The organism is Cobetia sp. BL01, from assembly GCF_056493605.1.
The window spans coordinates 345243-460585 of sequence record NZ_JBVBEE010000003.1; the positions used below are offsets into that span (position 1 = coordinate 345243).

Sequence of the window (115343 nt, forward strand, 5' to 3'; positions counted from 1 at the left end):
GCGTATGCACGGCGCTGCGCTTGACGTAATCATCGATAGCATAACGGAATTCCGGGCGCGGCAGACCAAGTGCGTCACGTTTTTTTGACGGCGTGATGCGATTGGCTGGCTCGGGCAGCAGCTCATGGAAGCTGTCGAACTGCACATAACGGCTGGCACGATTGTCGATCTGCGCCTGCAGGTCCGCGCCCAGCCTCAGGGGAGTCTCCGCCAGCACCTCGGTGGTCATCTGCTGAGTCCGGGCGATGTTGGAAAGGTGCAGCTTCTTGGAGGCGAATTCACGGCGAAAATCCCCGTCACGCCAGGTGATGATGGACGTCATCTCCTGGGGGCCACGGCCGGCCCACAGTGCCTCATCAGCCAGAAAGCTCACACCGGTACCCGGGTGATCCATCAGATGCCGGCCGACCATGTCGTTCTGATTGCCCACACCGTCGGGGGTATGCGCATTCACCGACATCTGCATCAGCTTGGGCGTCTCGATGCCATTGGCCGCCAGCACCACCTTGGGTGCGCTCAGTCGATGCTGCTTGCCTTGCGGGTCGAGATAGCGCACTTCGCGGATCTTGCCGCTGGCATCGCTTTCCAGATGATGGACGATGGCATTGTCGATCAGTCGGGCACCGGCGCGCTCCGCCTTCTCGACGTGGATGATGCCGGAGTACATCGCCCCGATCGGGCAGATCGGCATGCAGTTGTTGTTGCCGCAGCAGGTCGGGCGGTCATCGTAGGGGCGGCTGTTGCGCGCCACCGGCTCGGTGACCATGTCAAAACCGTGGGGATTGATGCGCTCGCTGACCCGCCGTTCGTTCCACGACAGCGGCAGAGGCGCCATCGGATACTCGGCGCTGCGCGGGCTGCCGAGATCGACATCATTCGGCCCCCAGACACCCAGCGCCACCTCGGCCCGGAAGTAGTAGTCTTCCAGGTCCTCATAGGCGATCGGCCAGTCGAGACCTACTCCATATTCGCTCTTGAGACGGAAATCGCTGGGCAGGAAGCGCCAGGCCGAGGCCGCCCAATGCCAGGTGGTACCGCCGACGGCGCGGATATACTGCGCGTCATAGGGCTGCTCACCCTTCTGGACGAGATAGTCGGCATTGTCGCCGTGCAGCATGGGATGCGGTGCCGCCTTGCTGGCGGGATACGGCCCCATGAAGTCCATCTTGTCGGCCTGATTGCGAAAGCGCTCCACGATCTGCCAGCGCTCCAGGCGCGGGCCGGCTTCCAGCATGATGACCGCCTTGCCGGCTTCGGCCAGACGATGCGCGATCAGGGCACCGGCAACGCCGGAGCCCACCACGATCACGTCAGCGTCATACGTACGAGCTTCCTCAGCCATGCGGGGTTCTCCTCAAGGTGCTTTGCGTCACCGCAGCGGGACTGCGATGTCGTCAGGGCATTCGTTGCCGCCCGCTCTCATGGCGATGCTGGCAGATGAACGAGTGGGTTCAGGCAGGACGCTCGGCCCAGAAACCGGGACGATTCGGGCAATAGGTCCGCACGACCTGGACATCGCGGGGGCCTGCATACATGCCGGCATGTTCAAAGGCGATCACCTCGGCCTGCGGGTCGGTGGCAGATTGCCCCACCGTCCCCAGCATCCAGGCCTGCAGCACGCGGCGCACCAGCGCCATCTCGGCTTCGCTCACGTCATCCTCGCGCAGATATTCACGCTGCTCCCCCAGGGCCAGGAGACGATCTCTCAGGTCCACCAGCGTGCCAAGGCCCGGCACGCCATCGACGGGCGTGCGCGCCAGTGCCTCGAAGAACCGCTGCCCGAGGCGCTCATTGAGGACTCTGTCACTCAAGAGCCATGCCGAGAGGGACATGAAGGCGGCAAAGGCGCCATCCTCATCCGTCTCCCGGGCACTGCTGGTGACCGTTTGCGCCAGCGCCGACAATGGCAGGCTGGTCAGTGTCGCGGCACCGACCCCGAGCAGACCACGCTTGAGCAGGCGACGCCGTGAAGCATCGACGCGTGCGATGTCATGAGTCGAATCAGGCAAGGCATCGGTCTCTGGCGAAGTCGTCATGGGGCTCTCCGGGCAATCATGGGAACAGATACGCACACTCGAGCACGCTGGCAGTCCAGCAGCAGGTCAAGCGGGAAACATTAACATTGGGTTAATGGTAACAATTGGCACCCCCTCATAGACGAAAGACTAATGAATCGTGCGTTCGCACTTGCGCAACCCTGTCATCGCGCTCGATGCAACCCGAGCGAACGCGGCAGGCCCCATCCCTCGCCCCGGGAGCGTGGCTTACGTCTTTCGCGGCGGCTGACGTTTTCAGTCATCTCGCGGCACAGTAGGATGTGGGCTTGATCCCTTCGTCATTCCAAGGATGGCCATCATGCTTCGCACCCTGCGTACCCCTCTCGCGTTGATTCTCACCACCACTTTGCTGGCAGGTTGCGAGAGCGCGTCCCGTATCGCCGACAGCATTTCCCTTCCGGACTTCGGCAGCACCACTGCCTCCGAGGACGGCGATCAGCGCGTCAAGCGGACAGTGGCCTTCCCGGAGGCGGAGTACGCCAAGCTCGACAAGACGGGAACCTCGGTCATCAAGGGCCGCATGTCCTATGACTGGCAGGGTCAGACGATCCATGCCAACCGGGCAGGCATCTCGATCGCGCCGGTCACCACCTACTCCGCGGAAGCCGCGGAACTGGCGCTGGCCGGCAAGACGGCAGAGCGCGCCGACCCGCGTGCCCAGGCCTATACCCATATCGTGCGCACCGACAGCAATGGCTACTTCAATGCCACCGGCCTGCCCGCCGGCACCTTCTATGTCGCCGGCGTCATCAAACTGCCCGATGGCACCCGCAGCCCGCTCATCCTGAGCCAGGTACAGGTCGGGCGTGGTCAGACACGCAACATCGAACTGAGCCGCTGAGCGTGCTGAGCCCAGACTCCCGCGAGCCCCGGGCCTGCCACCCTGAGGGATGATCGACGAATGACCACGACACCATGACGGCACTCTCGTTACGTTCCTACACGCCACGCGCCGATGTGCATGATCACCAGTATCCGCAGCTGGTGCTGCCGATCCGGGGCCATCTCGACATCCAGGTCGGCGGCTACACCGGAACCGTGGTCACCGGCGAATGCGTGATCATCCGCTCGGGCGAGACCCATCAGTTCCAGGCCCATGACGCGGCACGCTTCATCGTCGCGGACCTGGACTACCTGCCCGACAATCTCGCCGCCACTCGGCGCGTGGTGTTCTCCATCAGCACCCTGCTGATGAACTATCTGCTGTTTCTCGAAGCCCAGCTGCAGGGCAAGGTCGATGCGCGGATCGACCGTCTGGCCATCGAGCTGTTTCTGGGCTTGCTGGAGCGGCAGACCTGCGACAAGCGTGTCGATCGGCGTCTGCTCAGAGTGCTGGATGTCATGAACGAGCAGCTGGATCATCCGCATGACGTGGCATCACTGGCGGCCCTGGCGCATCTGAGTCCTACCCAGTTCCACAAGATCTTTCGTGACAACCTGGGCGTCAGCGTCAAGCAGTACCTGACAGCCCGGCGCATGGAGCGCGCCCGTGCGCAATTGATCCATTCCGACCTCAGTGTCCAGCAGGTCGCCGAGGCAGTGGGCTATCAGAACCTGTCGGCCTTCACGCGACGCTTCTCTCACCATTTCGGCATGACGCCGCGCGAGATGACTCGCCAGTACTCCAGCCTGACCATCTCCAGCTGAGCGTCTTCCCCTGACCTTCTTCAGCACCTCTCCCGCCCTTGTCACGGCGTTTCAGACGCCTGCTGGCTCACTTGGCTGTCTCCAGCAGAACGAAGCGTAGTTTCAGCACAATATCGATTCGCAATGAAGCGTAATCTCGTGGTCACCGAATCACCTTTCATTGCGAGCCATCAACCATGCAACACCGCATCGCGAACGCTTCGCTCTCCCCGCTGCTCCAAGGTCAGACCGGCAACCTGTGCGTACTGCTGGCTGCCTGCCTGTGGGGAACCACCGGCACGGCCGCCCACTTCAACCAGGGTGTGAGCCCGCTGGCCACTGGCGCCTTCGCCATGGGGGTGGGCGGCGTACTCCAGGCCATCCTGTCACGCCGCCACCTTCGCGCCGAGGCACACAAGCTGCTCGCACAGAAACATCTAGTGGCCTGGGGCGCTCTGTTCATCATCTGCTATCCCCTGGCCTTCTACTCGGCCATGGAATACACCGGTGTCGCGATGGGGACCGTCATCACCATCGCCACGGCCCCCTTGGCGGCCGCCGCACTGGAATATCTGCTGGACCGCAAGAAGGTCACTGCCAGCTGGTATGCCGCGCTGACGCTGGGAATGATCGGCGTCGCGCTGATGGCCATAGGCGAGACCGCGTTGCCTGAGGCCACGCCACTGCTGGAATCGCGTGGTGAGGGGGCGATGCTCATGGATGAGCGCAAGCTCATCGGCATCGCCCTGGGGATCGTGGCCGGCGCAAGCTACGCCACCTATTCGCTGCTCGCCAGACGCATGATGTTGCAAGGCACCCACGGGCGTGCGGCGATGGGCTGCCTGTTCGGCACCGCCGGTGTGCTGCTGCTGCTCGGCCTCGGAGCCGCCAGCCTCATCCACGACCCGCGCCTGTTCGCCACGCCGGTGAATGCCAGTGTCGCCATCTACATGGCGCTGATTCCCATGCTGCTGGCCAGTCTGGTCTTCGGGCGTGGGCTGGCCAGCGTGCCCATCAGTCGCGTCACCATGCTGACCATGTTCGAGCCGCTGGTGGCAGGCGTTCTGGCGGTCGTGGTGGTCGGCGAGCAGTTCACCATGATGGGGGCGGTTGGCATGCTGTTAATCATGACCTGCCTGATGCTGCAGCTTCGCTCCCGCGCCCCCAGGGCCCCGACGGCCAGTCCGCAGCCAGCGCCCACCGCATGGGCAAGGTCCTCCCACGCATCACGACGCCCTGACCTTGAGGCAGAGCGGGCTTCTGATCTGGAGACTGACCTGGCGACGGTCCTTTGGGCTGGCAGCGATAGCGGGCAGGAGTACGCCTGCGAAAGCGTCGCAATGCTCGACTACCCCACAGAGAGCCAGCACGGCTGGTCCCATGCGGCAGTGGAGTCCGGCGACAGGACACCACGTTGAACGGATCTCACTGAACTGACCTCACTGAACTGACCTCACTGAACTGGCCTCACTGAGCCGGTTGCACTGAGCTGACGACGGGGCGCAGACCGCATTGACTCGCCGCGTTGTCGTGATCATGACAGAAAGTGGTTTCAGCACACTCTGCGTGCTCGCGGCATGCATGGCGAGCCGACGAGAAAGAGCGCACCTCTCACGCCAAAGGAATGCCTGGATGACAACGATCTCTCCTCTGACCTCCCAACCCTCGAAGTCGGGAGTGCTGGGCAGCCTGGCGGTGCTGTTTGCGGCGCTGCTGTGGGGTACCACCGGCACGGCGGCCCACTTCAATCAGGATGTCAGTCCGCTGGCGACCGGTGCCTTCGCCATGGGCGTCGGTGGCCTGCTTCAGGCAGTGATCGCACGGCCCAATATCTTGGGCTGCCTGGGCCTTTTGATGGCGCAGAAGTGCCGGGTATTGCTCGGCGCCGTATATGTCGTCATCTACCCGCTGGCCTTCTACTCCTCGATGCACCTGGCCGGCGTTGCCATCGGCACGGTGATCACCATCGCCACGGCACCTCTGGCGGCCGCGATACTGGAGCGCCTGTTCGGTCACCATCGACTCACGCCGAGCTGGTATCTCAGCCTCGCGCTCGGCATCGCCGGGGTGGTGATGATGGCATTGGGCGAAACGGGCCATCAGGGCATGCCGACGCCCCTCGCCGCGGGGCAGAGTGCTGACGGTCGCCTTGCCTTCACTGATGAACTGGCGCGCCTGGCAGGTATCGCGCTGGGCATCATCGCCGGGGTGACCTACGCCGCCTACTCGCTGATCGCACGGCGCATGATGGAAGGTGGTATCCACGCTCGCGCGGCCATGGGCAGCCTGTTTGGCGTCGCCGGCATCGCGCTGATCGCAGGCCTGGGCCTCAGCATGCTGGTGGCAGACCCGCGCCTGTTCGCCACTGCCGGCAACGCAGGCGTAGCACTCTACATGGCACTGGTACCGATGTTCCTCGGCTATCTCGCCTTCGGCTACGGCCTCAAGACCATCGCCGCCAGCAAGGCCACCCTGCTCACGCTGTTCGAGCCCCTCGTGGCTGCGCTGCTCGCCGTCACCATCGTCGGCGAGCATATCGCCCCGCTCGGCTGGCTCGGCATGGTACTGATTGCCGTGTGCCTGGTGATTCAAGTGAGGCCGAAAACGATCTGAAGAATGCCTGGAGCCTGAACAACAGAAAGCCCCAGCCTGATCCTCAGGCTGGGGCTTTCTGTGTTACTGGGCATGTACTCACGGGATTACGCCGTCTCGATCACTCGCCGTGAAGAGCGCGACGTCAATGCGAGGTAAGCTCGGCGGCATCAACTTGCGGCGTTATGCGACGTACGCCCTTGGCATCCTGCGCGTAGGCACGATGACGCACATCCCAGAGCTCCACAGCATGCTGGATGTTGAGCCAGAACTCCGGCGTATTGCCTAGCGCAGCCGCCAGCTTGATGGCCATCGGGGCCGTCAAGGTCCCCTTGTCATGAACGATACGGCTCAGGGTATTTCTGTGCACTCCCATCGCCTCGGCCAGTGTGCGGATGTCGATCTCCATCGGCTCCAGAAACTCTGCCGTCAACATCTCGCCTACCGTCAGTGGGCACCGCTGGGTGTTTCTCATCGCTGCTACCTCCTCTAGCCCTTGTCAGCATGCGGGTCTAGATATGTTTGATGGGCAATCCCTGCCTCCCATCGAAAGATGAGTCGATACTGCTTGTTGACGCGAATCGAGCAATAACCTGCGAGATTGCCCTGCAGATGCTCGAAACGATTGCCTGGCGGAATCCTCAAATCAGACTTCTGGCTTGCGGCATCGAGAATCTGCAACTTGCGATAAAGCGAACTTGAGAGCGCCGCAGGTATCTTGCGGTGGCCAACATCTTGCTCGTAGAAGCTCTCGAGCCACACATCCCTGAATTCCACCGCCATGGCAGCACCTTTTTCCACCATTCTATGCACAACCATGTTGTGCATCAAGTGACTCTACCCTGACGTTTCTCTCCCCATGAAAAACGCCCAACGAGTCCAGGACTCGTTGGGCGTTTCGTATTCCTCTGCCCTTCACATCAGGCGATCAGTCACTCATGCCGCCGTCTTGTCGGCCAGTTCGACCTTGGCAAGCTTGATCAGCCCGCCGTAGACGACGAAGGCGACCACGACACCCACGACCGGCGGCATGAAGGGGGAGCTCCAGGCACACAGGCAGGCGATGGCGTAGGCGGCAAGGCCCGGCCAGTGGTAATCCACCTTGGGCATCTCGGCGAGACGCGGATACTGGCCTTTGTGGCCGAGCAAGAAGTTGGCCATGATCACGCCGCCGATCGGCGGAATGAAGGTGCCGAGCAGAATCAGGAACGGGATCAACCACTCATACATGCCGAGTACCGCCAGCACCGTGCCGATGGCCGCGCCGCCCAGGGTGACGCGCTGACGATGCGGCGTGCGCAGCAGGTTGCAGCCGGCGATGGCGAAGTTGTAGATGGTGTTGTCCTGGGTGGTCCAGATATTAAGAAACAGCATCAGCACCGCGAGGCTGACCAGCCCCTGGGCAATCATCACATCGACGATATCAGCCTGCTGATAGATCATCGCGCCGAGCGCACCGGCCAGCACCATCAGGCCATTGCCGACGAAGAAAGCCGCCAGCGTGGCGATCACGGCGATCTTCGGCGAGCGTGCGAAGCGACTCCAGTTGGTCGCCTGGGTGCCGCCACTGATGAAGGTACCGATCACCGCCGTGATGGCGGCCGTCCAGCTCATGGAATCCGTGGGCGTCAGGGCCGCGAGCCCCGCCATGCCCCCGACATCGACCATGCCGGTATAGAGACTGAACAGAATGAACAGCAGCATGGCCGGCACGGCAACCCGCGAGAGCATGTCGAGCCCGCGATAGCCGATCATCGCCGTCAGGCAGAAGGCGAAACCGAAGATGACCATCAGCGGCGTGGTCAGCCATTCCGGCAAGCCGAGTGTCTTGACCAGCACGATGGCGATGGTCGCGGTGCCCCAGGCGTACCAGCCGATCTGGGTGAAGCCGAGCACGAAGTCCGACAGACGGCTGCCCTTCTCGCCAAAGCACAGGCGGCCCATCAACACCGAGTTGAGGCCGCTCTTGCAGGCGATGTAGGCCAGCGCCGCCGCATAGCTCCCCAGCAGCAGATTGCCGATCACGATAATCCACATCAGCTCATTGAGTTCGAAGGCCGCGCCCAGTGACCCACCGGCCCACATGGTGGCGGTGAAGAAGGTGAAGCCGAGCAGCACCATTGAAGTGGAGAGCAGCCCACGTCGTGCCGAAGCGGGGACTTCGCTCAAGGGATAGTCATTGCCTGCGGCCGAAGCCAGCGGTGAGGTCTGTGAAGTTGATGAGCGGTCATCTGCCATGCGGGGTATCCCTCGGACTCGTGCATCGCGCCGAGTCTCTTCGTGTGAGGCCGTGTCAGCCGGAGTAAGGTGCCATGCTCTCTCGCCACTTGGCAGGTCGCTCTCATGGAACGCTGCGCTCGACGGGCAGCGCGTCGGTCGATGAGAGCCTGCCAACCGCTGGCGAAGTGCGGATGAGCGGGACTGGCGGTCGCCACCCTACCACCACGCAAGAAACGCGCCAGTCCTTGAGATGCCCGCGTACCTGTCCGCGGACTGCCCGGCACCATAACTTGTCCTTGGCGTCAGGATCCCGCGCTGGAGGGGGTGTGAGGCAGCCATTGGCGCAGCAATGCCCTCTCTGACGTATCGCTTGCGTCACTTGGCCGGTGATGGCGCAAGATCCCCGTAAGATGCCCTCAATATGGCAGTGATCCATAAAAACGCCACGCGGCGCACTCTTTCAGTGCAGCGCGTGGCGTTGATCGCATTGTCCTTCCTCCACGCCATAACCTGACGCCGAGTGCAGGATGCAAATTTTTTTCAGACATTCCCGGTCAGATGCGCCTCAAGCGCTTGCCAGCACTCCTTCACTGGCATTGACCTCTTCGCTGTCCATCAGACGCAATCTGACAGGCACCGATTTCGAGGCCGGCGTATTGCTGCGCGCATCACGGTGATCCAGCGGAATCAGGTCATTGGTTTCCGGGTAATACGCTGCCAGACAGCCGCTCGGGATATCGTAGGCCTTGAGCTTGAAGCCGGCCATGCTGCGCTCGACACCATCCTCACTCACGGTTTCCATACGCACGCGCTGGCCCTCGGACAGGCCGAGCGTTGCCAGATCCTGCGGGCTGATCATCACCACCATGCGCGTCCCGTAGACGTCCCGATAGCGGTCATCATTGGAATAGACGGTGGTGTTGAACTGGTCATGGCCCCGCATGGTGCTGAGCAGGAAGGTACTGTCCATGTCCAGCGTCTCGTGGGTGACCTTGTCGAGGCCCTGTTCATCGGTGCCAAGTCCCCCGGGGAACAGGAAGTTGGCGCGCCCGGAGTCGGTGTGCCAGATACGCTCACGCGGTGCGATGCGGATGTGGAAGCCACCCTGCGCCAGGCGAGCATTGTAATCCGGGAAGATCTGCGGGAAGACCTGTTCGATACGGTCGCGAATGCGCGCGTAATCCGCCTGCAACCAGTCCCAGTCCAGAGTGGGATGCGCCGGCAGAGTGGCCTTGGCCAGCTGACAGGTGATGGCGATCTCGGAGTGCAGGCTGGCATCCGCCGGCGCCATCACGCCGCGCGAGGGCGAAACGTTGCACATGCCGTCCTCGACACTGGTGGTCTGCTCCGCGCCCTTGCCATCGGCGCCGGCCTGCAGATCCCGCTCGCTATGACCCAGCGTCGGCAATACCCAGCCGTGCTTTCCGGGATGCAGATGACTGCGATTGAGCTTGGTGGCGATATGCACCGTCATGTCCAGCTCGTGCACCTTCTCCACGATGCGCTTCTGGTCCGGAATCGCGCGGAAGAAGTTGCCGCCCATGCCGATGAAGGCCCGTGTCTCACCGCGCAGAATCGCTTCACAGCATTCGGCGACATCATGGCCATTGTCCCGTGGGCACTGGATGTCGAAGACGCGATCAAAGGCATCCAGCATCGCGCCGTTGGGCAGGTTCTCGATACCGACGGTGCGATCGCCCTGCACGTTGGAATGGCCGCGCACCGGACAAGGCCCGGCGCCCGGCTTGCCGATATTGCCGCGCAACAACAGCAGATTGACGATCTGCTGGATGGTATCGCCACCCCGCGCATGCTGAGTGATGCCCATGCCCCAGCAACAGATCACGCGCTCGGCCTCAAGATAGGTCTGCGCCGCCTGCTCCAGTGACTCCCGTGACAGGCCGGACATCTCGACCAGATCCTGCCAGTCAAGCTTGCGGCAGTGATCGGCGAAGGCCTCGAAGCCGTGGGTGTGCTGGGCGATGAAGTCATGATCCAGCAGCCCCACCGCATGAGGATTGCGCTCACGCAGCGCATCGTCGGCCTCGATCACGTACTTGCACATCGCCTGCACGGCAGCGAGGTCACCGCCGATGCGCAGTTGATGGTACTGGGTGCTGATCTCGACGCCCTTGCCGCTCAGCATGTCCCCGGGCGATTGCGGGTCGGCAAAGCTCACCAGCGCCCGCTCGCGCAGAGGATTGAAGCTCACCACCTCGGCACCACGGCCACGCGCCTCGTGGAGATCGCCCAACATGCGGGGACTGTTGGTACCGCTGTTCTGACCGAAGATGAAGATGGCATCGGCCTGCTTGAAGTCCTCGAGATTCACCGTGGCCTTGCCGATGCCGATGGACTCCGGCAGTGCCCGGGAGGTGGTCTCGTGACACATGTTCGAGCAGTCGGGGAAGTTGTTGGTGCCGTACATGCGCCCGAACAGCGAGAACAGGAAGGCCGCCTCGTTGGAGGTGCGCCCCGAGGTATAGAACTCGACCTGGTTCGGGTCGTCATACTGTTTGAGACGCTCACCGATCTCGGCGTAGGCCGCCTCCCAGCTGGTCACCTCGTAACGGTCCTGCTCGGCGTTGTAGCGCAGCGGGTGCGTCAGGCGCCCTTCCTTCTCCAGATGATGATCCGTCCACTCGCGAAGCTGGCTCACGGTGTTCTGAGCGAAGAGTTCATCGCTGACGCGTTCACGCGTCGCCTCCCACGCCAGCGCCTTGGCACCGTTCTCGCAGAAATTGGCCCCATTGGGCTTGTCACCATTCGGCCAGGCGCAGCTCGGACAGATGAAGCCATCCGGCTTGTTCATCTTCATCAGGCTGACATGACCGGCGATCGGCAGGTGCTCCTGCCAGAGGAAGGTCTCCACTGCCTTGAGTGATGGCCAGCCGCCGCCCGGCGGACGATCAAGCTGGCTGCCGGAAAGCTCGCGGGAAAGGTCAGGCGCATGGGAACCCTTTTGGCCGAAGGTGCTGGAAGAGGCGGGCCGGGACGTGGGCGCGTCGTGTGACATGTCAGAACTCCTGCGCGGTGCGTGCTCGATCAAGAAAGAGAAAGTAGCAGGCGAGATATGAGCGATACCTCATCTCTTGCTCTCGCGCGGGGCATTTTCAAGGGCAGCCGGCGTTGCGCCCTTGAAGTTCTTTCGATCCGCCACCAGAGTTGTACATACCTGACACAATGAGCTCGAGAAAATGCGCTGACACGGCGAGCCCCTGACAGGCGTGAGCCGTCTTCTGGACAGCTGTAACTCCAAAAGCTTGAAGGTAAAAGCTGAGAGTCCGGCAAGAAGAGAGACAGGCCACGCGTCTCGCCCAGCCACTCGACAAGCTGACGCTGATGAGGAGCCCCAAACATGACCATCTTTGAAGCCCTGCGCGAGACCCACGACGAACAACGCCGCCTGCTGGACATGCTGCTCAAGACCGAAGGTGACAGCGAACCACGCGATGACCTGTTCAAGCGCCTCAAGGAATCGCTCACCAACCATGCGGGAGCTGAGGAGCGCGCGCTCTACATCCCGATGATGGAGCACGACATGACGCAGGAAAAGGCGCGTCACAGCGTGGCCGAGCACCATGAAATCGATGAGCTGGTCGAGAAACTCGAGACGACGGACTACAGCTCGCCGGGCTGGCTGGCCGCCGCCAAGCAGCTTGAGCATCTGGTGACTCACCACTTGGACGAGGAAGAGCAGGAAGTCTTCCAGCTGGCCGGTCGCGTCTTCGACGACGCCACCAAGCAGCGACTCGCCGATGAGTACCTGAAGGACATGAAGGCGCGCGAAGTGGCCTGATACGTCGCCTGATTCCTGACGCTCGACGATAGCCAGGCAGGACATGACACGGGCTGGCCACATGACGTGGCCAGCCCGTTGTCGTTGATGGCGGTCGAGAAGTTGGCGAAAGAGGCTGACGCCCCGACCGCACGACATTACCGGCGGCGGCTGCCTTTCGCCCCGGCCCCCTTGAATGAGCCACCAGCACGCTTGCCCTTCTTCTCTCCCTTGCCCGCCCCTGACCCGGTCTCGGAGGTCGCGGAACGTCCGATATAGCGGGCGATCCAGATCGTATGCTTGGCTCCGGACGTGCCATGGGCATACACCTGACGCGCCTCGGCCTTGAAACCAGCCCGCGATAGACGCTGCGAGAAGCGCGCATCGGCCGTGGCCGACCACACTGCCAGAATGCCGGCAGGACGCAGGGCCCTGGCGCATATCGCCAGCCCTTCCGCACTGTAGAGCCAATCATTGTCGTCAGCGGTCAGCCCCTCCGGGCCATTGTCCACATCCAGCATGATGGCATCGAAGCCGCCAGGTGCTTCACGCAGCACCTCGGCCACATCGCGATTCTCGACGGTCGTGCGCGAATTGCGGATCGGATACCCCGCCTTGGCCCCCAGCGGGCCGTCATTCCAGGTGATCACGCCCGGCACCAGCTCGGCGACCACCACCTCGGCATCTGCCTTGAAGTGCGCAAGCGCCGAGGCCAGCGTGAAGCCCATGCCCAGGCCGCCGATCAGGACACGCTGCGGCGCCGACGGCGTTCCGCGACTCTTCAGCAGGCCAGCAGGAATCTCTGCCAGCGCGTCTTCCGAGCCATGCATGCGGGTATTCATCAGCTGCCCCCCCTTGCCGCTCTCGATCTTGATGACGAAGTCCTCGCCATACTCGAACAGACAGAGCGAATCCGTGGTACCGGGGATCGGGGCGGTATCGAGCAGCACAAAACGTTTCATGGCATATCCAGGCTAGAAGAGATCACGCGACAATCGATACCTGCAGGCAACTCCAGCAGGGGCGACGTGCATTGACGCAATATCCCGCTGGCAGGCATCTGCATGATCCAGAGGAGCGTTATCCTACCAGCCATGCGCGTCATGGCGATAATGAGCCAGTCACTCCACAGGGATAGCTGCCAGAAAGGACAACAGCAGTGGCAACGGTTGAGAGACAACAGAGCCCCTGCAACAGAACTGGCACATTCTCGTGGTATCTCTAATACTGGCTAGGTGGTTACGAAAATCCACAATCGTTAATCAATGGAGGTTGCATAATGCAAAACGCTGGCGCGAAGGTGCCAGACACGCGGCAGCGATGCTCTCTGGCTTGAGCGCCAGCCAGACCACGACCTGCTCGGGAGATCGTGCCCGCCACGCATGCCTCTCGGGTCATTGCCTGACCCCGCCTTGAGGCGACACACTATGGGGAAAGGCGGTCTGCGGGACAGGCGAGAGGGTGATTTCGCACGACGATTCACGCACGCAAACAACGACACCTATAACAGCGACGCCTGACAGAAAGACACTCTCACGTGGCGGCAGACGCCGTCATGACCAGCGAATGACACGCATCATCCGCACTCGGGACACCGAGTGCCATCTAGGGGAACCACCGATGCCACACACCAACCCAGAGCAACTGGCGACCATCAGTGCCGAAAAGGTAGAGGAACGCTTTCGCGGTCTGCATCCCATCGTCGCGCTGGTGTCAGCCACGCGACTGATGCAATACCTGGAGCGTGAGGGCCTGATGCTGCAGGCACACCGCCGCCTGTGTGCCTGCATCATCCGAGAGGCCCTGCCCACGCTGGAAGCCGGTCCGGGGCATGACCCCGAGAACCTGCCAGAGCTCAATGTCCAGGCCTCACCCCTGCAACGGGAGCAGGCGCTTGCCCCCGCCGTGGCCTCCGTCTCGCCCCAGGGGGCCCCCACCCCGGCGACCGTGCACGACAAGCCACCGGGCGTCGTTTCCTGAGCCGTTGACACCTGGCCTGAGCCGAAGATGACACCCCCGCCCGTTGCTTCCCCTGAGCAACGGGCGTTTTCATTGGTGGCATGACCCGGCCCCACATGAACATCAAGCTTTTTGAATGTAGGGGTTTGAATCCGCACGAAGATCCACATGTCATTCAGGTAGGCGTTCGCGTCTGAAGGCGATTGCGTCGTCATCATGATTCACGGACAAGGAGTGACAGCATGAGTCAACTACAACCCCCGCAGCATCAGGATCATCAACCGGGTGATGAACATCGCATGCAGCCTCGCCCCGAATATATCCGGGAAGGCTATCAGGGCAGCGGAAAGCTCAAGGGCAAGGTCGCCGTCATCACCGGAGGCGACAGCGGCATCGGGCGCGCCGCCGCCGTCCACTTCGCGCGCGAAGGGGCCGACTGCATGATCACCCACGTCGGCAGCGAGGAAAAGGACGCCGAGGAAACCCTCCGACTGATCGAGGCCGAAGGTCAGAAGGCCAGCCGCATCGCCGGTGACATCGGTGACCCGGCCTTCTGCCGCAAGGTGATAGAAGGCACGCTGGAGGAATTCGGCAAGCTCAACATCCTGGTCAACAACGCCGCCGAGCAGTACGACTGGAATGACGTGACCGAGATAGATGACGAGCAGCTCGAACGCACCTTCAAGACCAATCTCTTCAGTCACTTCTATCTGATCAAGGCCGCCGTCCCGCATCTTTCCAAGGGCGACTCCATCATTGCCACCTCCTCGGTCAACGCCTTCAAGGGCAATGACAGCCTGATCGATTACAGCGCCACCAAGGGGGCCATCCAGGGACTGGTACGCTCGCTGTCCGGCACGCTGATGGACCGCGGCATCCGCGTCAATGCCGTGGCCCCCGGCCCGGTCTGGACCCCGTTGATCCCCGCCAGCTTCGAGGATGACAAGGTCGCCGAATTCGGCAAGCAGGTACCGATGGAGCGCCCCGGGCAACCCAGCGAGATGGGCCCGGCCTACGTCTATCTGGCCAGCGACGATTCAAGCTACATGTCGGGACAGACGATCCACCTCAATGGTGGCGTCGTGCTCAACACCTGATCACGATGCGTCCCTGAACGCTTCACTGCGCCAGTGGCTGGTGATCACTGTCCGGCCAGCGACGAGACGATCACCACGCAGCAACACCAAAGGCCACCCGATCCGGGTGGCCTTTTTCACATTCCCATAGGGGTCTGCTCAAGGAATGCGTGCCGCGTCTCAGCGCTTGTGCCGCGTTCAAATCACCTCTTCTCCCGGCCAGTATCAGGCCCTCCTGTCGCTCCGTATCAGGCATTTCACACGGCTGGACAGCGTTGGCCTCTCTATTCTGGTAGCAGCCCAGGGAATGCCATGGGCAGGAAAGGAACGTCACTCGCGCTGCAGGAGGCCTGCATGTCCAAGCTGATTCTCTCGCTGGATGGTGGCGGCATACGTGGGGCGGCCACCGCCCGGTTTCTGATGCATGTCGATGCGTCACTCAAGCGCGACCACCAGACCACACTGCGCGCCTGCGTCGATTTCTACGCAGGCACCTCTACCGGCAGCCTGATCGCGCTGGCGCTGGCTACCACGGACATGAGCCTCGAAGACATCAACGGGCTCTACAGCGCAACCAATGCCAGGAAGATCTTCGTCGACAATCGTGGCTGGTTCGAACTCGATGGCATCAATGCGCCCAGATACGAGGCCAAGGGCAAGAGCGCGATGCTCAAGAAGCATCTCGGCCAGGCCAAGCTCCGGGATGTCCCTGACGGCAAGCAGGTCCTCGTCGTCACCTACGGGATCGAGAGACGCCGCCCGCATGTGTTGAAGTCCAGCAAGCGCGAGCATCAAAAGCTGCTGGCCTGGCAGGTCGCGGATGCCTCGAGCGCCGCGCCCACCTACTTCCCGACCCGCGACATGAAACTCGGGACGGACAATGAGCAGACCTGGCTGATCGATGGTGGCGTGATCGCCAACAACCCGACGATGTGCGCCATCGCCGAGGCCTGTCGACTGTGGCCGCATGACACCCGGCGCGTGCTGTCGATCGGTACCGGGACGCGCACGCGCAAGATCAACGGCCCGGATTCCCAGCATTGGGGCGCGGTACAGTGGATGCTGGAAGGCAGTCTGATCGACGTGCTCTCCGACGAGAAGGTGGTCGGCTATCAGGCCATCACCATCTCGCCGCCGGGCAGCTACATCCGCGTCAACGCCGAGATGCGCCCGCAACCGGGATTGCCCAGGGCGCCTGACGATGCGATGGACGACATCAGCGTCACCAATATCCAGCGCCTCAAGGGCATGGGCGACTTCTGGTTCGCGCAGTACGGCGAGGCAGCGGTGGCGCTGATCATGGACCACTATCGTGGCCCGTCGCTGGACCGCATCGACCCCGCCACCGGCAAGCCCGAGGCCTATGAGCCTCACTGAGCACGCCTGGCGCGACGCGAACTCGGAGACGCCTGTCAGCGATTTTGCTACTCTGCGCTGCCATGCTCCACGCCGACCCGAGTGTCTCCGATGCCCCAAGGTAGTTCGCCAGTGTCTCGCCGCCCCGCCACCCGCCTCCTGGCAGCGCTCAGTCTGTCATTGGCGACCCTCGCGCCCACCCTGACGCCGGGTATCGCCCTGGCAGCCGACGACATGCACTTCGACCAGCCGGAAGCCTTCGCCACCTTGAAGAAGGCGGTCGGCTATTTCGATGAGATGGACACCTTGCCGGAAGAGGCCTGGATCAGCCGCGATCAGGCCTCCGCGCGCAGCGATATGGACGAGATGATCGAGGAAGCCATGCAGGCCCTCGACGTGCCACAACTCTCGACCCTGCGCAGCACCTATCGACAGGTCGAGGACAAGATTCGCGAATCGCGCCGTGAGATTTCCGAATTGAAGGAAAAGCGTATCCTGGCGCCCGACACCGAGGTCTCGACGCTGACGCGCTTCACGCCCACCGATACCCTGCGCGAATTCACCGCCAGCACACGCGGCGATTATGACCTGCTGATCGCCGCGCATGAGAAGAACATCACCGCCTATCAGGGCGAGCTGACCACGCTGGAAGGCAAGCTGGCCGCGCGGCTCGAGGAGATCGGCATCACCCTGACGCCGGACCAGGTCCAGGTGTGGCTGTCCTCGGTGGTCGGCGACGACGTGCTGACCATGAGTGTCGTGTTTGCCAGCATCAAGTCGGTGGCCCAGCAGCTCGCCGAGCTGACCCGCGACAGTGGCGAGAATCTGGACTACGCGCGTCGCTACTACGGCATGGTCGTCATGCTCCACCGCATGATCGTGACCATGCAGCAGGACTTCATCACGCGCGTGGATGACGAGGTATTGCCGCAACTGCAAGGGTTCGCCGACGAAGCCGAAGCCACCACGCGGGATGCGCGGGCGCTGATCAAGCAAGGCGGCTCACGTGAGAGTCTGGAGAATAACATCCGCGCCAATGCGCTGACGCTCAAGACGATCAACCTGTATCGCTCGCTGGTGAGCGAGCAGCGCGACCGCGTCAAGACATCGCTCACCAAGAGCCAACGCGAACTTGCAGTGGCGACCAATACCTATCGCACCGTCAAGCTCAGCGCGCATGTCGCCGACCTGATCCGCCAGGGCGTCAAGACCTTCGACACCCTCGCCGGCCTGCAGGTCCCGGTTGCCACCAGCTTCGAGAACAGCGCCATGCGTGAGGAATTCCGCAAGCTGACCGAACGCATGCAGCAGGCAAAGTAGCACTCGCGTTCAGTGTCGATACCACGCCTTCGCCCTGCTGGGCGGAGGCGTTTTCAATTCTGACGCTGCTCATTGCCGCGTCAGCGGAGAGCCGCCCTACCGGATGTCGCGCATCGTCAATATGCTCTCCAGCGTGCGTCTGAGGCGGGCCACCTCACTGACCAGACTCTCGCCCGCCAGCATGCCGACCCCCAGCACCAGGCCGCGCCGCGAGTCCTCGCTGCTGCAGACCATACTCAGTGGCCGCACGATCAGATGTTCCTTGACCATCAGTTGCGCGACACGCTTGTCATCGATCTCGGGGGCGAACTGCACGCACAGGCTGATGCCGCGCGAGGGCGGCGAGACGCTGATCACGCCCTTCACCTGACACAGCTGGTCATGCACCACCTGCTGTCGGCCGAGATAATCGCGCTGGATGCGCTGATACCAGGCATCGAGATCCCCATCGGCGATGAACTGCGCCAGTACCGCCTGATCCAGCATGCGCCCCTCGCGAAACACCTCGCTGCGCAGCCGATTCATCGGCCCGGCCAGCGCGCGCGGCACCACCAGATAGCCCAGCCGCAGGCCAGGAAACATCAGCTTGGAGAACGAGCCGACCAGCAGGCGATTGTCGGCGTCCGGATCAAACAGCAGCTGATCATGGTCATCGCCACTGAACTCGTAGTCATCCTCGAGGATATAGGCGGGCTGACAGGCCTCGCAGAGCGCCAGCTTGTCACGCCGTGAGGTAGGGACACTCAAGGGATAGTGATGCGAGCCGGTGAAATAGGCGATCTGCACCGGGCGACGCGCCAGCAGGGCGAGCTCGTGACCCGGGGCATCGGCGGTGTCATCCGCGGGCCGCCAGGGAATCAGCTGGGTCTCGAGTCCGGCGGCCAGAAAGACATTGCGTGCCCCCCAGTAGCAGGGAGACTCCATCACCACCTGCTGGCCGGCGTCCGCCAGCGCCAGCGCGCACAGCTCGATGCCGTGGTGGGTGCCCTCGGTGATGATGATCTGCTGGGTATCGCAATCGATGTTGCGCCAGCGGCGCAGAAAATCCCGAATCTCCCGCTTGAGGGGGCCATAGCCGCCGCTGGAATACGACAGCAGCAGCGCGTTGTGGGGCACCGTCACGCTGGCATACAGCTGACGCCACTTACGCATCGGAAAGCGCGCGATATCCGGAATACCCGGCACGAAGGCGCCACTCTGGATCAGGCTGGCCCCCTGCCCGCCCAGCACCCGGCGTGCGCGAGTGGAGAGCGGCAGTGGCGCAGGTGCCTCGGGCGAGGCGCTGCCGGGTCTCGCGGCATGCGGGCGGCGCGTCCAGGTGCCCTGACCCTGCCCGGTGTGCAGATAGCCTTCCTCGATCAGCGACTTGATGGCCAATGACAGGGTGTTGCGTGCCACGCCCAGCGCCTCGCACAGCTTGCGATGCGCAGGCAGCCGTACCCCCACCGGCCATTGCTCACGAATCATCTCGAGCAATGCCTGCTCCAGCCGCACCTGCTTGCCCAGGGCCTGCGACTGGCGGCGATAGCACTCGATCAATGGCTCAAGCGTGGCCAGTTCCATGCAGGTCTCCCGATATCGTTCATGTAGCACGTATTGTCCATACGCTGCATAGATCACGTGAGCAACCAGCCTGGCTGGCGGGGTACAGCGCCCATTCATCCCTGATTATCCGCAGTCCACCAAGATTGGTCCAGTCAAACGCTCAATTGGTCTATTCGCCTGAACAGTGGCCGCTGATAGCGTGTCCCTCAGGCGCTGCCTACTGACTGATGCTCACAGCCCACGATGGCTGGATCGCTCCTGCGATGTCGACAGGAGCGAATTTTTCCCACAAGCCTCAGCCAGCGACAGGACTGACCTTGCACCTGCTTACCCGCCAGAACGTTCGGCAGAGGACGGCAGACGCACACGAAGGACATCAGCAGGTCCGGCACCGCCATATAACAAATTCCAAGATCGACTCGGACGCATCCCCCATGACCCAAACAACTCCCCCTGCAGAACAACTTGTCAGAGTCCTCGCCCGCGGCGACGTTCTGGCCCTCGCCTTCGGTGCCATGGTCGGCTGGGGCTGGATCGTCCTGACCGGCGGCATGATCCAGAATGCCGGCAGCATCGGCGCCATCATCGCCTTCATCATCGGCGGCATCGCTGTCGTCTTGATCGGCCTGACCTATGCCGAACTGGCCGCCGCCATGCCCAAGGTGGGTGGCGAACACGTCTACAGCTACCGTGCCATGGGACATTTCTCGTCCTTCCTGTGCACCTGGACCATCATTCTCGGCTACCTGAGCGTGGTGTCCTTCGAGGCGGTGGCCCTGCCGACCGTCATCGAGAACCTCGCACCCGGCTATGCCGTCGGTCACATGTGGACCATCGCCGGCTGGGACGTCAAGGCCACCTGGGTCGCCGTCGGTGTCGGCGGGTCTCTGGCGATGATGGCGATCAACTATGTCGGCATCACCACGGCAGCGCTGCTGCAGAAAGTCGTGACCGGGGTGATCCTGATCGCCGGTGTCCTGTTCGTGACCGGCGCCCTGTTCGAGGGGGACGTCGCCAACATGACGCCGCTGTTAACCCAGCCTGAGGGTGGCGTGACGGCTGGCATCATCGCGGTGCTGGTGCTGGTGCCCTTCCTGTTCGTCGGCTTCGATGTCATCCCCCAGGCGGCCGAGGAGATCAATCTGCCCTACAACGCCATCGGCAAGGTGCTGATGATGTCCGTGGTACTGGCAGTGGTGTGGTATGCGCTGATCATCCTGGCCACCAGCCTGGCACTGGATCACGACTCCCTGCTGGCAAGTTCACTGAGCGTGCCGGATGCCATGCAGGCACTGTTCAACACGCCCTGGGCCAGCAAGCTGATGATCCTGGCGGGTATCGCCGGCATCATCACCAGTTGGAACGCCTTCTACATCGGTGGCTCACGCGCCATCTACGCCCTGGCGCATGCCGGCATGCTGCCGGCCGCCCTCGGCAAGCTGCACCCGAAACACAAGACACCGACCAACGCCGTACTGCTGATCGGCCTGCTGTCCTGCATCGCGCCCTTCTTCGGTCGTCCGGCACTGGTGTGGATCGTGGATGCCGGCGGGCTGGGTATCGTCATCGCCTACCTGTTCGTCGCGATCTCGTTCCTGATCCTGCGCATCCGCGAGCCGGACATGCCGCGCCCGTTCCGCGTGCGTCACGGCAAGCTGTGCGGTGTGCTGGCCATCCTGCTGTCCTTCGCCATGGCCTGTCTGTACCTGCCGGGCAGCCCTTCCGCACTGACCGGCACCGAGTGGATGATCTTCGGCGCCTGGATGGCACTGGGCCTGGTGATGTACGCCATCTCCCTCAAGCAATTCGGCCGTGAATACAGCGACCGCATCATGGCACCGGCCTTCACCGCTCACTGAGCAAGGGCCTCGTCATGTGACCGCCGGGCAGGTCCGTCCGCCTGCCCGGCCCCATCGGACTCGACTACCGCGAGCCGATATCAGGACAGTCCGCGCGATTCGCCAGCGCTGTCCACTCAATGAATGCACTGCACACCAGACCGCCAGAGGAGCTCCACATGTCCCGTATTGCACTCCCGACCAGCGACTTCCTGCAGCGCTACGTCAACTCGGAGAACAGCCGCGACGTCTTCGTCCCTGCCTTGATCGGCAGCGAGCGCCGCGAGACCGGTACCACCTTCAACGTGACCAATCCGGCGACTGGCGAGCAACTGGCCCGTGTCGCGGAAGTCAGCGCCGAGGATACCCGTGACGCCGTCGCCGCCGCCGAGATCGCCGGCAACGCCTGGAAGAAGGTGCCGGTGAAGGAGCGCTCCGTCCTCTTGCGCCGCTGGTTCGACCTGGTGCTTGAGCACCGGGAAGACCTCGCCCAGCTGATGACCCTGGAACAGGGCAAGCCGCTGGCGGAATCGCGTGGCGAGGTGACCTATGGCGCCTCCTTCATCGAATTCTTCGCCGAAGAAGCCAAGCGCATGGCCGGTGAGACCCTGCCGTCCCACGGTGCCGACAAGCGCCTGATGGTGCTGCGCGAGCCCATTGGTGTGGTGGCGGCCATCACGCCGTGGAACTTCCCGCTGGCGATGATCACCCGCAAGTGCGCGCCGGCGATCGCCGCAGGCTGTGCCGTGGTCATCAAGCCGGCCGAAGCCACCCCGCTGACCGCGATGGCACTGGCGGATCTGGCGCTGGAAGCCGGCCTGCCGGCAGGTCTGATCAGTGTCGTCACCGCCATGAAGCCGATCGCCATCGGCGAAGTGCTGACCACCGACCCGCGCATCCGCAAGGTCTCCTTCACCGGCTCCACCCCGGTGGGCAAGACGCTGATGGCGCAGTGTGCCTCCACCGTCAAGAAGACCGCCATGGAGCTGGGCGGCAACGCGCCGTTCATCGTCTTCGATGACGCCGATGTCGATGCCGCCGTCGACGGTGCCATCGCCTCCAAGTTTCGCAATGCCGGCCAGACCTGCGTATGCACCAACCGCTTCCTCGTCCAGGACGGCGTCTACGATGCCTTCGTCGAGAAGCTCGCGGCGCGGGTCGCCGCCATGCAGGTCGGCGATGGCCTGGTCGATGGCAACACCATCGGTCCGCTGATCAACGGCGCTGCCGTCAGCAAGGTACAGAGCCACGTCGATGACGCCATCGGCAAGGGCGCGCGCCTGGTCACCGGTGGCAAGCCGCACGCCCTGGGCCACAGCTTCTTCGAGCCCACCGTGCTGGCCGATGTCACCACCGAGATGGTGGTGGCGGATGAGGAGACTTTCGGGCCGCTGGCACCGGTGTTCCGCTTCCACAAGGATGAAGACGCCATCGCGATGGCCAATGACACGCCCTTCGGCCTGGCCGCCTACTTCTATGCCACCGACTACCGTCGCATCTGGCACACGCTGGAAGCGCTGGAATACGGCATGGTCGGGGTCAATGAGGGCATGATCTCCACCGAGCTAGCTCCCTTCGGCGGCATCAAGGAGTCCGGTCTGGGTCGTGAAGGGTCTCACCACGGTCTGGAAGAGTTCACCGAGCTGAAGTACGTCTGCATCGGCGGCCTCTGATTTTGTGAGGACGCCTCGCGACGATGCCTCGAGAGGACGTCTCACGACGTTATCCCACCACGTTTACTAGACAACGGTGGCATGGCCCGCACCATGCCACCGGCAACAAGAAAAGGAACCTGACATGAGCCACTCCCAGCTGAGCAACGAACAACTCGACGTCCTCAAGCACAAGTACGTCGCCAAGGGTGCCGTCACCGCCACGCCGCAGTTCGCCGACACCGCGCTGAACGCCGAGATCTGGGATGCGGACGGCAACCGCTGGATCGACTTCGCCGGCGGCATCGGCGTGCTCAACCTGGGTCACCGTCACCCGAAGGTCGTCGCCGCCGTCAAGGCACAGCTCGACAAGGTCATGCACACTGCCGCGGGCGTCATCTCCTACGCCCCGTACGTGCAACTGAGCCAGAAGCTGGCCGAGCTGACGCCGGTACGTGGCCCGGAACGCAAGACCCTGCTGGTCAACTCCGGCGCGGAAGCGGTCGAGAACGCCATCAAGATCGCACGTGCCGCCACCGGCCGCAGCGGTGTCATCACCTTCGACGGCGCCTTCCACGGCCGCACCATGATGACCCTGGCGATGACCGGCAAGGTGCTGCCGTATAAGAACGACTTCGGCCCGATGCCGGGTGACATCTTCCGTGCGCCCTACCCGAACCCGATTCACGGCATCAGCGAAGAGCAGTCCCTGAACGCCATCCGCACCCTGTTCAAGACTGACATCGCACCGCACCGCACCGCCGCCATCGTCATCGAGCCGGTGCAGGGCGAAGGCGGCTTCTACATCGCCTCGCCGAGCTTCCTCACCGCACTGCGAGAGCTGTGTGACGAGCACGGCATCCTGCTGATCGCCGATGAAGTGCAGTCCGGCTTCGCGCGTACCGGCAAGCTGTTCGCGATGGAGCACAGCGGCGTCGAAGCCGACATCATGACCATGGCCAAGAGTCTGGCCAACGGCATGCCGCTGTCAGCCGTCGTCGGTACCGCCGAGGTGATGGATGCCTCCGGCCCGGGCTCTCTGGGCGGCACCTACAGCGGCAACCCGCTGTCCTGCGCCGCGGCCCTGGCCGTCATCGACGTCATCCGCGAAGAGAACATCCTGGAGCGCAGCACCCAGATGGGCGAGCAACTGGCCGCGCGTTTCGCCCAGTGGGAAGAACGCTTCGCGCATGTCGCGCACTCACGCAACCAGGGTTCCATGGCGGCCTTCGAGCTGGTGGACGCCGATGGCAAGCCGGACCCCGTCGCGACGGCGGCCGTATGTGCCAAGGCCAAGGAGCTGGGGCTGATCCTGCTGTCCTGTGGCTTCTACTCCAACTCCATCCGCGTGCTGGTGCCGCTGACGGTCGAGCCGGAAGTGCTGGAAGAAGGTCTCGACATCGTCGAGAAGGCGCTGGAAAGCCTCGTCTGATCGGTTGCCTTTTCCGACACACGTGTAACAGAACGGCCACCTTCGGGTGGCCGTTGTCGTTTCCAGCGCCACTCGCTGCGCTGGAGGGAAACCCTGGGCCGAGAAATGAATCGCAAGCTCATTACCCATCTAACCATATAGCCAATCAACCCAAGCAGCCTTTTGTGGCAACTAATTGATTAAATTATGATATTCGGTGCATTTCTGCGTATTCCCGACCGATTCTCGCCATGCCACACGCCATCGTGAACGACGGCTGCCAGAGAGAGGCCTTTCTCATCGGCAGCACCTCGAGTGACCCCTACCATGACTGACAGCAACGCCCACGACTTCAAACGCAGCATGCAGCAGCGCCACCTGGTGATGTTGTCCCTCGGCGGTGTCATCGGCACCGGCCTGTTTCTCAGCTCCGGCTATACCATTCAACAGGCCGGTCCGGCGGGGGCGGTGCTCGCCTATCTGATCGGCGGCCTGGTGGTCTATCTGGTGATGATGTGTCTCGGCGAGCTGGCCGTGCACCACCCGGAACCCGGCGCCTTCAGCGCCCACGCCACCCGGTATCTGGGCCCGGCCACCGGCTATACCGTCGCCTGGCTCTACTGGCTGACCTGGGCCGTGGCACTGGGCTCGGAATTCACCGCCTCTGCCGTGTTCATGGGCCGCTGGTTCCCCGATGTCGAACCCTGGATCTGGTGCGGGCTCTTCTCGCTGATCGTGTTCGGCATGAACATCGTCTCGGCACGCTTCTTCGCCGAATCCGAATTCTGGCTGTCGTTGATCAAGGTCGCCGCAGTGATCGTGTTCATCGCCGTGGGCGCCGCCGCCATGTTCGGCTTCACGTCACTCTCGGGCAACACCGAGGCGCCGGGCATCACGCGCATCCTGCAGGAGGGGGTGTTCGATCACGGCGTGATGCCGATCCTGATGACACTGCTGGCCGTCAGCTTCGCCTTCTCCGGCACCGAGCTGATCGGCATCGCCGCCGGCGAAAGCAAGAACCCCGAGAAGAACGTGCCCCTGGCGATCCGCGCCACCCTGTGGCGACTGATCATCTTCTTCATCGGCACCATCATCGTCATCGCCGCCCTGTTGCCGCAGGACAGCGCCGGTCTCAAGGAAAGCCCCTTCGTGGCGGTCTTCCAGCTCACCGGCATCCCCTACGCGGCGGACATCATGAACTTCGTGATCATCACCGCGCTGCTGTCGGCGGCCAATTCCGGTCTCTACGCCGCCTCGCGCATGCTGTGGACCCTGGCGGACCAGAAGACGCTGCCCCGCGTGTTCAGCCGCGTCAATCAACGTGGCATTCCGGTGCCCGCGCTGCTGATCACCATGCTCGGCGGTCTGCTGTCGCTGCTCTCGAGCGTCTATGCCGAGGACACCTTGTATCTGGCGCTGGTGTCGATTTCCGGGCTTGCCGTGGTGCTGGTGTGGATGGCGATCGCCGCCAGTCAGTTCAGCTTCCGCCGCCAGTGGCTGAAGGCCGGCCACAGCGCCAGCGAGCTGACCTACCGCGCGCCGCTGTATCCCGTCGTGCCGATTGCCGCCTTCCTGTTCTGCACGCTGGCCTGCATCGGCATCGCCTTTGACCCCAACCAGCGCATCGCGCTCTACTTCGGCGTGCCCTTCGTGGCGCTGTGCTATCTGGTCCACTTTCTGACCCATCGCTCGTCTACCGACACCGCGAATTCCCCGACTCCGCCCCCGCAGGAGGCCCTCGATGCCCGCTGATGCCACCCGCAATCCGCTGAGCGCCATCACCGCCCAGCAGCCCTTCCTGATCGTCGATGGCGCCCTGGCCACCGAGCTTGAGCGTGCCGGATTCGATCTCAACGACTCGCTGTGGTCGGCCAGGGTGCTGGCCGATGAGCCGCAGGCGATCGTCGATGTGCACCGCGCCTACTTCGAGGCCGGTGCCGATGTCGCCACCACCGCCAGCTATCAGGCCACGCTCGAGGGCCTGATGGCGCGCAGCCTGAGCGAGACCCAGGCCAGCGCGCTGATCCAGCGCTCTGTCACCCTGGCCGCCCAGGCCCGCAGCGAGTACCTGGCCGCGCACCCGGAGCGTCTGGACTGCCCGCCGCTGGTCGCGGCCTCCGTCGGCCCCTATGGCGCGTATCTCGCCGATGGCAGCGAATACCGTGGCGGCTACGCGCTGGACCGCGCCGGTCTGCGCGACTTCCATCGTGCCCGCCTCGCCACGCTGCTCGATGCCAAACCCGACATTCTCGCCGTCGAGACGCTGCCGTGTGCCGAGGAAGCCCAGGCCGTGTGTGATCTGCTGCGCGATGACTTCCCCTCGGCGCGTGCCTGGATCGCCTTCAGCGCGCGCAACGCCACCGAATTGAGCGACGGCACGCCGATCCGAGAGGCCGTGCGCGCCATCGCCGACTGCGAGCAGGTGGTCGCCATCGGCGTCAACTGCACCGCGCTTGAGCACATCGAATCGCTGGTGCACGAGATTCGTGGCGAGACGGACAAGGACATCGTCATCTACCCGAACTCGGGCGAGGTCTATGACCCGGTCACCAAGACCTGGTCCGCCGCCTGCGCCGTCTCGGTCGATGCCGATGGCCACGGCTCTGAACACGGCTCTGAACACGATCATGACCTCGCCGGCTGGACACCGCGCTGGCTGGCCGCAGGTGCCACGGCCATCGGTGGCTGCTGCCGCACCGGCCCGGACGACATCCGCGCGCTGGCGGATCTGCGCAAGGCGCTGAGCTGATTGAGTTGCTGAGTCCGGTGCAGTGAATACGAAGCGCTGAACTCCAAGTACTGAATTATTAGCGCTGAACACGAACGCCCTGTCCGGTCATGACACATGATCGGCCAGGGCGTTTTCGGTAGCGTCCCAGGCCCAAAATCTCTAGGATGGCAAGACACTGATGAGCGATTGCTCAAAATCATTCCGACGTGCTCTCAAGATGGCCTTCAAGCTGCAATGAGGAGCGCGTAAGAGATCAGCAGGAGAATCCCCATGTCACAGCTCGATATCCAGGTCGCCTACGACGTGGTCTGCCCCTGGTGCTGGATCGGCAAGCGTCATCTTGATGACGCCATCGCGCAACTCGACTTCAAGGATGAGGTGCGCGTCAGCTACCTGCCCTTCCAGCTCAATCCGTGGGTGCCACGTGAAGGCATGGCGCGCGCCGACTACCGCGCGCAGAAGTTCGGCAGTGTCGAGCGTGGCGCGGAGCTGGATGCCCAGGTGGCACAGTCAGGCGCGCAGAGCGGCGTCACCTTCCGCCACGCCCTGATGGAGCGCACGCCCAACTCCACCGATGCCCAGCGCATCGTCTGGCGCCAGCAGTCCGCGGGCCTGGCGGAGCGCCCGTTGCTGGAAGCGCTGTTCAGCGCCTATTTCCACGATGGCAAGGATGTGGGAGACCGTCAGGTGCTGGCCGAGATCGCAAGCCTGCACGATGAGAATCTGAGTGTCGAACAGGCGCTGACCTTCCTCGAATCCGGCGCGGGCGAGCAGGAAGTCGCCGCCCAGCAGGAAGCGCTGCGCAACGCCGGTATCCAGTCGGTGCCCAGCACCATCGTCGGTCAGTACTACGTGCCCGGCGCCCAGCCGGTGGAAGTGCTGGTGCAGATGCTCAATGAGGCGCGTGCCCAGCAGACGGATTGATCTGCCACGCACTGACGCCAAGCACTGACGCCAAGCACTGACACCAAGCGCTGACACCAAGCGCTGACACCAAGCGCTGACACCAAGCGCGAATGCCATGAACGGACAGACGACACGCCCTTCGCAAGGATGGCGTGTCGTTTTGCGTTCAGGCATAAAGGAAAGGCTGATTGAGGCAAGTCACGACAACAATACGACTCACGACAAGGACTGCTGCATGCCGCGCCCCATCATTCTCGATTGTGATCCCGGCCACGACGATGCCATCTCGCTGATTCTGGCCATGAGTTCAGACGCGCTCGACGTGCTGGCCGTCACCACCAGCGCCGGCAATCAGACCCCCGACAAGACCCTCAACAACGCGCTGCGGGTCCTCACCCTGCTGCGGCGGCATGACATTCCGGTCGCCGGTGGTGCGCCCAAGCCGCTGGCGCGTGAGCTGATCATCGCCGACAATGTGCATGGCGAAAGTGGCCTGGATGGCCCCAAGCTGCCGGACCCCGCCTTCGCTCCTGTCACCCAGAGCGCCATCGAGCTGATGGCCGAGAAGGTCCGTGCCTGTGAGCAGAAGGTCACGCTGGTGCCCTCCGGCCCGTTGACCAATATCGCGCTGTTTCTCTCAGCCCATCCGGAGCTACACCACAAGATCGACAGCATCGTGCTGATGGGGGGCGCGGCAGGTGTCGGCAACTGGACCCCCGCCGCCGAATTCAACATCTTCGTCGACCCCGAAGCCGCCGACATGGTGTTCAAGTCCGGCCTGCCCATCGTGATGTGCGGGCTGGATGTCACCCATCAGGCGCAGATCATGGACGAGGACATCGAGCGGATTCGCGCCATCCACAATCCCGTTGCGCAGTGTGTCGCCGAGTTGCTCGACTTCTTCATGATCTACCACCGTGACCCCAAGTGGGGATTCACCGGCGCACCATTGCATGACCCCTGCACCATCGCCTGGCTGCTGAAGCCTGAACTGTTCACCGCTGTCGATTGCTGGGTCGGGGTCGAGACCCAGGGCGAGCATACCCAGGGCATGACGGTGGTCGACCGTTACCAGCTCACCGGCAAGCCACACAACGCCAGGGTGCTGTTCGATATCGACCGCGAGGGTTTCGTTGACCTGATCGCGCAACAGCTCAAGTGCTATCAATGACTACCGATGACTACCAATGACTACCGATGATCGCCACGCCAGTGCCACTGCGCCACAAGAGCACGGCTATGGCTTCGACTACGACCACGACTACCTGATCGTCGGCTCGGGCTTTGGCGGCTCGGTGTGCGCGCATCGCCTGACCGAGAAAGGCTATCGCGTGGCGGTCATGGAACAAGGCAAGCGCTGGACGCCGGACAACATGCCGCGCTCCAACTGGCGTCTGAGCCGCTGGCTGTGGCGGCCTATGCTGGGGCTGCGCGGCTTCTTCACCATGAGCTTCTTCCGTCACGTCATCGTGCTGCATGGCAACGCGGTGGGCGGCGGCTCCATCACCTATGCGCAGACACTGCTGGTGCCGCCTGCCAAGATCTGGGACAACGGTCAGTGGGCGGGGCTCAATGACTGGCATGCGGTGATGCCTGAACATTACGCCACGGCGCAGAAGATGCTCGGCGTAACGACCAATCGGATCATCGCGCCGGCGGATGATGCCCTGAAACGCATAGCGGAAGTCGCCGGCTGCGAGGACACCTGGTACCCCACCGAGGTCGGCATCTTCTTCGGCCCCGAGGGCGAAAGCGGCACGCCCGCCGCCGGCAGCACCCATCCAGACCCCTACTTCGCTGGCGAAGGGCCTGAACGAAAAAGCTGCATCGGCTGTGGCGGCTGCATGATGGGTTGCCGTCATGGCGCCAAGAACACACTCGACAGAAACTATCTGTATCTGGCCGAGAAGCACGGTGCCAAGGTGCACGCCGAGACCAAGGTTATCGACGTCGTACCGCTCAATGGCAAGACGGATGGTGCCGATGGCTATGTGGTGACGACGGTGCCCTCCACCTTCGCCGGGCTCTATCTTGGCCTGGGCAAGCGCCGTGTCACCTGTCAGTCCATCGTCTTCGCTAGCTCGTCGCTGGGCACCCAGGAGTTGCTGTTCCGCCTCAAGGACAAGGGCTCATTGCCGAACGTATCGGATGCGCTGGGCAAGCGGGTGCGCACCAATGCGGAGTCCTTGATCAGCTGCCGCATGCCGGGAAGTCGCGATGACATGTCCCGGGGCATCGCCATCGGCTCCGGTATCCATATCGATGAGCACACCCATATCGAAGCCACGCGCTATCCAGCAGGCTCCGATTTCATGGGGCTGCTGTTCACCGCGATGGCCAGAGGCAAGCCCGGCTGGACACGCCCTTTTTCCTGGCTGAGCGCGATGGCGAAGCTCTTCCTCGCCAATCCACTGCGCGCGCTGAGATTCCAGCTGCCGTGGGGCTTCGCGAAGGAGACCATCATCTTTCTGTGCATGCAGACGGCGGAGGGCCACCTCGACATGACGCTCAAACGCCTGTGGTACTGGCCATTTCGCAAGGCGCTGATCACCGAGGGCAAGCGCATTCCCACCTTCATCCCCGAGGCGAATGACTTCGTCACGCGTGGCGCCAAGGCCATCGGCGCCATCCCCGGCAGCAGCATCCCCGAGATACTCTTCAACATCCCCACCACGGCGCACTGCATGGGCGGCGCGGCCATGGCGGCCTCCCCCGAGGACGGCGTCTGCGATGGGCAGAATCGCGTCTTCCATTACCGCAACATGCTGATCTGTGACAGCTCGATGCTCGCCGCCAACCTGGGCGTCAATCCCAGCCTGACCATCACGGCACTGGCGGAACATGCAATGAGCCATATCCCGCGCAAGGACTGATCTTCAGGATGCGTGGTGTGGAATGTGCTGATGCAGGAAGTTCTGGTGCAAGAGGTGCAGGCGCAGGAAGTGCTGGTGTAGAGAGAAAGCGACGGCTGGTATCATTGCCCGCCAGCGCCTCAGGCCAGATGCGTACAACGCGCGGGATCGATCAACACGGGAGCACAGCAATGAAACGGGTGTCACTTTTCAGCATGGCAAACTGCCCGCACTGCAAGACAGCCAAGCAGTATCTGGAGCAGCAGAAGATCGGCTTCCGCCTGGTGGATGTCCGATCCCCTGCTGGACAGAAGGAATTCGCCAAGACCGGCTTTCGCAGCGTGCCGGTCCTGAAGATTGGCGATCAGTACTTGAAGGGGTTCAGCGTCAAAGGCTTCAATCAGTTGTATAAGGGTTGAGTGAGGCGCTCTTAGCAGTACAGCGTATCTCGGCATATACCCTGTCTAATGCTATGGTGGGTAGGTTTCACAGTAGATTTAAACATTACAGACTCTTCAGGCTTTCATAATTAGAGCATCCTGCACTAAAATAAATTAAAACGCGAAACGGTCCGAAGAAAAATAAACATAAAAACCAAAATTGATTATCTATGCCACACTTTCACCCTTCACTACAACAAACAGTATTTACTTACAGATTCCTTACAAACAAGTAGCTCAATTAACCCATGAGTTGCCTAAATACATCAGCAGCTAAACGCTGCGCTTCATCATTTTTTATCACGTTCCAAAGCAAACTAGTTAATTTCTTACCTGCTATTTTGTACCATACGACTTTAGGATACTGATCAACTTCAGCTTTACTTCTCAATTGCATCTTCTATTGTTTTTACCTTACTAGGTTCAACATACTTTTCCTTCTCAAGCTCTTGAATTCTCTTATTTAATTCGTCAAGTTGAGAAAAGATTTCTTCCTTTTCGGCTTCACTAAAATACTCATGTTCGCCATAGTCTTTACCATCTATAGCTTCATCTAAACTATTGAGCATTTCATTTAGCTCTGCGTCACTCTTTTCCTTCGAATGCAGGATGTCTTCTCTTAAGTTTATTATCCAATCATAAACTCTACCTACCGCTTTATTGACATCTTCATGCTTATTAGCTTCTTTATGATAATAATCCCCAGGTATCTCTACTGATCTAATATACTTCCTAGAATCTTTACTATCCCTCATTGTTAAGGCATAAATATTTCCTTCAGTATACTCTTCAATTACGAAACTGTATTTTGGCAGCGCTAGGAAAACAATCTCAACCAATCTATCTCCATCTTCAGAGAATGAAACATTAAAATCATGTTCTGAAAAGTGCTCATTATTTAGATTAAATAGAATTGCAGACCTAACAGACCTTTTTAATCTTGGCATATCAGCCTCCACACTGGTCAAACATATCAACTTGAAAGATAAAAGTAATCACGAGATCGAACTACCTAAGCACTCAGCCAATATATTAAACTTTTACTTAATATAAAATATAAACCACATTTCATATCGTCCCAAAGGGCAACACTTATAATAGCAATTACCAAATTACTAAACTATGCAGAATCATGCAATCTCTCAATATTCGCCACCAGATCCGTAAACCTCTCCCCCTGGATATGCACGTGATCCTTTAGCGCCTGCTCGGCAGCAGCGGCGTCGCCAGCTTCGATGGCAGCGACGATGGCTTCGTGCTCGGCGTAGGAGCTGTGCATGCGGTGGCGGACGTGAAGTTGCAGACGGCGATAGGGCTTGAGGATGGCGTGCAGGCGCGTGGCTTCTTCGGTGAGGAAGGCGTTGTGGCTGGCGCGGTAGAGACAGTGATGAAAGAGGCCGTTCTCGTAGTAGTAGCCATTGGCGTCGTCGGCTTCCAGGCGTTCACGGCAGGCAGCGTGGGCGTCCTTGAGTTCAGAAAGCTCCTGCGGGGTGATGCGCCGGGCGGCGAGTCGGCCACACATGGCTTCCAGTTCCGCCATGACTTCAAAGCGTTCCACCAGCTCAGAGACGCCCAGCTGCGTCACGAAGGTACCGCGCTTGGGCACCACCTTCACCATGCCGGAGGCGGCGAGCTGCTGCAGCGCCTCGCGGATCGGCGTGCGGGAGCACTGATACTCGCGACCCAGCGCTTCGGGGTCGAGCTTGGTGCCCGGCGGGAAGCGCCCTTCGACGATGGCATCTTCGAGCAGATCGCGAAGGCGCTGGGTGTGGGACATCTTGATCATCTGCGGCGTCCTTGTACTGATGCTGAGTACTGATGCTGATGCCTTGCGGCCATGTGCGGTGACTGTTGCGCTGACGATGGCGCCAATCCCTGCCGCCCTCCGCCTCAATCCTCTCGCAGACATGCCAACCGGCCATGAGGCCAGTCGCTGCCTTGTCCCCTTGCCTTCATTGAACAGGGGAAGTGGCCGCGCAGGAAACTGACTTTAGTCGTGTCTGGCATGCCAGGACTTGACGCTAACACACCAGACGCCTATCTGTTGTATACAACAAGACGAAGCCAAATATTCAAGTCTCAGACGCCATACTGAGCAATGGATATGCCCCATCATCACAGCTTCGCGTCTCGCGCCTTGAGGAAGACCGCCATGAACATCAATCTGAGTTTTCTGCAGGATCTGCTGACCCATGTCGGCCAGCGTGCTCGCCAGCAGGTTGGCCTCTCACCCGGCGCCGGCAATGAAGACACCGCCCTCGCCCGCCTGACCGAGAGCTGCCACAACCTCACCGAGAGCAGCGGTGAAGCCTCGCGCATCATGATGGCCCAGCGGGCGCTTGAGGATTATCAGCAGCTGGACCACGAGCAGCGCCTCGCCTTCTTCCGCGTGCTGGCCGAGCACTACGCCGCCGATGAAGACCGTATCCACGAAGCCTACGCCGCCTATCGCGACTCCCCCGACAACGCCAACCTGAGTGCGCTGTTCGCCGCCAGCGAACCCAGGCGCCAATCGTTGCTGCGCCGCCTGAACCTGTGCCCTGGCGGCACCTATGAAATCGTGCGCATGCGCGCCGACCTGCTCAAGCTCATCAAGCAGCATCCGGAATTGAAACCGCTGGATGCCGACTTCGCGCACCTGTTCGCCTCCTGGTTCAATCGCGGCTTCCTGATGCTGGAGGCCATCGACTGGAACACCCCCGCCGCGGTGCTGGAGAAGATCATCCGCTACGAGGCTGTGCATGCCATTCAGGACTGGAGCGACCTGCGCGGACGTCTCGACCCCGAGGACCGCCGCTGCTACGCCTTCTTCCACCCGGCCATCGGCGATGAGCCGCTGATCTTCGTCGAGGTGGCGCTGTGCAAGGGCGTGCCCAACAACATCCAGCATCTGCTCGCCAACAGCGGCCAGACCACCGAACGCGAGGCGGACACCGCCGTCTTCTACAGCATCAGCAATTGCCAGAAGGGCCTGAAAGGCATCTCGTTCGGCAACTTCCTGATCAAGCAGGTGGTGCAGGAGCTGCAACGCGAACTGCCCAACCTCAGCCGCTTCGTCACCCTCTCGCCGGTGCCCGGCTTCAGTCAGTGGCTGACACGCGCGCGTGATGAGGAAGGCCTGGAAGTCTCCGATCTGCTGGCCCATCACCTGCAGCACGACGACTGGATGAATGACGAGGAGGCCCAGCAGAAGATGGCGCCGGAGCTGCGTGCCATCGCCGCCCACTATCTGGTCAACGTCAAGCACCGCAGCGGCCAGCCGATGGACCCGGTCGCCCGCTTCCACCTCGGCAACGGTGCCAGCCTGCATCGCCTCAACTGGCCGGGTGACACCTCACCCAATGGCCGCCAGCAGGCACACGGCCTGATGGTCAATTACCTCTATGAGCCACACCGCATCGAGCAGAACCACGAGGCCTTCAGCCGCAACGACAGCGTGGTATGCAGCAGTGAGGTCAAGAAGGAATCGAAAGCCAACAAGGAGCTGGCCAAGGCGCCGAAGCGCGAAACCAGGAAGGAAAGCGATTCCCTGTCCAGTTCGCCCCTGTCATCAAAAGGGTCCGAGCAGTCGCCCGCGACCAGATCGACCACGGATGCCAGCGACAGCAAGTCAGCGCCATCACTCGAGGAATAAGTCACTCGAGGAAAGCGTCACACAAGGAAAGAGCCGCCCGGCAGTCACGCCATCTGCCGGAGCACGCCTGATCAGAACGTCGCCTTGCGTCAACGCCTCATGACAAGACAAGGCTCATGACAAGACAACGCCTCACGACAAGAACAACGCCATTGGAGCCAACGATGTCTCACGCCAACCACGACAACCTCTATCTGCAATTCGCGCGCAACTTCGATGAGCGCCCGGATGCCACCTTCCTCGACACCGTCGAAGGCCACGGCTACACCTTCGCCGAGGCACGCAGCGCCGCCGGTCAGATGGCCACCGCACTACGCGAGCTGGGCGTAGCACCGGGCGACCGCGTCGCGGTGCAGATCGACAAGAGCTGCGAGACCGTTATCCTGTATCTGGCCTGCCTGCAGGTCGGCGCGGTCTATCTGCCGCTGAATACCGCCTACACCGGCGAGGAAATCCGCTACTTCCTGGGCGATGCCGGGCCGCACCTGTACGTCTGTCAGCCCAAGGTGCTGGAGACGGCACGCGCGCTGGGCAAGGAATGTGATGTGCCGCGTGTCGAGAGTCTGGGCACCGAGCAGGACGGCACCCTGATGGAGCAGGCCCGCCAGTGCAGCGCAAGCAGTGAAGTCGAGCCACGCGCCGCCGATGATCTCGCCGCCATCCTCTATACCTCCGGCACCACCGGGCGCAGCAAGGGCGCGATGCTGACCCACGCCAATCTGGCCTCCAACTGTCAGGCGCTGGCCGAGACCTGGCGCTTCACCCGTGATGACCATCTGATCCACGCCCTGCCCATCTTCCATACCCACGGCCTGTTCGTGGCCTGCAACATCGTGCTGACGGTGGGCGCCTCGATGACCTTCCTGCCGAAGTTCGATGCCGAGCAGATTCTCGATCTGATGGCGCGCTCCAGCGTGCTGATGGGCGTGCCGACCTTCTACACCCGCCTGCTGGAATCCGAGCGCCTCAATCGCGAGACGACCGCCGGCATGCGGCTGTTCGTCTCCGGCTCCGCGCCGCTGCTCAGCGAGACCCACAGCGAGTTCAGCTCGCGTACCGGCCACGCGATTCTCGAGCGCTACGGGATGACCGAGACCAACATGAACACCTCCAACCCTTACGACGGCGAGCGGCGTCCCGGCACGGTGGGCATGGCGCTGCCCGGCAGCGAAGTGCGCATCACCGACCGCGAGACAGGTGCCATCCTGCCGCGTGGTGAGACGGGCCTGATCGAGGTGCGCGGTGCCAATGTCTTCAAGGGCTACTGGAAGATGCCGGAGAAGACCGCCAGCGAATTCCGCGAGGATGGCTTCTTCATCACCGGGGATCTCGGCCATATCGATGCCGATGGCTATCTGTGCATCAGCGGCCGCGACAAGGACCTGATCATCTCCGGCGGCTACAACATCTACCCGAAGGAGGTGGAGCTGCTGATCGATGACATGCCCGGCGTCAACGAATCGGCGGTGTTCGGCGTGCCCCACCCGGACTTCGGCGAAGCCGTCTGCGCGGTGGTGGTCATGCAGGCCGGCCACCAGGGCAGTCTCGATGAAGCGGCGGTACTCACCGCCCTCAGCGACAAGCTCGCCCGCTACAAGCAGCCCAAGCGTGTGTTCTTCATCGAAAGCCTGCCACGCAACGTGATGGGCAAGGTGCAGAAGAAACAGCTGCGTGAGGAATATGCACAGCTGTTCGCCCCTGAGCCGGCCCGCTCACACGGCTGAGCCAGCCCTGTCATCTTTTCCACCCCTGTCAGGCCCGACACCTGACACCTTCGTGCCACCGGCATGGCGTGACGCCATCATGTCATGTCGGTGGGTTCACTCAACCTGACGCCTTGCCAGGACAGGCAAGGAACGCCCGATAGTCAGACACGAGACAAGCAAAGACAGGCTCGCCGGCCTGGATGGACGTGACGAATGACACGTATGAGATGACACACATCAGATAGACGACAAGACGCCACACTGATTCACCACCACTTCACCACAACAACAAGAAGGTAATACGCCATGGTGATCTACGGAGTTGCCCTGCTCGCAGGGTGCATGATGGCCGGTCTCGTGATCGGTGATCTGCTTGGAGAAATGCTCAATATCGATTCCAACCTCGGCGGTGTCGGCATCGCCATGCTGCTGCTCATCTTCATTACCGGCGTGCTGAAGGACCGCGGCAAGATGGCCGACAGCACCGCCAGCGGCATCAACTTCTGGAATGCGATGTACATCCCCATCGTGGTCGCGATGGCCGCCAGCCAGAATGTGGTCGCGGCCTTCAGCGGCGGCATGGTCGCGCTGGTCGCGGGCGTGCTGGCGGTGGTGCTGGGGCTGGCCCTCGTGCCGCTGCTGACCGGCAAGCGTCCCGAGAGTGCGCTGGAAGATGACCCGCTCGCCGGCGAGACCCGCTACACGCCGACCAGAACCTCAGTGACGACGGGGGCGCCAGTGCTGGACCGCAACCGCCACGCCTCCTCCACTCCTGCGCACAAACACTGAGGGCCGACCCATGATCGATTCACTCGTCCACCTGTTCGACAAGTATCATCTGGTCGCGGCCTTCGCCGTGATCGGGCTGGCGATGTATGTCGCCTACTGGATCAGCAACCACCTGACACGCGGCAAGCTGCACGGCTCCGCCATCGCCATCATCCTCGGCCTGGTGCTGGCCTACGTGGGAGGCGCGACCACCGGCGGCAGCAAGGGGCTCTCGAATGTCACGCTGTTCTCGGGGCTGGGCCTGATGGGGGGCGGCATGCTGCGTGATCTCGCGATCATCGCCACCGCCTACGGGGTAAACTTGAAGGAAATCCGTCAGACCGGCTTTCGGGGCGTCATCGCGCTGTTCGTCGGCGTGCTGATCTCCTTCATCGCCGGTGGTGGTGTCGCCATTGCCTTCGGCTATACCGACCCGGTCGATATCACCACCATTGGTGCGGGCGCGGTCACCTATATCGTCGGCCCGGTCACCGGTGCAACCCTCGGGGCCAGTTCCGAAGTGGTCGCGCTGTCGATCGCCGCCGGCCTGGTGAAGTCGATCCTGACCATGGTCGCCACGCCGATGACGGCGCGCCTGATCGGGCTCGACAATCCGCGCTCCGCGATGATCTTCGGTGGCCTGATCGGCACCACCAGCGGTGTCGCGGCGGGCCTCGCCGCCACCGATGCCCGCCTGGTGCCCTACGGCGCGATGACCGCCACCTTCTACACCGGTCTGGGCATTCTGCTCGCCCCGACGGTGCTGTTCCTCGCGGTACGTGCAGTGATGTAAGCATCACGCTGACACGAGAGGCGCTGAAACACGACGACGGCGGCATCAGTCAGGACAATACATGTCCCACGCTGATGCCGCCGTCGTGGCGTTTACCGCCCATGTGACTGTCCACTTTACTGCCCAGGCCACACCGTGGCGGCCGGTCGGATCAGCGCGGTCTCACCAATCGCTCCATCACTGCGCGCGCGGCGGGCCACATCACGCTGCCGTGGTCTTCGCCCTCATACAGCTTCCATTGCACCTCGATCTGCGAGCAGCGCTCGCCCAACTGGCGTGCATGGTCGCGTGCGTTGTCGATCATCGCGCGCTGGACACGCAGCCTGTCCCGCTCCGGGTCATTGCGCTGTGGCTGAGGCGATTGCTCGCGTCCGCCAGCGGCGATGTACACCGGACCCGCCGCCTCGGAGCAGGCAAGACGCAGCGGCCAGTTGGCCGGGGCATTCTCCTGCAACCACCACAGCGAAGGACTGATCGCGAAGATGGCGCCGAAGGCCTCGGGCGCCTTCTGCTGGGCATGGAGCGCGAACAGGCCGCCGAGTGAGTGGCCGACCAGCGCAGGCCGCTTGAGATCGAGCGGATAGCGTGAGGCCAGTTCAGGCGGCAGAGACTGGGTCAGGTAGGCGAGGAAATCCTCGCCACCGCCCGTCCCCTCAGGGGCCGTGCCGGTGGTGAGCGGTGGCGTGAAGTCCTTGAAGCGTTGCTTCGTGACGATGTCACGCGCCGCCTTTGCCTGCCCGTCCGTCGCGCCCGCATAACCGACCGCGACGATGGCGAGATCTGACGGCGCCTTGTCAAAGCCACGGCGTCCCAATATGTCGCGCGCTGCCGTGAACAGATCCAGGTGACGATTGCCATCCAGCACCAGCAGTACCGGATAGCCGCCTTCGGGCGGTGCGACCTGCGGCAGCGCGACCTGGATCAGGTAGTCATGTCCCGTGGTGGATGAGTGCTGCGTGAATGCGGTCGTCGTTCCCTGCAGCACCCTGGCGTCTCCCATGTGGCTCATGACGGGGCCTGATGACAGCAGCACGCCTGACGTCACTCCTGCCATCACCCACCGGCGCCCCCAACCTCGCAGTCGGTCGTGCAAGCGGTGGTGCCATCGGCGGTGGTGCCATCGGTCGTGCAACGGTGGACGAGTGCGAGAAGGACGTCCCTGTCCTTCCCTCACTGCCGTTGTCGGGCAGAGGCTAGTCATGCTCAGAACTCGTACTTGAGGGTCGCGACGGCGCTGGCCGGACGTCCCACGAAGTTGAAGACACTGGCCGAACCGGCACGCACGTAATATTCACGATCGAACAGGTTGTAGACGTTGAGCTGGCCACTGAGTTTGGGCGTGAACTGATAGCCCAGCATGGCATCGAACACCGCATAGCCCGGTGCCTGGATGGTGCCCTGGGTGCTTTCGAAATCGCTCAGCGCCGTCATGCCGGCACCGACGGACACGCCATCCAGCAGGTTGCCCTCGAAGCGATACTGGGTCCACAGATTGACCATGTTGTTGGGCATCAGCATCAGCAGCGCATCGGAGCTGCCGGCTTCCAGCACCTCGGAATCCATGTAGGTGTAGCCGAAGATAACATCCCACTGCGGCGTGATGTTGCCGGCCAGCTCAAGCTCCGCACCGGTGATGCGCATCTTGCCGGAATCCACCGAGTAACTGACGCTTCCGTCGGTCGACGATGCCGCACGGTGACTGTCGGTCAGCTGGAAGCCACTGATGCGTGCATTCAGCGCACCATCCAGATAGCTGCCCTTGATCCCGATCTCGTATTGCTCGCCTTCGCGCGGGTCGATCAGGTCGCCATCCTCGTCTTCGCGGGTCTGCGGCTCGAAGACTCTGGAGTAGCTGGCATAGAGGGAGTGGTCGGCGTCCAGGTCATAGACGATACCGCCATAGGGCGTGACGGCGGTGTCCTGCATGTCGCTGCTGCCGCCGTTGAGCTTGTCTTCAGTCTCGGCCGAGAACTGGCTGACGCGCGCACCCAGTATCACCGCCAGCGGTACCACGGGACGCAGTGTCACCTTGCCGTACAGGCCCTGCTCTTCCAGGGTGGTCTCGGTGCGCGACAGGCTATAGCCGCTCACGCCATCACGGGCATTGCCGAGAATGTCGACATAGGACAGAGAGTTCAGCTCACTGATGGTGGCGCTGGAGCCGGTCAGGTTGCTGGTGCGCGCAGCGGTGGTATCCGATTCCGATGTCTTGTAATCGACCCCGACCACGAATTCGTTCTGGTTGCCGAAGGCATCGAAGCCCTGGGTGTAGCTGGCATCCACGCTCACCGAGGTCTCATCGGTGAAACCGGCATAGCCCGCGACACTGCTCAAGTCGCCGCTGTCACTGAGCGCGGAGCCACTGTAGGCGTAGTTGTAATCCGCATTGCGATCACTGTAACGCGCCGCCAGTCGGCCATAGCCACGTGAGCTGAAGCGGTGGGTCAGCTCGGCGATCACATCGGTGGAATCACTCTCGAAGCTGTTCCAGTCCGTGCCGTAGAACGCCGAACGACGGCCATAGGTGAAGTTGTTGTCACCGTCGACCGGCTGACCCTGATTGACGGTAATGTCCTTGGTGTTGTGGATCACCCCCAGTGACAGCTCGGTATTCTCGTCGAGATCGATATCCAGCGCGCCATAGAAATCATTCAGCGTGTTGTCGTTGTCATCCACCCATTGCGCCTGCTCGGTGTAGCGAGTCACCAGGCGACCGCGGATACGGCCCTGTTCATCGATGGGCCCGGAGATATCGACACTAACGCTTCGGTCTTCCAGCGTACCGACACTGCCGCTGATGGAGCCCTGGAAGGTATCGGTCGGGCGCTTGCGCACCAGATTGATGACCCCGCCCAGCTCACTGGTGCTGTTGAACAGACCGGACGGCCCACGCATGACCTCGACCCGGTCGATGGCAGTCAGGGATGGCACCGAGCCCGTCAGACTCGACATCGGCGCGGACAGCCCATCGATGCTGTAGGCATCGTATTCATAGCCACGCGCGAAGATCGAGGAGCGACCGCTGTCATTGTTCAGCACCCGCACTCCCGGCGTCCGTGCCGCCAGCTGATCCAGGGTGACGAAGTTCTGGTCCTCGATGGCGTCATGGGTCACCACGCTTACCGACTGCGGAATGTCGCGCAGCGAGGCCGGCACCTTCGAGCCCACCGTGGCAGCGTCAACGCTGTAGCCGCCGCTCTGCTCACTGGACGCCATGTCATACAGGCGCAGCCCCGTCACCCGCTGGGTATCCAGCACCATCGTCGCGTCTTCCGCCTGTGCCGGCAGACTGACCAGCGCCACACCTGCCCCGATCATCAGACGACGCGTGCCTGCCCCACACAGACCGCGTCCTCGTGCATTCACCTTCTTCATCGTGTCCCCTTGCCTCTTGTGTCTCTGGTTATCGCCACTAATGATAATTATTTGCATTTAATGTGCTGACGGGGCATTTTGGCACTCCATGACGACAAAAACCTTTGCGGAACCCTCCCTGATGTTTGCAGGTGCGACAAGATGAGCCTTACTCCCCCCTCGGGCCGGGCTGGCACGGTCTCGCCCGCCTCCCCAGTTGCCCCCGCCAGCCCTCACCATCCCGCAAGCGCGCGCCACCGGATCATCGAGCTCGATCACGTGCACCGCATGGCGCGAGCGCTGACCAGCGACCACCAATGCCAGCCCGCCGAGGGCCAGTCCGCTGACGGCGCCTTGATCGGCAACATGCATCTACAGGAAGCGCAGCCGGGCCTGTTCATGCGCCTCAACCGCGTGCGCAAGCGGGCGGATCTGATGATTCGGTCCAGTATCGAGCCATCGCTGAAGATCGCCGTGGTGTGGCGAGGGGAGCCCAGGGTCAGTTTCGGGCCACAGTGCCATGCGCTGAAGCCGGGACGTGCACTGTGCATCGCCCTCGACGAGCCCACCGAATTCCGGCTGAACAGTCTCAAGGGAGCCCACGAACACAGCGCCATCCTGACGCTGACGCCGGCCTGGCTGAAATGGCACCTGAACGTCTCCCGTGCCAGTGAGGTGATGTCCCACATGCGCCACCTGGCGCATTTCCACTGGTGGCCGTCCCCCCGTCTGCTGGAGCGACTGGACACCTTCAGCCGACAGCGGCCCACCTCCCCGGCCCAGCGTCTGGGAATTGAATCGCTGGCGCTGGAGGTGATCAGTGAATGTCTGGCGGCCAGACCGGCCCAGGCGGATGACACGACACGGCATCCCCCGCAGGAGACGACAGACTGGAAGGAAACGCTGGAAGACTGGATCCACAATGGAGAAGTCGCCTATCTGAGTCAGACGGAGATCGCCGCTCGTCTGGGCATGAGCGTGCGCCAGTTGCAGCGCCGCTATCGCGACGCCTATGGCCAGACCATGACGCAAGACCTGAGACGGCGACAATTGATCCGTGCCGCTCACCTGCTGCAGGACCGCAAGCTCACGGTGGAGGCCGCGGCCGAGATGGCGGGGTATCGCAGCGCCGCCAATTTCGCCACCGCCTTTCGTCGCCAGTTCGGCGTGCCACCCAGTCAGCGACCTGTCGTGACGGCGTGAACGACGCATGGACCTGCAGATGTCCCGTTGCTAATGTTGAGCGTCGTCGCGGCATGCGCCCCAGTTGGCGGTGGAGGCAAAGCGCAGCCACATAGGGACGAACGGCAACAGCACGCACGAAAACCGCACCACATAACAAGATTTCGCCACGCTCTCGCACAAGGACACTGTCATGTCGGTAGACAACATGAAGCTGGAATCCCTCGCCCTGCATCACGGCTACACCTCGGAAGCCACCACCAAGGCGGCGGCGGTGCCGATCTACCAGACCACCTCCTACACCTTCGATGACACCCAGCACGGCGCGGATCTGTTCGATCTCAAGGTGCCGGGCAACATCTATACCCGCATCATGAATCCGACCAATGACGTGCTGGAGCAGCGCATGGCCGCCGTCGAAGGCGGTATCGCGGCGCTGGCGGTGTCCTCCGGCATGGCGGCGATCACCTATGCCATCCAGGCACTGGTACAGGTAGGCGACAACATCGTCAGCACCAGCCAGCTGTATGGCGGTACCTACAACCTGTTCGCCCACAGCTTGCCGCGTCAGGGGGTCGAGGTGCGCATGGCAGCCTTTGATGATTTCGCCGCACTCGAAGCGCTGATCGATGACAAGACCCGCGCCGTGTTCTGCGAGTCCATCGGCAATCCTGCCGGCAACATCGTCGACCTCGAGCGTCTGGCCGAGATCGCCCACAGGCATGGCGTGCCGCTGATCGTCGACAACACCGTTGCCACCCCGGTGCTGTGTCGTGCCTTCGATCACGGCGCCGACATCGTGATCCACTCGCTGACCAAGTACATCGGCGGCCACGGCACCACCGTGGGCGGCATCATCATCGACTCCGGCAAATTCGACTGGGTGGCCAACAAGGATCGCTTCCCGATCCTCAACGAGCCGGACCCCTCCTACCATGGCGTCGTCTACACCGAAGCCTTTGGCCCGGCCGCCTATATCGGTCGCTGTCGTGTGGTGCCGCTGCGCAATACCGGCGCCGCCCTCGCCCCGCACAGTGCCTTCCTGCTGCTGCAAGGCCTGGAAACCCTCAGCCTGCGCATGGAGCGCCACTGCAGCAATGCGCTCACGCTGGCCGAATACCTTCAGCAGCATCCGAGTGTCAGATGGGTCAACTACGGCGCCCTGCCGGACAGCCCCTATCATGCCACCTGCCAGAAGATCACCGGCGGCAAGGCCTCCGGCATCATCAGTTTCGGCATCAAGACGGACGCGACAGGGGCCGATCAGGCCGAAGCCGGGCGAATCGCCGGCGGCAAGTTCATCGATGCACTGCAGATGATTCTGCGCCTGGTGAATATCGGCGATGCCAAGTCGCTGGCCTGCCACCCGGCCTCCACCACCCATCGCCAGCTCAACGAGGAAGAACTGGCCAAGGCCGGCGTCTCGGCGGATCTGATTCGCATCTCGGTGGGGATCGAGCATATCGACGACATCATCGCCGATGTCAGCCAGGCGCTGGACAAGGCGGTGGCCTGACCCGAGCGCGACTCTTGAACGACAGTCAGGCGCCATTCAGACGCCAACCAGGCCGCCTCAGCGACATATCAGCGCCCGCGAAGACACGTCTCTTCGCGGGCGCCTTGCATTGCAAGCGGGTGCCCTGCATTGCGCATCCCGATGACTGCTGCCTCTCTCAGGCCTGTTGGAACTGAAATGGGCACCAAGCAAGATAACGGTATATACATAACTGACTCTCAGATGGGCAGGACATGCAGACCCAGCATAAATTTGGTTAATACCAAGAATAAGAATTCGCAACTACCGAAATACACGAGCAGAACACACTCTTGGGTCAAGGCGTACACAGAGACGCCTGTCACGACGATAACAACTCCAAGAGGTGTCCCGATGAAATCCGTCCCGCTGAAGCCTGCCCTGCTGACCGCTGCCATCACGGCGGCCTGCGCCCTGCCGCTGAGCGCCGCCCAGGCCCAGGATATCAAGCTCGGCCACGTGCTGGCGCCGACCCATAGCTGGAACATCGCGGCGGAAGGCTTCGCCAAGGATGTCGCCGAGGCCACCGAGGGCCGCGTCAATTTCCAGGTCTTTCCCAGTGGTCAGCTCGGCAACGAGAAGACTGTCGTCGAAGGCATGCAGATCGGCAGCGTGCCGGCCGGCGTGATCGGCTGTGGTTCCTTCCAGCCGCTGGATGCGCGCTTCGGCATCGTCGAACTGCCCTACTCCTGGCCGGACCGCGAACACGCCTACGCCGCCTATGACGGCAAGCTGGGCGATGCGCTCGAGGACATCGCCGACGAGCACAACATGAAGATCCTGTCCTGGTGGGAGAACGGCTTCCGTCACGTCACCAACAATCGCGGCCCCATCACCACCCCGGAAGACCTCGCTGGCCTGAAGATTCGCGTCACGCCGGACAAGATGCGTCTGGACACCTTCACCGCGCTGGGTTCAAGCCCGGCACCGCTGTCCTTCGGTGAGCTCTACTCCGCACTTCAGCAGGGCGTGTTCGATGCCCAGGAAAACCCGCTGGCCATCATCTATTCCTCCTCGTTCAGCGAAGTGCAGGACTACGTCTCCCTCACCGGCCACGTCTGGGCACCGGCATGTCTGACCATGTCCAACTTCACCTGGAATCAGCTCTCCGAGCAGGATCAGGCCGCGGTACAGAAGAGCGCCGACGAATGGCGTGACAAGCAGCGCGCGATGACCCAGAAGGATGACGCCGAGCTGGTCGCCAAGCTGGAAGAAGCCGGCATGCAGGTCAACGAGGTCGATACCGCGCCCTTCAATGCCAAGGTGCAGGGTGTGTGGGCCGAGTATACCGACGTCTTCGGGCCTGAGCTGATGGGCCTGGTCGAGCAATACCGCAAGGGCGAGTGACGATGTCTTCCGCCTCTCCCTCCGTCAAGCCGCTGGCCGTGTTGTGTGCCGTGCGTACCTTGATGATCACCCTCTCACGTTGGAGCTGCCGGGGCTGTCTGGCCCTGGCTGCCAGCGGCGTGGCCGCGCTGTCGGCACTGGTGATCTGGACCGTCTTCATGCGCTGGGTCATGGGTCAGCCGCCGCACTGGGCAGAAGAATTGCCGCAGCTGGTGCTGGTATGGACCACCCTGCTGGCCGCGGTGTCCTGCACCCGCAACCGCACTCACCTGAGTGCGGGCCTGCTGCCGCTGCTGGTGCGCTCGGTACGTATCCAGCGCATCACCGGACGCATCACTGACGCCATGATCCTGATCATGCTGGTGTTGCTGGCCAAGGCAGGCATGGACCTGACCGCCATCACCATGCGCCAGACCACCACCGCGCTGCAGATTCCGGCCGGCATCGTCTATCTGTCAGTGCCGCTGTGCTGCACCGCGATGGCACTCGTCCAGCTTGAGCATCTGTTGAGCCCTTCAGCGATCGGAGCCGAGGCTCACAAGATGGATGCCACTGCGCCTGACAACGCTTCCTCTCGCCAAGGAGATGCCCCATGACTCTCGGCGCCCTGGCTCTGCTCGGCGTATTCGCGCTCGGCATCCTCATCGACATTCCCATCGCCTTCGCGCTGTTGATGTCGGCCCTCTTCTATCTGCTGGCCTTCGGTGCCGCGCCCATGATGGTCTCGGCGCAGCAATTCGTGGCCGGAATGGAAAGCTTCACCCTGCTGGCGATCCCGCTGTTCGTGCTCGCCGCCCAGTTGATGAATCGCGCTGGCCTCACTGAGCGCCTGGTACGCCTGTGCATGGCGATGGTCGGTGATATCCGCGGCGGCCTGGCGGTGGTCGCGGTGCTGGCCTGCATGATGTTCGGCGCGCTGTCCGGCTCTGGCGTGGCAGACGTGATCGCCATCGGCAGCATGCTGCTGCCCACCATGGCCCGCAATGGCTATGACAAGGGCTTCAGCAGTGCGCTGGTCGGCACCGCCAGCTCCATCGGCACCGTGATTCCGCCCAGCATCGTGATGATCGTCTACGGCACTACCTCCAATACGTCGGTGGGCCAGCTGTTCATGGGCGGCATCATCCCCGGCCTGATGCTGACGGTCGCGCTGGTCGGCGTCGCTCTCTACATGTCGCGCAAGCATGGCTGGTCGGGCGGTGTCGCGGCCCGTGTGCCCGGCGAGCGTCGCCGCGCGCTGCTCAGTGCCATGCCGGCGCTGATGGTACCGGTGATGATCATCGGCGGTATCCGCTTCGGGGTCTTCACGCCCACCGAGGCCGCCGCCTCCGCGATTCTCTACGCCATCATCATCGGCACCTGTGTCTATCGCAGCCTCACCTGGCAGGGCTTTCTGGACAGTGTACGCGCGACCGCCGAGACCACCGGCGCCATCCTGCTGATCATCGGTGCGGCCGGCATGTTCGCCTGGGGCCTGACCTACGAGCAGGTACCGCAGGCCATCGCCCAGCTGATCGGCGAATTCACCGACAGCCGCATCAGCGTCCTGCTGCTGCTGACCGCCGTGCTGCTGGTGCTGGGTTCCTTCATGGAAAGCGTGGCGATCATCATCATCGTGACGCCCATCGTGATGCCGCTGCTGGCGCAATACGGCATCAGCCCGGTGCACTTCGGGGTGCTGCTGACCGTCAATCTGGCCATCGGCGCCAACACGCCACCGCTGGGCATCGACCTGATGGCCGCGTGTCGCATCGCCGGCATCAACGTCAGCGACTCGCTGCGTCCGTTGGGCCTGATGCTGGGCGCGATGCTGACCGTGCTGATGCTGATCACCTTCATTCCGGAACTCGTGCTGTTCCTGCCCAACCTGATGGAGGGCTGAGCGATGACCTCTCTTGCCACTCAGCCCCTCCCGCAGCGCTGGCTTTTCGTGCCCGGCGATGACGCTGCACGACTGGAAGCCGCGCTCACCAGCGGTGCCGATGCCATCGTGGTCGATCTCGAGGAGTTCACCCCGGCCGTCGGACGCGAGCTTGCCATCAGCCGCTTCGCCGAATTCGCCAGACGCGCCCGTGCCCTCGAGATATGGCCGTGCGTGCGTCTCAACCGGCTCACGCACGGCGGACATGACGAGCTGGCTGAACTGATCAGCACCGCCCTGGGTGATTACACCGGGATTCCTGCCGCCATCTTCCTGCCCGCCGTCGAGCAACGCGCCCAGCTGGCAGCGCTGGATGACGCCCTCGCCGAGCAGGAAGACCTGCATGGCCTGCCGCGGGGTTGTCTGAAGAGCCTCGCGACGCTGGAAAGCCAGGCCGGACTGCTGGCCGCCGAGGAACTGCTTGCCCCGGGCGATGACACGCCACGCCTGCTGGGCGCGCTGATCGGTACCGGGGATCTGGCCGCGGATCTCGGTCTGATGCCGGATTTGCCCGTCGCGACCATCACCGAGACGCTCAAGCCGTGGCGCGAGCGGCTGGCGCAGGTCTGCCAGCGCCACGAACGACTGGCCATCGATGGCCCATGGCGCTGGCAGCACGGCTTGGGCACCGACCAGCACTGGGCCAACCAGCAGGGGTTCAAGGCACGCTGCGTCATCCACCTCGAACAGCTCGAAGCGCTCTATGACCTTATGCCCGCTCGCGGCGCTGACCCGATGCCCGCTGGTGGGACGCAGACCTGATGCCTGTCGACAGCATCGCGCCTAAGCACTGAACCGTTGTCCTACCGAGCGCCGCACCGGATGCATTACCGCTTCAAGGCACCGATTTCTCAGTACCGATTTCTCAGTACCGATTTCTCAACACCGAATTATCAACATCGAATTCTCAACAACAACGAGAGCACTCCCATGACTCAGGCCGCGAACACCTCCTCCGCTTCCACTCTGCCGCTGCGCAATGGCGGGCAGATCCTCGTCGACCAGATCCGTCTGCACGGCACCAAGCGTGTCTTCCTGGTGCCGGGCGAAAGCTACCTGCCGTGCATCGATGCGCTCAATGAGCACAAGGGTGCCATCGAGCCCATCGTCTGCCGCCAGGAAAGTGGCGCGGGCTATATGGCAGAGGCCTACGGCAAGCTGACCAACGAGCCGGGCGTGTGCTTCGTCACCCGTGGCCCGGGCGCCACCAACGCTTCCATCGCCGTGCACACCGCCTATCAGGATTCCACGCCGATGATCCTGTTCATCGGTCAGGTCGGTGGCGACTTCATCGAGCGCGAAGCCTTCCAGGAAATCGATTACCGCCGCATGTTCGGCGAGATGACCAAGTGGGTCGCGCAGATCGACGACACCTCACGCATTCCGGAATACATCGCCCGCGCCTATCAGGTGGCGCGCAGCGGCCGTCCGGGGCCGGTGGTGCTGGCACTGCCCGAAGACACCCTGTGGGGCGAAGCCCAGGTCGCGGACGTCAAGCCGCACCCGCGTCTGGCCACCTACCCGGGTCAGCCGCAGCTGGATGAGCTCAAGCGCCTGCTTGCGACTGCCGAGCGCCCCTTCCTGCTGGTCGGCGGCAGCGGCTGGACCCGCGATGCCCAGGTCGCGCTGGAAGGCTTCGCCCAGCGCTTCGATATTCCCACCGGTGTCGCCTGGCGCCGTCTGGAGTGCGTCGATGCGGAACTGCCGCAATTCGCCGGTCATGTCGGCATGGGCATGCATGACGCACTGCGCCAGCAGCTGGTCGAGAGTGATCTGGTGATCGCCGTTGGTACCCGTATCGGCGAAGCCACCAGCGAAGGCTACAGCTGGATCCAGTCGCCGGTGCCGACCCAGAAGCTGGTGCACATCTATGCAGACCCGGAAGAGCTGGGCCGTGTCTATCAGCCGACGCTGGCCATCAACACCGACGTCAACGGCTTCTCACTGGCGCTCTCCACGCTGTCACCGGACAGCGCACCGCGCTGGTCTGACATCACGCGCGAGGCACGCGCCGCCTATCTGGCCACGCTGGAAGAGCAGCCGTCGCCAGGCCCGCTGAGCCTGGACAAGGTCAGCCTGACCGTCGATCGCATCCTCGATGGCAAGGGCTGCATCAGCGTCGGCGCCGGCAACTACGCGCTCTACGCCCACCGCTATGTGCGCTTCCGTGGTCTGGGCAGTTCACTGGCCCCGACCGTCGGTTCCATGGGCTATGGCCTGCCCGCCGCCATTTCCAGCAAGCTCGAGTTCCCGGAACGCCCCGCCGTCTGCTACGCCGGTGATGGCTGCTTCCAGATGAACCTGCAGGAACTGGGCGTGGCGCTGCAGTATCGCCTCGGCATCGTGGTGCTGGTGTTCAACAACGGCATGTGGGGCACCATCCGCGCCCACCAGGAAAACGACTTCCCGGGCCGCGAGATCGCGCTGACCTTCACCAATCCGGACTTCGCCGCGCTGGTCACCGCCTACGGCGGCCTGGGTCAGGTGGTGGAGAAGGACGAGGACTTCGAGGAGAGCTTCACGCGCGCGCTGGAATTCGCCGACCGCGAGCGTCTGCCGGCCCTGATCGAGCTGCGCTATGACCCGGACGGCATCGCCCCGGGCAAGCTGCTGAGCGGCATCCGCGAAGATGCTCTGACACGCAACGACAAGGGAGGTATCTGACATGAGCACATCCTCAACTCAAGCGACTCAAGACGTGCTGGACTCCCTCGCCCTGCGCGTCGATGGCAAGCGCCTGTGGGATGCGCTGATGACACTGGCCGAGATCGGAGCCACGCCCAAGGGCGGCAACTGCCGTCTGGCCCTGACCGAAGAAGACCGCGCCGGCCGCGAGCTGGTCACCGGCTGGCTCGAGGCTGCTGGCCTGACGCTGCGCGTCGACGAGATCGGCAACCTCTTCGCCCGTCGTCCCGGCCGCAATGACAGCCTGCCGCCGGTCGCCACCGGCAGCCACATCGACACCCAGCCCACCGGCGGCAAGTTCGACGGCTGCTTCGGCGTGCTGGCTGGCCTTGAGGTCATGCGCGTGCTGGATGAACACGGCATCGAGACCGAAGCCCCGCTGGAAGTGGTGATCTGGACCAACGAGGAAGGCAGCCGCTTCGTGCCGGTGATGATGGGGTCCGGCGTGCATGCGGGCCTGATTCCGCTGGAGAAGGCCCTGGCCGCCACCGACCGTGACGGCGACAGCGTTGCCGCATCGCTTGAGCGCACCGGCTATGCCGGCGACGTGGCGGTGGGTAGCCATGATTTCGGCGCCTATTTCGAGGCGCATATCGAGCAGGGCCCGGTGCTGGAGCAGGAAGAGATCACCATCGGCGCCGTCACCGGCTCGCTGGGTCTGCACTGGTTCGACGTGGTGGTCAGCGGTCAGGAAGCCCACGCCGGTCCGACGCCGATGTCCTACCGTCGCGATGCGCTCAAGACCGCCTGCGCGCTGGTCAGCGATATCCTGACGCTGGCCGATGCCTACCAGCCCAATGGCCGCGTCACCTGTGGCGAATTCAATGTGCATCCCAATTCGCGCAACGTGATTCCGGGCCAGGTGCGCTTCAGCGTCGACCTGCGTCATCTGGAACCGGCGGTACTGGCCGAGATGCACGACCAGCTCAAGGCGCTGTGCCTCAAGCATCACGCCGCCAACCAGAGCGACAAACAGCGCGTCGATGTCGAACTGATCGAAGTACAGCACATTCCGCCGACGCCCTTCGCGCCGGAACTGATCGAGATGGTGCGCAGTGCAAGTCAGGAGCTGAACCTCAGCTTCCGCGACATGGAAACCGGTGCCGGTCACGACGCCGTGCAGATCGCCGGCATCAATCCGGTGGCGATGATCTTCGTGCCCTGCGAAGACGGCATCAGCCACAACGAGAGCGAGAACGCCGAGCCTGCCGATCTCGAAGCCGGTGCCAACGTGCTGCTGCTGGCGATGCTCAAGCGCGCCGGTGTCGTCAGCCGCGGCTCTCTCGCCGACAGCGCCAACGCCACGACCGTGGAGAACACCCAATGAGCACTGCCACTGCTTCGACCACTGCCGCTCCGCTGACCCATGCCGACTGGCAGCAGCGCGCGGCAGCGCTGACCTTCGAGACGCGTGCCTTCATCGACGGTGCCTATGTGGAAAGCACCGGCTGCGACACCTTCCCGGCCTGGAATCCGGCCACCGGCGACGTACTGGCGCATGTCACCGCCTGCACCGAGCAGGACATCGACCGCGCCGTGATGGCGGCGCGGCGTGCCTTTGACTCCGGCGTGTGGTCGCGCCAGTCGCCCCAGGCGCGCAAGGCCGTGCTGCAGCGCTTTGCGCAGCTGATCCGCGACAATGCCGAAGAACTGGCCCTGCTGCAGACACTGGAGATGGGCAAGCCGATCGGCGACAGCCTGGGCTTTGATCTGGTGGAAACCGCGCGCGCGGTGGACTGGTACGCCGAGGCCATCGACAAGCATTACGACGAGATCGCGCCCACCGGCGAGAACGTGCACGCCACCATTACCCGTGAAGCGCTGGGCGTGGTCGCGGCGGTGGTGCCGTGGAACTTCCCGCTGATGATTGCCTCCTGGAAGTTCGCGCCGGCGCTGGCGCTGGGCAACAGCGTGGTACTCAAGCCGGCCGAAGCCTCGAGCCTGAGTGCGCTGCGTCTGGCGGCACTCGCCGATGAAGCTGGCCTTCCGGCGGGTGTGTTCAACGTCACGCCGGGCCTCGGCGCGGTGGCGGGTCAGGCGCTTGGCCTGCACATGGAAGTCGATGCGCTGGCCTTCACCGGCTCCACCGCGACCGGCAAGCGCTTCATGCGCTACGCCAGCGACTCCAACTTGAAGCGGGTGTGGCTGGAGTGTGGCGGCAAGTCACCGCATATCGTGTTCGCCGATTGCCCGGATCTCGATCAGGCCGCACGCGCCGCCGCCGACGCCATCTTCATCAATCAGGGCGAAGTCTGCATCGCCGGTTCGCGCCTGTATGTCGATGATGCCATCTTCGATGACTTCATGCCGCGCTTGATCGCCTGCGCCCGCGCCATGCCGGCCGGTGACCCGCTAGACCCGGCCACGCGCATGGGCGCACTGGTCAGCGCGGACCACCACGAGAAGGTGCTCGGCTTCGTCGAGACGGCACTCGCGGAAGGCATGACGCTGCATCAGGGCGGCCGAGCCATCGCGCCCAGCGACGCCACCGCCGGTGGCTGGTATCTGGAGCCGACCATCGTGGAAGGCAGCCAGAACAGCACCGTGATGCGTGAGGAAATCTTCGGCCCGGTGCTGGGCGTGACCCGCTTCAACGGCGAGGAAGAGGCCATCGAACTGGCCAATGATTCCATCTATGGGCTGGGCGCTGGACTGTGGACGCGCGACCTGGCGCGCGCCCATCGTGTCTCGCGGCGTTTGAAGGCGGGGCTGGTGTGGGTCAACTGCTACGCCGATGGCGATATCAGCGTGCCCTTCGGTGGCGTCAAGCAGTCCGGGTTCGGGCGTGACAAGTCACTGCACGCGCTGGACAAGTACTCCGACCTGAAGACCACCTGGATCAATCTGGCCTATTGAACCGTCGGTTGCCCCCCCCGAGGGTCGCCCCCGAAGCGCCGCTGCCACCCGGACTCTCTGGTGACAGCGGCGCGGGCCATTCAGGGCGGGCTTCAAGACGGGCTTCAGGGCGGGCTTGAGAGCAAGGTCTTGATCGAGCGCCAGGGCTGATTCAAGTAGCGGGTGCGCCGTCGCTGCCCAGCACGGCATTGGCGTCCGGCAGCTGCATTTCCAGCCCACGATGCAGACGCTCTTCCAGCGGCACCTTGGCCAGCGCGTTGTGCAGGAAGTCGACGAAGGTGGATTCGGCGGCACTGAAACGCGCTTCGCGGTGCCACATCAGATGCAGGTCGATATCCGCCACGCCCCCATAGGGTGGCAAGGGCCACAGCTGCCCTTCGTCGATTTCGCGCCGCACGGTGTGTTCCGGCATGCAGCCGATGCCCCAGCCGGCCAGCACCATGCGGCGGATTTCCTGCAGGCTGCTGGATTGACCGATCACCGGGCCCTGCAGGCCCTCGCGGGCGCGGAACATCGCCAGCGGTGACAGCACGCCATCGAGCTGCTCACTGCCAAAGGAGACATAACGTTCATTGCGCAGCGCCTCCAGCGGTAGATTCTGCTGACCGAACAACGGATGCATGCGACCACAGAAGTAGCGGTAGCTCTGGCGCGCCAGCACCTGGGACATCAGTGGCTCCGGGGTCTGCTGGGCCAGACAGATGCCCAGCGCACCCTGGCGCTGCAACAGACCCTGCTGCACCTCGTGACTGGACATCTCCTGGATCGAGAAGGTGACCTGGGGGAAACAGCGATGAAAGCGCGCGAACACGCTATCAAGGAATCGGCATTCGATGCCGGTAATGAAAAGGAGCGAGACATGCCCGGAAATCTCCGTATGACTGTTGCCCACCTCAGAGGCGAGACGCGCCACGTTGGCGTAGATCTCCACCGCCTCGCGATAGACCACCTGCCCCGCCCCCGTCACGCGAAAACTGTGGCTGTCACGTTCGATCAGTCGCTGCCCGAGACGTTCTTCCAGACGCTTGAGTGACAGACTCACCGCTGGCTGTGACAGGTAGAGACGCGCCGCGGCCCGACTGACGCTTTCCTCCTGGACGATGACGATGAAGGTTCTCAGCAGGTTCCAGTCCAGCGTGTCATGGATGGGTCGCATGGCGATTGTTCCTGTCCCGAAAGTGGCGCGGCCGGCAAGAGGGCAATGAAACGCACTCTCGGCGGCATGCCAGATGGTAATAATGTCTGCACCGCGTCACCAACGTCTGCCCTCGAGTGATATATTCCCTCTCGCTCAAGACGGCAATGACGATCAATACAATATCAATAAAGCGGAAAACACGACGATGTTCGATTCCCGAGAAACCTTCATTCTCTCGATCATGATCATAGCATGTGGCGTATTTCTGATGGGGCTTTCGCTGTATTTCTTCCGCCGCATCAAGACCTATGATGACTACAATGTCGCAGGCCGTTCCACCTCGACCTTCCCGCTGATCTGTACGCTTATCGGTACCGCCGTCGGCGGTTCCACCCTGCTGGGCTTCGTCTCCAAGGGCTACACCTTCGGCATGGGCCAGCTGTGGCTGCCGGTGGGCATGACCTTCGCGGGCATCGCACTGTACTTCTTCATCGGCAAGATCCACGCCGAAGGCGAGCGCCTCACCATGGTGACACTGGCCGACTTCCTGGTCAGTCGCTTCGGCGAAGGCGTCAGGGTGCCAACCCTGCTCAGTATCCTGTGTGCCTACGCGGCCATCACCGGCATGCAGTTCGTGGCCGTGGCCACGGTCCTCAAGCTGGTATTCGGCCTGGCACTGCCGGTGGGCATCCTGCTGACCTGGGCACTGCTGACCGCCAAGACATGGCTGGGCGGCCTGATGGCGGTCATCTGGTCTGACGCCATCCTGGGCACCCTGCAGACCGTCGGCATCTTCTTCCTGCTGGTCACCGTCTACTACGCCAGCGGCAGCTGGGCGTTCATCAGTGCGGCGCCCATGCCCGAAGGCAACCCTGACTTCCTGAGCCTGACCGGCATTTCCGGTCATGAACTTGCGGTCTACATGCTGACCATCGGTGCCTATCAGTTCGTGCGCCAGGACCTGTGGCAGCGCTTCTGGGCCGCGCGCAGCCTCAAGGCGGCACGTACCGGCTACGCCGTCGCCATCGTCTTCACGCTGCTGGTCGGCGCTGCCGTGGTGTTGATCGGTGCCTTCGCCAGGCTGGGGCTGGACATCGCGGTGGCCAATACGGACCTGTCCTTCTACGCCATCATCAAGGCCACCCTGCCGTTGCCGCTGATGGTCAGCATGGTCGTCGTGCTACTGGCGACCATCATCTCGTGTGCCGATTCATTCTTCATCGCCGGCGCGTCGTCGATTGCCAACGACATCATCAAGCCGCGCATGAAAGGCCGCGATGATGCCTTCATGCTGCGCATGAGCCGCCACTCGGTGGTCGCCATGTCATTGATTTCACTGGGCCTGGCGCTCTACGCACCGCGTCTGCTCGATATCTGGATTCTCGGCAGCGCGATGCTGGTCTGCGGGGTGCTGGTGCCGACGGTGGTCGCGCTGTGCCGTCGCACGCCAGACCCGCGTGGCGGAGTGATCATGATGTGGGGCGGGCTGGCCACCGCCGTGCTGTGGCAGGTGCTGGGCCATCCCTTCGGCCTGCACCCGGTGATGATCGGCCTGCCGGTCTCGCTGGCGCTGATGCCGCTGGCACTGCGCAAGCCGAGCCTGGCTCTCTCGACCGAGTCTGCACCGCGCTGACTGGCCGTGTTGACTGACCGAGCTGACTTGGCGCACTGACTGACCAACCTGGCTGGCCGACCTGACTAGCCGACCTGGCTGGTTGAGGTGACAGTGGCACTCAATGCGCCTCAGACAGTGATGCACCAACCGAAAGCCCCCGTGACCGATGACCTCTTGTGAGCATCGGCAACGGGGGCTTTCCTGTGTTCAGCAGCAGTCGATCGATGATTTCATGCCCGCCATTCTACTGACTATCTACCTGACCAGCTTGCTGAGCGAGCAGATGGCTTCAGAAGGATTTCCTCGATTGACTGACCGCCATCCTTGCGATGACTTGACGGTCTTTTCTGCCATGAAGCGGCCTATTTATCCTCGAAATTCCCGCTTGTTGCCAGCGCACAATACACACATATTTTCTTGCATAAATCTGGCAAATACTGCGTATTGAAATTTGAAAGCCCAAAAGGCTGATGATTCGTTGACCGCGAAGGGAGGGCCTCATAGATTGAAGGCGTACCATCACAACAAGAAGCAGGGACAGGTACCGCATGCCTCTCTACGACTCCGCATCAGGGTCACGGGATGTCCCGCATGCACTGCCCCGCTCACAATAACGATAACGTGGATACTGTCATGAAAACCCTCAAGCCCGCTCTTCTTCTCCCGCTGCTCGCGCTCCTCCCGGCCACCCAGTCCATGGCCACCGAATTGCGCATGCTGTCCAGTTACGACCAGACCACCGCCTACTCCCGCGAGATTGCCCAGCGATTCATCAAGGAAGTCGAAGCCAACAAGGCAGCCGACCTCACCATCAAGCTGACCGGCCCGGATGTGGTACCGCCCTTCGAGCAGCTGCAGCCCGTCGCTGCCGGTGTCTTCCAGCTGCTGTATACCCATGCCGCCTATCACACCAACACCACCGGCGTCGGCGCCGCGATGGATGGCGTGGCGGTGAACCCGGAACAGACGCGTGAATCCGGCTTGTGGGACATGGTCGATGAGCACTACAACGGCCTGGGCCTCAAGCTGATCGCGATTCCGCCGCTGGGCAGCCACGGCTTCCAGTACGTGCTGAAGGAGCCGATCACCGGCACGCCGGGTCTGGATGGCCGTCGTCTGCGCGGCAGCCCCACCTATACCAACGTCACCAAGGGCCTGGGCGGTACGCCGGTGCTGATGTCCAGTGGCGATGTCTATTCCGCGATGGACCGTGGCGTGATCGACGGCGCGGCCTGGGGCCTGAATGGCGTCAAGGACATGGGCTGGCAGGAAGTCGCCGGCTACTACTCCAAGCCGACCTTCGGTCAGACCTACAACTTCGTGCTGATGAACCTGAACGCCTTCAACACCCTGTCGCCGGAACAGCAGCAAGTGCTGCTCGACGAAGGGCGTGAGCTGGAAACCGAGATCGTCCCGGTGCTGGATGAGCTGGCGGTCGAAGAGTGGAAGGCGTTGGACGAAGCCGGCATGCAGCCCACCGAATTCGCACCGGAAGACGCCGAGCGTCTGGATGCGCTGGTCACCGACGGTATCTGGCAGCTGGGCATCGACAAGTCACCGGAAGCCGTGACCGCCATGCGCGAGCTGGCGATCGAGAAGCACCTGACCACCGTCAGCGAGTAAGGAATCCACCATGCTAACCCTGCTTGCACGTGTGCATGACGGCGTGACGCGAGCAGGCTTCCTTCTGGGCGGTGTCACCTTGTGTGGCATCGTCCTGTGCTTCTGGCTGGAAGTCATCGCGCGCTACTTCTTCAACTCACCCACCCTGTGGTCCGGCGCGATGGTGGCTTACCTGCTATGCCTCTCGATTTCGCTGGCAACGCCGGAACTGGCACGCACCCATGGCCATATCGCCATCACCGTGCTGCCGGAGCGCCTCGGCCCTGCCGCGCGCGCTGTCTATGATCGTCTCCTCGCCCTGGTGACCGGCGCCGTCTGCGCCGTGGCCGGTTGGATCTGCGTGCAGGAAAGCCTGCGTCAGTTCAGCTACCACACCACCACCGCCATGGGTCTCGACATTCCCAAGGTCTGGGTCTCCAGCTTCATCGCCTACGCGATGATCAGCGCCGCCCTGTACTTCCTGCGTCACGCCTTTAGCCGCTCGACGCCCTCGGCGACCGCCGACACCAGAAAAGGACCCTGAGTCATGGAATGGTATACCTCTCTGGGCCTGGCCATCGCCTTGCTGATGGGCCTGTTTGCCCTCGGCATTCCCGTCTTCGCCGCCTTCCTGACCATCAACGTGCTCGGCACGCTGTGGTTGATGGGCACCGCCGGTTTCGGCATGTTCGCCAACAGTGTCTACGACAGCATGACCTCGGAGACGCTGACCACCATCGCACTGTTCGTGCTGATGGGGGAGCTGCTGTTCCGCTCCGGCTCCATCGATGTGATCTTCGACTCGCTGGATGCCCTGATGGGCCGCATGAAGGGTCGCCTCTATTTCTTCGTCGTCGCCCTCTCGACGCTGTTCGGTGCCCTCTCCGGCTCGGCGCTGGCCGTGACCGCCATGCTCAGCCGCTCGGCGCTGCCGACCATGCAGGAGCGCGGCTACGACGACAGGCTCTCCATCGGTCTGATTCTGGGCGGGGCGAGTCTCGCGCCGATCATCCCGCCGAGCCTGTTGGTGATCATCATCGGCTCGATGGTGGATGTCTCCATCGCACGCCTGCTGATCGCCGGCATTCTGCCCGGCATCCTGCTGGCTGCGCTGTTCATCCTCTACGTGAAGGTGCGCATCACGATGGACCCGCGCCGCGCGCCGCCCGTCGATGAAAGCGGGGGCGGCACGGCCAAGGAAAAGCGCCGCGCCGTGATCAACATGCTGCCGTTCACCATCATCATCTTCGCCGTGCTTGGCCTGATTCTGCTCGGCATCGCCACACCGTCCGAATCCGCCGCCACCGGCGTGCTGGGCTCGCTGGTGGTCGCGGCCTACTACCGCAAGTTCTCGTTCAAGATGGCCGGCGAGGCGGTGATGTCGTCGCTCAAGGTCAGCACCATGATCATCCTGATCCTGGCGTGTTCGAAGCTGTTCTCGCAGCTGTTGAGCTTCACCGGCGCCACCAGCGGGCTGGTGAGCAGCGTGACCGGGCTGGATCTCGACCCGGTGTGGATGCTGCTGATCCTGATGCTGATTCCGCTGATCGCCTGCATGTTCATCGACCAGATCGCCTTCATGATGGTGGTGATTCCCATCTACGCGCCGCTGGTCAAGCTGTATGGCTTTGACCCGGTGTGGTTCTGGACGCTGTTCCTGATCAATATCTCGGTGGGCAGTCTGACCCCGCCCTTCGGCTACAACCTGTTCGCGGTGAAAGGCGCCGCCCCCGCGACGCCAATGCAGACCATCTACGCCGCGGCCTGGCCGATCGTCATCTGCTTCCTGTTCGCGATGCTGATGCTCTACTGGGCCCCGTGGCTGACGACCTTCCTGCCCAGCCTGATCTGACCAACCACAGCGAGAGACTTTCATGTACCAACTCAATGATATGCCAGACCAGGTCGCGCCGGAGCTGCTGGAACAGCTCATGCAGTGCGAGACGGCCACCATCGGCCACTTCCACACCCACGGCTTCATCGAACCGGCGATTGCCAGCATGCTGCCCCAGGTGCGCATCGCCGGTACCGCCGTCACCGTCTCGCTGCCGCCGGAAGACGGCACCCTGCTCAACCACCTGATGCGTCTGGTGCGGCCGGGCGATGTGCTGATCGTGCATCGTCAGGGCGATCGCCACCGCGCCTGCTGGGGCGGCGTGATGACCACGGTCGCCTCACGCCTCGGCGTGGCCGGTGTGGTGATCGACGGCATGGCCACCGATGCGCTGACCATTCGCGACAAGCAGTTCCCGGTCTGGAGTCGCGGTGTCGCCTCGCTGACCACCCGCTTCGCCGGTATCGGTGGCGCGCTCAACGTGCCGGTCAGCATCGGCGGCGTGGTCGTCAATCCGGGCGATGCCATCCTCGCTGACGAGAGCGGTGTCATCGTGATGGCGCCAGAGGAAGTCACCGCCATCGCCAGCCACGCCATCGAGGTACAAGAAGCGGAAGACGTGCTGCTGGCGAAGATCGCTGACGGCGCCTGCCTGCCGGACCTCACCGGTTCCAGCAAGCTGATCGAGGAAGTGAACGCACGGGGTTGAGCCCCTCGCTTGATCAGTTCGCAAGACGCTGTTTCTTTAGAGAGATGCTGAAACCAAAAAAGGCCACCAGATTGCTCTGGTGGCCTTTTGGGTTCTGACACGGTCTGTAAGACACGGTCTGTAAGACGCGGTCTGTAAGACACGGTCAGTCCGATGCGGATAGTCTGCCACGTATCACTGATGGATGATGACCGCCTCACAGCTGACCGGAAAATTCAGCGAATTGGCAATGAAGCACAGCGCATGCGCCCGGTGGTGCAGCTCATGAGCGAGCGCGATATCGTCACCGGCGGCCAGCGTAATCTCGGGGCGCAACACGATGGAGGTGAAACGTCCCGCCTCGCCCTGGCTCTCTGTCTGAGTCTTGCCATCAGCGGCGGGCGCGCCTTCCTGCATCGTGCCCTCGGCGTGGTCGTGATAGCTCATGACACGAATGCCGGCCTCGGCACACAGGTGCAGATACCACAGCTTGTGGCAGGCCGAGACGGAGGCCACCAGCATGTCTTCCGGATTCCAGCGACCAGCGTCGCCTCGAAAGGCAGGGTCGGCGGAGCCTTCAATACTCGGCTTGCCACTGACACGGGCCACGAAATCACGCTCATAGGCGGTGTAATGGCGGGTGCCCTCGCCGCGATTGCCGGTCCACTCAAGTTCAACCGAATACTGGTGTCGTCTGGACATCGTTGTCTGCTGCTCTCTGAAGGGAAACCGCGTGCGCCGCATGACGCACAGCCTGATACTTCTGCCTGATTAGGCATCTGAACAGCGCCAGCACACGAGAAGTCATCGTAAGCCGATGATAGGATTGAATTGATCGCACTCTGACAGGATGTCACGCATGGCGTTTGCCGTAACACGCTCCTTTGGGGCAATTCCCGGGCTGGCCGTCACCGCCTTCACGCTCGGCCTGAGCCTGGGCTCATGTCTCATGACTCCCGGTGCCTCGGCACGCGCCGAAGCGGCACAGTTTCGCTCCTCGCCTCAGGTCATCAACACGCTGAGCAGTACCTACGGCTTCGTCATCGCCCAGGACATCACGCTGTCACGCATCGCCGAGGAGTATCCCGGCCTCGCACCGGATGCAGAGCTTGCCTCCGCCTATTTCGACAATGCCTTCCCGAACATCACCCATCGTTTGGCGGACAACCTCGCCACCCTGATGGGGCGGGAGCACGCACGCGAAGTGCTGGATGGCATTCGTCGTCAGATAAAGAAGGAACTGGATTCGCAGCTGACCACCGACAAGCTGACCAGCGACTTCGCGGCCCGCTTCATCGAGGCCATTCATCTGCGCGCCCAGGGGGAATATCTGCCCTCGCCGTTCAAGGAATTTCTGCTGGCGACCAAATATCAGATCGAGCCGGTGTACGAGCTGTACGACGGCTATTTCCAGCAGTTCCATACCAAGGGCCATCCCAAGTCGCTGGGCATCAACATTGCGCTGCACCTGCCCGCCTCATGGTCTGCCGCCGAGGGTCGACTGCCGCATATCGTGCAGAAGTGGCAGAGTCAGGCCGGTACCGGCACCGACATGATCATCCTCGAGATCTATGACCTGCATGGCGACACCGTCAGTGACGCGCAGTTAAAAGTGATGGCCTCCACCAATACGCTGGCCCAGTGGGCGCCCATCAACAGTCAGATGCTCGACTCCGGCCTGACCCGAGTGGATCACCGTCAGGCCTACTGGTTCGATATCGCCATGACACAACGACACCAGGGCATGCCCATCACCTCGCAGACCCGCGAATACGGCCTCTTTCTCGATGACAAGCTGATCCGCCTGCACTGCACTAGCTACCACCCCGCCGCTGACGGCACCGCCTACGCCAAAGCCAAGACGGACCTCACCGTCGAGGAAGGCTTCAGCGAGATCAAGCCGTTGTGTGAAGGGGTGATGGGGAGTTTGGTGGTGATGGATTCTGACTAAGAATGACTACAGTGTTATTTTTCATTTCAGCAAATGAACTTTTATTGCTTTGGGCGACGTGTCCCTAAGATAAACTGCCCCATATATCTATAATAAAAATCGTAGTGATCCCTATCATAATGATCGCTTTCTGATAGATAACAATGTGAATGAACATCAAAGCCATCACACCAGTCACCAGAAATAATATTCTCAAAATCTTCATCTTCCGCTAAGGGTTCACTCCCATATGGGTACAGATAATCCACGTACCACATATATGTTCCGCTTTTATCATCAAAGAAAACGGACCTTAATCTTAGAAGATGACCTTCAGGAAGTTCTATTTCATCTAAAACAGACACAATTTCTTCTATTTTATCAAGGTGAATAGTATAAACCGACCCAATACGATTAGTAATATGAAAATAGTAGCCTTTAAAACTTGCAGACCAATGGTTAGGACGATCACTTGAAAAAATCTGCCAACCAGAAGCACTGTTTGGGAAAAAATGTTGAGCAATATGCCATTGACTTGGAGTTCTTAGCTTGCGTTCAATATCTACACCATCCCAGTAAGTAGCCAGTATACTACTAGAATGATTACTAGTTATATCTTCAAGCCTTCTTACAACTGAAGAAGACGGCTGGGTAGAAGTAACCAACAAATAACCATCACATCCGAATTGTGTGCAGCTGGTAACGATATCATCTAAGTCGCTTATTCCAACACTAGCACCGGAAATAGCTTTATGTTTACATTGAACCAACCATTTTTTCGATGATTTAACAAAAATACTATTATCTTCTTCTATACAGATTAAATCCTTCCCACCATCAGGACCATTACCGCTCCAATATACCTTTAATCCAAAGCTAAAAAGCATCTCTCGTAATAGCTGCTCCAATCCTTGACCATTATTAGACAATTCAGTATAGTCTAACATTCTTCACCCCTTCCCAGAAAATTATAAAATATTTTTTATTAACTGGATGCACAGTCATTAATAACACCCATATAAACCTGATTTTTAAAAAGACAATGATTTTTATACTTACAATAAAACCAAGATATCTAAAGCTCTAAAACCACATAAAAAATTATACTTTCAATAGCTTTATTTTCCTCACCACTGTCGGCTGACTAATCCCTGCCCTCTTGGCTATCGCATAGGTGCTGGGCAATTCGGCTGCCATCTCGCGTAACCATTGCGCTTCAATGCGTGCCAGGCCTTCCTTGAGCGTTTCATTGGGGCCGAGTTTGGGGACTGGCATGGCTACCGCCCCCTCAGCGGCAGGCGCTGAGAGGGAATTGTCACTATGTAAGGTATCGGCAGTGGGAAAACTTTCAGTAACGCCTATTCCATTGGATTTGTCATTACTGAAGCCAAATGAATTGCCTAGTCCATTAGCGTTATTCGTGGAACAAGTGTTGAGCAGTGTTTTCACTGAGTCGCTGTCGATGACATCACTGGGGGCGCTGAGCCAGGCGCGTTCCAACCAGTTTTCCAGTTCGCGGATATTGCCGAGCCAGTCCTGGCGCATGAGGATGGGCCATAACGAGGCGTCGAGGAGCTTGCGGCGACCGTGACGTTGATTGAGGCGGGAGAGGTGTTGCTCTATCAGGGCGGGAATGTCTTCGCGGCGTTCGCGCAGCGGCGGCAGGCTGACGGGGAGCACATTGATTCGGTAGTAGAGGTCGAGGCGGAACTGGCCCTGCTCCACGCGGGCGGCGAGGTCTTGATTGGTGGCGACGACCAGTCGGAAGTCGGCGCGGCGGGTGGTGGTGTCGCCCAGGCGGGTGATCATCCCGTCCTGAATCACCTTGAGCAGTTTGGTCTGGGTGGCCAGCGGCAGCTCACCGATCTCATCCAGAAACAGGGTGCCGCCTTCGGCCTGTTCCATCAGGCCCGCCTTGCCGCGATTGCCCGCGCCGGTGAAGGCACCGGCTTGATAGCCGAACATCTCGGACTCGAACAGGCTTTCGGGGATGGCGCCACAGTTCACCTCGATGAAGGGGCCTTCGGCGCGTTGGCTCCAGCGATGCAGTTGATGCGCGAAGGCCGTCTTGCCGACCCCGGATTCGCCCAGCATCAGTACCGTGGCGTTGGTGGGCGCAACCCGCTTGAGCAGCAGCGCTATCTCCCGCATCACGGGACTTTTGACCTGTAGCTCCCCCAGTTCCAGCGCGGCGTCTTCGCATTCCGCCTGCTCGCGCGCGGCCTGCTCGCACAGGGCACGCCCCTGCTGCTGCGCGTCATGGGTGGTCTGCTCGGCACCTGAGCGCGCACTCCCCACCGCCCCCCAATCACTTTCCCCCGCCCCCCCCCCGCCCAGCTCACTGCCCCGCGAGTTGCGGCGCAGGTGATCCGTGAAGCGCTGCTGGAGCACGGCATATTCCTGCTGCAACAACTGGATATCGGTGAGATCCATCGATCGGCTGACCACGCACTCAAGCCTGCCCGCGACGAATACCGGATGCGCCTGCGCCACCACCCGCCGCCCGGTGGCGGTGAGCTGCATCATCTGCAGCGTTTTCCCCGTGCGCAGCACCTCCAGGCTGATGGAGGGCTTGAGCACCCCGCTGGCTTCCAGGTCATGCACGTTGGCGGCACACAACTCCTCGCGGGTCATGCCATAGACCGCCGCGGCGCCGGGGCTGACATCCATCACCTGGCCATCCACATTGACCACGAAGTAGTGATCGTGAGCGGTGTCGATGATGGTCTTGAGAATCTGGTGGTCGAGCTCTGACATGGCGGGCACCTCATGGTCGAGCCTGTGAATCGGGACGGGGCTTTCTGGGCTTCCTTCTAGCAGGTCTTTCCAGCGCTTCTTTCTATCGCTTCTTTCTATAAGTTCTTTCCAGCAGGTCTTTCTCGCACTGCGCTGGAGACAGTCTCGATGATGCCTGAATGTGATCCACAAATGAATCAGTGATCCATTTTTGAATCGTTATTGACGCTCGAGTGATCCATAAATGAATCACTCGACAACCGCTTCTTCAGAAAATCCAATAAAATCAATTGCCTGAAAATTGGCATGGTTACTGCAATGCTGGGGTATGCGCCAAGGAGAATCGCCGGCTTTCATGACACCGTCCGGCCGGGCGATCAGGCGAACCATCACAATACCCTGCTCGCCGTCAGCGTATCGCGAGCGACTCAAGACCCTGGAGAGACAGATGAGCGAATTCAATCAGCCACTGGGCGGCAACGACATGCCACGTTTCGGCGGCCCGGCCACCATGATGCGCCTGCCGGCTCAGGAAACCGCGGAAGGCCTGGATGCCGCCTTCATCGGCATTCCGCTGGACATCGGTACCTCCAACCGTCCGGGCGCTCGTCTCGGCCCGCGTCAGATCCGTGATGAATCGCGCATGCTGCGCCCCTACAACATGGCCACCCGCGCCGCGCCCTTCGACAGCCTGCAGGTGGCGGACATCGGCGATGTGCCGATCAACACCTTCCACCTGCCCAAGAGCATGGACATCATCGAGAAATTCTACGATGAAGTGCTCAGCCACGATTGCGTGCCGCTCACCCTGGGCGGTGACCACACCGTCACCCTGCCGGTGCTGCGCGCCATCGCCAAGAAGCACGGCCCGGTCGGCCTGATCCACATCGATGCCCACGCCGACGTGAATGACCACATGTTCGGCGAGCCCATCGCCCACGGCACGCCGATTCGTCGCGCCCAGGAAGAAGGCCTGCTCGACAGCCACCGCGTGGTGCAGATCGGCCTGCGTGGCACCGGCTACTCCGCCGATGACTTCGACTGGTGCCGTCAGCAGGGCTTCCGCGTGGAAACCGCCGAGATGTGCTGGTTCAAGTCACTCGCCCCGCTGATGGCCGAAGTGCGTGACATGATGGGCGATCGCCCGGTGTACATCACCTTCGACATCGACGGACTGGACCCCTCCGTCGCCCCCGGTACCGGCACCGTGGAAGCCGGCGGCCTGACCATGCCCCAGGGCATGGAAATCGTGCGCGGCGCACGTGGTCTGAACATCGTCGGCGGTGACCTGATGGAAGTCTCCCCGCCCTACGACACCAGCGGCAACACCGCGCTGATGGGCGCGACCCTGCTCTACGAGATGCTGTGCGTACTGCCGGGCGTGCAACAGCGCGACTGAGTCGCACCGCACCTCCATTGCCAGTGAAAGACCCCGCCGGAGGGCGGGTCGCGTGCCAGGGGCCTGTCCCGTCCCTGGCACGTGAAGAATCCCCCGCGAAGACGGCATGTCGCATGCCGAATGACCGATCAGAGCCTGACCATTACAACAAGATCAAGGTGACCCGAATGACAACCAGCATCGACCCGACGGCGGAGCACGCACCGTCCCAGCATGACTCCGCGTCTGACTCCGCCGCGACCCCAGCGGCCCGCCCGAAGAAGGACCTGATCGCCACCCGCCCGGTGCCGCTGACGGCCAGGGGGCTGATGAAATTCCTGGTGCCGTCACTGCTCGGCGTCAGCTTCTTCCTGGTACCGTTCAGCGTTGGCGACACCATCAACATCGGCATGGGCCTGATGGCCGATTGGCTCAAGGCCACGCTCGGTAGCGCCTTGCCCGCCATCGCCGTCGCGGTGCTGTGTCTATCGGTGATCCTCACCGGCTTCGTCAAGCTCGCCAGGCCGAACTGGGCACGTCAGGGCGCAGCGCATGAGCTGTTCGATATCGCGCTGGTGTGGTTTGCCATGCGCGCCCTCGGCGCCATCTTCGCGCTGATGACCTACTTCCAGTGGGGGCCAACCGCCGTCACCGCGGCCTTCACCGGCGGCGTGATGCTCAATGATCTCGCCCCTGTCCTGCTGACCTTCTTCTTCTTCGCGGCCATTCTGCTGCCGCTGCTGGTGGACTTCGGCTTCATGGAATTCATCGGCAGCCTCGTGCGTCGCCCGTTTCGCGCCATCTTCAATCTGCCGGGACGCAGTGCCATCGATGCCACCGCCTCATGGATGGGCTCCGGCACCGTCGGCGTGCTGATCACCACCCAGCAGTATGAGCAGGGCTTCTACAGCAAGCGCGAAGCGGCGGTGATCGCCACCAACTTCTCGGTGGTCTCGATCGCCTTCGCGTTGCTGGTCACCAGCTTCATGAACATCAACCACCTGTTCGTGCCGTTCTATCTGACCGTCGTCATCGCGGGCCTGATCGCCGCCGTCATCGTGCCGCGTCTGCCGCCGCTGTCGCGCAAGCGTGATGACTACCACGAGCCGGTCGGCTGTCAGATCAGTGAAGAGAACCAGAGCGACTGTGGCGTGTTGCGCTACTCACTGGGCATGGCCGTCGCGCGTGCCGAGCATGCGCCGGGCCCGCTCAAGCTGGTGAAATCGGCCGGCTTCAACGTGGCGGACATCTTCCTCGGTCTGCTGCCGGTGGTGATCGCCATCGGGACCGTGGCGCTGATGCTGGCCGAGTTCACGCCGGTGTTCACCTGGCTGTCCTACCCGATGATTCCGCTGCTGGAACTGCTGCAGATTCCCCACGCGGCAGAGGCAGCCCCGGCGACGCTGGTCGGCTTTGCTGACATGTTCCTGCCGGCGGTGCTGGCCAAGGACATCGACAGCGAACTGACCCGCTTCGTGATCGCCTGCCTGTCACTGACCCAGTTGATCTACATGTCCGAGATCGGTGCCCTGCTGCTCAAGTCGAAGATTCCGCTCAAGCTGTGGGAACTGGTAGCCATCTTCGTGCTGCGCACGCTGATCACCCTGCCGATCATAGCCGGTATCGCGCATCTGTTCGTGTTCTGAGCCAAGCGGGCACTCAACTTGTTTCTCATCTCATACGGGAGCACCACGGTGCTCCCGTCATTGGAATAACCTGCCATGACATGTGCTGAACTCTTGATCCGACTGCTGCGTGATACCTACGGCGTGGATACCGTCTTCGGGATTCCCGGCGTGCATACCGTCGAGCTCTACCGGGGCCTGGAGCCGGATGCCGATCCCGCCGCGCCCACCATTCGCCACGTCACCCCGCGCCATGAACAGGGCGCCGGCTTCATGGCCGATGGCTATGCCCGCAGCACCGGCAAGCCCGGAGTGTGCTTCATCATCACCGGCCCGGGGATGACCAACATCACCACCGCGATGGGCCAGGCTCTGGCCGACTCCATCCCGATGCTGGTGATCTCCAGCGTCAATCGCTCCGACACCCTCGGCCGTGGCCAGGGCCGTCTACATGAGCTGCCCAGCCAGCAGCAGCTGGTCTCGGGCGTGGCGCGCTTCAGCCATACCCTGCTCGCCCCGTCCGCGTTGCCGGAAGTATTGGCCCGCGCCTTTGCGCTGTTCGAGGGCGCACGTCCTGGCCCGGTGCATCTCGAGATCCCCATTGACCTGTTCAATGCCGAGATTCCATTGCCTGCCGGTCGCACCACCCATGACGTCACGCGCTCACGCATCGGGCGTCTCGCGCCAGACCCGGCGCTGATCAACGAGGCCGTGGCCCTTCTGACAGGTGCAGAGCGCCCGCTGGTAATGCTGGGCGGTGGCTGTGTCGCCGCGCCCGAGGCCGCGCGTCAGCTGGTAGAGGCGCTGGATGCCCCCACCGTCACCACCATCAATGCCAAGGGCCTGCTCGGCAGCGCCCACCCGCTGGATCTCGGCGCCAATGCCGCGCTGCCTGCGGTACGCGAGCTGGCGCGCGACGCCGATGTGGTGCTGGCGATCGGCACCGAGCTTGGCGAGACCGATTACGACGTGGTGTTCGATGATGGCTTCGTGATCGGCGGCGAGTTGATTCGCATCGACATCGACCCCGAACAGCTGGCGCGCAATCATGCCGCCGCACTGGGTATCGTCGCGGATGCCGGCCTGGCGCTTGAGATTCTCGCCAGTCGGCTGACTGACCTCCAGGCCAACCCGCAAGGTACAGGTCGCGGCGCTCAGGTCACCGCCGCGACGCTGGAAGCCCTCGCCCTGCCGAGCGACCCGACCTTCGCGCCCTACGTGCCGCTGTTAGACACCCTGCAGCAAGCACTGCCGGAGGCGATCTGGGTCGGCGATTCCTGCGCGACGGTCTACGCCGCCAATCACCTGCTCAGCCAGCCGGCGCCGCGCCGCTACTTCAATGCCTCCACCGGCTACGGCACGCTCGGCTACGGCCTGCCCGCCGCGATGGGCGCGACCCTGGGCCGCCCGGACCTGCCGGTGATCGCGCTGGTCGGCGATGGCGGCATCATGTTCACGCTGTCGGAACTCGCCTGCGCGGTGGAAGAACAGCTGCCGGTCGTCATCGTGCTGTGGCACAACCAGGGCTATGAAGAGATTCGCCGCTTCATGGACAACGCCGGCGTCACGCGGTTGGGCGTCGACATCCAGGCCCCCGACTTCCAGCTGCTCGCCCGCGGCTTCGGCTGCGCCGCCGTCGCCATCGATTCCCCCGAGGCGCTGCAAATCGCCTTGGTCGAGCGCGATCCGAGCGCCCCGCTGCTGGTGGAAATCGACGCGGCCGGGTGGCAGCGCTCGATCGCCGGCTGAGTCCGATTCGGCGCATCGCATCTCTTCACAACATTGATCAATGACCGCCATTCCCCGTATGTCACTGGCGGCAAGACACTCACATGTCAGGAATGTCCATGCACAAGCTCGATCAGCAGTTCATCAACAACGAGTGGGTCAAGTCCCACGGCGAGCGCCGTCTGGCGGTCACCAATCCCTTCGAGGAAACCGTCATCGCCGAGGTGACGGCGGGGGATGCGCGTGATGTGGAGGCCGCCGTCACGGCGGCTGCCAATGCCTTCGAGGGCTGGCAGGCACTGAGTGGCGCCGAGCGTGCCGTCTATCTGGAGGCCTTCGCCGAGGGGCTGACATCTCGCCGGGAAGCGCTGGTGGAAATGTCGTGTCGCAACAACGGCAAGATTCGCGCCGAGGCCGAGATCGACCTCGATGATGCGATTGGCTGCTACCGCTACTACGCCGAGCAGGCACGTGCGTTGGATGCGCGTCAGGGCGCGACAGTCACGCATGATGTCGAGGGCTATGCCGCGCACACTTATCACGAGCCGGCAGGCGTGGTGGGGTTGATCACGCCGTGGAACTTCCCGCTGGTCACCAGTGCCTGGAAGGTCGCGCCGGCGCTCGCCGCGGGCTGCACCCTGGTGATCAAGCCGTCCGAGGTGACGCCGTTGCCGGAACAGGTGATGGCCGAGATCGCGCTGGAAGCCGGTCTGCCGGCAGGCGTGTTCAACCTGCTGCACGGCGATGGCGAGGGCATCGGCGCGCCGCTGACGCGTCATCCGCGCATCGACAAGATCTCCTTCACCGGTAGCAATGTGGTCGGCGAGAAGGTCATGCAGGCGGCGGTCTGCGGCACGCGCGGCGTATCGCTGGAGCTGGGCGGCAAGTCAGCGATCATCGTGCTGGAAGATGCCGACGTCGACGACGCCGCCGACTGGGTGATGGCGGGCATCTACTTCAATGCCGGGCAGATCTGCTCCGCCACCTCGCGGCTGCTGGTGCATGAGGCCATCGCCGATGACCTGCACACCGCCCTGGCCAGCCGCATCGACGCGCTGGTACTGGGAGACCCGCTGGACGCCGCGACTCAGATGGGGCCGATAACCAACGCGCGTCAACGTGACACCGTGCTCAATTATCTCAATGTGGCGCGCGAGGAAGGTCTGACGGCGCTGCGTGATGATACCTATCGCAGCCTGCCGGCCAAGGGCTACTTCGTGGCGCCGACGCTTTACAACGATGTCCCGGTGGAAAGCCGTCTATGGCGTGAGGAGATCTTCGGGCCGGTGCTGTGCTCACGTCGCGTGGCGGATGAGGCCGAGGCGATTCGCCTCGCCAACGACAGCGATTTCGGGCTGGTGGCCACGGTGGTCAGTGGTGATGCCAGGCGCGCCCAGCAGATCGGCCGACGTCTGCGCGCAGGCGTGGTGTGGTACAACAGCGAGCAGCTGCCGCTGGTACAGACCAGCTGGGGTGGCTTCAAGCGCAGCGGCATCGGCCGCGAGCTGGGCCCGTGGGGCCTGGCGGGCTATCTGGAGGTCAAGCACATCATCGGGCCGGTACTTGACTGAACGTATTGACTGAGCGTCTTGTGTGACCCGATGACACGACGCCCCGCCTCGGCAATCCCCGAGGCGGGGCGTTTTGGTTCACAGTTTTTACTTCACCACTTTTCCTTTGCGGCTTCCCTTCACGGCTTTCCCATGAAACCAGCGCCTTCTCCTATCAGCCTGCCGCCGCCGTCTGGCTGATCCCATCCCGTGCGCAGCACTGGCCACAATGGCTACCGTGGATGCTCAGCGCCTGCCAGGCATCGAAGGTGCTGAGATAGATGTCGCCACCGAGATTGGCCGGCAGCTCAGAGCGCTTGAGGCGGTCCATCACCGGACCCTTCACTTCACTCAGATGCAGTTTCACGCCAGCGGCGCTCAGGCGCTCATTGATGACTTCCAGGCTTTCCAGCGCGGAGGCATCGATCAGATTGACCGCCTGACAGGCCAGCACCAGATGCTTGAGCGAGGGGCGTTCGGCCATCAGCGCCAGTACGGTGTCTTCCAGATAGCGCGCATTGGCGAAATACAGGCTTTCGTCGATGCGCAGTATCGCCAGTTCGGGGTCGGTCTCCACTTCATGGCGCTCAACATTGCGAAAGTGCTCGCTGCCCGGCACGCGTCCGACCAGCGCACTGTGCGGCTGGCTGGTGCGCTTGAGATAGAGCCCCAGTGACACGAGGATGCCGACGATGATGCCGCTCTCCACCCCCTGCGCGAGGGTAATCACCAGCGTGATCATCAGGGCCGCCCCATCGCCCTTCGAGTAGCGGAAGGTACGCCTGATCGCCGCGAGGTCGATCAGGCTGGTGGTGGCGACGATGATGATGGCCGCCAGCGTCGCGCGTGGCAGCCAGGCCAGCCAGTCCGTCAACCACAGGCTGGCGAGCAGAATGCCGATGGCCGTGAAGGCCCCCGCCAGTGGCGTGGCGGCCCCGGCATCGAAGTTGACCACCGAGCGCGACAGCCCGCCCGAGATGGGCATGCCGCCGCTGACGCCTGCGCCCATGTTGGAGAGCCCCAGCGCGATCAGCTCCTTGTCGGGGTCGATGCGCTGACGCCGACGCGCGGCGAGGGTCTGGGCCAGTGCCAGCGACTCGACGAAGCCGACCACGCTGATCAACAGTGCCGACACCAGCAGTCCCGACCAGTCATTGCTGACAAGGCTTGGCAGGCTGAGGTCGGGCAGCCCGCTAGGCACGGCCCCGACCAGCGCCATGCCGCGCTCGCCCTGATCAAGAGGATCACGCAGTCCCCAGGCCAGCAGACTGGACAGGATGACGGCGAGGATCGGCGTGGTCTTGCACAGCATGCCCGCCGCGCTCTCGCGCATCCCGAGGGCCATCAGGCCCTGCTTGAGATGACGACGCGCCAGCGTCAGGGCGGCCCAGCAGCCCAGCCCGAGGGCCAGTGTCGGCCAATGCACGCCGGCCCCTTGCGGCAATGACAGCCACGACTCCCCCATCTCGAGCAGATTGCCGCCACTCAGGCGCAGGCCGCTCATGGGCCCGAGCTGGCTGGCGATGATCAGGACACCGGAGGCCGTCATGAACCCGGAGATCACCGGGTGGCTGATGAAATTCACCAGCGCCCCCAACCGCAACAGCCCCATTGCCACCAGCATGGCACCGGAGATGAGCGCCAGCAGCAGCGCAGCGGCGAGCATCTCGGGCGTCGAGAGCGCGGTACCCTCGGCACCGCTCATGCCTGCGATGGCAGACGCCGTCATCAACGAGATGATCGCCACCGGCCCGACGGCCAGCGTGCTGCTGGTGCCGAACAGCGCATACAGCACCAACGGCAACATGCTGGCATACAGGCCGACCTGCGCCGGCAGCCCCGCCAGCAGCGCATAGGCGAGCGCCTGCGGCACCAGCATGACACTGACGATCACCGCCGCCAGCAGATCTCGCCCGAGGCTCTGGCGATCATACTGGGCAAGCCAACCCGCCAGCGGCAGCCAGCGGGCCAGCGCGCCGCGCGAGCGTGCGTTGGTCAGCTCGGACGGCTCAGACATCGCGTGACGCCGGACGCGCCAGCCACTCATGGCCCTTGAGCATCAGGTTCCAGTAGATGAACGGCAGGCCACGTGCCTTGAGCTGCCAGGCCAGACGCGTCGGGCGGGTACCGTCATTGAGCCACTTGGGGAAGGTCGGCTGCAGCTCACCGCCGTAGCCGAATTCCGCCAGCACGATGCGTCCGTTCTCCACCGTCAGCGGGCAGGAGCCATAGCCACGATAGTCCGCCGCCAGCGATTCGCCGGCCAGGGTCGCGAGCAGATTTTCCACCACCACCGGCGCCTGCTCGCGCACGGCCGCGGCGGTCTTGGCGTTCGAGGTACCGCTGATATCCCCCAGTCCGAAGATGTCGGGATGGGTGATGTGCTGCAGGGTCTCGGGTTCAAGCTCCAGCCAGCCAGCGGCGTTGGCAAGCCCCGAGTCCTTGATCAAGGCCGGCGCCTTCTGCGGCGGTACCACATGCAGCATGTCGAAGGACTGCTCGACGATCTGCGGCTCACCGCCTTCCTCGGCCGCCGCCACCTCGAAACGCGCCGTCTGCGCTTCCCCATCCACGGCGATCAGACGCTGATGGAACTGCACCTCGATGCCATAGCCCTTCACGGTCTCTTCCAGCGCAGGCACATAGGCCGGTACGCCGAACATCACGCCCCCGGCGTTGTGGAAGGTGACCTCCAGCTGACCGAGCACATCTTCACGCTGCCAGTGATCGCAGGACAGGTACATCGCCTTCTGGGGGGCGCCGGCACACTTGATCGGCATCGGTGGCTGGGTGAACAGCGCACGACCGCTGCGCAGGGACTGCACCAGCTGCCAGGTATAAGGCGCGAGATCATAGCGGTAATTGGAGGTGACGCCATTCTTGCCCAGGGTCTCTTCGAGGCCTTCGATGGCCGCCCAGTCCAGCTCAAGCCCGATGGCCAGCACCAGACGCTCATAGCGAAGCTTGCGCCCATCCCCCAGCGTGACCTCATGCGCGTCCGCGTCGATGCCCACCACGGACTCGCGATACCAGTGCACGCCCTTGGGCATCACCGTGGACATCGGCCGGCGAGTGGACTCCGGGGTGAAGATCCCGCCGCCGACCATCGTCCAGCCCGGCTGATAGCTGTGCTGCTCCGATGGCTCGACGATGGCGACATCCATGCCGGCCTGACGCTTGAGCAGGCTGGCAGCCACGGCAATCCCGCCGGCCCCTCCTCCCAGAATCACCACCTTGTGGGCATTGGGGGGCACCGTGACAGTCGTCTCGCCCCTGGTTGCTGGTGACGGTGATGAGGCTGAATCGCTGGCGGGATTGTTCATCCGTGACTCCTTGAAAAGAAAATGGGCATAGACACGTAAGAAGTCTACGTCATTTATTTACCTGTGCAGGCGGCGAGGGTCAGAAACGATTGAGCGGAATCTTGAGATAGGCCTGATCATTGGCGTCCTCAGGCGGCATCTGGCCGGCCCGCATGTTGACCTGGACCGCCGGCAGCATCAGGCGCGGCATGCCAAGCCCGGCATCGCGCTTCGAACGCATGGCCACGAAGGCCGCTTCATCAATCCCGGTGTGCACGTGGATATTGTGCTTACGCTGCTCCCCGACCGTGGTCTCACAACAGAAGCCCTCGCGCCCTTCGGCGGAATAGTCGTGACACAGATACAGGCGGGAGCTGTCAGGCAGCGCCAGCACCTTGTGGATCGAGCGGTACAGGGTGCGCGCATCACCGCCGGGGAAATCACAGCGCGCGGTGCCGTAATCGGGCATGAACAGCGTATCGCCGACGAAGACGGCGTCACCGATCACATAGCTCACGCAGGCAGGCGTATGGCCCGGAGTATGCAGCACGCGGCATTCAAGCCCGCCGATGGCCAGGCTGTCGCCCTCTTCCAGCAAGCGGTCGAACTGACGTCCGTCACGCGCGAAACCCGCCTCGGCCGCGAAGATGTCCGCAAAGATGTCCTGCACCTCACGGATGCGTGCTCCGATCGCCAGTTGGCAATCAAGCTTGTCTTTCAGGTAGGCGGCGGCCGACAGGTGGTCGGCATGGACGTGGGTCTCGAGAATCCATTCCACCTCCAGCGACTCGTCCGCGATGTGGGCCAGCAGGGCATCCGCCGACTGCGTGGTGGTGCGGGCTGCGGGGTAATCGAAATCCAGTACCGGATCAATGATCGCGCAACGCCGGGAGTGCGGGTCACGCACCAGATGCGTGAAGGTATTGCTGTCTTCGTCGAAGAAGCTCTCGACATGGGGCTGCAGTGTCGGGGTTGCCATCCTTCGGCCTCCTGAGTCAATCAAGGGTGAATGGACTTCAGCCTACGCCTGCCCAGGCGCGAACACAAAAATAGAATAACGATAAATCCATTTGGAATAACCGTAATACCTAATTGATAACTAATTGATATCAGCCATCAAAAAAGGCACGTGACGGTGCCTCGGATATCGCTAGGCGCGCCTCTCACCCTAAGGTATAGCGGATAAACGTTATCGCTCACGTTAGACTATTATTGTCAGGTGACACGATTCACCTTTACACTCTTGAACGTTTAACCTCCGCGAATCGCTGTCTTTCCTTCACGCCTCATTGGATGAGCTACGCCATGCCACGCATTCTTCAATGGTCGATCACGGTCGCTCTCGCCGGCTTCCTGTTCGGCTTCGATACCGCTGTCATCTCAGGTGCGGACACCTCTCTGCAGAGCCAGTGGGGTCTCAGCGACCTCATGCACGGCCTGGTCATCATGTCGATGGCACTGTGGGGCACGGTCATCGGTGCCATCTTCGGCAACTGGCCGACAGATCACTTCGGCCGCCGCGCGACCCTGATCGGGATCGGGATCCTCTATCTGGTCTCGGCGCTGGGTTCGGCGCTGGCCACCGACCCTTATGTGTTCTCATTCTTCCGCCTGCTGGGGGGGCTCGGTGTCGGCGCGTCCTCCGTGGCAGCACCCATCTACATCTCCGAGATTGCCCCCCGCGAGCGCCGTGGAGCGCTGGTCGGGCTCTACCAGTTCAACATCGTTTTCGGGATTCTGATCGCCTTCGTCTCCAACTACTTCATCGGCTTCGTCGATGGTGAGAATTGGCGCTGGATGCTGGGGGTGGAAGCCGTGCCGGCGGCGCTCTACCTGCTGATGATCTGCAAGGTACCGCGCAGCCCGCGCTGGTTGATCCTCAAGCGCAATGACGAGGCGGCTGCCGCCGAGATCATCCGACTGATCAACCCCAAGGCCGACATCGCCGAGGAAATCGCCATCATCCGTGGCACGGAAAGCGAGGAAAGTGCCAAGCAGCACACCCGTCTGTTCGCCTGGCGCTATCGTCTGCCGATCCTGTTCGCCTTCCTGATCGCGGCCTTCAATCAGCTCTCCGGCATCAACTTCATCATCTACTACGCGCCGCGCATTCTGGCCGAGGCGCAGCTGGAATCGAGCGCCGCCCTGCTCTCGACGGCCGGGATCGGGGTCATCAATCTGGTCTTCACCATGCTGGGGATGTCACTGATCGACAAGCTGGGCCGCCGCACCCTGATCCTGATCGGCTCGGCCGGCTATCTGCTGTCGCTGTGCCTGATCGCCTGGGCCTTCCATCTCGAGGACTTCTCCGCCATGGGCGGCTATGGCGTGCCGATCCTGCTGGGCGTGTTCATCGCGGCGCATGCCATGAGTCAGGGCACGGTGATCTGGGTGTTCATCTCCGAGATCTTCCCCAACAAGGTACGCGCCATGGGCCAGTCCTTCGGCAGCTCCGTACACTGGATCTTCGCGGCCCTGATCGCGTTGCTGATGCCGACCATCCTCAGCCACTTCAGCGGTGGGCCGGTGTTTGCCTTCTTCGCCTTAATGATGCTACTGCAACTGATCTTCGTGCTGTTCTTCATGCCCGAGACCAAGGGTGTCTCGCTTGAGGAACTGCAGGGCCGCCTGGTTCGTCCCACCCAACGCGAACAGGCCGCAGCGCTCGAACCCCAGAGCCGCTGACCCGCGACGGCCCGCCTCTCGGCTGACACATGCCATCCCCACGACGCCCCGCCCTGCGGGGCGTTCTCGTTGCTGCCCTCTTGATTGCCCTCGTCAGTTCCCTCGTCAGCCCCCTTGAGTGCCATCTTCACTGCCCGGTTCACGATGTCGTGAAACGTTCAATCAGCGTGTCATCAGCGCCAACGCAACAGACTGGCGTAACGTCTGAAAATTACGAATCATTACCAACATATCCTTTGGTATCGAAAGCATTGCGGGGGCGCCAAATTTAGTGAAATGATCCATCCGAAACGTTTCGGAAGATGCTTTTCAGCGATTTCTCGACCTGACACCTTGCCAGAGACCTCCACCATGCCACCGAAGATCACGCTGAAATATCTCGCCACTGAACTGGGGCTCTCGGTGACCACCGTCTCTCGCGCCCTGGGGGGGTTCGAGGATGTCAGCGTAGCGACACGTGAACGAGTCCAGGCCTTCGCCAACGACGTGGGCTATCAACCCAACCAGAGCGCACGCCGACTGAAGACCGGCCGCACCTCCTCGGTGGGCTACATCATGAACGGCGCCCAGGGCGACTTTCGTGACCAGTTCAACACCCGCCTGCTGGTGGCGCTGGGGCAGGCACTGCACGATGCCGCACCGGAGCACGACCTCATCGTCACCACGGTGCCGGAAGACCGCGACGAGCTGGAGACCTACAAGCGTTTCATCGATGGCGGCAAGGTGGACTCCTTCGTGGTGGCGCGTACCTGCATCCAGGACCCGCGCGTCGATTTCCTGCTCGACAGCGGTGTCCCCTTCGTCACCCACGGTCGCACCGGCCGCGCCGACGAGCACGACTGGGTCGACATCAATGCCGCCGATGGTTTCCTGCGCGCCACTCGCCATCTGATCCAGCAAGGACATCGCAACATTCTGTTCCTCAACTTCTTCAGCGATCTCTATACCGCGGTGGAGCGTGAGACCGGCTATCTGCAGGCCATGCGCGAGGCCAGCCTCGCCCCCAGCTCGCGCCATTGCCCCCACGGTTACGCCAGCGCCTATCAGATCGCCAGAGAGGTGCTGGCGAGTGCCGATGCCCCCACCGCCTTCGTGTGCGCCAGCGACATCTTCGCCTACGGGGTGATGGAAGCCGTCAGCGAGAGCGGGCGTACGCCCGGGCGGGATATCGCCATCATCGGGGCGGACAACCTGCCACCGCTGATGTACCAGCAACCCAGCCTGAGCACGCTGGACATCTCCTTCGAGACCGTAAGCCAAGCGCTGATCGAGCTGGTACTGGCCCCGCGAGAGGGTGTGCCACGCCACCGCTGTTTCGATTACGAGCTTCTGCTGCGCGATACCACTGGCTGACGCGCCGCCCGTGAACGCTGCCTCTTCATCCCACTACCCGCCCCGGGAGACACCCATGCGCAAGATGCCGACCGCCCTCGCCGTGATGGCACTGTTGGGCAGCACCTCCGCCCTCGCTGACCTCACCTTCTTCAGCACCCAGGCAAGGCCGCTGGAAGAAGCCCAGCAGATGCGCGAGATCGCCCTGGCACCCTACGCCGAGTCCATCGATTACATGCCGCAGGAAACCGGTACCTTCCTGTCACGACTGGAGGCGGAGAAGTCGAGTCCCGAAGGCGCGCTGGACCTGCTCGGCGGCCTGCATGGCGAGCTGGGCTCGCTGACGCCCGGCATTCTCGCGCCACTGGATACGCTGGCAAGCACGCTCAAGGACAAGGGCATCAGCGAGCAATACCTGACGCTGGGCAAGCTGGGCGGCGAGCAACAGCGCTACATCCCCTGGATGCAGGCCACCTACATCATGGCGGCCAATCGCAAGGCGCTGCCCTACCTGCCCGAAGGCGCGGATCTCGATGCACTGAGCTATGACGAGCTGCTGGCCTGGGGGCGCAATCTCGAGACCGCCACCGGCCAGCCCAAGCTGGGCTTCCCGGCCGGTCGCTAGGGGCTGATCCACCGCTTCCTGGAAGGCTATCTCTATCCCTCCTTCACCCATTCGGTGGTGCGCGAGTTCCGCAGCGCCGATGCCGTGGCCATGTGGCAGAAGTTCCGCGAGATCTGGACGGTGACCAATCCACGCTCCACCGCCTACGGCTTCATGCAGGAACCGCTGCTCAATGGTGAGGTATGGGTGGCGTTCGATCACACCGCGCGTCTCAAGGATGCCTTCAACAAGCGTCCCGATGATTTCGTGGCCTTCCCGGCGCCGGCAGGCCCCAGCGGTCGAGGCTACATGCCGGTGGTGGCAGGGCTGGCGATGCCGGCCAATGCCTCCGACCCCGCAGCCAGTCGCAAGCTGATCCGCTATCTGATGACGCCCGAGGCCCAGATTCGCACCCTGCGCGCCACCAACTTCTTCCCCGTGGTCACCGCTGAATTGCCCGATGATCTGCCCGCCAGCATTCGCATGTCCGGCAAGGCGGTGGCGACACAGTCTTCCGCCGAGGATGCCTTGCTGTCCCTGCTGCCCAGTGGCCTGGGGCAACAGGCGGGCCTGTTCAACAAGATCTACCGCGATGCCTTCGTGCAGATCGTGCTGCGCGGCGCCGACATCGAGGAGACGCTGGATATTCTCGCGCCGCGCCTGCAGACGCTGATCGACACCGCAGGGGCCAGCTGCTGGCTGCCGGACACGCCCAGCGACGGCCCCTGCCCGGTCAAGTAATTCGCTCACTCGAGCCGTCGCTCGACAGCACGCATCACTCGCAACACTTGCAACACAAGCAGCAGCAACGGCACCCCTCGACGGGTCGCCATGACGGTACGCCAACCCCTGTCATGCCGACCCGGTGCCACGAACCCCTTCCGACACGCCATCACAACAACGTCAAAGGTGAGCAAAGATGAAGCATGATCGCTGGCTACCTTATTACCTGATCGCCCCCAGCCTGCTGTTCATGGGCGCCTTCACCCCTTTCTGGAGATCTTCGCCCAGGCCTTCACCCAGCCTGACGGCGGCGTGAGCCTCGCCAACTTCACGCGCATCTATCAGGACTTCAATTTCTGGCCCTCGCTCAAGAACACCCTGCTGCTCACCGGTGTCGTGGTGCCGGTCCAGCTGGTGCTGGCCATCGGCATGGCGCTGATGGTCACAAAGATGAACAAGGGGCGCGACAGCATCCTCTACATCTGGACCATCCCGCTGGGCATCTCCGATCTGGCCGCCGGCATCATCTGGCTGGCGATCCTGGAACAGTTCGGGTTTCTCAACAGCTTCTTGAGCGCGGTCAGCGTGATCGATGCGCCAACCTCGTGGCTCAACTATCAGAACGCCTTCGCGCTGTTCCTGGCAGTGGTGGTCGCGGAAATCTGGCGCGGCACCGCCATCGTGCTGGTGACCCTGGTGTCGGGCATGGGGCTGATCCCCAAGGAATATGACGAGGCCGGTCAGGTGTTCGGCGCCAGCTACTGGCAGCGCCTGTGGAAGATCACCCTGCCGATGCTGCGCCCGAGCATCCAGTCGGCACTGATTCTGCGCACCCTGCTGGCACTGGAAGTCTTCGCGGTGGTGATGATGCTGGCGGCAGCGACATGCCGGTACTGATGAGCGAGACTTTCGACTGGCAGTTCCTCTATCAGCAGACCGGCGCCGCCTCCGCCTACGCGGTGCTGATCATGCTGATCTCGGTAGTCATCACCGGCTGCTACCTCAAGTTCCTCAACGTTCCGAAGGAGGCACGCTGATGAAATCCACGACATCCGAGGCCATCATGCCGGCTCCCGTGTCTTCTCGTTCCGATTCCCAGGCCCCGGCGCAGGCGCAGAGCGCACACAAGCCACGCCGTCATGACATGGCCTGGAAATGGCTGTTCCGTGCCGGTGTCGCGATTCTGGTGCTGTGGGTGCTGGTGCCCATCGCCCTGCTGATGCTCAGCAGTGTCAGCACCCCGGAGCAGATCAGCGGCTGGCCCAAGACCCTGCCCCCGGCGCTGAGCTTCGAGACCCTCGACTTCTTCTGGCACTACCAGGGCGTGATCAGTGCGCTGGGCAACTCGCTGCTGGCCGCCGCCTTCACGATGGTGATCGCCATCGTGCTCGGCGCTCCCGCCGGGTATGCGCTGGCCCGCTTCGTGTTCCCGGGCATGAACGCCTTTCGTCTGATCATCATCCTGTCGCGGGCCTTCCCGATGCCGCTGCTGGCGCTGCCGCTGGCCGTCATCTTCATCCAGGTGGGCATCGATGACTCCATCCTGGGGCTGGCGATGGTCCACGCCACCCTGGCACTGCCCTTCGCGGTGCTAATCACCTCGAGCCTGTTCATGGGCATCCCGGTAGAACTCGAGGAAGCCGCCTGGCTGATGGGCTGCAACCGCTGGCAGGCCTTCCGCCGTGTGGTGTTGCCGCTGGCCGCGCCGGGCATCACCGCCTCTGCGGTATTCGCCTTCGTGATCTCGTGGAACGAGGTGTTCGCCTCGGCGATTCTCACCGTCGAGAACCGCACCCTGACGGCCTTTCTGGTCCAGAGCCTTTCCGAGTCGCCCGCCGAGATCAAATACGCCGGCGGTCTGATCCTGGTCGTTCCGGCGCTGCTGTTCCTGTTCGCGATCCACAAGTACCTGTCCAGCATGTGGGGCATTTCCAACCGCTAGCGTACGGCCCTTCAACCGGCCAATGCATGACGACGGCGGTCACCTGTCCATCCAGCGCCGTCGCTCACGATTACAAGGAGTCCGACCATGTCAGCCATCCAGATCAGTGCCGTACGCAAGCAGTTCGGCAAGCAGGAAATCCTCAAGTCCATCGATCTCGAGATCCGTGACAAGGAATTCACCGTGCTGCTCGGCCCGTCCGGCTGCGGCAAGTCCACCCTGCTGCGCATCATCGCGGGGCTGGAGTACGAGAGCAGCGGCTCGATCCGCATCGGCGAGCGTGAGATCACCTCCCTGGCACCGCGGGATCGCCGCATCGCGGTCATGAAGGGGGGCCAGATCGAGCAATACGCGCCGCCCTCCGAGATCTACCACTATCCGGCGACCGAATTCGTCGGCAGTTTCATCGGCAATCCACCAATGAACTTCATCGCCCCGGATGCGCGCTGGCACCAGGCCGCCCCGGCCGCCAGCCAGATCCACAGGTGCGGTATCCGCCCCGAGGACTTCGAGGTGCGTTTCGAGCCCACCGAGGACTTCGCGCCGGTCCGTGTGCTGGTCACGGAGCTGCTGGGCTCCCACAAGCAGCTGACTGCCCGCTTCGGGGACGAGATGCTGCGCGTCAACGTACCGAGTGACCTGGAGATCGCCAATGGCAGTGACATCCACATCCGGCCGCTGGCCGAGAAGATGCGCTTCTATGACCACAGCGGCCAGCTGATGTCGGCGTGAGGCGTGTTGATCCCTTTCGACCCGAGCCTTTGATTGCGAACCTTTGATCCAGAACCTTTGATCCAGAACCTTTGATCCAGAACCTTTGATCCAGAACCTTTGATCCAGAACCTTTGATCCAGAACCTTTGATCCAGAACCTTTGATCCAGAACCTTTGATTTCGAACCTGTCATCCCGAACGGAGTCGACTTACATGAATGCCAAGCTCGACGCGCTCAGCGCTCACGACGTTCTCAAGCTCAACGACCTGGGCGGCTACACCGTCCCCACGCGTGGCCTCTACCCCTTCCAGTGGAACTGGGACGCCGCCATCACCGCGCTGGGCTGGCTGGCGGCCGGTGACGAGGCACGTGCCTGGCGTGAGATCGAGCGTCTGCTGGAAGGCCAGTGGGACAACGGCATGGTGCCGCACATCGTCTTCCACGGTGACGCGGAAACCTACTTCCCGGGGCCGGAAGTCTGGGGCGTTAAGCGCAGCCCGGCGACCAGCGCCATCTCCCAGCCACCGGTGCTGGCCAGCGTCATGAAGCTGCTGTTCGAGGAAGGCCGTGACCGCCGGCTTGCCGAGGAGAAACTGGCCGCCACCCTGCCTGGCGTCATCCGCTATCACCTGTGGTTCTACCGCGACCGTGATCCGGAACATACCGGCCGCGTGTGCAGCTATCACCCCTGGGAGTCCGGCATGGACAACAGCCCCCAGTGGGATGGCCCGCTGGCTGGCGTGCCGCCGGTCGATGCCGAATACGTGCGTCGCGATACGGGGCTGGTCGACCCGTCCGAGCGCCCGCACAAGTACGAATATGATCGTTACATCTATCTGGTGAAGTTCTTCCAGCAGAACGAGCACGACGCCGAGGTGCTGTATCGCGACTGCCCGTACCGCGTCGAGGACATCAGCCTCATCTCCATCCTGCACCGTGGCACGCGCGACCTGATCGCGCTATGCGAAGAGGATGCCGCCGGTCTGGGCCTGGTCAACGCCCACGGCGAGGCGCTTTACAGCCTCAAGCAGTCGCTGGCGCGCACCGAGGAAGGCGTGCAGGCGCTGTGGAGCGATGAGCTGGGCTGCTTCCTCAGCCGCGATGCGCGTGCCAATGTGCTGCTGGAGCACGTCACCACCGCCGGTATCCTGCCGCTGTTCGCCGGGGTCGCCAGCGGTGCCCAGGCGCAGCGCATGGGCGGCCTGCTCGAGGACTGGCTGGAACAGGCGCCCTTCGGTGTCGCCTCCACCCACCCGGCCAGCACCCGCTTTGAGCCCAAGCGCTACTGGCGCGGGCCGAGCTGGCTGCACATCAACTGGATGCTGGCCATCGGCTGTGAGGAATATGGCATGTCCCGCGAGGCCGACCGGATCAAGCAGGCCAGCCAGCAGTGCATCGCGGCGGCAGGCTACTATGAATACTTCAATTCGGTGACCGGCGAAGGCTGTGGCGGTCGCGACTTCTCCTGGACGGCAGCGATGGACCTCTACTGGCTCAACCCGCTGGAAAGCTTCACCGCCAGCAAGGCGGCGTCCGGCGTCGAGGAGGTCTCCTGATGACTCAGCACGCCTCTCAACAGATGCAGGCGCCGCAGAAGGCACCGCTGACCCGGCAGGCTGTGCCGCCCATGCCGGCAACGTTCGCCAGCCGCGGCTTTCTGGACACGCATATCCGCTCGATCATGGACTTCTATCTGCCGCGCGCGGTGGATCAGGAACGCGGCGGCTACTTCCAGGCGTATCGTGATGACGGCAGCGTGTATGCACCCGCAGCGCGTCATCTGGTCAGCAGCACGCGGATGATCTTCAACTTCGCGATGGAATATCTGCGCACCGGTGACCAGGCGTGTCTGGCCGCGACCCGTCATGGCATCGATTATCTGCGCGAGGTGCATCTCGATCCGCAGACCGGTGGTTACCTGTGGTCGCTGAGCGAGCAAGGCGAGGCGGATCATACCAACCAGTGCTACGGACTGGCGTTCGTGATGCTGGCCTACGCGACGGCCTGGCGCGCCGGTATCGAGGAGGCCCGCGGCTGGCTGGACGAGACCCACGCCCTGATGGAGCAGCATTTCTGGTCGGAGTACCACGGTCTGTACGCCGATGAAGCCAGTGCCGACTGGCAGACACTGTCTGACTACCGTGGCCAGAACGCCAACATGCACGCCTGTGAAGCCATGCTGGCCGCCTTTGAAGCCACGAATGACGAACGCTATCTGGAGCGGGCCATGACCCTGGCCCGCAACATCTGCCAGCGTCAGGCCGCCAAGGCCGATGGCCTGATCTGGGAGCATTACGATCGCGACTGGAACGTCGACTGGGACTACAACCGCGACGACCCCAAGCACCTCTACCGCCCGTGGGGCTTCCAGCCGGGCCACCTGACCGCATGGGCCAAGCTGCTGCTGATGCTCAAGCGTCACCGCGATGACGACTGGCTGCTGCCGACCGCGAAGCGTCTGTTCGATACCGCGATGGATCTGGCCTGGGACGGCGAACATGGTGGGCTCTACTACGGCTTCGCGCCGGATGGCACCATCTGCGACCACGAGAAGTACTTCTGGGTGCAGGCAGAGAGCCTGGTGGCCGCAGCGCTGCTGAACGAGGCCACCGGCGAGTCGCACTACGCCGAGTGGTATGAACGCCTGTGGGGCTACGCCTGGCAGCACTTCATCGACCATCGCTACGGCGCCTGGTATCGCCTGCTGAATGCCGACAACCAACGCTTCGATGATCTCAAGAGCTCGCCCGGGGCCAAGTGTGACTACCACAGCCTCGGCGCCTGCCATGAGCTGCTGCGCGTGATCACGGACGACTGAGCCCTGTCGCACTGCGACTGCACCACCCGACACCCCGCCCTGTGCGGGGTGTCCTCGTATGAGGAGAGCCTTCTCTGTCCATCGCCGTCCGCCAGCATGCTCTATTTATTCGTACACCTATCATGTTTCTTTAGCGCGCCGCTCGTGACAATACTGAAACCCGCTGATCGCTCCACCAGAGGGCGACAGGCTCGGGGTCTCCCCGAGGCGGTGCCCGTGTCTGAGACGTCGTCACGACACAAGCGCGCACTGGACAAGAAGGCGCCTCACAAGCCGTTGCTATTCAAGCAGTTCTTACACAAGAAGTTACTACACAAGCAGTCACTACAATAACAAGCGGAGTCCCACATGCCCCTCGCTCAACTCCTGGACTGGCGGTTGCATCTGCTGGTCGTGGTGCTATCTCTCGGCGCCGAACTGATCGGTATCCTCAAGTTCCCCCTCGGCCCCGGCACCCTGCTGCTGTTGCCCCTGTTCTATGCCTTCATTGCGGCCGTGCTGTGCAATCCGCACCTGTTCAGCGGCACGAAACGTGTCATCCCGCCGGTGATCAGCGCGGCGGCAGGACCGGTCATCCTGCTGTCGATCATGCCGTTCATCGCCCGCTTCGGCTCCACCATCGGCCCGGCCATCGAGCAGCTGATCTCGGCAGGTCCGGCGCTGATCCTGCAGGAGCTGGGCAATCTGGGTACCATGCTGATCGCGATGCCGATCGCGGTCGTTGTGCTCAAGATGGGCCGTGAGGCGATCGGTGCGACCTACTCCATCGCGCGGGAACCCAATATCGCGATCATCTCCGACAAATATGGCCTCAAGGGCCCGGAAGGTGTCGGCGTGATGGGCGTCTATGTCGTGGGTACCATGTTCGGCACCCTGTGGTTCGCGTTGATGGCGGGCTACCTGACCTCGCTGGATATCTTCGACCCGCGTGCGCTGGCCATGGCGTGTGGTGTCGGCAGCGGCAGCATGGTGGCGGCATGTTCCGGCGCCATCGCCGGTGCCCTGCCGGAGATGGGCGAGGAGCTGTTGGCCTTCGCCGGCGCCAGCAACCTGCTGACCTATGCCACCGGCCTCTACGTGTCCCTGTTCATCGCCCTGCCGGTCGCCGAGCGCCTGTTCACCTTCTTCAGCCGCAAGCGAGCCGGCGACAATGGCGCCATGAATGACGAGGAAGCCACGCTTGCCTCCGAGGCGCTGGCCGAAGATCGCCCGGAGAACCAGCTGGGCAAGACGGCACTGGTGGTCGCGGCGGTCTGTGTGGTCGGCTGGGTGGTCAACACCATCAACGGTGCCAGCCTGATCGACGCCGCCCCCGGCATGCTGATCCTCTACGTGATGACCATGCTCGGCCTTGGCGTCGCTCGCCTGATGCCCTTCTATCTGCCGGCCATCGCCTGGGTGTCGCTGGTCAGCATTCTGATGACACTGCCATGGTTCCCGGGCAGCGGCTGGATCACCGAGCAGCTGAGCTTCGTCAACTTCCTTGCCATCGTCACGCCGGTACTCGGCTACGCGGGTCTGGCGCTGAGCAAGCGCGAGTTCAGCATGTTCCGCCAGGCTGGCTGGAAGCTGGTGATCATCTCGCTGCTGGTCTTCACTGGCACCTATATCGGCTCGGCGGTCGTGGCGCAGGCACTGCTCTGATCACACGGGCTTCGCACGTTGCTTCCCCCCCTCTCAACACATTCAAGCCGGCACTCCAGGGTGCCGGTTTCCACAGGAATTCAGCATGCAACTACCCGAGAACATCGACGAGGCACTGCTGCGCAGCTGGCGTCATGAGTTTCATCAGCATCCCGAGACGGCCTTCGAGGAGCACCGCACCTCGGCGCGCGTCGCCGAGATCCTGCGTGCGGCGGGTCTCGAGGTCACCACCGGACTTGCCGAGACCGGCGTGGTGGCGGTGCTGGATGGCAATCTGGGGCCGGGACGTACCATCGGTCTGCGTGCCGACATGGACGCGCTGGATGTCACCGAGGCCAACGCCGTCTCACATTGCTCGCATACACCGGGCAAGATGCATGCCTGTGGCCACGACGGCCATACCACCATGCTGCTGGGCGCGGCCTGTACGCTGGCGCGTGATCCGGACTTCGCCGGGCGCGTGGTGTTCGTGTTCCAGCCCGCCGAGGAAAACGAAGGCGGCGGACGCCGCATGGTCGAGGATGGCCTGTTCGAGCAGTTCCCGATGGAGGCCATCTACGGCCTGCACAACTGGCCGGGACTGGCGCTGGGCGAAGCCGCCGTGCATGACGAGGCGGTGATGGCGGCCTTCGATGTCTTCACCCTGACCTTGAGCGGTCATGGCTGTCATGCGGCCATGCCGCATCTGGGCAAGGACACCATCCTGGCGGCCTGCCAGCTGGTGACCCAGCTTCAGGGGCTGATCAGCCGCGAGACGCCGGCCCACAAGACCGCGATTCTCAGCATCACCCAGTTCCATGCCGGCGATGCCTTCAACGTGATGCCGGAAGTGGTCGAGCTGCGTGGCACGCTGCGCTGTTTCGACCCGGCACTGCGGGCGCACCTGCAGCAGCGCTTCCATGATGCCGTCGATGCCATGGCGACCTTCCATGGCCTCAAGGTCGAGTTCGACTATCAGCCACGCTACCCGGCGACCCTCAATACTCCGGGACACGCCGAACGCTGTGCCAATGTCCTGGCGCAACTGCCCGGCATCCAGAAGGTCCATCGCGATCTGCCGCCCTCCATGGCCTCGGAGGACTTCGCCTATCTGCTGCAGGAGTGCCCCGGCGCCTATATCTGGCTGGGCAACGGCGAGGACAGCGCCTCACTGCACAACCCCAACTACGACTTCAACGACGCTGCCACCCCCATCGGGGTCAGCTATTGGACGTCACTGGTGCGCGAGTTGCTGACGCGCGATTGATGGCCACATGCCCTTGGCGGCAAGCGCGATGCGAATGACGTCGCCAGGCGCGGCGTTGAACTTGATCAAGGACCATCGCAATCTACACAGTGTCATGACTCTGGTGAGGAAGGAGCGACATGAAAATCAGCGTGATCGGCAGGGAAGCCATTGGCGCACGGAGCCGTACGGCGCTCTCAAGGGCAGGGTTTGAGGTGGCGGGCGAAGTGGCAGACAAGCTGACGGACCAGGTGACGGCCGAGACGGCGGGCGCTGCGACCGCCACGGTGGAGCAACGCTGCCACGCGCCTCATGAGCAGAGCGAGGCCGAGCGGTGGTTCGATACGCATGCACGGCCGCGTGAGCGATTCACCAGCGAGGTCTACCTGCTGGCGCTGGCAACCTCCCAACAGGTGCAGAAGGTACTGACTGGCAAGGAAGGCCTGCTGCGACTGGCACCGCCGGGCAGTGTCATCGTCGATCTCTGCCGGGGCGATGTGAATATCAGCCGTGAGCTGGCCGTGCAGACCCGGCTGGCTGGCCATCACTGGCTGGAAGCGGCTTCCAGTCGCGACCCTCGCGATGAGAGCGAAGGCCATCTCACGCTGCTGGTCGGCGGTGATGACGCCACCGTGCAACGCATGACGCCCCTGCTCGAGGCCATCGCTACCCGCCACCTGCACGTCGGGGATGCCGGCTGTGGGCATGCGGCCGTGCTGGCCAATGACTATCTCCACGCCGCCCATCTCATCACCACGGCAGAGGCGATCGCGATGGCCTATCGCGCCGGGGTGCGGCCTCACGCCTGCATCGATGCCATCAATCTGGGCGCCGGCCGCAGCGCCGTCAGCGAAGTGAATTTCCCGCGCTGGGTGCTGCCGGGAGATTATGATTCCGGTATCTCCACCGGTGCCCTGCGCCGCGACCTGCGCCTGGCGCGCAGCTACGTGACCACCCTCAAGCTGCCTTCCGGGTTGATGAAGGCGGTCTTCGATCGCTGGCAACCACCCGAACTGTGCCCGGCGGATGAAGATGACATCCATCATCTGTGTGATCGCTGGCTCAGTGATATTCCCGCTCAACTGCGTCACACCTCATCACCTGCCACCGACGCCCCGAGCACGCTGACCGACGCCGGGGCGCCTCGCTCATCAGGTCGCGATGCCTCGGCGCCGGGCAGGGTGACGGATGGCTCCCGGCCGCCTGCCGAGAAAGCCTGAGCCCACCCCCATCGCGGGCTGACGCGTCTTGTCTTCGCCCCCGATAGGCCTACTCCTGACGGGGGCCACTGAAGGCCGTGATCCAGCGCTCCAGGTGGGGCAGAAGTTGAAGACTGGCCCGTGGCATGCGCCGTCCGATCCGCGTGATGATGTGGGCGCGTGCCTGGCGAAAGGCGCTGCATTCCACATCACGAGCGATCAATACGCCCTCCTCCAGCTCGCGCGCAGCCGCGAAGGCCGGCAGCAGCGTGATGCACAGCTCCGAGCGTGCGGCCTGCTTGAGCACCTCCATGGAATTGGTCTGCATCACCATGTGGGGACGTACGCCCGCGTCACGAAAGCCGTCATCCATCAGCTGACGCACTCCATGGGTGGGGCCCCACAACGCCATGGGATGCGCTGCCACCTCTTCCAGGGTCAGCGCATGGTTCACCGCCGCCAGCGGATGCTCTGGGGACATCATCGCCACCAGCGGTTGTGGGCTTGAATGCCAGAAGCGCAATTGAGGGTGCACGCGTTCGTGGTACATCAGGCCGATATCCGCCTCATCCTCGACCACACGGTCGATGATGCTCTGCATGCTGCCGGTATTGACCTTGAGGGTGATCCCCGGGTACTGGGATCGGAAGGCACGCAGGGGGATGTTGACGAGATCGCCCACGAAGCCTTCGCCGATGATCAGGCGAATCTCGCCGGTTTCCAGCCGCTGGTAGGCATCCAGACGCTCACCGAAGCTTTGATCCAGCTGCTCGCGCTGCTGAATGTAGTCCAGCAGCATCTCGCCCACTCGTGTCGGCTGTACGCCATCACGGGTTCGCTCGATGAGCGTGGCGGCCATCACCTCTTCCAGCAATCCGATCTGGCGACTGACCGCTGACGGCGCGATATCCAGTCGAGCGGCAGCCTGCCGGATCGACCCCGCTTCAATGGTGACCTGAAAATAGACGAGGCGTTGATGCGGAATATCCATGAGTGAACGCTGCGCAAGAGGTTGAACTGAGGCCAGACATCCCGCATGTCCATGACCCTACGGAGGAACGTCTCGAAGGCCACGACCCGATGCCTTGACGTCGCGGGGACTGGGAAGCACGCTCGAGAAGAGCGCCTGACACGAGAAAGACTCACGTGGATGCAGAGGCCGGCTATCAGCCGCCCGGCGGTCAGCGACTCCTGCCTCACTACGCAACAGCGTACCAGATACATGCCCGAGAAGGCGGAGTGAGTGTCGCCTGCCGTGATATCTTCGCAACCAGATTGTGCCAGACGAGGATATTCCCCTCTCGGCTGACTCTGCCGGCCGACTCTCGGGCGATTCTGAAGCCCGACCTTGATTGCGGTAACATGACCCCACGGCCGCGACAGATTCGATGCGGCTCCCCACGACAAGGAGATAAGCCATGTTGACCATCTCCAGTTCGGTGACACTGGCGGATTGGGAAATCGACCTCACCCAGATTCGTGCTCAGGGCAATGGCGGCCAGAACGTCAACAAGGTGGCGTCAGCCGTCCACCTGCGGTTTGACGTGCAACGCTCCACCCTGCCCTCGTTCTACAAGGAACGCCTGATGCAGTTGTCGGATCAACGCATCAGCAAGGACGGCATCATCATCATCAAGGCCCAGAGCCACCGCACCCTTGAACTCAACAAGGAAGATGCTCTGGCACGCCTCAAGGCGCTGATCCTCGATGCCGTCAAGGTACAGAAGGCACGCCGCGCCACTCGCCCCAGCAAGGGCGCCAAACGGCGGCGGGTCGACAGCAAGACTCGCAAGGGCAAGATCAAGGCGATGCGCGGTAAGGTTCAGGACTGATCCGGCGCCCATGGCGGATCGACACACTCAGCGCTGATCGGCAGGCTCGAGGCTTGATCAGACAGGCTCGGCAACGGGCCTTCCACCTCTCAAGGAAGATGTGACATGCGCACTCTCGCAAGCTCACTGGTATTGGGCGGCCTGCTGGCCGTGGGGATGGTCTGGAGTGGCAGCTATCTCAAGGAAGCGGCACAGGTCTGGGAGGCGTCCAACCGGGTGGTGACGGTCAAGGGCCTGGCAGAGCGGGACGTCAAGGCAGACCTGGCTCTCTGGCCACTGCATTTCAGCGTCAATGCCAACCACCTGTCCGACCTGCACGAAGCGCTGGCTGATGATGAACGCAAGATTCGCGACTTTCTCACCGCACGCGGCTTCCCGTCCGAGCAGATCAGCGTGACGTCACCGCAGGTAACCGACCTGCATGCCAACAGCTACAACGCACAGCGCCCTGACGAGCGCTACCGCGCCGAGGCCACGGTACTGGTGCGCTCGCCCGAGGTGGACCTCGTCAAGCAGAGCGCCTCCCGTACCGGCGAGCTGGTGCGTGAAGGCATTCTGCTGTCGGCGGACTATGCCTACCGCACCGAATTCCTGTTCACGGGGCTTGCCGCTCTCAAGCCGGAGATGATCGCGGCTGCCACCGCGGATGCACGACGTGCCGCGCAACAGTTCGCCGAGGATTCCGGCAGCCAGGTGGGGCATATCAAGCATGCAAGCCAGGGCTACTTCTCGATCTCGGACCTCGACAGCTATACCCCCGATATCAAGCAGGTCAGGGTCGTCACCACCATCGACTACACGCTCAGTCACTGACCTCCCGGCGGGCGGGCACTCGCCCCCGCCGCTCCTTATCGACTTTCATGATTTCCTCGACAGCGGAGCCTGCATGTCCGACACCGTTCTCAGCAAGACCCAGACCAGCTTCTATCGTCGCCTGTTCGTGGCGCATCTCATCGCCCACGAGATCGCCAGCGTGCCGGACATCATCGAGGCCACCGGCATGCCGAGGCGCACCGCCCAAGACACCATCTCGGCACTTGCCGAACTCGAGATTGTCTGTGAATTCCAGCATGCGGAAGGTCAACGTCACAACATTGGTCATTACGTGATTCGGGACTGGGGGCCAATCAATGCCCAATGGGTCGCCGACAATGCCGCACGATTGCAACGGGTGCTGGGCTACGCGTGATTGATCGCCACGCGCGATTCGATGCACTGCTGACGCTGGGCGTCTGGACATGGCCGAGACATTCTGGAGGGAGTTGAGACATGTTGACGGCGGACATCTGGACAAGCGCTCTCGAGCACGCCGTCATCGCCGTGATCATCCAGCTGATGCTCTGGCCAGTCTTCACGCTGTGGTCGTCTGGTGCCATTGCGGTCGCCATCTTTCTGGGCCGGGAAATTGCCCAGCACGAGTACAAGGGGGGTGGCCCCAAGGCAGTCGCCTGGGATCATGGCCTGCTGTACCACTGGAACTGGGACTCCTGCCTGGACGTGGCCCTGCCGCTGGTGTCATGCGTGATCTGCGCGTCACTGGTGCAGGCTGCAAGACATTGGCGCAGGCGCTCTGCCTGAGCCGGAACGGCTGTGTCAGCCCCGCCTCGATACCGCTGCCCCGGCATCGAGTCATCCTGCCTGTACCGCAATTCCCATGTGCACTTCTGAGGCACGCACTCTCAGCCAGAGTACGCCACTAGGGATACCTCGACCTGACGCTTCCTGCGTCGGATCGGGTGCTGCGCACGACTCTTGAGATACTCCGCCAGCGTCTTCGGCTCGCTGCTGGGATGCTGATAGACGTAATCCTCCGTGATGATCGACAGGAATTCGGCACTGCGTGCCCCCGCGACCTCTATCCCCAGCACGAAATCCTGTCCCTGATGTACCTCGAACAGGAAGTTGGGGCTTGCGCCGCACAGGTCCTTGCCACTTAACCATCCCCCAGACTTTCCTTGAGAATGGAACGCTCCAGGTTGAACCGACTCCCCATGTAAATGTTAACCGTTTTCATTCTCACCTCCCTTGAAGGCAAGCCAGTATATACTAGAAATCTAATACTCACAGCATCAAGAAAGCCATGCGAGTATGGCCCTGGCTCCCAGATCGAGCCTTTCTTGATCTTGATCAATAATCGCAATAACTAAGCAATATCAATATGTTGAAACGATATGGGTAAAGGAGTGGTCGACGTGACCTCTCCCCTGCCATTCACGAGAGTGAGGTAATGCAAAGGAAAATGGCGACAATCGGTAACAAGCGACGACGATCAGCGCCTCTAGACATCAAGTGATTGGAGGCCTCTGACGTTAGACAATCGACAATGGACTATCGACAACACGCCATCGCAAATGAGTGCAGGAAAAGCTGACTGGACTTTCGTGACGAGGTCACAGGGGTGACCGGCATGCAGAGATGCCGCATTCGCGGAAGGAACGGCGTGAGAAATACCGCCCAAAAGAAAAGGCCACCCGAATGAACCGGGTGGCCTTTTCTTTTCAATTTTGGTCGGGACGACAGGATTCGAACCTGCGACCTCTGCAACCCCATTGCAGCGCGCTACCAAGCTGCGCCACGTCCCGACTTCGTCCTTGAAAGGCTTCCCCCTCAAGACGAGACGTAATGTACCGCATTGATCTCAAAAAGAAAAGCCCGATATGAACATTTCTTGTCATTCGTCGCGCAAGCGCGTGACCCGCGACCCGTGGCGCTCCGGAAAAGATTGAATTCTCCCATGGGACGAACCATGTTCTAGTCACGACCCCATCAGTACCACTTGATAGGAAGGATGACATGGCGAACGTTCATTTCACTCTCACGACGCACCTGAAGAACGGGCAAACCGTCAGCGGCGACCCGATCAAGGTCAGTGCCAGTAGCACGCCGCAAACGGGCAACACGATACAGAAAGGTGACTGGCCGGCACTGGACGCCCTGTCACCCAACTTCCCCGTCACCGTCACGAAAGTGGAAGAAGATGATGACGGCAACACCCTCGTGGCACTTACCGAGTCGGACAAGCCTGACCCCTCGGACCCGGACAGCTATCGCTATACGCCGTGGAAATAGCCTCGGACAGGCAGCCATAAGAGAAAAGATGCATCGGCCAGCCATTGGCAGTATCGTCCAGACAGCATGAGGACTATCTCATAAAAGCCGAGCCTGTCGCCGGGCCACTGCTGCCCTGCCGCCTATCATCGAGGACAGGCGGCCCCTGAGACGATGGTGAGTCACGCCCCCCGCATAGGCGAGAAACGTTGGGGCACAGTGAAACCGGAAACGGCTTTCCTCGAGTAGGCTGACACTGAACAACGACCAACGTCACATGAGCCTTCATCATCAGCCGATGCCTGAAGCATCAGACTGGCCCAATGACCGTCGAGGTACCATGACTCGTCTTGCAAAAATGGTAGGCACCAGCTGGCGCTGGTTGGTTGGCGAGAATGGCTCCGCACGACAGATTCTGCACCACGGGTTTCTGGTATCCGCCGTCCTGATCGGCCTGTTTTCCGCTGTCTTCAACTATCTGATGGAGCTGACGGTCCCCGCCTACAGCGTGGCGCTTGCCGTCATCAGTCTGATGGTCATGGTGATGTGGTATCGCTCACGTTTCCACGGGGAGTTCAGCCGCATGTCCTGGCTGTTCTGCACGCTGGTGACCTTCGTGATGCTGCCGGGCAACTGGGTCTTCAATCACGGCGCCTCGGGCCCGACGCTGCTGTTCTATCTCATGGCCGCCGCTTACGTGCTGGGGGTTCTCCCGCGGGACCGTCTGCGTCGTGGCGTCATCATCAGCGGCCTGATGCTGATGCCCTGGATTCTGCTGTGGGGGGAGATGGCCAACCCGCAACTGGTCTCCTCCTATGCGAGTACCGCGATGCGCAGCCTGGACATGGGGGTCAGCTATACCCTGGCGTTCGGACTGCTGAGCCTCGTGATCGCCGGTTATGCCAAGCGCATTCGAGAGGAGCGTGATCTGGCTCGCGCCTATGCAAAGAAGCTTGAACGCCTGAGCCGACTGGACAGTCTGACCGGACTCTACAATCACCGCACGATCCATGAACACGCCGAACACCACCTCAGCGAACGCGACATCAGCTGTCTGCTGATCTGTGATCTGGACCACTTCAAGCAGATCAATGATGCCCACGGCCACCCCTACGGCGACCAGGTCCTGGCGCACTTCTCGATGCACATCCAGACGTTGAGCCGAGAATACTCAGGCAAGGCCGGTCGTTATGGGGGAGAGGAATTCATGATCCTGATGCCGGGCAATCTTGCCGTGGCCCGAGAATTCGATCGCCAGTTGCGTGAAAGCTGTGAGGCGTCTCCCCTGGCCCACGGCGTGATCCGCTTCAGTACCGGGGTCAGTGAACGGCGCCATCCGGATACCCTCAGCAGCTGGGTGCAACGCAGCGACGAGGCGCTCTACCACGCCAAGGCCAGCGGCCGTGATCAACTCATCGTCGATCACGACATCAGCATGGTGTGAGGCCAGGTTCTCCGGCAGTCAGACTTGCCTGCGTTGCGAGCCGTTCGACACGATTCGCCCTCTACGATTCGCCCTCTACGAGACAGCCCCCGCAAATCAAGATTTGCGGGGGCTGTCTCGTGGTATCTGACCTGAAGGTTCAGGGGCAGTCAGCCAATGCCGCGAACGGCATGTCCCTCAGCGCTCCCCTTTCAGCCACTCCAGATTGATCTCGTGCTGACCATTGTCATCGGTGATGAAGATGGTGCCCTCGGAGATCATCATGGTCCACTTGATGTTGCGTGGCAGGGATTCGGTGATGGCGCCCAGTGCGCCCTCAGGAACCGCGGCAATGCTCAGATTGGACAGTCCAGCCACTGCCGGCACCACCTTGGTTTCCCAGACGCGCAGGCTACCGTAGGCGAGCAGCGAGGTGCGCTCGGTGCGCCGTGAACACCAGGTCAGGCGCTCGGCATCCGGCTGGCCCACCTCGATCCAGTGCAGCACGCGGCCATCCAGGCTCTTCTCCCACAGCGCCGGTTCATCGACGTCCGACAGACCACGCCCGAATGCGATGTTCTCGCTGTACCACAGCGCATGGCCCAACAGGCGAACACACAGACGCAGCTCGGTTTCAGAGGGGTGACGGGCAACGGTAAAACGCAGGGTCTCGTAGACACCACGATCAAGGTCGGTCAGCGAGAGATCAACCTTGTAAGGCGTGGAAGACAGGGCCATGAAAGTCTCTTATTGAAAAGCGGATGCTCGGCAGGACATCTCCCGCCAGCGACCCACGCAGCCAAGACAAGCCTGTCTGCGTGGCGATGAAAGCGCAGAGTCTACCCTAGCCGGCGCCGCAACGCTTGCGACGAGCGTCAAAGCCCTGACGCTGCATGCCTCACCCCAGCAGACGTGCGACCACGCCATCCGCCGCCGCGAGGTCTTCCAGCGACTCACGCGCAAGGATGAGCTCACGCCCGAGTGCCAGAGCACGGCGCTCGGCACGCGCCCGCACGGCATCATCGTTGATCGACTCAAGCTCCAGCACGTGCGCAAGCCCGATGGTGCGACGAATCAACTCACAGCCCGCATAACCCAACGCATCACGCAGGATACGGCTCAGCAATCGTTCCGCCACCCCGGGTGCCGCGAAGCTAGCATCCGACGTGTGGGCGGCCTGCTCACGATACTCGCGGGCAAAGCTTTCCCAACTGGCGACCGCCTGGGCACGCAACTGCGCCACGTAGTCACGCCTGTCGCCCTCGAGTTCGGTATGCGCGCAGGCTGCCAGCCACAGCGCCGCCAGCCAGCTGCCGATATCGAAGCCCGCCGGACCGAAGAAGCCGAATTCCGGGTCGATGACCTTGGTGCTGTCTTCACGCACGAAGATCGATCCCGCATGCAGGTCGCCATGCAGCAGCGCCTCGGGTGTGGACAGGAAGCGCTGCTTGAGCTCCGCCACTTCCACTTTGAGTGCCGCGTCCTGCCACAGGGCTTCGGCATCGCTGCGCAGCGCCGGATTGATGCTGTTGCGCTCGTGATCGCAGAAAGGGTCCACGAAGAACAGGTCTTCGGTGATCTTGCATTGATCGGGATTGGTGAAGCGTGCGACGCGCGCCTTCTTGTCGTGGGCATCGAGTGCCAGATCACTGCTGCGATAGAGCGTCGTGGCCAGAAAATGCCCCATCTGCTGACCCAGCTGCGGCAGTGACGCACGCTCCAGGAAGGCGTGTCGCAGATTGCGGTGATCGCCGATATCTTCCATCACGATCGCCGAGCGGGCTTGCTCGAAGTGATAGAGCGCCGGCACCAGCTCAGGCGCGCAATCGGCCTCGAACTGCAGCGTCTCGGCCTCGATGCGCACCCGCACCAGCAACAGCGGCCAGCTTTCGCCGATGATGCGCACCCAAGGCAGTCCCTGCTTGACGATCACCGAGGTTGAGCGGTCCGGCGTGCAGACGCGATAGACATAGTTGATGTTGCCATCGCCGATCTCCTCGACCTGAAGCTCACTGGCCATAGTGAAGGCAGGCAACTGATCGCCGACATGCTGGCGTGCGAAGGCAATGACATCGGCGTCATCCCGGAATTGATACTCGATGGAAGGTGCCTGGCTGGCGTGAGGGTCTTGAACGGTCATGGCAGGTCTCAGCGCGGAATCATGAAGCCGCCGTCCTGGGTGCCCTCTCCAATGCATGGCGAGAGAAGCATCCAGGCTCTCAGTTTATTCCAAAAAGAAATAAACAGGCGATCAGTTATAGCGAGAAGATGCCTGTAATGGCCACGAATGACAAGACCTGCCGAGTGAGTTTCGTTCAACTCGGCAGGCGGCAGGTTCATGCAGTGCGCGGGGTCACTGGATCGGGGCCAGCAGATAGGCCGCCCGCGACACCAGCTTGCGCCACATGGGCCGCGCCTCCAGCTCCTCGCAGCTGATCTCGCGACAATGACGGAAGTCCTCCTCGAGCATGGCCTCCACCTCTGCCGCGAACTGGTGATCCGGCACGAAGGCCGTGACCTCGAAGTTCAGACGGAAGGAGCGATTGTCGAGGTTGACCGTCCCGATGGTCGCCGTGTGACTGTCCATCAGCATCACCTTCTGATGCAGAAAGCCCGGCTGATAGCGGAAGACGCGCACGCCCGAGCGAATCATGTCGGAGAGGAACGAGAAGGCCGACAGGAACACCAGCAGATGATCGGGACGTTCGGGGATCATCACCCGCACATCCACGCCTCTCAGCGCTGCCAGCTTCAAGGCATCCTGCACGCCCTGGTCCGGCACGAAATAGGGGCTGGTGATCCAGATGCGGCTGACCGAGGAGTGGATGGCCTGCTGAACCAGCAGACTGGCTGTCTCGCGACGGTCCGCCGGGCCGGAAGGCACGATCACCACGTGCTGACATTCTTCACAGCTGATGCGCGGCTCCCACTCCAGCGACAGCACCTCGCCAGTCGCCCAGTGCCAGTCCTCCCAGAAGGCCTCCTGCAGCCCCATCACGCTGGGTCCTTCCAACTTGAGGTGAGTATCGCGCCAGGCGCCGTAGCGTTCGGAATGGCCCAGATACTCATTGCCCACATTCAGTCCGCCGACAAAGCCCACTCGACCGTCGATGACGGTGATCTTGCGGTGATTGCGGAAGTTGATCTGGAAGCGGTGCCGCCAGCCCCGCGAAGAGTTGAAGGCACTCACCTCGCAGCCGGATTCCAGCAGATCATTGAGGTACCCATCCGGCAGCTTGCGCGAGCCGATCTCGTCATACAGGAAACAGACCCGCACGCCACGTTCGGCACGCTTCATCAGAGCCTGCTTGAGCCGTACACCGAGCTCATCATTCCGCACGATGAAGAACTGGATGAGGATGTAATCCTCGGCCGCCTTGATGGCCGCGAACAGGGCATCGAACGTCTCCTCGCCATTGATCAACAGCTTGGCGCGATTGCCGGTGGTCACCGGCATCATCGCCAGACGTTCGATGGCATCCAGGTGCGTGGGGTTGCCGCCCAGCGGACGCGAGAGCCAGGGGGAGAGTTTGGGACGAAAACGCATCAAGACGCGTCGCATCGTCGAGTCACGCTCCTCGCGGGCACTGACATAGCCATAGAAACGGGGACGCCCGAATACCCAGTAAAGCGGCAGGGCGACGTAGGGGAAGGTCAGCAGACACAGAATCCAGGCAATCGCACCCTGTGAGGTACGACTGGACATCAGGGCCATGACGGCGGTCATCGCACCCAGAATGTGACTGCTCAACAGCAGAAAGCCAAGTAACCAGGCGGTCATTGCAGCTCCATTGCAGGCGTCAGGGTCGCCAGATTATGCCACAGCTGCGCTGGCAACGATGCCTCGGCGTGGCAGAGTCCAGATGCGCAGAACCCCGCCGATGTCATGACACGGGCGGGGTTCCTGGCTCATGCCCTCACGGACATGACGTGCACATCACGCAGACGGCCTTCAGGCGCGGCTGGCGATGATTTCCTTCCACTTGGCCGGGCCGGTCTGGTGCACGGAGACACCTGCACTATCGACCGCCACGGTGACCGGCATGTCCTCGACCTCGAATTCGTAGATCGCTTCCATCCCCAGGTCTTCAAACGCCAGCACGCGGGACTTCTTGATCGCCTGGGCGACCAGGTAGGCGGCGCCGCCGACCGCCATCAGGTAGCTGGACTTGTTGTCACGGATGGCGTCGATCGCGGTCGGGCCACGCTCGGCCTTGCCGACCATGCCCAACAGGCCGGTCTCTTCCAGCAGCGTACGCGTGAACTTGTCCATGCGGGTCGCGGTGGTCGGGCCAGCCGGACCGACGACTTCGTCACGGATCGGATCGACCGGGCCGACGTAGTAGATGAAGCGACCTTTCAGATCCACCGGCAGCTGCTCACCCCGTGCCAGCATCTCGGTCATGCGCTTGTGGGCCGCATCACGGCCGGTCAGCAGCTTGCCGTTGAGCAGCAGGGTGTCGCCCGGCTGCCAGCTCTGCACTTCCTCGGGCGTCACTGTGTCGAGGTTGACGCGCTTGACGCTGTCGCCCGCTTCACGGGTGATTTCCGGCCAGTCCTCGAGCTTGGGTGCCGGCAGCTCTGCCGCGCCGCTGCCATCCAGAGTGAAGTGCACGTGACGGGTCGCCGCGCAGTTCGGGATGATCGCCACCGGCTTGTTGGCCGCGTGGGTCGGGTAATCCATGACCTTGATGTCGAGCACGGTGGTCAGACCGCCGAGGCCCTGTGCGCCGACACCCGTCGCGTTGACCTTCTCGAACAGCTCGAGACGGATCTCTTCGGCGCGGTTGGAGGCACCACGCTTCTGCAGTTCCTGGATATCGATCGGCTCGAGCAGGGATTCCTTGGCCAGCTGCATCGCCTTCTCGGCGGTACCGCCGATGCCGATGCCCAGCATGCCGGGCGGACACCAGCCAGCGCCCATCTTCGGAATCTGTTCCAGCACCCAGTCGACCACGGAGTCGGAGGGGTTGAGCATCGCGAACTTGGACTTGGCTTCGCTGCCGCCGCCCTTGGCCGCGACGTGGATCTCGACGGTATCCCCCGGCACCAGCTTGTGGTGGATGATGGCCGGCGTGTTGTCCTTGGTGTTGGCACGCTTGCCGTCCGGGTCTGCCAGCACGGAGGCGCGCAGCACGTTGTCCGGCAGCAGATAGGCGCGGCGGACGCCTTCGTTGACCATGTCATCCAGGCTCATCTCGGCCTCGAAACGCACGTTCATGCCGACATGGACGAAAACGGTGACGATACCGGTGTCCTGACAGATGGGACGATGACCCAGGGCACACATCCGGGAGTTGATCAGAATCTGCGCGATGGCATCCTTGGCGGCCGGATTCTCTTCACGCTCGTACGCCGCGTTCATGGCGTCGATGAAGTCCTTCGGATGGTAGTAGGAGATGTACTGCAGCGCGTCGGCGACGCTCTGGATCAGGTCATCCTGGCGGATCACGGTCATCAGGATCGGCTCCTCAAGGGCAAGCGATGGAAAAGACAGGCACACTGGCGCCCAGGGCGTCAGGCCGATTACTGTTGTCAGGGACAGAAATCGCGCCACCATGGGCCGGGCGCCGGGTCAGGTGGCCGGGATTATACCTCAAGCGAGCACGCGGCGGCAGAGCGAATCCTGCAACCCGCATGTCAGGACATCCCAGCCCATCCAGCGCAAATGACGGGCGTGGAGACTGCCATCATGCCCCGCGCGATGACCCCCGATTCACTGCCACCTCTTCACTGCCACTTCCCCTCACGAGCGACTCATGACATCAGGCTTCAATGCGTTTCGCCCTCTCACCTGCTTGACGATAGCCTCGCTGACGCTGCTGTCGGGCTGCATGCAGCATTCCCGGTCGGACACTGACGAGGCCTCGGGGAGCTATCAGCGGATGGAGGCCAGCACCGAGAGTCAAAGCAATTCTCGCGTGCGCCACCTGGTACTGCATTACACCGATGATGATCTCACAGGCTCTCTGATCAGCCTCACCGGCGCTGACGTCAGCGCGCATTACCTGCTCTCGGCACCTGCAGATGGCGAAGCGCTTCCCCGCGTTTACCCGCTGGTGTCAGAGAACCGCCGCGCCTGGCACGCCGGCATCAGCCAGTGGGGTGAACGCGGCCACCTCAACGACACCTCCATCGGCATCGAGATGGTCAATGCCGGGCCCGAGGCGCTCACGCCCCTGGCACCCGGGCAGACGGAGACCCGAGCTTCCGGCGTGGCAAGGCGCTGGTCCCCTGATCGCCACTTCGCGGCCTGGAATGAACAGCAGATCGCGGCCTTGATCGCGCTGGCCTCCCCCATTGTGCGCCGCCATGACATCAAGGCGGTGGATGTCGTCGGACACTCCGACATCGCCCCGGACCGCAAGACCGACCCGGGCCCGCGCTTCCCCTGGCGCCGTCTGCATGAAGCCGGCATCGGGGCCTGGCCACGGGATGCCGACGTCAGCTGTTTTCGACGACAGATGGCCAGCGATGGACTGCCCGCGGAGAAGACCTTGATCGCGGCACTCGCCCACTATGGTTATCCAGTGGAGGCCGAGCGGCCCTGGATGGCGATCGCCGCGTTCCAGGCGCACTTTCGCCCCGGGGCCATCAGTGGCCAGTTTGATGCGGAAAGCGCCGCGATCCTGCTGGCCCTCAACATGCGCTATCGCCAATCGACGCCCTGTCAGGCCCGGTGAACCGGGGAATTTCCGTCATCCAATCGTCATTCATCTGTCACATTGCTGCCGCAGCATCGACACCACCCCTGACACTTGGAGCGGTGTTGCATGGCACTTTGCCAACGGCCGTCTACTCTGGGTACAGACATGACCAGAGAGGGTCATGGATCCACACGCTTGCGACTGGCGAGGAGACGCCGGAATCCCCATTCCAATGAGGTTCATCATGGCTGATAACATTCTCAGTGCAGTACCTGATACGGCAGCAGACATGACAACACCCGCCATATCCCCCGGCGCGCTCGGATTCGTCGTCTGTGATGACAAGCGCATCTATGGGGCAGGCATGAGCGAAGAGGACTGCCTCGACAACGCCCTCGAGTGCCTGTGTGGCTACTGTGAACGCAGCGCGCTCAAGAAGATGCTGGAACTGTGTCAATCCGGTGTGCGCTATCCGCTGCGCCAGCTTCCCGCCAGCCAGGCCTGCGTCAGCAATTGCCAGGTCTCCGGCCCTACCGATCATTATCGTATCCATGACGGCGTCGCCTATGCTCCGGAAGAATTCGTGACACCTCTCTCGGCGTAAGCCATTCACGCCACTTTTACCCGCCCCCTGGCTCGCACCCTGCATCGCGTCCTCAAGAAAGCGCCCCTGCCACCGAAAGTTCAGTGACAGGGGCGCGTTCTGTTGCATTGCCTTCCTCCGGTGAGACGCGACAGCGAATCACGTGCCAGACCTCTCAGCCGCCAAGATAGGCGCGGCGGACCTCGTCATTGGCCAGCAGCGCCTTGCCGCTGTCCGCCAGCACCACGCGACCGTGTTCCAGCACATAACCGCGATCGGCGATCGACAGGGCGCGATGCGCATTCTGCTCCACCAGGAAGATGGTGGTGCCCTGCTCGCGCAGCTGCTCGACGATCTCGAAGATCTGCCCGATCACGATGGGTGCCAGCCCCAGCGATGGCTCATCGAGCAACAGCAGCCGCGGCCGACTCATCAGGGCACGCCCGATAGCCAGCATCTGCTGCTCGCCACCGGACATGGTGCCGCCGCGCTGATGAAAGCGCTCCTTGAGGCGCGGGAAGAGCCCCAGCACATGCTCGATGCTGCGTTCGTTCTCCTCCTTGCTCTGGTAATAGCCGCCCATGGCGAGATTCTCCTCCACCGTCATGCCGGTGAAGATGCGGCGACCTTCGGGCACCACCGACAGCCCACCGCGCATCACGCGCGCCGTGGGTGTGCCGGTGATCTCCTCGCCCTCGAACCACACCCGCCCGCTGGTCGGACGCGGATCGCCACAGATTGACATTAAAAGCGTCGTCTTGCCGGCGCCGTTAGCACCGATCAACGTCACGATCTCGCCCTGCCCTACAGCCAGCGAAACATCATTGAGCGCCTGCACCGGCCCGTAATGTGTCGTCAGATGCTCGAGCGCCAGCATGGCATCCTGCGGCGCGAGTGCCTCGCTGGCAGGCACGGTCTCTGGCATGACTGCATCAACATGCTCACTCATGCTCATTCCTCCCCCAGATAGGCCTTGATCACGGCATCGTTGAGTCGAATGTCATCCGGGCAGCCATCCGCCAGCGGCTGACCCTGATTGACCACGTAGATGTGATCCGAGATTCCCATCACCAGACTCATGTCGTGCTCGATCAACAGCACCGAGATGCCCTCATCGCGGGTCAGGCTGACGATCAGATCATCGAGATCCCGGGTCTCGTTGGGGTTGAGGCCGGCCGCCGGCTCATCCAGCATCAGCAGCCGTGGCCTGGCCACCATGCATCGCGCGATCTCGAGTCGCCGCTGCTGCCCATAGGCCAGATTGCCGGCCTCGCGATTGGCGAATTCGAGCAGACCGACACGCTCCAGCCAGTCACCGGCATGCTGCATCAGCGCCTTTTCACTGCGACGATAGCCCGGCGTCTTGAACAGGCCCTTGAGGAGATTGCGTTCGGCGTGCATGTGCTGCGCCACCAGCAGGTTCTCGATGACCGTCATCTCCTTGAACAGCCGCACGTTCTGGAAGGTGCGTACCATGCCAGCCTGGGCGATCCGGTACCCCGGCAGGCGATGCATGGCGCGATTCTGGAAATACACCTCGCCGCCGGTGGGCTGATAGAAGCCGGAAATGCAGTTGAAGACGGTGGTCTTGCCCGCACCATTCGGCCCGATGACCGACACCACCTCGCCCGGATGTACCTGAAGCGTCACGCCGTCCACGGCCTTGAGGCCACCGAACTGCATGGTGAGATCACGTACATCCAGCAGCGGTGCCCGGCCCTCGGCGCGCGCCTGGCGGTGTGAGGAAGCGGCTGGCGCCTCATTGTCGAATGCTTGCTTGTCATGTGCGTCAGCCACGGTCGAGCTCCATCTGCGGTCGTTTGAGCGGCACCAGGCCTTGAGGACGCCACACCATCATCAGCACCATCATCAGCCCGAACAGCAACATGCGATATTCATTGAACTCACGGGCCAGCTCCGGCAACAGCGTCATGGCGATCGCCGCCAGGATGACGCCCAGCTGCGAGCCCATTCCGCCCAGCACCACGATGGCGAGAATGATCGCCGACTCGATGAAGGTGAATGACTCGGGACTGATGAAGCCCTGACGCGCGGCGAAGAAGGCACCGGCGAAGCCCGCGAAACTCGCCCCGATCGTGAAGGCCGAGAGCTTGATGCCGGTGGGATTCATGCCCAGTGAACGGCAGGCGATGTCATCCTCGCGCAGCGCCTCCCACGCCCGCCCGATGGGCATGCGCAGCAGCCGATAGATCACGAACAGCGTGATCAGCACCAGGATCAAGGCCAGCAGGTACAGATAGATGACCTTGAAGGCCGGGTCGTAGTCGATGCCGAAGAACTCATGGAAGGCGATGTTGCCCTCATCGGCTCGCCGCGAGAACTCGAGATTGAAGAAGGTCGGCTTGGGTATGCGCGCGATGCCATTCGGGCCGCCGGTCAGCTCCGTCCAGTTGTTGAGCAGGATACGGATGATCTCGCCGAAGCCCAGCGTCACGATGGCCAGGTAGTCACCCCGCAGCCGCAGCACGGGGAAGCCGAGCAGATAGCCGAACAGCGCCGTCATCAACCCCGCGATGGGCAGCGCTTCCCAGAAGCTGAAGCCCAGGTAGCTATTGAGCAGTGCGTAGGTATAGGCACCGACCGCATAGAAGCCCACGTAACCGAGATCCAACAGTCCCGCGAGACCCACCACCACGTTTAGCCCCAGGCCCAGCATGATGTAGATCAGCGTCAGGGTCGCGAGATCCACCGCCGAGCGGTTGGACAGAAACGGGAAGATCAGCAGCGCACCGATGGCCAGCATGATCCACAGCTGACGCTTCTGACCGCTCATCACGTCGGGGACGCGGAAACGTGATGGCTTGCGGGTACGCGCACGCCATTCCTCGATCTGTGGACGCACCAGCTGGTGCAGGAAGACGGCCAGTGACGCGGCCAGCAACCAGCCCCAGGTGTCCATGCCCATCAAGCGCACCGTGGTGGTGATACCGGTGGACTCGAGCTGAACCCCCAGTACCGAGCCACCCAGCACGAGAGTCAACACGGCGGCCGCAAGTGCCGACCACCAGGGACGACGATAGGAGGGCTGTGGCGGAATCGTCTCGGCGGGCGAGGTGCCCGCTGTCTTCAGAGTCTGTTTCGCAAGCTTGGGCATCAGATTTTCTCCACTTCGGGCTTGCCGAGAATCCCGGAGGGACGGAACAGCAGAATCAGGATCAGCAGTCCGAAGGCCACCACGTCCTTGTATTCCGTGGACAGATAGCCGCCGGTCAGCGCCTCCGCGACGCCCAGCAGCAGGCCACCCAGCATCGCGCCGGGGATACTGCCGATACCGCCGAGCACCGCCGCCGTGAACGCCTTGAGCCCGGCCAGGAAGCCGATGTAGGGATTGACCACGCCGTAGTACATGCCGAGCAGCAGTCCCGCCACAGCGGCAAGCGCCGCCCCGATCACGAAGGTCATCGAGATGATCATGTCGGTATTGATGCCCAGCAGACGCGCCATGCCGGCATCCTGGGAGCAGGCACGACAGGCACGCCCCAGGCGCGAGCGCGAGATGAAGGACGACAGCAGCAGCATGCACACCAGCGTGACGCTGAAGATGATCACCTGCATGTAGGACAGATTGACCGCGAAGCTTTCCAGCCCGAACTCCCAGCCGCCCGGAATCAGGCTGGAGATCGCCATGTCCCGCGAGCCCTGGGCCAGACGCATGTAATTCTGCAGGAAGATCGACATGCCGATCGCCGAGATCAGCGCGATCAGACGCTTGGAGCCTCGCACCGGGCGATAGGCCACCCGCTCCACGGCGAAACCGTAGGCACAGGACACCAGCACCGCCACCAGCAAGGCGGCCGCCATCAGAAAGAAGGGGTTGGCGATGCCCAGCATGCCCAGCGCCGCGATGACGATGAAGGTCACGTAGGTGCCGATCATGTAGATCTCGCCGTGGGCGAAATTGATCATGCCGATGATGCCGTAGACCATCGTGTAGCCGATGGCGATCAAGGCATAGGTACTGCCGATGGTCAGGCCATTGATGACCTGCTGCAGGAAGTAGAGGATGTCTTCCATTGAAACGACCCTTGGCCGCGACAGTGTTCGGCTTGTGGCCGGAGACTGTCAGGGAAATGCCGCATGCGCGACGACGACGGGAAGGCACGGCGATGTTGCATCGCCATGAACTCGACCGAACGGAGAGGCCCGCCATGCCAAGCGGCATGACGGGACAGCGTGTCGGCATTGATCCGCCGAGCCTCATGACAGGTCACGAGGCCGCAGCGAGTGCTGATATCAGCCGCTGATCAATGTACCGTTGATCAACGTGCTGCTGATCAATGTGCCGCTTCGCTCTTGGTACCGTCGGCGTGCCAGTTGTAGACGACGAAGTTGAAGTCCTTCAGATCGCCCTTCTCATCGTATTCGACCTTGCCGATGGGCGTGTCGAAGCTGTTGGCCTTGAGGTATTCGGCGACATCATAGGGGTCGGTGGAATCGGCGCCCTTGATGCCATCGGCGATCAGCTCCACTGCGGTGTAGGCCGGCATGACGAACGGACCGGAAGGGTCCTGCTCCTTGTCCTTGAAGGCCGCGACCAGATCCGCGTTCTTCGGGTCATTCTCGAAGGCCGGCGGCAGTGTCACGTACAGGCCTTCCGAGGCCTGGCCGGCAATCTTGGAAATGTCCGGATTCCCGACCCCTTCCGGCCCCATGAAGGGCGCGTCGAAGCCCAGCTCACGTGACTGACGCAGCAAGAGGCCCAGCTCCGGGTGATAGCCACCGTAGTAGACGAAGTCGACGTTTTCCTTCTTGAGCTTGGAGATCAGCGCCGAGAAATCCTTGTCACCCGCCGTGATGCCCTCGAACAGCACCACATCGATACCCGCTTCCTCGACGGTATCGCGCACGCCGGTGGCGATACCTTCCCCGTACTGCTGCTTGTCGTGGATCACGGCCATGTGCTTGGGCTTGATCGTCTCGGCGATATAGCGCCCCGCAACCGGCCCCTGCAGCGAGTCCAGGCCGATGGTGCGGAAGACCAGCTCATAGCCCTGCTCGGTGATGGTCGGGCTGGTGGACGCCGCCGTGATCATCATCACGCCTTCCTCGGCGTAGATGTCCGAGGCCGGTTGCGTCGCGCTGGAGCACAGGTGGCCGATCACGTACTGGACGCCGTCATTGACGATCTGGTTGGCGACCGCCACCGCCTGCTTGGGATCACAGGCGTCGTCGTATTTCACGCCCTTGAGCATCTCGCCGTCGACGCCGCCGGCGGCATTGATCCGCTCGATGGCCATCTCGGCACCGATGAACTGCATGTCACCGTACTGGGCGACCGGCCCCGTGACCGGGCCTGCCATGGCGATGGTGATATCTGCCTGAGCCTGGGTGGACATCGCCGCGGCGATACCGAGAGCGAGAAGAGACCTGCGCATCATGATGAGAATTCCTGTTCCCGATTATTGTTGTACTACGGCCGGGCAGACCTGACGGGTGCCTTGCGGCAGCATTGCGCCGCCCGAAAAGGACTGGCGACAATCGCTGTCATTCGCTGACCTTGTCCGCCGCCGCCAGCCATCAGGCAGGCGACTCGCGACGCCAGGAATGCCTTGAAAGCATTATTGGCAGCAGCGAATACGCATGTAAAGCGACCGTTTGAGCGCTCATGAAAGCAGGCCAAGGCCCTACCAATAGCGAAAAAGACTGCGCTTTCCATTCTGGCCAGACAATCGTTGGCATTGACGATGAAAGCCAGTCATTGGCGTATGTGAAGACGCAGTTGACAGGAATTCCCTCTTCACTTGCACCATCAGGTCGCATTGCTGCACCCACCCCGGCTACGCCCAAGGTTGTAGGAAAAGCAATCCTGCCGCCCTCCCGAGGCAACCGGTTGCCCCTGAGCCATGCACTGAGCTGCAATATGATGATCTGCGACGCAATAGACAAGATAACGGGATAACCTGCTGATGGCACCTCCCCGTCAGATACCCGCCAGCCCTGAACGCCACGCGCCCGACGATGGGTGACATCGTCGGGCGCGCAGGGTCATGCCTTTAGCAACGCGAATGCTGGGGGATGGAGAGTAGCGTTAGCCCAGCGCGAGCAGGCGATTGCGCACGTCATTGATCTGATCGCGCAGTCGACCGGCTTCCTCGAATTCGAGATTCTTGGCCGCCGCGAACATGGCATCTTCCAGCCGGCTGATTTCCTTCTCGAGTGCCTGAGGGCCTTGAGCCGCCAGAGCCGCATAGTCTGGCGTCTCTTCCGCCACCTGTCGCTCGTTGCCCTTGCGACGACTGCTCTTGCGTCCCGGTGCCTGGGCACCTTCCATGATATCCGCCACCGATTTGGTGATGGTACGCGGCGTAATGCCGTGCTCTTCATTGAAGGCCATCTGCTTCTCACGGCGGCGCTCCGTCTCGGCTATCGCACGCTGCATGGAATCGGTGATGCGATCGCCATACAGAATCGCCTTGCCGTTGGCGTTGCGCGCCGCACGGCCGATGGTCTGGATCAGGGAGCGCTCGGAGCGCAAAAAGCCCTCCTTGTCGGAATCCAGGATCGCCACCAGCGAGACTTCCGGGATATCAAGGCCCTCACGCAGCAGGTTGATGCCGACCAGCACATCAAACTTGCCAAGACGCAGATCCCGGATGATCTCTACGCGCTCGACGGTGTCGATATCCGAGTGCAGATAGCGCACCCGAACATCGTGCTCTCCCAGATACTCGGTCAGGTCTTCCGCCATGCGCTTGGTCAGCGTGGTGATCAAAACGCGCTCACCGACCTCGGTGCGCGCCTTGATCTCGGAGAGCACGTCATCGACCTGGGTCGAGGCAGAGCGCACCTCGATGACCGGATCAAGCAGCCCCGTGGGACGGACGACCTGCTCCACCACCTGCCCGGCATGCTCTTCTTCATAGGTACCGGGCGTCGCCGAGACGAAGACGGTCTGCGGCAGGATGCTTTCCCACTCCTCGAATTTCATCGGGCGATTGTCCAGCGCCGACGGCAGACGGAAGCCGTATTCGACCAGCGTCTCCTTGCGTGAACGGTCACCGCGATACATCCCGCCGACCTGAGGCACGCTGACGTGGGACTCGTCGATGAAGACCAGCGCGTCCTTGGGCAGGTAATCGAAGAAGGTCGGCGGCGCATTGCCGGGGTCACGCCCGGACAGATAGCGCGAGTAGTTCTCGATGCCGTTGCAGTAGCCCAGCTCCATCATCATCTCGATGTCGTAGAGGGTACGCTGCTCCAGACGCTGCGCCTCGACCAGCTTGTCGTGCTTGCGCAGGTAATCGAGGCGCTCGACCAGCTCTTCCTTGATGTGATCGACCGCGGCGACGATGGTCTCGCGCGGCGTCACGTAGTGGCTCTTGGGGTAGATGGTCATGCGCGGCACCGACTCGGCCACTTCGCCAGTCAGCGGATCGAACAGGCGGATGGAGTCGATCTCGTCATCGAACAGCTCGACACGCACGGCCTGCTCCTCGGAGTCCGCCGGGAAGATGTCGATCACGTCGCCGCGCACGCGATAGGTACCGCGCCGGAAATCCATGTCGTTGCGGGTGTACTGCAGCTCCGCCAGGCGCCTGAGGAAACCGCGTTGGTCGATCTGCTCACCACGATTGAAGTGCAGACGCATCTTCAGGTACTGATCCGGGTCACCCAGGCCGTAGATCGCCGAGACGGAGACCACGATGATCGCATCGCGCCGCTCCAGCAGCGCCTTGGTCGCCGACAGGCGCATCTGCTCGATGTGGTCGTTGATCGAGGCGTCCTTCTCGATGAAGGTATCCGAGGACGCGACATAGGCTTCGGGCTGGTAATAATCGTAATAGGAGACGAAGTACTCGACGGCGTTGTCAGGGAAGAACGACTTGAACTCGCCATAGAGCTGGGCTGCCAACGTCTTGTTGGGCGCCATCACGATCGCGGGGCGCTGCAGACGCTCCACGATGTTGGCGACGGTGAACGTCTTGCCCGAGCCGGTCACACCCAGAAGCGTCTGATGCGCAAGACCCGCTTCCAGGCCAGTGATCAGCTTCTCGATGGCAGCCGGTTGATCACCGGCTGGCTTGAACTTGGAATTGATGCGAAATGGTTTGCTCATGCGCTCTCAATGGTGGCGGTCATGCCGCTCTTCAACTGACGGTGGCGGCCAGACTTGCGAAAGGACACCGCGCCCTACTCGGGTGATATCTCGCGACTCGTCACACTGACCCGGGTGCTGGTCATCAGTCGATGGATGGGGCAACGCTCGGAAATCTCGAGCAGGCGCTGACGTGTCGCCTCATCGAGTTCCTCACCATCCTCGGCCTGGAAGTGCATGCTGACGCTCAGACGATACTCCGCGTTCTCACCTGCGCGACGCTCATCACTGTCATCACGGTCCACCGTGGTCACGATGGACGCGAGTGGCAGCCCCTTGCGCCGCGCATACATCAACACGGTGATCGACTTGCAGGCACCCAGCGAGAGATCAAAGTAGTCGTGCGGGTCCGGCGCACTGTCCTCGCCACCCACCACGGTGGGCACATCCACCAGCAGTTCCTCGAAGCTCGCGACCTGAACCCGATGGACGAAGCTGCCAGCCTTGCGGGTAATCACCTCGATGCTCATGCACTACCTCCTTGTCGTGGACTCTCGCGAGACGCATCCGAGCCTGCTGGCGAGCAGAGCGCTCACTTCACTTTGTAACCCGCCTTCTCGACGGTCTTGACCACGGCGTCATACCGCACCTGCCCTTCGACCTCGGCAAAGCCACGCCCGACCTCGGCCTCCTTGACCCCGTCCATCATCATCAAGGCAGTGGTGACCTTGTTGACATCCTTGACGCTCTCGACACCGATCAATGTAAGGGAAAAGCTGGCCATCTCGTGATTCCTGTCTCGCTGGATAAAAAGGATCGCAGGCGCGATCAAACCGCCAAGAATACCACGTTTGACGAGGGCTCCCCCATGCATGCCAGCGAGTCGTCTCAGGCTTTCATGCCAGTGGATGCCCCCGAAAGATGCCGTGTTGCCCTGCCGGGGGCTGACAGCTGACCACTGCCGCGTGACAATGCCTGCATCGAATGTACCGCTGGCAATTCTCAGGCATTGAACCGCCTGCGGCGGACCCCTCCTTTGCGACAGGATAGCGCGACATGACTGACTTCAAGACCCTGATGCAAGCCCACGGCTTTCACGCGACACAGGAGGGCAAGCTTGCCCCCGAGTCGCCGCTTGCCCCCGAGACCGATGGCGCCGGGAGTCTCACGCCCCTCTCCTGCTTCGAGGTACTCGCGGTCAATGGCGCGGATGGTGAGCGCTTTCTCCAAGGCCAGACCTCGCAGCAGCTTGCGCTGGTGGATGGCTCACTCGCTCCGCTGACCGCCTTCTGCACTCCCAAGGGGCGGATTCTGGCGATGGCCCAGCTGATGCGTCTCAGCGAGGATTGCCTGTGGCTGCTGATGCCGACGGGCACGGCGGAGCCCCTGCGCGCGCACCTTGCCAAGTTCGCGCCCTTCTACAAGGTGAGTCTCGAGGTCCGGGAGGATAGCGTGGTCGTGGGGCTCACGGGAGAGCCCACCCTGACCCGGGCGGCCGAGCAACTGGCCGACGCTGCCTCCTCACAGCACACCGCGCTTGGCCCGCATGATTTTGCCATGCTGGCAACCTCGGATGCCGTGCTTGCACGCCAGCCGGGGGCAGAGACGGTACGAGGCGTACTGGTCGGCTCTGATGCGCAGGTGACCCGACTCAGCCGTGCACTGCTCGATGGCGGCATCAACATCGGTGACGAGAATCACTGGGCACGCGAGGACATTCGTGCCGGCCTGCAGTGGGTGGACTCGGAGCAGACGGATGCCTGGCTGCCGCAGATGCTCAACCTGGAAGCGCTGGCGGCCATCAGCTTCAAGAAGGGGTGCTATACCGGTCAGGAAGTCGTGGCCCGCGCCCACTTCCGTGGTCAGGTCAAGAAGCGCCTGCAGCGCCTGACGGCAGAGCCGGTCACTCCTCTGCCGCAGCCGGGCGGCAAGGTGGTCTCGCCAGAAGGCAAGGCCATGGGTGAGATCCTGCGGGTCGCCAACAATGCCGATGGCAGCCTGGAAGTGCTGGCGGTGGTGAGCCTGCGCGATGAGGAAGCCCCCCTGACCCTCGAGACTGGGGAGCCCTTGCACCGTGCCCCGCTGCCCTATCCGCTGGAACGACGTGACCCGGAACAGCTCAAGGCATGAACTTGAAGGCATGAACTTGAAGACATGAGCTTGAAGACATGAGCACCAGGCAGCGCTGCCAGCCGTGACACGGACGCCACGGCTGGCCTGGATAGCCGCCTGCGGCGTCATGACAGACAGGCCCCGGCGAAGCGATTCGTCGGGGCCTGTCTGTATCAATGCCTGGCTGTATCAGAGGCTGACCTTGGCAGTATCCGGCTGAGTCAAGGCCTGGGCATCTCGAAGCGGGAGAGCCGAGACCGCTAGCCCATTTCGCCAGTGACGCTGGCCGGCAACCAGTGCTTGCCGGCCTTGAGATGCTGGATCAGCTGCTCGGACGGCAGGGGACGCGAGTAGAGATAGCCCTGATGAAGATGACAGCCGCGTGCCAGAAGCGCCGTGCGTTGCTCAGGGGTCTCGATACCCTCCGCCACCACGGCCAGATGGAAGGCCTCCCCCAGTCCCAGCATCGCATCAATCATCGCCCGCCCCTTGTCGGTATCCATCGCGACCACGAATTGCCGATCGATCTTCACCTTGTCGAACGGCAGTTGCTGCAATTGCGACAGGGACGAGTACCCGGTCCCGAAGTCATCAAGTGCCAGGGCGACACCCTGTGAGCGAATGCGCTGGAAGAGGATGGCCAGACTCTGGATATCTTCCGGCAGCTGACTCTCCACCAGCTCGATGGTCAGTTGGCGACATAGCTCAGGCCGCTGGAACAGCCTCTTGAGATCCGCCAGAAATCGCTCGTCCATCATGTGCCTGACCGTGACATTGACGCTGAGATGCAGCGCATGACCGGCGTCATGCACACGGATCAGGGTGGCGATGCTCTCCTTGATGACCCAGCGCCCCAGGGCCACATCGAGGTTGGCGGATTCGATGATCGGCATGAAGTCGCCGGAGCCCAGCAGACCATGCTCCGGATGCTGCCAACGCACCAGCGCCTCGGAAAGCACGAGGGATCCATCCCGTCCATCGACGATCGGCTGCAGATGAAGCCGCAGCTGGTCCTGCTGCAATCCCTCGACGAATTCCGCTCCGAGCTGCTTGAGACGCCTGACTTCTCGTTCGGCCTCTTCATCGAAGAAGTGCCACTCGCGATTGAGCTGAAGCGTGTCGTGCAATGCGCGCTCACAGCGGTAGACCAGCGCATCCATCTGCTCACCATCCTCGGGAAAGCGACTGATGCCGAGGCTGGGCAGCAGATAGATATCCTCGCCGTTGAGCGACACCTTGTGACGTACCGCCACCAGCAGCATATCCAGCCAGCCGCAGATGCCGCCCCGCGCGGCCTCGAGCAGCCGTCGTGGCACCATGATCAAGAGACGATCCGTCTCCAGACGTGCGACATGGCCTGATGTGCCAAGCAAGGGGGCCAGTCGACGTTGCAGCAACTCCAGCTGGCGATTGCCCGCCTCCGGCCCCGCATGCTCATAGAGCTCCTGCAGCCCGCCGATACGCAATGCCATCAGCACGAAACCATCAAGCCCCGAGACACGACCCAACTGATCGATACGCAGCTTGATCAAGCGCAGCATGCCTTCACGACTCAATAGCCCGGTGTCGGTATCCGTCTCGCGCTCCTGCAGCACCTGCTGTTGGAGCAGCAAGCGCTCCTGCTCCAGTCCACGAATGATCAAGGCATTCAGGGTTCTGTCCAGCACCGGCATCATCAGGCTTTCCTCCAGCGCCTGACCACGACTGGCGACCAGCAGCAGCTCGCTGCGACCGGGATGCGGCGAGACGGAATACCCCAGCAACTGGGTCGCCCCGAGACGCTGACACAGCAGTTGGGCACTCTCCTCGGTGGACGCGTCCACATTCGTAGCACGATTGGCCACGATCCGCCCGGCCGGCAATCGCCACAGAGGGTCACGCCGCAACGAGACACTGCTCAACCATTCCCGCTCATCACGACTCTCGACGATCAGATAGCCTGCGTTGGGGTTGCCCACCTCGCGCCGATAGATGATGACTTCTGCTCCCGTCATCTCTCGTACCCGACGCAGATAGCCGGACAAGGTAGCCAAGGCGTGCTGGGGATTGTGCGCTTCATGCGGCAATGCCAGAAACCGCTCGTTCAGGGCAAGATGCTGCTCAAGCTGAGCTTCACGCTGCAGGCCCTGCGCTGCCCAATCTCGACGACGGCGCTGATCGCGCCACAGCATGCCGCCTGTCGCGATACTCGCCAACACGATGACCAGACTCAAGGCGCCCAAGGGCGCTCCCAATTGCCTGAGCATCGCGGTGACGTCATCTGCATCCTGCCAGCAGGCCATGGCAGCATGCTCATCGAAGCGCTTCATGGCCGGCAGGTCGCTACAGACGAGAGCGGCTTCCCCGCTCATCTGGCGTGACTGACTGACGACTTCCAGCCTTTCCACTCCCAGGGAAGCGGATGATTCGCTGAGCAACTCCGGGCGCATGGGCACCCCGAACACCAGCATGCCCTGCTCCTCCCGTGAAGGAAGCGCGTCTTCATCCGCAT

At 62.4% G+C, this 115343-nt stretch carries 98 protein-coding genes and 1 tRNA gene (2 of these 99 cut by a window edge); 63 read left to right on the top strand and 36 right to left on the bottom strand.

Annotated elements, in window-relative coordinates; translation table 11 throughout:
• Both ACZYGA_RS07805 and ACZYGA_RS07810 read right to left on the bottom strand, forming a co-directional pair.
• Positions 1 to 1342 carry the 5' portion of a GMC family oxidoreductase gene (locus ACZYGA_RS07805; protein WP_077376139.1) on the bottom strand. Its footprint begins 272 nt before the window's first position, so the window shows 1342 of its 1614 coding nt (coding positions 1–1342); it begins with the start codon at positions 1340 to 1342; its stop codon lies beyond the left edge, outside the window.
• A 109-nt stretch (positions 1343 to 1451) separates the two neighbouring features.
• Positions 1452 to 2036, bottom strand: coding sequence for a sugar dehydrogenase complex small subunit (locus ACZYGA_RS07810; protein ID WP_077376136.1), 585 nt, complete (start codon positions 2034 to 2036; stop codon positions 1452 to 1454).
• Positions 2037 to 2355: 319 nt separating this feature from the next.
• On the opposite strand from ACZYGA_RS07810, the gene ACZYGA_RS07815 reads away from it, so the two are divergent.
• From ACZYGA_RS07815 to ACZYGA_RS07830, 4 genes are all read left to right on the top strand, one after another.
• On the top strand, positions 2356 to 2898 hold the full coding sequence (locus ACZYGA_RS07815) for a carboxypeptidase regulatory-like domain-containing protein (RefSeq protein WP_271302535.1): 543 nt from the start codon (positions 2356 to 2358) through the stop codon (positions 2896 to 2898).
• Positions 2899 to 2972: 74 nt separating this feature from the next.
• Complete coding sequence (locus ACZYGA_RS07820) at positions 2973 to 3704, top strand: helix-turn-helix domain-containing protein (protein ID WP_191237056.1); 732 nt, start codon at positions 2973 to 2975, stop codon at positions 3702 to 3704.
• A gap of 176 nt (positions 3705 to 3880) precedes the next feature.
• On the top strand, positions 3881 to 5101 hold the full coding sequence (locus ACZYGA_RS07825) for a DMT family transporter (protein WP_404625654.1): 1221 nt from the start codon (positions 3881 to 3883) through the stop codon (positions 5099 to 5101).
• Between the two features lie 214 nt (positions 5102 to 5315).
• On the top strand, positions 5316 to 6296 hold the full coding sequence (locus ACZYGA_RS07830) for a DMT family transporter (protein ID WP_404625655.1): 981 nt from the start codon (positions 5316 to 5318) through the stop codon (positions 6294 to 6296).
• Between the two features lie 124 nt (positions 6297 to 6420).
• Here the strand turns inward: ACZYGA_RS07830 and ACZYGA_RS07835 are convergent, their stop codons facing one another.
• From ACZYGA_RS07835 to ACZYGA_RS07850, 4 genes are all read right to left on the bottom strand, one after another.
• Complete coding sequence (locus ACZYGA_RS07835; RefSeq protein WP_404625657.1) at positions 6421 to 6750, bottom strand: HigA family addiction module antitoxin; 330 nt, start codon at positions 6748 to 6750, stop codon at positions 6421 to 6423.
• A 14-nt stretch (positions 6751 to 6764) separates the two neighbouring features.
• The gene (locus tag ACZYGA_RS07840; RefSeq protein ID WP_404625659.1) at positions 6765 to 7103 is read right to left on the bottom strand and encodes a type II toxin-antitoxin system RelE/ParE family toxin; all 339 of its coding nucleotides are present in this window, start codon (positions 7101 to 7103) and stop codon (positions 6765 to 6767) included.
• 108 nt (positions 7104 to 7211) lie between these two features.
• A complete protein-coding gene (gene codB, locus ACZYGA_RS07845) occupies positions 7212 to 8513 on the bottom strand; it encodes a cytosine permease (RefSeq protein WP_404625661.1) in 1302 nt (433 codons plus the stop codon).
• A 547-nt stretch (positions 8514 to 9060) separates the two neighbouring features.
• Positions 9061 to 11511, bottom strand: coding sequence for an FdhF/YdeP family oxidoreductase (locus ACZYGA_RS07850; RefSeq protein WP_479398750.1), 2451 nt, complete (start codon positions 11509 to 11511; stop codon positions 9061 to 9063).
• 342 nt (positions 11512 to 11853) lie between these two features.
• Between ACZYGA_RS07850 and ACZYGA_RS07855 the strand changes: the two genes are divergently transcribed.
• Positions 11854 to 12294, top strand: coding sequence for a hemerythrin domain-containing protein (locus ACZYGA_RS07855; RefSeq protein ID WP_479398752.1), 441 nt, complete (start codon positions 11854 to 11856; stop codon positions 12292 to 12294).
• Positions 12295 to 12431: 137 nt separating this feature from the next.
• Here the strand turns inward: ACZYGA_RS07855 and ACZYGA_RS07860 are convergent, their stop codons facing one another.
• Positions 12432 to 13235 carry a spermidine synthase gene (locus ACZYGA_RS07860; protein WP_479398753.1) on the bottom strand — a complete coding sequence of 268 codons (804 nt, stop codon included), beginning with the start codon at positions 13233 to 13235 and terminating at the stop codon, positions 12432 to 12434.
• A 658-nt stretch (positions 13236 to 13893) separates the two neighbouring features.
• Here ACZYGA_RS07860 and ACZYGA_RS07865 point away from each other — a divergent pair.
• The 4 genes from ACZYGA_RS07865 (at position 13894) to ACZYGA_RS07880 (ending at position 17984) form a co-directional block, all read left to right on the top strand.
• Positions 13894 to 14253, top strand: coding sequence for a hypothetical protein (locus ACZYGA_RS07865; RefSeq protein WP_479398755.1), 360 nt, complete (start codon positions 13894 to 13896; stop codon positions 14251 to 14253).
• A 221-nt stretch (positions 14254 to 14474) separates the two neighbouring features.
• Complete coding sequence (locus ACZYGA_RS07870; RefSeq protein WP_084208606.1) at positions 14475 to 15329, top strand: SDR family oxidoreductase; 855 nt, start codon at positions 14475 to 14477, stop codon at positions 15327 to 15329.
• A 333-nt stretch (positions 15330 to 15662) separates the two neighbouring features.
• On the top strand, positions 15663 to 16685 hold the full coding sequence (locus ACZYGA_RS07875; RefSeq protein ID WP_479398756.1) for a patatin-like phospholipase family protein: 1023 nt from the start codon (positions 15663 to 15665) through the stop codon (positions 16683 to 16685).
• A gap of 90 nt (positions 16686 to 16775) precedes the next feature.
• A complete protein-coding gene (locus ACZYGA_RS07880; protein ID WP_479398758.1) occupies positions 16776 to 17984 on the top strand; it encodes a hypothetical protein in 1209 nt (402 codons plus the stop codon).
• A 96-nt stretch (positions 17985 to 18080) separates the two neighbouring features.
• On the opposite strand, the gene ACZYGA_RS07885 is transcribed toward ACZYGA_RS07880, so the two are convergent.
• Positions 18081 to 19547, bottom strand: coding sequence for an aminotransferase-like domain-containing protein (locus tag ACZYGA_RS07885; RefSeq protein ID WP_479398759.1), 1467 nt, complete (start codon positions 19545 to 19547; stop codon positions 18081 to 18083).
• Between the two features lie 416 nt (positions 19548 to 19963).
• Here ACZYGA_RS07885 and ACZYGA_RS07890 point away from each other — a divergent pair, with 416 nt between their 5' ends.
• The 9 genes from ACZYGA_RS07890 (at position 19964) to ACZYGA_RS07930 (ending at position 31338) form a co-directional block, all read left to right on the top strand.
• A complete protein-coding gene (locus tag ACZYGA_RS07890; RefSeq protein ID WP_479398761.1) occupies positions 19964 to 21388 on the top strand; it encodes an APC family permease in 1425 nt (474 codons plus the stop codon).
• Between the two features lie 158 nt (positions 21389 to 21546).
• Complete coding sequence (locus tag ACZYGA_RS07895; RefSeq protein ID WP_479398763.1) at positions 21547 to 23040, top strand: NAD-dependent succinate-semialdehyde dehydrogenase; 1494 nt, start codon at positions 21547 to 21549, stop codon at positions 23038 to 23040.
• Positions 23041 to 23164: 124 nt separating this feature from the next.
• Positions 23165 to 24451, top strand: a complete 1287-nt coding sequence (gene gabT, locus ACZYGA_RS07900) for a 4-aminobutyrate--2-oxoglutarate transaminase (protein WP_479398765.1) — start codon at positions 23165 to 23167, stop codon at positions 24449 to 24451.
• Positions 24452 to 24757: 306 nt separating this feature from the next.
• The gene (locus tag ACZYGA_RS07905; protein WP_479398767.1) at positions 24758 to 26182 is read left to right on the top strand and encodes an amino acid permease; all 1425 of its coding nucleotides are present in this window, start codon (positions 24758 to 24760) and stop codon (positions 26180 to 26182) included.
• Positions 26172 to 27179: a homocysteine S-methyltransferase gene (gene mmuM, locus ACZYGA_RS07910; protein ID WP_479398769.1), complete on the top strand. Its 1008-nt coding sequence runs from the start codon at positions 26172 to 26174 to the stop codon at positions 27177 to 27179. The genes ACZYGA_RS07905 and mmuM overlap by 11 nt, the downstream gene beginning before the upstream one ends.
• Before the next feature lie 252 nt (positions 27180 to 27431).
• Complete coding sequence (locus ACZYGA_RS07915; RefSeq protein ID WP_479398771.1) at positions 27432 to 28085, top strand: DsbA family oxidoreductase; 654 nt, start codon at positions 27432 to 27434, stop codon at positions 28083 to 28085.
• 217 nt (positions 28086 to 28302) lie between these two features.
• Positions 28303 to 29238, top strand: a complete 936-nt coding sequence (rihA, locus tag ACZYGA_RS07920) for a pyrimidine-specific ribonucleoside hydrolase RihA (RefSeq protein ID WP_479398773.1) — start codon at positions 28303 to 28305, stop codon at positions 29236 to 29238.
• Between the two features lie 16 nt (positions 29239 to 29254).
• Positions 29255 to 30940 (top strand): GMC oxidoreductase, encoded by a 1686-nt coding sequence (locus ACZYGA_RS07925; RefSeq protein ID WP_479398775.1) that lies wholly within the window; start codon positions 29255 to 29257, stop codon positions 30938 to 30940.
• A gap of 170 nt (positions 30941 to 31110) precedes the next feature.
• Positions 31111 to 31338 carry a glutaredoxin family protein gene (locus ACZYGA_RS07930; RefSeq protein ID WP_479398776.1) on the top strand — a complete coding sequence of 76 codons (228 nt, stop codon included), beginning with the start codon at positions 31111 to 31113 and terminating at the stop codon, positions 31336 to 31338.
• A 401-nt stretch (positions 31339 to 31739) separates the two neighbouring features.
• Here the strand turns inward: ACZYGA_RS07930 and ACZYGA_RS07935 are convergent, their stop codons facing one another.
• Together ACZYGA_RS07935 and ACZYGA_RS07940 are read right to left on the bottom strand one after the other, a co-directional pair.
• The gene (locus tag ACZYGA_RS07935) at positions 31740 to 32306 is read right to left on the bottom strand and encodes a hypothetical protein (protein WP_479398778.1); all 567 of its coding nucleotides are present in this window, start codon (positions 32304 to 32306) and stop codon (positions 31740 to 31742) included.
• A 173-nt stretch (positions 32307 to 32479) separates the two neighbouring features.
• The gene (locus ACZYGA_RS07940) at positions 32480 to 33145 is read right to left on the bottom strand and encodes a GntR family transcriptional regulator (protein WP_253064867.1); all 666 of its coding nucleotides are present in this window, start codon (positions 33143 to 33145) and stop codon (positions 32480 to 32482) included.
• A gap of 366 nt (positions 33146 to 33511) precedes the next feature.
• Here ACZYGA_RS07940 and ACZYGA_RS07945 point away from each other — a divergent pair, with 366 nt between their 5' ends.
• The 4 genes from ACZYGA_RS07945 (at position 33512) to madM (ending at position 38260) form a co-directional block, all read left to right on the top strand.
• Entirely contained in the window at positions 33512 to 34993 is a 1482-nt protein-coding gene (locus tag ACZYGA_RS07945) for a malonyl-CoA decarboxylase (protein ID WP_479398780.1), read from the top strand.
• Positions 34994 to 35157: 164 nt separating this feature from the next.
• Complete coding sequence (locus ACZYGA_RS07950; RefSeq protein ID WP_479398782.1) at positions 35158 to 36717, top strand: malonate--CoA ligase; 1560 nt, start codon at positions 35158 to 35160, stop codon at positions 36715 to 36717.
• 288 nt (positions 36718 to 37005) lie between these two features.
• Complete coding sequence (gene madL, locus ACZYGA_RS07955) at positions 37006 to 37488, top strand: malonate transporter subunit MadL (protein ID WP_166018193.1); 483 nt, start codon at positions 37006 to 37008, stop codon at positions 37486 to 37488.
• Positions 37489 to 37498: 10 nt separating this feature from the next.
• Positions 37499 to 38260 (top strand): malonate transporter subunit MadM, encoded by a 762-nt coding sequence (madM, locus tag ACZYGA_RS07960; RefSeq protein ID WP_479398784.1) that lies wholly within the window; start codon positions 37499 to 37501, stop codon positions 38258 to 38260.
• Positions 38261 to 38411: 151 nt separating this feature from the next.
• On the opposite strand, the gene ACZYGA_RS07965 is transcribed toward madM, so the two are convergent.
• Both ACZYGA_RS07965 and ACZYGA_RS07970 read right to left on the bottom strand, forming a co-directional pair.
• Positions 38412 to 39293 carry an alpha/beta hydrolase gene (locus ACZYGA_RS07965; RefSeq protein ID WP_479398786.1) on the bottom strand — a complete coding sequence of 294 codons (882 nt, stop codon included), beginning with the start codon at positions 39291 to 39293 and terminating at the stop codon, positions 38412 to 38414.
• A gap of 170 nt (positions 39294 to 39463) precedes the next feature.
• Positions 39464 to 41635, bottom strand: a complete 2172-nt coding sequence (locus ACZYGA_RS07970) for a TonB-dependent siderophore receptor (protein WP_479398788.1) — start codon at positions 41633 to 41635, stop codon at positions 39464 to 39466.
• 141 nt (positions 41636 to 41776) lie between these two features.
• Here ACZYGA_RS07970 and ACZYGA_RS07975 point away from each other — a divergent pair, with 141 nt between their 5' ends.
• From ACZYGA_RS07975 to ACZYGA_RS08015, 9 genes are all read left to right on the top strand, one after another.
• Complete coding sequence (locus tag ACZYGA_RS07975) at positions 41777 to 42817, top strand: helix-turn-helix transcriptional regulator (protein WP_479398789.1); 1041 nt, start codon at positions 41777 to 41779, stop codon at positions 42815 to 42817.
• Positions 42818 to 43004: 187 nt separating this feature from the next.
• A complete protein-coding gene (locus tag ACZYGA_RS07980) occupies positions 43005 to 44312 on the top strand; it encodes an O-acetylhomoserine aminocarboxypropyltransferase/cysteine synthase family protein (protein WP_479398900.1) in 1308 nt (435 codons plus the stop codon).
• Positions 44313 to 44684: 372 nt separating this feature from the next.
• The gene (locus ACZYGA_RS07985; protein ID WP_479398791.1) at positions 44685 to 45677 is read left to right on the top strand and encodes a TRAP transporter substrate-binding protein; all 993 of its coding nucleotides are present in this window, start codon (positions 44685 to 44687) and stop codon (positions 45675 to 45677) included.
• 2 nt (positions 45678 to 45679) lie between these two features.
• Positions 45680 to 46273: a TRAP transporter small permease gene (locus tag ACZYGA_RS07990; RefSeq protein WP_479398793.1), complete on the top strand. Its 594-nt coding sequence runs from the start codon at positions 45680 to 45682 to the stop codon at positions 46271 to 46273.
• On the top strand, positions 46270 to 47559 hold the full coding sequence (locus tag ACZYGA_RS07995) for a TRAP transporter large permease (RefSeq protein WP_166018205.1): 1290 nt from the start codon (positions 46270 to 46272) through the stop codon (positions 47557 to 47559). Before ACZYGA_RS07990 ends, ACZYGA_RS07995 begins: the two co-directional genes overlap by 4 nt.
• Positions 47560 to 47562: 3 nt before the next feature.
• Positions 47563 to 48360 (top strand): aldolase/citrate lyase family protein, encoded by a 798-nt coding sequence (locus ACZYGA_RS08000; protein ID WP_479398794.1) that lies wholly within the window; start codon positions 47563 to 47565, stop codon positions 48358 to 48360.
• Between the two features lie 168 nt (positions 48361 to 48528).
• Complete coding sequence (locus tag ACZYGA_RS08005; RefSeq protein ID WP_479398795.1) at positions 48529 to 50262, top strand: thiamine pyrophosphate-binding protein; 1734 nt, start codon at positions 48529 to 48531, stop codon at positions 50260 to 50262.
• Between the two features lies 1 nt (position 50263).
• Complete coding sequence (locus tag ACZYGA_RS08010) at positions 50264 to 51610, top strand: allantoate amidohydrolase (protein WP_479398797.1); 1347 nt, start codon at positions 50264 to 50266, stop codon at positions 51608 to 51610.
• Complete coding sequence (locus ACZYGA_RS08015; RefSeq protein ID WP_479398798.1) at positions 51607 to 53139, top strand: aldehyde dehydrogenase; 1533 nt, start codon at positions 51607 to 51609, stop codon at positions 53137 to 53139. Before ACZYGA_RS08010 ends, ACZYGA_RS08015 begins: the two co-directional genes overlap by 4 nt.
• A gap of 151 nt (positions 53140 to 53290) precedes the next feature.
• Here the strand turns inward: ACZYGA_RS08015 and ACZYGA_RS08020 are convergent, their stop codons facing one another.
• On the bottom strand, positions 53291 to 54295 hold the full coding sequence (locus ACZYGA_RS08020; RefSeq protein ID WP_479398800.1) for a LysR family transcriptional regulator: 1005 nt from the start codon (positions 54293 to 54295) through the stop codon (positions 53291 to 53293).
• A gap of 187 nt (positions 54296 to 54482) precedes the next feature.
• Here ACZYGA_RS08020 and ACZYGA_RS08025 point away from each other — a divergent pair, with 187 nt between their 5' ends.
• The 5 genes from ACZYGA_RS08025 to ACZYGA_RS08045 all read left to right on the top strand — a co-directional run bounded on the left by ACZYGA_RS08025 (position 54483) and on the right by ACZYGA_RS08045 (position 60037).
• Positions 54483 to 55910, top strand: a complete 1428-nt coding sequence (locus tag ACZYGA_RS08025) for a sodium:solute symporter family protein (RefSeq protein WP_479398802.1) — start codon at positions 54483 to 54485, stop codon at positions 55908 to 55910.
• A gap of 615 nt (positions 55911 to 56525) precedes the next feature.
• A complete protein-coding gene (gene dctP, locus ACZYGA_RS08030) occupies positions 56526 to 57515 on the top strand; it encodes a TRAP transporter substrate-binding protein DctP (RefSeq protein ID WP_479398804.1) in 990 nt (329 codons plus the stop codon).
• A 10-nt stretch (positions 57516 to 57525) separates the two neighbouring features.
• Positions 57526 to 58038, top strand: coding sequence for a TRAP transporter small permease (locus tag ACZYGA_RS08035; protein ID WP_479398806.1), 513 nt, complete (start codon positions 57526 to 57528; stop codon positions 58036 to 58038).
• A 3-nt stretch (positions 58039 to 58041) separates the two neighbouring features.
• Positions 58042 to 59346 carry a TRAP transporter large permease gene (locus tag ACZYGA_RS08040; protein ID WP_479398808.1) on the top strand — a complete coding sequence of 435 codons (1305 nt, stop codon included), beginning with the start codon at positions 58042 to 58044 and terminating at the stop codon, positions 59344 to 59346.
• Between the two features lie 22 nt (positions 59347 to 59368).
• Positions 59369 to 60037, top strand: coding sequence for an RraA family protein (locus ACZYGA_RS08045; RefSeq protein WP_479398810.1), 669 nt, complete (start codon positions 59369 to 59371; stop codon positions 60035 to 60037).
• A gap of 174 nt (positions 60038 to 60211) precedes the next feature.
• Here the strand turns inward: ACZYGA_RS08045 and ACZYGA_RS08050 are convergent, their stop codons facing one another.
• A complete protein-coding gene (locus ACZYGA_RS08050; RefSeq protein WP_479398812.1) occupies positions 60212 to 60718 on the bottom strand; it encodes an OsmC family protein in 507 nt (168 codons plus the stop codon).
• 157 nt (positions 60719 to 60875) lie between these two features.
• Here ACZYGA_RS08050 and ACZYGA_RS08055 point away from each other — a divergent pair, with 157 nt between their 5' ends.
• Positions 60876 to 61967: a hypothetical protein gene (locus ACZYGA_RS08055; RefSeq protein WP_479398814.1), complete on the top strand. Its 1092-nt coding sequence runs from the start codon at positions 60876 to 60878 to the stop codon at positions 61965 to 61967.
• 41 nt (positions 61968 to 62008) lie between these two features.
• Here the strand turns inward: ACZYGA_RS08055 and ACZYGA_RS08060 are convergent, their stop codons facing one another.
• The 3 genes from ACZYGA_RS08060 to ACZYGA_RS08070 all read right to left on the bottom strand — a co-directional run bounded on the left by ACZYGA_RS08060 (position 62009) and on the right by ACZYGA_RS08070 (position 65072).
• Positions 62009 to 62893 carry a restriction endonuclease gene (locus tag ACZYGA_RS08060; RefSeq protein WP_479398816.1) on the bottom strand — a complete coding sequence of 295 codons (885 nt, stop codon included), beginning with the start codon at positions 62891 to 62893 and terminating at the stop codon, positions 62009 to 62011.
• 154 nt (positions 62894 to 63047) lie between these two features.
• A complete protein-coding gene (locus tag ACZYGA_RS08065; protein WP_479398818.1) occupies positions 63048 to 64703 on the bottom strand; it encodes a sigma-54 interaction domain-containing protein in 1656 nt (551 codons plus the stop codon).
• 228 nt (positions 64704 to 64931) lie between these two features.
• On the bottom strand, positions 64932 to 65072 hold the full coding sequence (locus ACZYGA_RS08070; protein ID WP_479398820.1) for a hypothetical protein: 141 nt from the start codon (positions 65070 to 65072) through the stop codon (positions 64932 to 64934).
• A gap of 58 nt (positions 65073 to 65130) precedes the next feature.
• Between ACZYGA_RS08070 and speB the strand changes: the two genes are divergently transcribed.
• From speB to ACZYGA_RS08090, 4 genes are all read left to right on the top strand, one after another.
• Positions 65131 to 66081: an agmatinase gene (gene speB, locus ACZYGA_RS08075; RefSeq protein ID WP_077376000.1), complete on the top strand. Its 951-nt coding sequence runs from the start codon at positions 65131 to 65133 to the stop codon at positions 66079 to 66081.
• A gap of 308 nt (positions 66082 to 66389) precedes the next feature.
• On the top strand, positions 66390 to 67706 hold the full coding sequence (locus ACZYGA_RS08080) for a YjiH family protein (protein ID WP_479398902.1): 1317 nt from the start codon (positions 66390 to 66392) through the stop codon (positions 67704 to 67706).
• Positions 67707 to 67781: 75 nt separating this feature from the next.
• Positions 67782 to 69434 (top strand): 5-guanidino-2-oxopentanoate decarboxylase, encoded by a 1653-nt coding sequence (locus ACZYGA_RS08085; protein ID WP_479398822.1) that lies wholly within the window; start codon positions 67782 to 67784, stop codon positions 69432 to 69434.
• A 98-nt stretch (positions 69435 to 69532) separates the two neighbouring features.
• Positions 69533 to 70984, top strand: a complete 1452-nt coding sequence (locus ACZYGA_RS08090) for an aldehyde dehydrogenase family protein (RefSeq protein WP_479398823.1) — start codon at positions 69533 to 69535, stop codon at positions 70982 to 70984.
• A 154-nt stretch (positions 70985 to 71138) separates the two neighbouring features.
• Here the strand turns inward: ACZYGA_RS08090 and ACZYGA_RS08095 are convergent, their stop codons facing one another.
• The 3 genes from ACZYGA_RS08095 to ACZYGA_RS08105 all read right to left on the bottom strand — a co-directional run bounded on the left by ACZYGA_RS08095 (position 71139) and on the right by ACZYGA_RS08105 (position 75244).
• Entirely contained in the window at positions 71139 to 72980 is a 1842-nt protein-coding gene (locus ACZYGA_RS08095; RefSeq protein WP_479398825.1) for a SulP family inorganic anion transporter, read from the bottom strand.
• Positions 72973 to 74286: an NAD(P)/FAD-dependent oxidoreductase gene (locus ACZYGA_RS08100; protein ID WP_479398826.1), complete on the bottom strand. Its 1314-nt coding sequence runs from the start codon at positions 74284 to 74286 to the stop codon at positions 72973 to 72975. The genes ACZYGA_RS08095 and ACZYGA_RS08100 overlap by 8 nt, the downstream gene beginning before the upstream one ends.
• Before the next feature lie 79 nt (positions 74287 to 74365).
• On the bottom strand, positions 74366 to 75244 hold the full coding sequence (locus ACZYGA_RS08105) for an MBL fold metallo-hydrolase (protein WP_479398828.1): 879 nt from the start codon (positions 75242 to 75244) through the stop codon (positions 74366 to 74368).
• A 233-nt stretch (positions 75245 to 75477) separates the two neighbouring features.
• Here ACZYGA_RS08105 and ACZYGA_RS08110 point away from each other — a divergent pair, with 233 nt between their 5' ends.
• The 13 genes from ACZYGA_RS08110 (at position 75478) to ACZYGA_RS08170 (ending at position 89172) form a co-directional block, all read left to right on the top strand.
• Positions 75478 to 76950, top strand: a complete 1473-nt coding sequence (locus tag ACZYGA_RS08110) for a sugar porter family MFS transporter (RefSeq protein ID WP_479398830.1) — start codon at positions 75478 to 75480, stop codon at positions 76948 to 76950.
• Positions 76951 to 77301: 351 nt separating this feature from the next.
• Positions 77302 to 78303, top strand: coding sequence for a substrate-binding domain-containing protein (locus ACZYGA_RS08115; protein WP_479398831.1), 1002 nt, complete (start codon positions 77302 to 77304; stop codon positions 78301 to 78303).
• A 55-nt stretch (positions 78304 to 78358) separates the two neighbouring features.
• Positions 78359 to 78907 (top strand): hypothetical protein, encoded by a 549-nt coding sequence (locus tag ACZYGA_RS08120; protein WP_479398833.1) that lies wholly within the window; start codon positions 78359 to 78361, stop codon positions 78905 to 78907.
• A gap of 84 nt (positions 78908 to 78991) precedes the next feature.
• Positions 78992 to 79627, top strand: coding sequence for an extracellular solute-binding protein (locus tag ACZYGA_RS08125; RefSeq protein WP_479398904.1), 636 nt, complete (start codon positions 78992 to 78994; stop codon positions 79625 to 79627).
• A gap of 294 nt (positions 79628 to 79921) precedes the next feature.
• Positions 79922 to 80506, top strand: coding sequence for a carbohydrate ABC transporter permease (locus ACZYGA_RS08130; protein ID WP_479398834.1), 585 nt, complete (start codon positions 79922 to 79924; stop codon positions 80504 to 80506).
• Entirely contained in the window at positions 80494 to 80646 is a 153-nt protein-coding gene (locus tag ACZYGA_RS08135; RefSeq protein ID WP_479398836.1) for a hypothetical protein, read from the top strand. Before ACZYGA_RS08130 ends, ACZYGA_RS08135 begins: the two co-directional genes overlap by 13 nt.
• A complete protein-coding gene (locus ACZYGA_RS08140) occupies positions 80646 to 81551 on the top strand; it encodes a carbohydrate ABC transporter permease (protein WP_479398838.1) in 906 nt (301 codons plus the stop codon). Before ACZYGA_RS08135 ends, ACZYGA_RS08140 begins: the two co-directional genes overlap by 1 nt.
• An 87-nt stretch (positions 81552 to 81638) precedes the next feature.
• The gene (locus ACZYGA_RS08145; RefSeq protein ID WP_479398840.1) at positions 81639 to 82283 is read left to right on the top strand and encodes an ATP-binding cassette domain-containing protein; all 645 of its coding nucleotides are present in this window, start codon (positions 81639 to 81641) and stop codon (positions 82281 to 82283) included.
• 194 nt (positions 82284 to 82477) lie between these two features.
• Entirely contained in the window at positions 82478 to 83821 is a 1344-nt protein-coding gene (locus tag ACZYGA_RS08150; protein WP_479398842.1) for an MGH1-like glycoside hydrolase domain-containing protein, read from the top strand.
• Positions 83821 to 85083, top strand: coding sequence for an AGE family epimerase/isomerase (locus tag ACZYGA_RS08155; protein ID WP_479398844.1), 1263 nt, complete (start codon positions 83821 to 83823; stop codon positions 85081 to 85083). The genes ACZYGA_RS08150 and ACZYGA_RS08155 overlap by 1 nt, the downstream gene beginning before the upstream one ends.
• 348 nt (positions 85084 to 85431) lie before the next feature.
• Entirely contained in the window at positions 85432 to 86727 is a 1296-nt protein-coding gene (locus ACZYGA_RS08160; RefSeq protein WP_271302487.1) for a DUF3100 domain-containing protein, read from the top strand.
• 85 nt (positions 86728 to 86812) lie between these two features.
• Positions 86813 to 87973, top strand: a complete 1161-nt coding sequence (locus tag ACZYGA_RS08165; RefSeq protein WP_176494011.1) for a M20 aminoacylase family protein — start codon at positions 86813 to 86815, stop codon at positions 87971 to 87973.
• Between the two features lie 119 nt (positions 87974 to 88092).
• On the top strand, positions 88093 to 89172 hold the full coding sequence (locus tag ACZYGA_RS08170; RefSeq protein ID WP_479398846.1) for an NAD(P)-dependent oxidoreductase: 1080 nt from the start codon (positions 88093 to 88095) through the stop codon (positions 89170 to 89172).
• A gap of 49 nt (positions 89173 to 89221) precedes the next feature.
• Here ACZYGA_RS08170 and ACZYGA_RS08175 read toward each other — a convergent pair whose 3' ends face one another.
• The gene (locus ACZYGA_RS08175; RefSeq protein ID WP_479398847.1) at positions 89222 to 90142 is read right to left on the bottom strand and encodes a LysR family transcriptional regulator; all 921 of its coding nucleotides are present in this window, start codon (positions 90140 to 90142) and stop codon (positions 89222 to 89224) included.
• 427 nt (positions 90143 to 90569) lie between these two features.
• Here ACZYGA_RS08175 and arfB point away from each other — a divergent pair, with 427 nt between their 5' ends.
• From arfB to ACZYGA_RS08195, 4 genes are all read left to right on the top strand, one after another.
• Entirely contained in the window at positions 90570 to 90983 is a 414-nt protein-coding gene (gene arfB, locus ACZYGA_RS08180) for an alternative ribosome rescue aminoacyl-tRNA hydrolase ArfB (RefSeq protein ID WP_077375950.1), read from the top strand.
• A gap of 105 nt (positions 90984 to 91088) precedes the next feature.
• Positions 91089 to 91796 (top strand): SIMPL domain-containing protein, encoded by a 708-nt coding sequence (locus ACZYGA_RS08185; RefSeq protein WP_176494013.1) that lies wholly within the window; start codon positions 91089 to 91091, stop codon positions 91794 to 91796.
• Between the two features lie 73 nt (positions 91797 to 91869).
• Complete coding sequence (locus ACZYGA_RS08190; RefSeq protein WP_077375943.1) at positions 91870 to 92172, top strand: winged helix-turn-helix domain-containing protein; 303 nt, start codon at positions 91870 to 91872, stop codon at positions 92170 to 92172.
• An 80-nt stretch (positions 92173 to 92252) separates the two neighbouring features.
• The gene (locus ACZYGA_RS08195) at positions 92253 to 92561 is read left to right on the top strand and encodes a hypothetical protein (protein ID WP_404627069.1); all 309 of its coding nucleotides are present in this window, start codon (positions 92253 to 92255) and stop codon (positions 92559 to 92561) included.
• Positions 92562 to 92662: 101 nt separating this feature from the next.
• Here the strand turns inward: ACZYGA_RS08195 and ACZYGA_RS08200 are convergent, their stop codons facing one another.
• Positions 92663 to 92851 carry a hypothetical protein gene (locus ACZYGA_RS08200; protein WP_479398848.1) on the bottom strand — a complete coding sequence of 63 codons (189 nt, stop codon included), beginning with the start codon at positions 92849 to 92851 and terminating at the stop codon, positions 92663 to 92665.
• A 637-nt stretch (positions 92852 to 93488) separates the two neighbouring features.
• Positions 93489 to 93565, bottom strand: a tRNA-Pro gene (locus ACZYGA_RS08205).
• A 211-nt stretch (positions 93566 to 93776) separates the two neighbouring features.
• Between ACZYGA_RS08205 and ACZYGA_RS08210 the strand changes: the two genes are divergently transcribed.
• Both ACZYGA_RS08210 and ACZYGA_RS08215 read left to right on the top strand, forming a co-directional pair.
• On the top strand, positions 93777 to 94052 hold the full coding sequence (locus tag ACZYGA_RS08210) for a hypothetical protein (protein ID WP_084208554.1): 276 nt from the start codon (positions 93777 to 93779) through the stop codon (positions 94050 to 94052).
• Between the two features lie 319 nt (positions 94053 to 94371).
• Positions 94372 to 95475 carry a GGDEF domain-containing protein gene (locus ACZYGA_RS08215; protein ID WP_479398849.1) on the top strand — a complete coding sequence of 368 codons (1104 nt, stop codon included), beginning with the start codon at positions 94372 to 94374 and terminating at the stop codon, positions 95473 to 95475.
• 177 nt (positions 95476 to 95652) lie between these two features.
• On the opposite strand, the gene ACZYGA_RS08220 is transcribed toward ACZYGA_RS08215, so the two are convergent.
• The 4 genes from ACZYGA_RS08220 to ACZYGA_RS08235 all read right to left on the bottom strand — a co-directional run bounded on the left by ACZYGA_RS08220 (position 95653) and on the right by ACZYGA_RS08235 (position 100912).
• Positions 95653 to 96192: a YaeQ family protein gene (locus tag ACZYGA_RS08220; protein WP_479398850.1), complete on the bottom strand. Its 540-nt coding sequence runs from the start codon at positions 96190 to 96192 to the stop codon at positions 95653 to 95655.
• Positions 96193 to 96352: 160 nt separating this feature from the next.
• Positions 96353 to 97594 carry an S-methyl-5-thioribose kinase gene (gene mtnK / locus ACZYGA_RS08225; protein ID WP_479398851.1) on the bottom strand — a complete coding sequence of 414 codons (1242 nt, stop codon included), beginning with the start codon at positions 97592 to 97594 and terminating at the stop codon, positions 96353 to 96355.
• 213 nt (positions 97595 to 97807) lie between these two features.
• Positions 97808 to 99235 carry a cardiolipin synthase gene (gene cls / locus ACZYGA_RS08230; RefSeq protein WP_077375918.1) on the bottom strand — a complete coding sequence of 476 codons (1428 nt, stop codon included), beginning with the start codon at positions 99233 to 99235 and terminating at the stop codon, positions 97808 to 97810.
• A 171-nt stretch (positions 99236 to 99406) separates the two neighbouring features.
• The gene (locus ACZYGA_RS08235; RefSeq protein ID WP_077375915.1) at positions 99407 to 100912 is read right to left on the bottom strand and encodes a fumarate hydratase; all 1506 of its coding nucleotides are present in this window, start codon (positions 100910 to 100912) and stop codon (positions 99407 to 99409) included.
• A gap of 301 nt (positions 100913 to 101213) precedes the next feature.
• Between ACZYGA_RS08235 and ACZYGA_RS08240 the strand changes: the two genes are divergently transcribed.
• On the top strand, positions 101214 to 102137 hold the full coding sequence (locus ACZYGA_RS08240) for an N-acetylmuramoyl-L-alanine amidase (protein ID WP_404627078.1): 924 nt from the start codon (positions 101214 to 101216) through the stop codon (positions 102135 to 102137).
• A gap of 253 nt (positions 102138 to 102390) precedes the next feature.
• On the top strand, positions 102391 to 102705 hold the full coding sequence (locus ACZYGA_RS08245) for a hypothetical protein (RefSeq protein WP_479398852.1): 315 nt from the start codon (positions 102391 to 102393) through the stop codon (positions 102703 to 102705).
• A 154-nt stretch (positions 102706 to 102859) separates the two neighbouring features.
• On the opposite strand, the gene ACZYGA_RS08250 is transcribed toward ACZYGA_RS08245, so the two are convergent.
• The 8 genes from ACZYGA_RS08250 to ACZYGA_RS08285 form a co-directional block, all read right to left on the bottom strand.
• On the bottom strand, positions 102860 to 103561 hold the full coding sequence (locus ACZYGA_RS08250) for an ABC transporter ATP-binding protein (protein WP_084209692.1): 702 nt from the start codon (positions 103559 to 103561) through the stop codon (positions 102860 to 102862).
• 74 nt (positions 103562 to 103635) lie between these two features.
• The gene (gene livG / locus ACZYGA_RS08255) at positions 103636 to 104391 is read right to left on the bottom strand and encodes a high-affinity branched-chain amino acid ABC transporter ATP-binding protein LivG (protein WP_479398905.1); all 756 of its coding nucleotides are present in this window, start codon (positions 104389 to 104391) and stop codon (positions 103636 to 103638) included.
• 82 nt (positions 104392 to 104473) lie between these two features.
• Positions 104474 to 105799, bottom strand: coding sequence for a high-affinity branched-chain amino acid ABC transporter permease LivM (locus tag ACZYGA_RS08260; protein WP_077375907.1), 1326 nt, complete (start codon positions 105797 to 105799; stop codon positions 104474 to 104476).
• Positions 105799 to 106719: a high-affinity branched-chain amino acid ABC transporter permease LivH gene (gene livH / locus ACZYGA_RS08265; protein ID WP_043336883.1), complete on the bottom strand. Its 921-nt coding sequence runs from the start codon at positions 106717 to 106719 to the stop codon at positions 105799 to 105801. The genes ACZYGA_RS08260 and livH overlap by 1 nt, the downstream gene beginning before the upstream one ends.
• Positions 106720 to 106979: 260 nt before the next feature.
• A complete protein-coding gene (locus ACZYGA_RS08270; protein WP_371861074.1) occupies positions 106980 to 108080 on the bottom strand; it encodes a branched-chain amino acid ABC transporter substrate-binding protein in 1101 nt (366 codons plus the stop codon).
• Between the two features lie 653 nt (positions 108081 to 108733).
• Complete coding sequence (uvrB, locus tag ACZYGA_RS08275; RefSeq protein ID WP_077375901.1) at positions 108734 to 110761, bottom strand: excinuclease ABC subunit UvrB; 2028 nt, start codon at positions 110759 to 110761, stop codon at positions 108734 to 108736.
• Positions 110762 to 110835: 74 nt separating this feature from the next.
• Entirely contained in the window at positions 110836 to 111270 is a 435-nt protein-coding gene (locus ACZYGA_RS08280; RefSeq protein ID WP_404627083.1) for an OsmC family protein, read from the bottom strand.
• A gap of 62 nt (positions 111271 to 111332) precedes the next feature.
• Positions 111333 to 111524: a hypothetical protein gene (locus ACZYGA_RS08285; protein WP_077375895.1), complete on the bottom strand. Its 192-nt coding sequence runs from the start codon at positions 111522 to 111524 to the stop codon at positions 111333 to 111335.
• 272 nt (positions 111525 to 111796) lie between these two features.
• Between ACZYGA_RS08285 and ygfZ the strand changes: the two genes are divergently transcribed.
• Entirely contained in the window at positions 111797 to 112870 is a 1074-nt protein-coding gene (gene ygfZ, locus ACZYGA_RS08290; protein ID WP_404627085.1) for a CAF17-like 4Fe-4S cluster assembly/insertion protein YgfZ, read from the top strand.
• Positions 112871 to 113112: 242 nt separating this feature from the next.
• On the opposite strand, the gene ACZYGA_RS08295 is transcribed toward ygfZ, so the two are convergent.
• Positions 113113 to 115343: the 3' portion of an EAL domain-containing protein gene (locus ACZYGA_RS08295; protein ID WP_404627087.1), read on the bottom strand. It continues 538 nt past the right edge of the window; 2231 of the gene's 2769 nt are visible here — the last part of the coding sequence; its start codon lies beyond the right edge, outside the window — the gene reads right to left on this strand; its stop codon occupies positions 113113 to 113115.

Bases quoted from the DNA above. Each gene is read 5' to 3' on its own strand.
- ACZYGA_RS07810 (WP_077376136.1), bottom strand. From the start codon at position 2,036: ATGACGACTTCGCCAGAGACCGATGCCTTGCCTGATTCGACTCATGAC.
- ACZYGA_RS07815 (WP_271302535.1), top strand. From the start codon at position 2,356: ATGCTTCGCACCCTGCGTACCCCTCTCGCGTTGATTCTCACCACCACT.
- ACZYGA_RS07820 (WP_191237056.1), top strand. From the start codon at position 2,973: ATGACGGCACTCTCGTTACGTTCCTACACGCCACGCGCCGATGTGCAT.
- ACZYGA_RS07825 (WP_404625654.1), top strand. From the start codon at position 3,881: ATGCAACACCGCATCGCGAACGCTTCGCTCTCCCCGCTGCTCCAAGGT.
- ACZYGA_RS07830 (WP_404625655.1), top strand. From the start codon at position 5,316: ATGACAACGATCTCTCCTCTGACCTCCCAACCCTCGAAGTCGGGAGTG.
- ACZYGA_RS07835 (WP_404625657.1), bottom strand. From the start codon at position 6,750: ATGAGAAACACCCAGCGGTGCCCACTGACGGTAGGCGAGATGTTGACG.
- ACZYGA_RS07840 (WP_404625659.1), bottom strand. From the start codon at position 7,103: ATGCACAACATGGTTGTGCATAGAATGGTGGAAAAAGGTGCTGCCATG.
- codB (WP_404625661.1), bottom strand. From the start codon at position 8,513: ATGGCAGATGACCGCTCATCAACTTCACAGACCTCACCGCTGGCTTCG.
- ACZYGA_RS07850 (WP_479398750.1), bottom strand. From the start codon at position 11,511: ATGTCACACGACGCGCCCACGTCCCGGCCCGCCTCTTCCAGCACCTTC.
- ACZYGA_RS07855 (WP_479398752.1), top strand. From the start codon at position 11,854: ATGACCATCTTTGAAGCCCTGCGCGAGACCCACGACGAACAACGCCGC.
- ACZYGA_RS07860 (WP_479398753.1), bottom strand. From the start codon at position 13,235: ATGAAACGTTTTGTGCTGCTCGATACCGCCCCGATCCCCGGTACCACG.
- ACZYGA_RS07865 (WP_479398755.1), top strand. From the start codon at position 13,894: ATGCCACACACCAACCCAGAGCAACTGGCGACCATCAGTGCCGAAAAG.
- ACZYGA_RS07870 (WP_084208606.1), top strand. From the start codon at position 14,475: ATGAGTCAACTACAACCCCCGCAGCATCAGGATCATCAACCGGGTGAT.
- ACZYGA_RS07875 (WP_479398756.1), top strand. From the start codon at position 15,663: ATGTCCAAGCTGATTCTCTCGCTGGATGGTGGCGGCATACGTGGGGCG.
- ACZYGA_RS07880 (WP_479398758.1), top strand. From the start codon at position 16,776: ATGCCCCAAGGTAGTTCGCCAGTGTCTCGCCGCCCCGCCACCCGCCTC.
- ACZYGA_RS07885 (WP_479398759.1), bottom strand. From the start codon at position 19,547: ATGGAACTGGCCACGCTTGAGCCATTGATCGAGTGCTATCGCCGCCAG.
- ACZYGA_RS07890 (WP_479398761.1), top strand. From the start codon at position 19,964: ATGACCCAAACAACTCCCCCTGCAGAACAACTTGTCAGAGTCCTCGCC.
- ACZYGA_RS07895 (WP_479398763.1), top strand. From the start codon at position 21,547: ATGTCCCGTATTGCACTCCCGACCAGCGACTTCCTGCAGCGCTACGTC.
- gabT (WP_479398765.1), top strand. From the start codon at position 23,165: ATGAGCCACTCCCAGCTGAGCAACGAACAACTCGACGTCCTCAAGCAC.
- ACZYGA_RS07905 (WP_479398767.1), top strand. From the start codon at position 24,758: ATGACTGACAGCAACGCCCACGACTTCAAACGCAGCATGCAGCAGCGC.
- mmuM (WP_479398769.1), top strand. From the start codon at position 26,172: ATGCCCGCTGATGCCACCCGCAATCCGCTGAGCGCCATCACCGCCCAG.
- ACZYGA_RS07915 (WP_479398771.1), top strand. From the start codon at position 27,432: ATGTCACAGCTCGATATCCAGGTCGCCTACGACGTGGTCTGCCCCTGG.
- rihA (WP_479398773.1), top strand. From the start codon at position 28,303: ATGCCGCGCCCCATCATTCTCGATTGTGATCCCGGCCACGACGATGCC.
- ACZYGA_RS07925 (WP_479398775.1), top strand. From the start codon at position 29,255: ATGACTACCGATGATCGCCACGCCAGTGCCACTGCGCCACAAGAGCAC.
- ACZYGA_RS07930 (WP_479398776.1), top strand. From the start codon at position 31,111: ATGAAACGGGTGTCACTTTTCAGCATGGCAAACTGCCCGCACTGCAAG.
- ACZYGA_RS07935 (WP_479398778.1), bottom strand. From the start codon at position 32,306: ATGCCAAGATTAAAAAGGTCTGTTAGGTCTGCAATTCTATTTAATCTA.
- ACZYGA_RS07940 (WP_253064867.1), bottom strand. From the start codon at position 33,145: ATGATCAAGATGTCCCACACCCAGCGCCTTCGCGATCTGCTCGAAGAT.
- ACZYGA_RS07945 (WP_479398780.1), top strand. From the start codon at position 33,512: ATGAACATCAATCTGAGTTTTCTGCAGGATCTGCTGACCCATGTCGGC.
- ACZYGA_RS07950 (WP_479398782.1), top strand. From the start codon at position 35,158: ATGTCTCACGCCAACCACGACAACCTCTATCTGCAATTCGCGCGCAAC.
- madL (WP_166018193.1), top strand. From the start codon at position 37,006: ATGGTGATCTACGGAGTTGCCCTGCTCGCAGGGTGCATGATGGCCGGT.
- madM (WP_479398784.1), top strand. From the start codon at position 37,499: ATGATCGATTCACTCGTCCACCTGTTCGACAAGTATCATCTGGTCGCG.
- ACZYGA_RS07970 (WP_479398788.1), bottom strand. From the start codon at position 41,635: ATGAAGAAGGTGAATGCACGAGGACGCGGTCTGTGTGGGGCAGGCACG.
- ACZYGA_RS07975 (WP_479398789.1), top strand. From the start codon at position 41,777: ATGAGCCTTACTCCCCCCTCGGGCCGGGCTGGCACGGTCTCGCCCGCC.
- ACZYGA_RS07980 (WP_479398900.1), top strand. From the start codon at position 43,005: ATGAAGCTGGAATCCCTCGCCCTGCATCACGGCTACACCTCGGAAGCC.
- ACZYGA_RS07985 (WP_479398791.1), top strand. From the start codon at position 44,685: ATGAAATCCGTCCCGCTGAAGCCTGCCCTGCTGACCGCTGCCATCACG.
- ACZYGA_RS07990 (WP_479398793.1), top strand. From the start codon at position 45,680: ATGTCTTCCGCCTCTCCCTCCGTCAAGCCGCTGGCCGTGTTGTGTGCC.
- ACZYGA_RS07995 (WP_166018205.1), top strand. From the start codon at position 46,270: ATGACTCTCGGCGCCCTGGCTCTGCTCGGCGTATTCGCGCTCGGCATC.
- ACZYGA_RS08000 (WP_479398794.1), top strand. From the start codon at position 47,563: ATGACCTCTCTTGCCACTCAGCCCCTCCCGCAGCGCTGGCTTTTCGTG.
- ACZYGA_RS08005 (WP_479398795.1), top strand. From the start codon at position 48,529: ATGACTCAGGCCGCGAACACCTCCTCCGCTTCCACTCTGCCGCTGCGC.
- ACZYGA_RS08010 (WP_479398797.1), top strand. From the start codon at position 50,264: ATGAGCACATCCTCAACTCAAGCGACTCAAGACGTGCTGGACTCCCTC.
- ACZYGA_RS08015 (WP_479398798.1), top strand. From the start codon at position 51,607: ATGAGCACTGCCACTGCTTCGACCACTGCCGCTCCGCTGACCCATGCC.
- ACZYGA_RS08020 (WP_479398800.1), bottom strand. From the start codon at position 54,295: ATGCGACCCATCCATGACACGCTGGACTGGAACCTGCTGAGAACCTTC.
- ACZYGA_RS08025 (WP_479398802.1), top strand. From the start codon at position 54,483: ATGTTCGATTCCCGAGAAACCTTCATTCTCTCGATCATGATCATAGCA.
- dctP (WP_479398804.1), top strand. From the start codon at position 56,526: ATGAAAACCCTCAAGCCCGCTCTTCTTCTCCCGCTGCTCGCGCTCCTC.
- ACZYGA_RS08035 (WP_479398806.1), top strand. From the start codon at position 57,526: ATGCTAACCCTGCTTGCACGTGTGCATGACGGCGTGACGCGAGCAGGC.
- ACZYGA_RS08040 (WP_479398808.1), top strand. From the start codon at position 58,042: ATGGAATGGTATACCTCTCTGGGCCTGGCCATCGCCTTGCTGATGGGC.
- ACZYGA_RS08045 (WP_479398810.1), top strand. From the start codon at position 59,369: ATGTACCAACTCAATGATATGCCAGACCAGGTCGCGCCGGAGCTGCTG.
- ACZYGA_RS08050 (WP_479398812.1), bottom strand. From the start codon at position 60,718: ATGTCCAGACGACACCAGTATTCGGTTGAACTTGAGTGGACCGGCAAT.
- ACZYGA_RS08055 (WP_479398814.1), top strand. From the start codon at position 60,876: ATGGCGTTTGCCGTAACACGCTCCTTTGGGGCAATTCCCGGGCTGGCC.
- ACZYGA_RS08060 (WP_479398816.1), bottom strand. From the start codon at position 62,893: ATGTTAGACTATACTGAATTGTCTAATAATGGTCAAGGATTGGAGCAG.
- ACZYGA_RS08065 (WP_479398818.1), bottom strand. From the start codon at position 64,703: ATGTCAGAGCTCGACCACCAGATTCTCAAGACCATCATCGACACCGCT.
- ACZYGA_RS08070 (WP_479398820.1), bottom strand. From the start codon at position 65,072: ATGGTTCGCCTGATCGCCCGGCCGGACGGTGTCATGAAAGCCGGCGAT.
- speB (WP_077376000.1), top strand. From the start codon at position 65,131: ATGAGCGAATTCAATCAGCCACTGGGCGGCAACGACATGCCACGTTTC.
- ACZYGA_RS08080 (WP_479398902.1), top strand. From the start codon at position 66,390: ATGAAATTCCTGGTGCCGTCACTGCTCGGCGTCAGCTTCTTCCTGGTA.
- ACZYGA_RS08085 (WP_479398822.1), top strand. From the start codon at position 67,782: ATGACATGTGCTGAACTCTTGATCCGACTGCTGCGTGATACCTACGGC.
- ACZYGA_RS08090 (WP_479398823.1), top strand. From the start codon at position 69,533: ATGCACAAGCTCGATCAGCAGTTCATCAACAACGAGTGGGTCAAGTCC.
- ACZYGA_RS08095 (WP_479398825.1), bottom strand. From the start codon at position 72,980: ATGTCTGAGCCGTCCGAGCTGACCAACGCACGCTCGCGCGGCGCGCTG.
- ACZYGA_RS08100 (WP_479398826.1), bottom strand. From the start codon at position 74,286: ATGAACAATCCCGCCAGCGATTCAGCCTCATCACCGTCACCAGCAACC.
- ACZYGA_RS08105 (WP_479398828.1), bottom strand. From the start codon at position 75,244: ATGGCAACCCCGACACTGCAGCCCCATGTCGAGAGCTTCTTCGACGAA.
- ACZYGA_RS08115 (WP_479398831.1), top strand. From the start codon at position 77,302: ATGCCACCGAAGATCACGCTGAAATATCTCGCCACTGAACTGGGGCTC.
- ACZYGA_RS08120 (WP_479398833.1), top strand. From the start codon at position 78,359: ATGCGCAAGATGCCGACCGCCCTCGCCGTGATGGCACTGTTGGGCAGC.
- ACZYGA_RS08135 (WP_479398836.1), top strand. From the start codon at position 80,494: ATGCCGGTACTGATGAGCGAGACTTTCGACTGGCAGTTCCTCTATCAG.
- ACZYGA_RS08140 (WP_479398838.1), top strand. From the start codon at position 80,646: ATGAAATCCACGACATCCGAGGCCATCATGCCGGCTCCCGTGTCTTCT.
- ACZYGA_RS08145 (WP_479398840.1), top strand. From the start codon at position 81,639: ATGTCAGCCATCCAGATCAGTGCCGTACGCAAGCAGTTCGGCAAGCAG.
- ACZYGA_RS08150 (WP_479398842.1), top strand. From the start codon at position 82,478: ATGAATGCCAAGCTCGACGCGCTCAGCGCTCACGACGTTCTCAAGCTC.
- ACZYGA_RS08155 (WP_479398844.1), top strand. From the start codon at position 83,821: ATGACTCAGCACGCCTCTCAACAGATGCAGGCGCCGCAGAAGGCACCG.
- ACZYGA_RS08160 (WP_271302487.1), top strand. From the start codon at position 85,432: ATGCCCCTCGCTCAACTCCTGGACTGGCGGTTGCATCTGCTGGTCGTG.
- ACZYGA_RS08165 (WP_176494011.1), top strand. From the start codon at position 86,813: ATGCAACTACCCGAGAACATCGACGAGGCACTGCTGCGCAGCTGGCGT.
- ACZYGA_RS08170 (WP_479398846.1), top strand. From the start codon at position 88,093: ATGAAAATCAGCGTGATCGGCAGGGAAGCCATTGGCGCACGGAGCCGT.
- ACZYGA_RS08175 (WP_479398847.1), bottom strand. From the start codon at position 90,142: ATGGATATTCCGCATCAACGCCTCGTCTATTTTCAGGTCACCATTGAA.
- arfB (WP_077375950.1), top strand. From the start codon at position 90,570: ATGTTGACCATCTCCAGTTCGGTGACACTGGCGGATTGGGAAATCGAC.
- ACZYGA_RS08185 (WP_176494013.1), top strand. From the start codon at position 91,089: ATGCGCACTCTCGCAAGCTCACTGGTATTGGGCGGCCTGCTGGCCGTG.
- ACZYGA_RS08190 (WP_077375943.1), top strand. From the start codon at position 91,870: ATGTCCGACACCGTTCTCAGCAAGACCCAGACCAGCTTCTATCGTCGC.
- ACZYGA_RS08195 (WP_404627069.1), top strand. From the start codon at position 92,253: ATGTTGACGGCGGACATCTGGACAAGCGCTCTCGAGCACGCCGTCATC.
- ACZYGA_RS08210 (WP_084208554.1), top strand. From the start codon at position 93,777: ATGGCGAACGTTCATTTCACTCTCACGACGCACCTGAAGAACGGGCAA.
- ACZYGA_RS08215 (WP_479398849.1), top strand. From the start codon at position 94,372: ATGACTCGTCTTGCAAAAATGGTAGGCACCAGCTGGCGCTGGTTGGTT.
- ACZYGA_RS08220 (WP_479398850.1), bottom strand. From the start codon at position 96,192: ATGGCCCTGTCTTCCACGCCTTACAAGGTTGATCTCTCGCTGACCGAC.
- mtnK (WP_479398851.1), bottom strand. From the start codon at position 97,594: ATGACCGTTCAAGACCCTCACGCCAGCCAGGCACCTTCCATCGAGTAT.
- cls (WP_077375918.1), bottom strand. From the start codon at position 99,235: ATGACCGCCTGGTTACTTGGCTTTCTGCTGTTGAGCAGTCACATTCTG.
- ACZYGA_RS08235 (WP_077375915.1), bottom strand. From the start codon at position 100,912: ATGACCGTGATCCGCCAGGATGACCTGATCCAGAGCGTCGCCGACGCG.
- ACZYGA_RS08240 (WP_404627078.1), top strand. From the start codon at position 101,214: ATGACATCAGGCTTCAATGCGTTTCGCCCTCTCACCTGCTTGACGATA.
- ACZYGA_RS08245 (WP_479398852.1), top strand. From the start codon at position 102,391: ATGACAACACCCGCCATATCCCCCGGCGCGCTCGGATTCGTCGTCTGT.
- ACZYGA_RS08250 (WP_084209692.1), bottom strand. From the start codon at position 103,561: ATGCTGGCGCTCGAGCATCTGACGACACATTACGGGCCGGTGCAGGCG.
- ACZYGA_RS08260 (WP_077375907.1), bottom strand. From the start codon at position 105,799: ATGCCCAAGCTTGCGAAACAGACTCTGAAGACAGCGGGCACCTCGCCC.
- livH (WP_043336883.1), bottom strand. From the start codon at position 106,719: ATGGAAGACATCCTCTACTTCCTGCAGCAGGTCATCAATGGCCTGACC.
- ACZYGA_RS08270 (WP_371861074.1), bottom strand. From the start codon at position 108,080: ATGCGCAGGTCTCTTCTCGCTCTCGGTATCGCCGCGGCGATGTCCACC.
- uvrB (WP_077375901.1), bottom strand. From the start codon at position 110,761: ATGAGCAAACCATTTCGCATCAATTCCAAGTTCAAGCCAGCCGGTGAT.
- ACZYGA_RS08280 (WP_404627083.1), bottom strand. From the start codon at position 111,270: ATGAGCATCGAGGTGATTACCCGCAAGGCTGGCAGCTTCGTCCATCGG.
- ACZYGA_RS08285 (WP_077375895.1), bottom strand. From the start codon at position 111,524: ATGGCCAGCTTTTCCCTTACATTGATCGGTGTCGAGAGCGTCAAGGAT.
- ygfZ (WP_404627085.1), top strand. From the start codon at position 111,797: ATGACTGACTTCAAGACCCTGATGCAAGCCCACGGCTTTCACGCGACA.